Source organism: Streptomyces sp. NPDC051582, from assembly GCF_040681715.1.
Classification (GTDB): Bacteria; Actinomycetota; Actinomycetes; order Streptomycetales; family Streptomycetaceae; genus Streptomyces.
In genome coordinates, this window is record NZ_JBFAZJ010000010.1 from 1 (window position 1) to 115,070 (window position 115,070).

Here is a 115,070-nt window from a genome sequence, read left to right on the forward strand (position 1 = left end):
CCTGGTCCTCAGCTGGCATCCGGACGGACTGCGGATGGGAATCCCCGGGCAGCGCCGCTGGATCGAGCCTCCCACATCTGCGCGGGTCCGTCAGTGACGGGCCTGGAGGAGGTCCTCCAGCTGCTCCTCACGGGCCTGGGCGGCCACGAAGAGCAGTTCGTCACCCGGCTCCAGGGTTTCCTCGCCGTGCGGGGTGAGGACCCGGTTGCCGCGGATGATCGTGACCAGCGAGGTGTCCTCGGGCCAGGTGATCTCGCTGATCTGGGTGCCGGCGACCGAGGAGTCGGCGGGCAGGGTCAGCTCGACGAGGTTGGCGTCGCCGTGGCTGAAGCGCAGCAGCCGCACCAGGTCGCCGACGCTGACGGCCTCCTCGACCAGGGCCGACATCAGGCGCGGAGTGGAGACCGCCACGTCCACGCCCCAGGACTCGTTGAAGAGCCACTCGTTCTTCGGGTTGTTGACCCGCGCCACGACCCGGGGGACCCCGTACTCGGTCTTGGCCAGCAGGGAGACGACCAGGTTGACCTTGTCGTCGCCCGTGGCGGCGATGACCACGTTGCAGCGCTGCAGCGCGGCCTCGTCGAGCGAGGTGATCTCGCAGGCGTCGGCCAGCAGCCACTCGGCCTGCGGGACCCGCTCCACGGAGATGGCGGTCGGCGCCTTGTCGACGAGGAGCACCTCGTGCCCGTTCTCCAGCAGCTCACCCGCGATGGAACGGCCCACCGCGCCGGCTCCGGCGATCGCGACCCTCATGCGTGTGCCTCCTCGGGGCCCTCGGCGAGGGATGCCTCGACCTTGTCGATCTCGTCCGTACGCATCATCACGTGGACGAGGTCGCCCTCCTGCAGCACCGTCTGGGAGGTCGGCAGCATGGCCTCGCCCAGTCGGGTGAGGAAGGCCACGCGGACGCCGGTCTCCTCCTGGAGCTTGCTGACCTTGTGCCCGATCCAGGCGGCGGAGGTGTGCACCTCGGCGAGCTGGACCCCGCCGCTCGGGTCGCGCCACAGCGGCTCGGCCCCGGACGGCAGCAGCCGGCGCAGCATCTGGTCGGCGGTCCACCGCACGGTCGCGACGGTCGGGATGCCCAGGCGCTGGTAGACCTCGGCGCGCTTGGGGTCGTAGATGCGGGCCGCGACGTTCTCGACGCCGAACATCTCGCGCGCCACGCGGGCGGCGATGATGTTGGAATTGTCACCACTGCTGACCGCGGCGAAGGCGCCCGCTTCCTCGATCCCGGCTTCGCGCAGCGTGTCCTGGTCGAAGCCGACCCCGGTGACGCGGCGCCCGCCGAATCCGGCTCCCAGCCGGCGGAATGCGGTGGGGTCCTGGTCGACGACAGCGACCGTATGCCCCTGCTGTTCCAGGGTCTGCGCGAGGGCGGAGCCCACTCTTCCGCAGCCCATAATGACGATGTGCACGGCCGTCCTTCCGGCTGTCAGCGCTCGCTGGTTCCCAGCCTCATTGCATGCTCTGGCACCACAGGGTCTCAGACCATGGCCCAAGCTACACACGGGCGGTCCCCCAAGTGGCCTCTGCCGTGCACGCAGGGTCTCAATGCGGGTGTCATTGCCCTGTAATACGGGCGGGGGGTTCGTCAGGCCGATTTCGAACGCTTACGATCCTCTGCGTGTCCAAACTGACCGACGTGCCCAAACGGATCCTGATCGGCCGGGCGCTACGCAGCGACCGCCTCGGGGAAACGCTCCTCCCCAAGCGGATCGCCCTACCCGTGTTCGCATCCGACCCGCTCTCCTCGGTGGCATATGCCCCGGGCGAGGTCCTGCTGGTCCTGTCGATCGCCGGTGTCTCGGCGTACCACTTCAGCCCCTGGATCGCCCTCGCGGTCGTCGTGCTGATGTTCACCGTGGTCGCCTCCTACCGCCAGAACGTCCACGCGTACCCCAGCGGCGGTGGCGACTACGAGGTCGCCAACACCAATCTCGGGCCGAAGGCCGGACTCACCGTCGCGAGTGCGCTGCTCGTCGACTACGTCCTGACCGTCGCCGTGTCGATCTCCTCCGGCGTCGAGAATCTCGGCTCCGCCGTGCATTTGGTCATCGAGCACAAGGTGCTCTCCGCGGTGATCATGATTCTGCTGCTCACGCTGATGAATCTCCGCGGCGTGAAGGAATCCGGGAAGCTCTTCGCCATTCCGACGTACGTGTTCGTCGGAGCCGTCTTCGTGATGATCGCCTGGGGCGCCTGGCGCGGCCTCGTCGCCGGCGACACCATGCAGGCCCCGACGGCCCACTTGGAGATCAAGGCCGAGCACCAGGGGCTGGCGGGCTTCGCGCTGGTCTTCCTCCTGCTGAGGGCGTTCTCCTCCGGCTGTGCCGCCCTGACCGGCGTCGAGGCGATCAGCAACGGCGTCCCCGCCTTCCGCAAGCCCAAGAGCAAGAACGCCGCCTCCACGCTCGCCCTCATGGGCGCCCTGGCGGTCACCATGTTCTGCGGGATCATCGGCCTGGCCATGGCCACCAACGTGAGGATGGCCGAGGCGCCCGCGACGAACCTGCTGGACAACGGCGTCCCCGTCGGCCCCGATTTCGTCCAGCACCCGGTGATCTCCCAGGTGGCCGAGGCCGTCTTCGGCAACGGCAGCTTCCTGTTCATCGTGCTGGCGGCCGCCACCGCGCTCGTCCTGTTCCTGGCAGCGAACACCGCGTACAACGGCTTCCCGCTGCTCGGCTCGATCCTCGCGCAGGACCGCTACCTGCCGCGCCAGCTGCACACCCGCGGTGACCGGCTCGCCTTCTCGAACGGCATCGTGCTGCTCGCCGGCGCGGCCATCCTGCTCGTGTGGATCTACGACGCCGACTCCACCAAGCTGATCCAGCTCTACATCGTCGGCGTGTTCGTCTCCTTCACGCTCAGCCAGATCGGCATGGTCCGGCACTGGAACCGGCACCTGCGGACCGAGAAGGACCAGGCCGCGCGGCGGCGGATGCACCGCTCCCGGGCCATCAACACCTTCGGCGCGATCTTCACCGGCCTGGTCCTGGTCGTCGTCCTGGCCACCAAGTTCACGCACGGCGCCTGGGTCGCCCTGCTGGGCATGGTGATCTTCTACGGCACGATGACCGCGATCCGGAAGCACTACGACCGCGTCGCCGCCGAGATCGCCGCCGCCGAGGGCCCCAGCGACGACAGCGTGCGGCCCTCCCGGGTCCACTCCATCGTCCTGGTCTCCAAGGTGCACAAGCCCACGCTGCGCGCCCTGGCCTTCGCCAAGCTGACCCGCTCGGACACCCTGGAGGCGCTCAGCATCAGCGTCGACCCGGCCGAGACGAAGGCGCTGAAGGAGGAGTGGGAGCGGCGCGGGATCAACGTACCGCTCAAGATCCTCGACTCCCCGTACCGCGAGATCACCCGCCCCGTGGTCGAGTACGTGAAGGGCCTGCGCAGCGAGAACCCGCGCGACGCCGTCAGCGTGTACATCCCGGAGTACGTCGTCGGGCGCTGGTACGAGCACCTGCTGCACAACCAGAGCGCACTGCGGCTCAAGGGCCGCCTGCTGTTCACCCCCGGCGTCATGGTCACCTCGGTGCCGTACCAGCTGGAGTCCTCGGAGCTCGCGAAGAGGCGGGCGAAGAAGCGCCAGGAGTGGAACGCCCCGGGTGCGGTGCGCCGCGGACCGGTGGACACCCCCCGCCCGAAGGACCGCGCGGGCAAGTAGCCGCACGGGGGCTTGGCAAACGGCCGGACGAGATCCACGTAAACTGGTGGGTCGGTCGTCCGGCCGTTCCCATTTATGTTTTGGAGTCTCCCCACCATGACCGAGCAGAACGAGAAGCAGTCCTTGGTCGGGGAGGAGTACGAGGTCGAGGTCGGCCCCGTCGCGCACGGCGGCCACTGCATCGCCCGGACCTCCGACGGACGGGTCCTGTTCGTCCGCCACACGCTGCCCGGCGAGAAGATCATCGCGAAGGTGACCGAGGGCGAGGCGGACTCGCGCTTCCTGCGCGCCGACGCGATCACCGTCCTCGACGCCTCCAAGGACCGGGTCGAGGCCCCGTGCCCGTACGCCGGCCCCGGCAAGTGCGGCGGCTGCGACTGGCAGCACGCCAAGCCGGGCGCCCAGCGCCGGCTCAAGGGCGAGGTCGTCGCCGAACAGCTGCTGCGGCTCGCCGGGCTCACCCCGGAGGAGGCCGGCTGGGACGGTACGGTCATGCCGGCCGAGGGCGACAAGCTGCCGGCCGGGCAGGTCCCGCAGTGGCGCACCCGCGTCCAGTACGCGATCGACGAGGACGGCAACGCGGGGCTGCGCAAGCACCGCTCGCACGACATCGAGCCGGTCGACCACTGCATGATCGCGGCGCCGGGCGTCAGCGAGCTGGGCATCGAGAAGCAGGACTGGCCCCAGATGGCCACGGTCGAGGCGATCGCCGCGACCGGCTCCCAGGACCGCCAGGTGGTCCTGACCCCCCGTCCGGGCGGCCGCCTCCCGCTGGTCGAGCTCGACAAGCCGGTCTCGGTCCTGCGCGTCGAGGAGAAGGACGGCGGGGTCCACCGGGTCCACGGCCGCCCCTTCGTACGGGAGCGCGCGGACGGCCGTACGTACCGCGTCGGCATGGGCGGCTTCTGGCAGGTCCACCCGCAGGCCGCCGACACCCTGATCAAGGCCGTCATGCAGGGCCTGATGCCGCGCAAGGGCGAGATGGCCCTCGACCTCTACTGCGGCGTGGGCATCTTCGCGGGGGCCCTCGCCGAACGCCTGGGCGAGACGGGCGCGGTGCTGGGCATCGAGTCGACGAAGCGCGCGGTCGAGGACGCCCGGCACAACCTGGCGGACTTCCCCCGGGTCCGCATCGAGCAGGGCAAGGTGGAGTCGATCCTGCCGAAGACCGGGATCACCGAGTGCGACCTGGTCGTCCTGGACCCCCCGCGGGCCGGCGCCGGCAAGCAGACGGTCCGCCATGTGGCCGGCCTGAACGCCCGCCGCATCGCGTACGTGGCCTGCGACCCGGCAGCCCTGGCCCGCGACCTCGGCTACTTCAAGGAAAACGGCTACAAGGTCCGCACCCTCCGCGCCTTCGACCTCTTCCCGATGACGCACCACGTGGAGTGCGTGGCGATCCTGGAGCCGGTCGCGAAGGGCGCCTGACCCGCTGTTCGTCCGGTGCGCGTCATGCTGCGGGGGCAGCAGGTCATGTGTGACGCGTACCGGGTCGGGCCTCGGCGGGGCGGCTCGGGGTTCTCGTGGGGCAGGCCCGGGCGGCGGGGCGTCGTTGCGGGGTCGGCCGCGGGCGTTCAGCCGGGTGGGCGCCCGTCAGCAGCAGGGCGTCCTGGCACTCGATCTCCCGCCGGTACCTGCGGTACGAAAGGTCGAGCCGGTCCCGCAGGCCGCGGGGGCCGGGTTCCCAGGGGAGCACCACGTCCGGGTGGAGCGCGGTCAGCCGCCGCCACGCCGGTCCGAGGAGCAGGAAGACCCGCAGGTCGTCGAAGAGCCGCCGGCAGCCCACCGTGACCCGCCAGACCGCGGTGAAGTGCAGGCCGAGCACGCTCGCCAGGACGGCGGCCTCGGTGAAGACGAAGTTCAGCACGCTGTACCAGGTGAACCACTCGCCAGCCAGCAGCGGCTGACCGGCCACCAGGAACAGCCGGTTCACGCAGGTGACCGCGTAGGCCACCATGCCGACGGCCCCCACCGCCACCCCGACGGCGATGTGGCCGCGCACCATCCGGACGATCCGGGCGCAGGCGATCGCCGAGGCCCCGGAGCACCCCAGGAAGAACAGGTTCCCGATCACGTAGACGCCGACGATCCGCCAGTCCCCGGTGTACTGGTTCTGCAGCGGATCGGTGCGCAGGGCTCTCGGGGTCGACGCCATCAGGGCGGCGAGCAGCGCGCTCACCGCCAACGCGGTCAGGAACAGTCGTCCTCGCCACCACGGAACCGGGCCCGCGCGCCACAGGGGCGTCCACAAGTAGGTTGCCAGCAGGGCCAGGCTCACCGATACGCCGGTGTCCATGATGATGGAGGCGACCCCGGGCACGGTGGCGATCGGGATCCGCGCGCGGACCGCGGGGATGCCCACGAGCGCGGCGACGGTGAAGCTGCCCAGCGCCGTCAGCAGGAGCGGGGCCTGCGGGGTCGGCCGGGAGCCGACCCGCAGTGCCACCATCTTGGCGAGCAGCGCCAGGCACAGGAACGCGGACAGCAGGGACTGGAGCCGGGTGATCATGACGGCTCACGCCCCGCCGAAGTACCGCTGTACGTCCCAGGACACCTTCGCCTCTGCCCGGTCGTCGATGGCGAACTCGGCGAACGCGGCGGCCAGCAGTTCGGCCTCGCGCTCGGCCGCCGAGTCGTGGACCGAACGGAACCTGACCACGGCACCCCCCTCGGGGAGGCCGCCGAGCGCGGACAGCGCCGGCTCGTCGTGCCGGTACCGTTCGCCCTCGTGCTCGCACAGGATGTGGGCGAGTTCGTGCAGCACGATGTGGTCGCGGTGGGCGCCGACGGCCAGGTCCTGCACGATCACCACGTCGTCGTCGGTCCGGCAGACCCAGACCCCCATCGGGCCCGGGACCGGCAGCCGTGCCTCGACGACCCGGATGGGCCTGCCCCTCGCCGAGCTGATCTGGTCGCACAGCTCGTGTGCGGAGGAGTACGGGTCGAGCCGCAGGGAGCGGACGTACCTGCGGCAGTCGCGCATGGTGCTCAGCCGGCCGGCGGTCACGGGGTCCCTTCCATGGTGTCGAGGATCGCGATGAGCCGGTCCCGCAGTTCGGGCGTCATACGGCCGGCGCGCAGGGCGATGTGCTGCACCTGCCGGTCCGCGAGCGCGCCGAGTCCGTCCGCCGGCTCGGCCGCGTCGGTGGTGGGACGGCCGACCGGTGTGACGGGGGCGGTTGTGGTGGCGCCTGATGTGAGCCAGTCGACGGTGATCTCCGGATGGCCTTCGGCGAGATGGTCGTTGACGAACCGGACGAGCGCGATCACCACGGCGATCGAGGGGTTGGTGTAGCGCCCGGACCGGAGCATGCCCAGGTAGCTGCGGGAGACCCGGACGCCGTAGCGGCCCTCGGAACGGCTGATCAGGTCGGCGGCCTCGCCGGTGCCGAAGGTCTGCCACCGGCCGAGGTGGTTGCGGTAGCCGGCGATCGAGAAGAGGTGGTTGATCCGGCCGGTGAGGCTCTCGCCGCCGCCGACGACGCCGCCGCCGTCCGTTCGGTTCGCGGTCACCGCCCGGACCCCGCCGTCAGGACCGACCGGGCGTGATCGGCCACGGCCGCCGCCTCCGCCGGGCCCAGCGGGCCCGAGCAGGCGGCTGCCGCGTTGGCGAGGAAGTGCTCCGGCCGGGAGGTCGCCGTCAGGACGGTGGTGACCTGGGGGTGGGTGAGCACCCAGCGCAGCAGGGCCTCGGACCAGCTCGTACAGCCCAGTTCGCGCAGGAAGGCGGCGGGCGGCGGCTCCGCCAACAGGGCGCCTTCGCCGAACGGCCGCATCACGACCACCCCGATGCCCGCCTCGGCGGCGGCCGGGAGGATGTCCTCGGCCAGGGTGGGCTCCGCCGCGTTCATGTTGACCTGGACGAAGTCCACTTGGTCGGCGTCGATGACGTGGGCGAGGTCGGCCCGGGTGCCGCCCATGCCGAAGGCGTGGTCGAACTGGTAGGTGACGCCGGTGAAACGGACCCGCCCGGCCGCCTTCTGACGGTCCAGCCAGGCCAGGTTCGCCCGCCATCCGTTGAGGTTGTGCACCTGGAGGAGGTCGATGCACGAGCGCGCGTAGCCCGTGAGCTGCTCGGCGAAGACGGCTTCGACCGCCTCCGGTTCGGTTTCCCAGATCTTGGTGGCGACGAAGAACGACGGGTCCTCGCGGAGCAGCCGCGCGAGGCGGGGTTCCGCGTCGGAGTAGACCGGGGCGGTGTCCACCAGCCGGGCGCCGACCGTGCGGGCGGCCTCCAACAGGCCGGCCAGCCGGTCCGGGTCGGCCCGGTCGATCGCCCGCCAGGTGCCCAGTCCGAGTACCGGCAGGTCGACGCCGGCCTTGCGGGCCAGGCGCCGGGGCACGGTCGAGGTCATCGGTGATCCCTTCACTGCGAGAGGCCGGCGCACGGGGGTCGCGCCGGGTGTCGGGGCCCGAGGGGATCGTGGGCGGTGTCGCGAAGGTCCCCTCAGGCCGAGGCCGCGCCCGCGCCGGCCGGTTCCGCCTCCGGCGCGGGGCTGGTGATCTGCGTGGAGTCGAGGAGCCCGGGGAACCGGGCGTCGAGGTCGTCGCGCCGCAGGGTGATGATCCGGGTCGTGCCCCGGACCTCGGTGTGCATGACACCGGACTCCCGCAGCACCTTCAGGTGGTGCGAGAGCGTCGACTTGGCGATCGGGTAGACGAGCTGACCGCACGAGCGGGAGCCCTCCAGGAACATCACGCGCGCGATGTCCCGGCGGATGGGATCGCTGAGCGCGTGCAGCACCCGGTCCAGGGAGATCTCGGACCGGTCGGGGTGGTAGAGCGGGCTGCGCATGGGCGACCTTCCTCGTGGGCACCAGGCCCGCGCCTTCCCGGCGAGTACCTGCACGCCGGCAGATTCAACGTTCTACGACTATAGAAGAACCGGGCCGGCCGGTGGAGGGCAGTGGGCCGCGGGACCCCCGGGGGTCACGGGGCCACGGGGTCACGTCGCCACCCGGTGCCGGGCTCACCCGCCGGGCACCAGCACGATCTTCCCGCCCACGCCTCCCCGCAGGGAGTGCGCGAGCGCCTCGCCCGCCTGCTCCAGCGGGTACCGGGCGGCGATGGGCAGCTCGAACGGGGCCGTGCCGATCAGGTCCAGGGTGCTCGACAGTTCCAGCGGGAGATGCTCCAGGAAGCGGACCCCGCGTGCGTGGGCCGCCGCGTCCGGGACGATCGTGACCCGGCGGTCGGCCCCCGCGACGAGCCGGACGGCCGTCGCGGTGGGCTCCGGCCCGCCCGCGCAGTCGATGGAGGCATGGAACGGCCCGTGTTCCGCGAGGCGCTGCGCCAGCCCTTCCCCGTACCCGACCGGGGTCGCCCCGGCGGTGCGGACCAGGTGGTGGCGGGCGGGGGAGGCCGTGCCGACGACCTCGCCCGCGCCCAGCAGCAGGGCGAGCCGCACCACGGCCAGGCCCACGCCGCCGGAGGCGCCGTGCACCAGCAGGCGTTCCCCCGGCCGCAGCCCCACCTGGCGCAGGGCCGAGCAGGCGGTGCCGGCGGCCACCGGCAGGACGGCGGCCTGTTCGTCGCCGAACCGGTCCGGGCACAGGGTGAGTTCGTCGGCCTCCTGCGAGGCCGCCACGGCTTCGTACTCCCTGAACGCGCCGGGCCGGCCGTGCCGGATGACGCGGTCGCCGACCCGGAAGCGGCGCACCCCGGGGCCGGCCTCCACGACCACGCCCGCGCCCTCGACGCCGAGGCAGCCGCCGGGCAGGTCCATCGGGACGTACGCGCGGACCTCGCCGGAGAGGATCTTCCAGTCGATCGGGTTGACCCCGATCGCGGTGTACCGGACGACCACCTGGCCGGGCCCGGCGACGGGATCGGGCACCTCGGCCGGGTAAAGGACCCCGGGGTCCCCGTACCGGTCGAAGAGAACGGCGGTGCTCACGCCTGCGCCTCCTGCTTCCTGAAGGCGCCGGCCGCCGCGTACACGCACAGCGAGACCAGGTAGGCGGCGACGGTGAACCCGGCCACGCCCCAGAACCCCGTGACGTTGCCGAGGAGCACCCCGCCGACGGCGCCGCCGACCGTGGTGCCCACGTACATCGCGGAGTTGGACAGCGAGGAGACCGTGCCCCGGGCCGTCTCGGTCTGCGACTGCAGGATGCTCATGAACACCGGGAACACGCACCCGCCGGTCATCATCACCAGCGCCAGCAGCGCCAGCGCGACCGGCAGGTTCGGGGCGAGCGGGACCAGGCAGTACAGGACGGCCATGGTCAGCACACCGGTGAGCAGGGACCGGTACAGGCCCAGGCGCGCGACCAGGCGGCTGCCGAACAGGGAGCCGATCACGTTTCCGGCGCCCACCGCCATCATCGCGGTGCCGACGGAGGCCACGTTCAGCCCGAAGTCCTTGGTGAACCAGGACCCGAGGAAGGAGATGGCCTCGAAGTTGCCGGTCTGGAAGACGAGGTAGCCCAGCAGGTACCAGCGCAGCCGGCCGGTGCCCAGCACCGTCTTGTACGTGCCGACGATGGCCTTCGCCCCGCTGCCCGCGCCGGGCCGGCCCGGGACCGAGGGGAAGAGGCGGGCGAGCAGGACCCACAGTGCCACGGAGAGCCCGCCGATGCACCAGAAGGGCAGGTGCCAGGAGCCGGCGGCGAGCCAGCTGCCGAGCGGGATGCCCGCGAACTGGGCGATGGACAGCCCGGCGGTGGCGAAGCCCATGGTCCGGACGATCTCCTGGGGCTTGACCAGCACCGGGATGGACGCCCAGATCTGCGGGGAGACGAACGCGGCGCTCACGCCGGCGAGGAACCGGAAGAGGATCATCGTCCAGAACCCCTGCGCGAACCCGCACAGCGCCGTCATGACGATGAACCCGGTCAACCCGGTCAGCAGCACCCGGCGCCGGTCACGCCCGTCCGATATCGGACCGGCGATCAGTGCGAAGACGGCGTAGCCCAGGGCGTACGCGCTGACCATCCAGCCCGAGACGTCGGGGGAGACGTCGAAGGCGTCGGTCAGGGTCGGCAGCAGGGGAGCGACGAGGAAGGTGTCCGTCCCGATGACGAACATCGTGGCGAACGCGAGGAAGGCGACGGTCCGCGAGGAGCGGGCGGCGGCCGGAGGCTGCGCCGGCTTCGCGCCGGCCGTGGAGGAGACAGGTGAGGTGGTGGTCATGTCATCATCACCGCCCAGGAGCGGTTGAGCTTCCCTTCGAGCATGTGAAGTGCCTGTACCGCGATGAATCCCTCGTCGGTGGTCTCCGAGGGGGCGCCGGGCGCGCGGGAGAACCCTCCGTCCGCACTCTGGCGGACGGTGATCCACCGGACGCAGGCCTCGGTGTCGGCCGGCAGTGCGCCGAGCATGTAGAGCCCGCCGATGGCGTGGTAGGAGCCGACGAAGCTCTCCGCGCCGTCCGTCCGGTAGCGGAAGCCGCCGGCCTCGGTCTGCAGTCCGCGGAGCCACTGGACGGTTTCGCCGGAGTGCGGCGGGCGAAGGCCGAGCGCGATCAGGGCGCCGATCGCACGGAAGGTCGCGAAGGTGTCGGACGGGGAGCCGGGCCGGTTGCCGTAGCCGCCGTCCGGGTTGCGGCAGGCGAGCAGGTAGGCCACCAGGTCGTCCTCCCGCTCCGGGCGGGCGCCCAGGGCGACGAGGGTCAGGGTGGCGAGGTGGGAGTGCCAGGCGTCGCAGGGGAAGCCGGGCGCGTTGCCGAACCCGCCTTCCGGTCGCTGGCAGGACCGCAGGAACGCCACGCAGGCGTCGCGGTCGAAGCCGGGGTGGTCCGCGCCCCCCAGCACGACGGCCGTCAGCACCGCACAGTAGGTGGTGAAGGTCTCGGAGGGCAGGGAGGGTTGTTCACCGAAGCCGCCGTCCGGGTTCTGCGTGGCGAAGACACCGGCGAGCACACCGGGGGTGTTCGGCACCGGCTCGTCCAGGGCCAGCAGGTCGGACACGACGTGCAGCACCGAGAAGGTCTGCGCGGTGCGGTCGGAGCGCAGGCCGAGCGGGGACCGGTAGGGGGTGAGGCCGTAGCCCAGGCCGGAGGCGGTGGACCGCAGCCAGCGCAGGTAGTGCTCGATGTCGATGAGTCCCTCGGACAGCCGCCCGGTGGTGACGTGTCCCAGATCGTTGTCGAACGGGTCCGGCTGCGGACGCTCGACGAGCTCCGGCGCGGTGCGCGGGGCGACCACCCGGTCCCCCAGGGCGGCCAGGGCCAGCAACTGGGTGCGGGAGTGCTTGCCGTGGAAGGGGACGTACGTGGTGTTGCCGACGGCGAACGAGCCGGTGGTGCGCGGGGGCACCATGACGTGCCGGGCGAGGGGGACCGTCGGGTCGACGGGGGTGGAGAACCAGCTGCCCTGGCCGTGGAAGACACCGCCCGTCACGGGGTCGGTGTTCCGTTCCAGCTCGGCTTCGGCCTCCTGCGCCAGGGCCTTCAGGACCGGTCCGTCCTCCCCGTCCGGGTCGTCGAGCCCGGCGACGGTCCGCGCCGCCAGGGCGAGGAGCGCGTGGTCGGCGACGAACTTCGCCGGGAACGGCGAGTCGGGTCGGCCGTGCAGGGCGGCGACCGCGTCGACGCGCACGACGGAGTCGGCGGAACTGCGGTCCCAGTAGCCGCCGGTGCCGACGTGGAGGTGGTGGTCGTGGACGTGGGCCAGGATCCGGCGGGCCCGCTCCGCGGCGCCGGCGCGGCCGCGCCGGTGGAGCGCCGCCCAGGCCAGGGCCGCGAGGGCGGCCGGGCCGGTGCGGTGGCCGCGGAGCGTGTCCGGGACGCCGCGGGGGGTCAGACGGTCCCAGACGGCATCGCCGTGGACGTAGCGGTCGATCCGCTCGGCCGCCGAGTCGAGGAAGGCCGAACCGGTGCCCGGGGTCAGGGCGTCGGCGGCCAGGATCAGGACGGCGGTCTCCTCCAGCGGGCCGGACTCGTCCAGCGCCACGCTCGCGGAGCGGTCGAGCCGGGCCGGCCAATCGTGACGGAGGACGGCCTGGGCGATGCGCTCCAGGTGGGTCCCGGCCTCGGCGAGGAGGGTGTCGTCGCCGGTCAGCGTCCCGGCCCGGTGCAGGGCCCAGGCGGCGAGCGCCTGTACGGAGGGGGTGCGGACGTCGCCGATCGGGTGGGGTGCGCCCGTGACGTCGAGCAGCTCGCGGAAGCCCGGCAGGTCCGGGTCGGTGAACTCCCGCAGGGAGTCGAGGAGTCTGCGCGCGAGGTCGGTGTCGTCCGGGCCGGGGATGGTCAGGAGGGCCAGGGCGGCGTCCCGCAGGGTGCGGTCGGGGGTGATCACGTCGGCGGAGTCGCGGCCGAGGACGGCCGGGACGCGGGCCTCTTCGTCCAGGACGTGTTCCTTGACGAAGGTGCGCAGGGAAGGAGGACTGGTCATGGGGTTCCTTGTGGATCCGGAGCGCGTGGGTCGGGCGCCCGCTCCCAAATTTCGTTATTCGAAGAAGTTCGAACTGTGGGGAGCGTAGCAGAACGCGCGGTCCGACGGGGCGGGTGGGAAAGGGACTTGGGGTGAGCGGTGGGCTCAGGAGTGCGGCAGGGCCTGGCCGGCCCCGCTCGGGGTGGAGATCACCCCTGCGGTGAAGCCGCCGGCGGGTACGTCGCCGACGACGACGGAGTCGGGGGCGACGACGGCCCCGTCGCCGAGCCGGCACGGACCGACGATCGTCGCCCCGGCGCCGATCACGACACCGGCGCCGATCCGGACGGGCCCGCCCTGCCAGGGCAGGGAGCGAAGGCTCAGGTCGTGGCCGCTGGAGACGACCAGGACTCCGTCGCCGAGGTCCGTCCCCGGCCCGATGTCGATGCCGCCGGACCCCTCAAGGATCGCCCCGGCGCCGATCCGGACGCGCCCGTCGACACGTATGCCCCCGTGCGGTGACGGTCCGTCGGGGCGGCCCATGGCGATCACCCCGGCGCCCAGGTGTACATCGGGTCCGCCGGAGAGGGTCGCGTCGAGGAAGCCGCCCCCGTCCGAGGTCCAGTGGGCGGGCGCAGGGGTCCGTCCGGCGTCGCCGCGGGCCCGGACCCGCTCGATGGTGGCGGTGAAGTCGGGTGCTTCGTCCTCCGTCACCTCGCGCCGCCGCAGCACGCGCGCCGGGCGGCCCACGACGATCACGTCGGAGGGGACGTCGGTGACGACGTGAGCCCCGGCGGCGACGACGGCCCCCGGGGCGATGTGGACTCCCGGTTCCACGACGGCCCGCGCGCCGATCCAGGCACCGGCCCCGATCGTGACGGGGGCGGCGTCCGGACGTCCGATGCGCGCCAGTGAGGCGATCTGGCACCCGCTCGCCACACGGGCTCCGTCCAGTCGGCAGCGGAAGCCGACGAAGACCGCGCCCGCGAGGGCGGACCCGCTGACCGACGTACCGAACCGGATCCAGGTGCCGGGCCCGACGGTCGTGCCGGGGGCCGTCACGGTGTCGCCCTCTATGAGCGCCGACGGCGCCAGGGAATGTTTCATGCCGCCTGAAACTAGTGTTCTGCGGCCGCGCTCCGCAACCACGCTCGAAGTTTCCCCCCGTTCTTTCCGGCGCGGTCCACGCGGAATCGAAATTTTCAGATTCACCCCTCTTGGGGGAATGCTGAATTCCGCTTCAACTTCCCAAGTGCGAACTTGACGAAGTCATTGCCCTCCGTGCGACCGGCGCCACACTGCGCTGACCTCGGCGTTGGCTAGTATAGTGTTGCGCAGGCATGTTCGACGTTCTACGATCTTTGGACATCGCTTCGAGCGGCAGCTGTGCCCAGGCTCGGGGTGCACGAAGGCAACGGGGGATCGCCGGATGGGCGATGTTGTTCCGTTTCCCCTTCCTTTCGCATTTCCTTGACGGCGCCGTGCGCCGCGGAATATCGGGTGAACACCGTCGAAGGGCGGATACATTTCATGCACGTATTGGTGACCGGTGGTGCTGGTTTCATCGGTGGAAATTATGTGAGAAGACTCCTCGACGGCCGGTCGGACCTGGCGGTCGACCGCGTGACCGTGCTCGACAAGCTGACGTACGCGGGCAACCTCGCCAACCTCGCCCCGGTGGCGGACCATCCCGGGCTGCGTTTCGTCGAGGGCGACATCGCCGACCCGGAGCTCGTCTCGAAGCTGCTCGGTGACGTGGACGCGGTGGTCAATTTCGCCGCCGAGACCCACGTCGACCGTTCCATCCACGACCCGGCCGAGTTCGTCCGTACCAATGTCCTCGGCACCCAGAACCTGCTGGACGCCGCACGGACCGCCGGCCTGCCGAGGTTCGTCCACATCTCCACGGACGAGGTGTACGGTTCCATCGACGAGGGAGCCTGGACCGAGGAATGGCCCCTGGCTCCCAACTCGCCCTACGCGGCGGCCAAGGCGGGGGCGGACCTGCTCGCCCTGGCCTACACGCGGACCCACGGGCTGAACCTCTCCATCACGCGCTGCAGCAACAACTACGGCCCGTATCAATTCCCTGAAAAGGTCATCCCGCTCTTCGTCACCACCCTTCTGCAGGGCGGATCGGTGCCGCTGTACGGCGACGGCCTCAACGTCCGCGACTGGCTCCACGTCGACGACCACTGCCGGGGCATCGACCTCGTCCTCGCCAAGGGCGCGTCCGGAGAGGTCTACAACATCGGCGGCGGCCGGGAACTGAACAACCGTCGCCTCACCGAACTGATCCTCGACGCCTGTGGTGCCGACTGGTCCGCCGTCCGCCCGGTCGCCGACCGCAAGGGGCACGACCGCCGCTACGCCCTGGACGACTCCAAGCTGCGCGCGCTCGGCTACCGCCCGGAAGTCACCTTCGAGGACGGCCTGGCCGAGACGATCGCCTGGTACCGGGAGCGCACCGACTGGTGGCGCCCCCTCCTCCCGGCCGTCCCCACGGCCCCCGCCGTCCGCACCGCCGACGCGAGCCCGAGCCCGGGCACCGACGCCCGCTGACGGACGTCCCACCACCCCGCCCACGGCCCGGCGCCCAGCGAACCCGCGCCCGTGCCCGTGCCCAGCGCCCCGAAGGGGGAACCATGCGCGGCATCATCCTCGCCGGCGGCTCCGGCACCCGCCTGCGCCCGCTCACCAGCGTGCACTCCAAGCAGCTGCTGCCGGTCTACGACAAGCCGATGATCTACTACCCGCTGGCCCTGCTCATGCAGGCCGGCATCACCGAGATCCTGGTCATCTCGGCCCCCGAGCACATCGACAGCTACCGGGCGCTCCTCGGTGACGGCGAACGCCTCGGCATCTCGCTCACCTACACCGTGCAGCAGAATCCGGGCGGCATCGCCGAAGCCCTCGTCCTCGGCGGCCCGTTCGCCGGCGGTCAGGACGTCTGCCTCGTCCTCGGGGACAACATCTTCTACGGGCACGGGCTGCCCGACATGCTCCGCGCCGAGGCCGCCCGCCTGGAGGGCTGCACCCTCTTCGGCTACCGGGTCGGCGACCCGGAACGGTACGGGGTGGCCACCGTCGACGAGGCCGGCACCATCCTCACCCTGGAGGAGAAGCCCACCGCCCCCCGCTCGGACCTCGCCGTCACCGGTCTGTACATGTACGACGGCGACGCGGTGCGCCGGGCCGCCGGGCTCGCCCCCTCCGATCGCGGGGAGCTGGAGATCACGGACCTCAACCTCACCTACGTCCGCGAGGGCCGGGCCCGCCTGGTCAACCTCGGACGCGGCTCCGCATGGTTCGACACCGGCACGCACGACAGCCTCCTGGAGGCCGCGATGTTCGTGCAGGTGCTGGAGAAGCGCCAGGGCATCCGCATCTCCTGCCTGGAGGAGGTCGCCTACCGGATGGGCTACATCGACCGCGCGCAGCTGGCGGTGCTCGGCAAGGAGCTCTCCCCCTCATCCGGCTACGGGCAGTACGTGATGGAGCTGGCGACCGCCTGAGCCGCCCCGGCCCGGACGCACCCGCCACCGGCCCGGATGCCCCTCCACCCCTCCGCCACTCCTCCACGGCCGCCGTGCCCGCAGTCGGGCCGTGGCCTCGCCGCCGGGTCCGTCTCGGCCGGCCGGGTTCCCGCCCGGCCGGTCGGACCGGCCTGTACCCACCTCGAAAGGTGCCACAGATGAAGGTCCTCCACCTGCCGGCCGAGACCGGCACCGGTCACAACATGCGGGCCCTCGCGGTGGCCGCGAAGGTGCGCACCCTGTTCCCCGGAGCGGAGCAGCACGTGTACCTCGGTTCCAAGAGCGCACTGTTCACTCCCATGTTCGAGGAGCTCGGCGTGCACGTGCACACCGCCTCCGACCAGCAGGACCACGCCAACACCTCGCAGCTCGCCCGGCGCTTCGACTGGACCTCGTACGTCACCGGCTACCTCAACCGCACGTTCATCAGCGGCGACCGGATGCTCGCCGCGATCGCCCTGATCGGCTCCGTCCGGCCCGATGTGGTCGTCAGCGACTACAACGTCGCCGCGTGCCTGGCCGCCGAGATCTCCGGTGTCCCCTACGTCCTGGTCACCGAGCGCTACGATTTCACCCTCGGCCAGATCGACAACGCCGCCCTCCTGGAAGCCGGCTTCATCCTCGACGACCCCGATGAGGTCGACGCCATCCGGGCCTCTCTGACCACCCTCTTCCGGTGGGTGACCCGCCGGGCCCGCGCCGTCCTCACGGACAAGCCCGACGTTGTCGAACTCGACCGGGGAACCCCGGTGTTCGAAGCCCTCGCGGCCGGCAACGGCCACGTCGTCGGCCCGATCGTCCGCGACGAGTGCGCCGCCGACCCGGCACCCCGCGCCGAGATCGACGCCCGCTTCGGGCTGCACGGCACCGAGTACGCCATCGTCGGCTTCGGCGGCACCACCATGTTCACCGAGAACAAGGAACGGCTGCTCGCCGAATACCTCACCGCCTTCGAGAAGCTGCGCACCGAGCACCCGAACGCCCGGCTCGTCGTGATCGGCCGCCAGACGTTCACCGAGGAGATCGAGGGGGTCGTCCTCGTCGACTACGTGTCCGACTGGCACTCCCTGGTCAAGCACTCCAAGGTCATCCTCTCGCCCCCCGGCTGGCTGTCGGTCACCGAGCTCGCCGTGATGAACGCCCCGGTCGCCTACGTGCTCAGCGGACGGGACGAGTACCACGAGCGGGAGGCCATGACCCGGCTCGACCACCTCGGGTACACCACGGCCACCGAGCCCGACGCCGACACCCTGCTCGCCATCCTGCGCACCGCCTTCGACGAACCGGAAGCCTTCCGCGGCCGGGCCGCGGCGGCGTCCAAGGCCATCGCACCGACGGGCAACGGGGCCGAGGCGGCCGCGAAGCTGATCGGCCAGGTGGTGGCCGAGGCCTCCGCGGGCCGACAGCTCGCTGCAGCGGCCTGACCCGCGGCCCGGCCCGGCCGCACGTATCACGGGGCCACTCCCGCACCACGAGACCATCACCGACCCAAGGGTGTTTCGATTGTCCGCGTATCCCGAATTCTCCGAGCCGCCCGCGCTGCCGTCGGCGACCCGCATGATGCTGCGCAACGAAGGCTCCACGACCGTGCTGCTGCAATCACTCATGGACTCCCCGCTCTCCGCCGAGGTACTGCCCGGCCCCGACCCCGCCACTGCGTGGGCCTCCGGTCACCTCACCGACGTGTTCGGGCCCGGTCCCCACCCCGACCTGCGGATCCGCCGCTCCCGCCTGCGCGACCGCACGGGCGCCGTGGTCAGCGAGAACCTGATCACCTACCGCCGGGCCGACGCGGCCCACGTGATACCCGGGGGCGACACCCCCTTCGGCCTGCACACGCGCAGCCTGGGCCTGTACGAACGCCGCCGGATCCTCGCCACCGGCCTCACCGTCGAACGCTTCGGCCTGCTCCCGGTCGGCTCGCCCGGCCGCGTCTACGAAATCGCGTTTTCCAACCACGTCACGGTCCTCGTGCACGAGGTCTTCAACCCCCGCTTCGTGGCCACCACGACCGAGGCCGGGACGGGGCCGTCCGCCGGGCTGCCCGACCACCAGCCCCGCTGGCCCGACCTCCGGGAGACGGCCCATGTCCGCCGGGTCCTCACCCACGCCGATCCGCTCGTTGCGATGCCCGAAGTGCGTGCCCTGCGCACCGAACTCGCCGGCCCGTCCTTCCTGCTCCAGGGCGGCGACTGTGCCGAGACCTTCGCCGACAACACCCCCCGCTCCGTGCGCAACCGTGTCGACGTGCTGCGCGCCATGGCCGAGCGGATCGCCGAGGGCTCCGGGGCCCGGGTCGTCACCGTCGGGCGGATCGCCGGCCAGTACGCCAAGCCGCGCTCGTCATCCGTCGAACGGCGCGGCGGCACATCGCTCCCCTCCTACCTCGGCGACGCCGTCAACGCCGCCGCCTTCACGGAGGCCGGGCGCGTCCCCGACCCGAAGAACCTGCTGCGCGCCTACCGCGAGTCGGCCAAGACCCTCTCGTTCCTGAACGGTTCGGGGATCTACACCTCCCACGAGGCCCTGCTCCTCGACTACGAACTCCCTCAAGTCCGCACCTCGCCCGTCGACGGTGCCCGCTGGGCCCACTCCGGTCACATGCTGTGGATCGGTGAGCGCACCCGGTCGCTCAGCGGCCCGCACATCGGGTTCGCCTCCGGCATCGCCAACCCGATCGCCGTCAAGATCGGCCCCGGCTGCAGTCCTGACGAACTTCTCGCCCTCCATGCGGTCCTCAACCCGGACAACGTTTCCGGGCGGCTCACCTTCGTCCTGCGGATGGGCCGGGCACTGGCCTATGAGCGCGCCCGGGAACTGCTCACCGCGGCGTCCACCATGGGCCTTGCCGACCGCTTCGTCAGTGACCCCATGCACGGCAACGGGGTCACCAGCCCGGGTGGGATCAAGACCCGCACCATGCGGGCGATCGAGGAGGAACTGCGCGGCTTCTTCACCGCCTGCCGCGAGACCGGCACTCCTCCCGGCGGCGTCCACCTGGAGCTGTCCGGAGACGACGTCACCGAGTGCGTGGACGTGGACATCGACGACGCCTGGCTCGGGCACCGCTACCAGACCTCGTGCGACCCCCGCCTCAACCCGTCCCAGTCCCTCCATCTGGCCGACCTCATCGCGACCCTCCTCGTCACCACCACTCCGGCCCTCAGCCTGACCGCCTGACCGCTTGACCGGCCGCCGGGCGCGATGCACGCGGAGAGCCGGGCGGGGACGGACCGACCGGCACCTGACGGTGTGCAGGGCGGTCCGTCCCCGACCCGTCCCGATCACCCGGTGGCGGCGCCCGTCACCGCCGGCACGCCCCGGCCGGCGCGCCACGCCCGCCCGACGCGGCCCCGTCCCGACCCAGAAAGGCGCCCGCCCATGCGCGCAACCATCCTCGCCGGAGGCTCCGGCACCCGGCTCCGCCCGCCGACGATCTCCTGCATCGACGCCGAGCAGCTCGCCGTCCCGGGGACGGGGCGATCCCCCTCCACCAGCCACGGCCGGTACGTACGAGAACTGGCCGGCGCCGCATGAGCATCGCTGTGGCCATGAGGGGGCGGGGGGCCACCGCCGGGACGGGCCGTCCGCCGGCCCTTCGCCGTCGCCCCCTCATCGTGCTCCTCCTGTGCTGGCTGGTCGTCCTCTTCGACGGCATGGACGTCAACGTCTACGGCGCGGTGATGCCCCGGATGCTCGCCGACCCCGGACTGGGCCTGGCCCCCGCCACCGCCGGGACCGTCGGCAGCTGGACCACCTTCGGCATGCTGGCAGGGGCCCTCGCCGCGGGCAACCTCACCGACTGGACCGGCCGTCGACCGGTGATCGTCGGCGGCACCCTGCTGTTCTCGGCCGGCTCGGTGCTGTGCGCCGCCGCCCCGGGGGTCGACGCCTTCGGACTGGGGCGGTTCGTCACCGGCCTCGGCCTCGGCGGGGTCATGCCCGTCTGCCTGAGCATGGTGATGGAGTTCGCGCCGGGCGCCCGCGCCGCTCTGACCGCGGGCGTGCTGATGACCTCGTACCACGTGGGCGGCATGCTCGCGACCGGCCTGGGCCTCACCCTGGCGGCCGACAGCGGATGGCGCGCGGTCTTCTGGGCCGGAGCCGTGCCCGCTCTGGTGACCGTACCGCTGCTGCTGTGGCTGCTGCCGGAGTCGCCGGCCGTCCTGCTCGCCAAGGGGCACACGGACCGGGCCCGGCGACTGGCGCACCAGTACGGTCTGCGGCTCCGACAGGCCACGGCGGCGCCGCCGGCGGCCGGGGTCCGGGCCCGATGGCACACCGCCCTGGCGCTGTTCCGCGGCACCGGCCGCCGGGCCACCCCGCTGCTGTGGGCCGCGTCCTTCTGCGGACTGCTGCTCGTCTACGGCGTCAGCACCTGGCTGCCCCAGCTCATGCGGGCCGCCGGATACGGCCCCACGTCCTCGGTCGCCTTCCTCCTCGTCATCAACGCGGGCGGGATCGTCGGCATGCTGATCGCGGGCACCGTCGCCACCCGGTTCGGAGCCGCCCGTGTCTCGGCGGTCTGGTTCCTGCTGACCGCGGTCGGCGCACTGCTGCTCACCCTGCGGCTGCCGCTCCCCGTCACGTACGTGATCGTCGCGGTCACCGGCATCTGGCTGTTCAGCGCCCAGGTCATGGTGTACGCCACCGTCCCCGCCCTCTACCCGGCCGCGCAGGTCTCCGCCGGACTGGGCTGGGCCACCGGAGTCGGCCGTCTCGGCGCGGTCATGGGCCCCGCTCTGGGCGGGGCCGTCGTCGCCCACGGCGCACAGCGGTGGGCCTTCGTCATCTTCGCCGCGGCCGGCCTGACCGGCGCGCTGGCGATCCACCTCGCAGGGAGGACCCCATGCCACTCGGACGGCTAGAGCGGATCGTCAAGGCGAACGGCGCGCGCGGCGCCGTCGCGGACCAGTGGCCCTCCCCGCTCCGGGAGGCACGGTGAGCAGGCTGCGCTGGCTGACCGCAGGCGAGTCGCACGGCCCGGCGCTGGTGGCCACACTGGAGGGCCTGCCCGCCGGCGTCCCGGTGACCACCGCCCTGGTGGCCGACGACCTCGCCCGGCGCAGGCTCGGCCACGGCCGCGGCGCCCGGATGAGATTCGAACGGGACGAGGTCACGATCCTGGGCGGCGTACGCCACGGCCTGTCCCTCGGTTCACCGGTGGCGGTCATGGTCGGCAACACGGAGTGGCCGAAATGGCAGCAGGCCATGTCACCCGACCCGGTGGACGGTGCGTCCCTGAAGGCGGGCACGGGGCGCAACGCCCCTCTGACCCGTCCCCGCCCGGGCCACGCCGACCTGGCCGGCATGCAGAAGTACGGCTTCGACGAGGCCCGCCCGATCCTGGAGCGCGCCAGCGCCAGGGAGACGGCGGCCCGCGTCGCGCTCGGTGCGGTCGCTCGTTCCTTCCTGCGGGAGGCCGCGGGAATCGCGATCGTGTCGCACGTGGTGGGACTGGCCTCGGCCGAGGCCCCGAACGGTGCGTACCCCACCCCGGCCGACGTGCCGGCACTGGACGCGGACCCGGTGCGCTGCCTGGACGCGGCGGCGTCGAGGGCGATGGTCGCGGAGATCGACCGGGCGCACAGGGACGGCGACACCCTGGGCGGCGTGGTCGAGGTCCTCGCGTACGGCGTCCCCGTCGGCCTCGGCTCGCACGTGCACTGGGACCGCCGTCTGGACGCCCGCCTGGCCGGTGCCCTGATGGGCATTCAGGCGATCAAGGGCGTGGAGGTGGGCGACGGCTTCGCCCTGGCCCGCGTCCCGGGCACGAGGGCCCATGACCAGATGGTCCCGACTCCGGAGGGCATCGCGCGCACGAGCGCCCGTGCGGGCGGCACGGAAGGCGGGCTGACGACGGGCGAACCGCTGCGCGTCCGCGCCGCGATGAAGCCGATCGCGACGGTCCCGCGCGCCCTGGCCACCGTCGACGTCGCCACGGGCGAGGCCGCCACGGCGCACCACCAGCGCTCGGACGTCTGCGCCGTCCCGGCGGCCGGCATCGTCGCCGAGGCCATGGTCGCCCTGGTCCTGGCCGACGCCGTGGTGGAGAAGTTCGGAGGCGACTCGCTCTCCGAGACCCGCCGCAACGTCCGCTCCTACCTCGACGCCCTCCGGATCCGGACCCGCTGAGCCCGGAACACCGGCCGGCTTCGACTCGGCGGTGGTCGTGAGGAACCGCTTTGCTCGGGGTCAGCGCTCGACCGGGAGGCCCGTCGGTTGCTTGATGCGCTTCATGATGATCTGCGAGTTGACCTCGGTGATGCCGGTGAGGGCCGTCAGTTTCTCGATCCAGAGGCGCTCGTACGCGCGGAGGTCCGCGACCGCGATCCGGAGCAGGCAGCCGGGGCTGCCGAAGAGGCGGTAGGCCTCGATCACGTCCGGGATGTCCTGGAGGGCGGCCTCGAAGGCCTCGACCGCCTCCCGGTCGCGGCGCACCTCGACCGAGACGAGGACCTCGAAGCCCCGGTCGACCGCCTCCGGGGAGATCACCGCGCGGTAGCCCTGGATCACCCCGTCCTGTTCGAGCTGGCGTACGCGACGCATGCAGGGGGAGGGGGTCAAGCCGACGCGCTGGGCCAGCTCCTGGTTGCTGAGCCGGCCGTCGGCCTGTAGCTCACGCAAGATTTCACGGTCGATCTCATCCATTGCGCAATCATTCCCCATGCTCACGGGGTTTGCGGGGTGGAAGACGCAATCACATTGCGCCCAAATCGCTCTATCATTGCTGCTTTAGGTACGCGTGTGCGACCTGCGTACGAGTGAATGGAAGGGTGGCCAGGAGCCATGGGACGGATCGTCGTCATCAGCACCGGCGGCACGATAGCCAGCCGCTGGCAGGGTTCCGGCTTCGCGGCCGACGCCGACGGGCGTGAGGTCATGGCCACCGCGCCGCTGCCCGAGGACATCACCGTCGAGGTGGTGGACCTGTTCAGCGTGAACAGTCCCCGGCTGACCACCGCCCACCAGCTCACCCTGCTCCGCACCGTGCACGAGGTGCTCGCCGATCCGGGCGTGGACGGCATCGTCGTCACGCACGGCACCGACACCCTGGAGGAGTCGGCGTTCCTCGTCGACCTGCACCACCACGACCCGCGCACCGTGGTCTTCACCGGAGCGCAGCGGCCCATGGGCACCGCGGACGGGGACGGCCCCGGCAATCTGTACGACGCGCTGCTCACGGCCGCGAGCACCCGGGGGCTCGGTGTGCTGATCGCCTTCGGCGGTCGCGTGCACGCGGCCCGCGGCACGGTGAAGACGCAGGCGGTGGCGCTGGACGCGTTCGCCGATCCCTCGAAGGAACTGCTCGGGAAGATCGGCTTCGGCAAGGTCACGATGCTGCGGGCCCCGCAGCGCCCGGAACCTCTGCCGCTGCCGGCCATGCCGGAGGTGCCGCCGCGGGTGGACGTCGTGATGCACCACGCCGACGGGGACCCGGTGCTCCTGAACGCCGCCGTCGCGGCGGGCGCCCGGGGGCTCGTGCTGGTCGGTACGGGAGCGGGGAACGCGACCCCCGAGATCGTGGACGCGGTACGGGAGGCCATCGCGCGCGGCGTACTGGTCGCGCTGACCACCCGGGTTCCCGCCGGGCCGGTGACGGAGATCTACACGCACGGCGGTGCGGTGGACCTGGTGGCGGCGGGAGCCGTTCCCACGGGCACCCTGCGGGCGCCGCAGGCGCGGATCGCCGTGCTTTCGGCGCTGCTCGCCTCCGAGGACGACGCGGACCGCGTCCGCATCCTGCAGCGCAGCGTGTCCTCGGCCGGACCGGCGCTCGTCACCGCCTGAGGCCGGAGCCGGCGAGTGCCGGCGGGGGCGGCGCCGCACCGCGGCCCCCGCGCCCCGCGGCCCCCGCCGCCCCCCGCATCAACCGCCGGAAGTACCGAACGCCGCCAGGATGCGGTCCGCCGCCGAGGTGGGCGTGACCGTGCCCGCGCGGATCGCCGCTTCCAGGGTGGGGGACAGCTCGCGGACCGCCGGGTTGCCGCGCAGCCGGTCCAGCAGCTCGTCGCGGACCATCGACCAGGTCCATTCCACCTGCTGCTGCGCCCGCTTGGCCGCCAGGCGGCCTCCCGCGTCCAGCAGCCGGCGGTGCTGCTCCAGGCGGTTCCACACCTCGTCCAGACCCGCCGACTCCCGCGCGCTGCACGTGAGGACCGGCGGGGTCCAGGCCGCGTCCGCCGGGTGCATCAGGCGCAGCGCGCCCGACAACTCCCGCGCCGCCGCCTTCGCGTCGCGCTCGTGCGGCCCGTCCGCCTTGTTCACGGCGAGGACGTCGGCCAGCTCCAGCACACCCTTCTTGATGCCCTGGAGCTGATCCCCCGTACGGGCCAGGGAGAGCAGGAGGAAGGAGTCGACCATCCCCGCCACCGTGGTCTCGGACTGGCCCACGCCCACCGTTTCGACGAGGACCACGTCGTAGCCCGCCGCCTCCATGACGATCATGGATTCACGGGTCGCCTTCGCCACGCCGCCCAGCGTGCCGGCCGAGGGGGAGGGGCGCACGAACGCCGCCGGGTCCACCGACAGGCGTTCCATCCGCGTCTTGTCGCCCAGGATGGAGCCGCCCGTGCGCGTGGAGGAAGGGTCCACGGCGAGGACCGCCACCCGGTGGCCCAGCCCCGTCAGCATCGTGCCGAACGCGTCGATGAACGTGGACTTGCCGACCCCCGGCACCCCGCTGATCCCGATCCGGCGCGCCCGCCCCGTGTGCGGGAGCAGCTCCGTCAGCAGTTGCTGCGCCAGCGCGCGGTGGGCGGGCAGGGTGGACTCGACGAGGGTGATGGCGCGCGCGATGAACGCGCGCTTCCCGCCGAGCACTCCCTTCGCGTAGGCCTCGATCTCGATCTTCGGAGGCATCCGCCGCGCCTACAGCTCGTGGCCCAGATCCGCGGCCAGCCGCGTCACCAGGTCGTGGGCCGCGTCCGGGATCACCGTGCCCGGCGGGAACACCGCCGCCGCGCCCATCTCCAGCAGCGTCGGCACGTCGGCCGGCGGGATCACCCCGCCCACCACGATCATGATGTCCTCGCGCCCCTCCTCCGCCAGCTGCTCGCGCAGCGCCGGTACGAGGGTCAGGTGGCCGGCCGCCAGCGAGGACACGCCCACCACGTGGACGTCCGCCTCGACGGCCTGGCGGGCCACCTCCGCCGGGGTCTGGAACAGCGGGCCGACGTCCACGTCGAAGCCCAGGTCGGCGAAGGCCGTCGCGATCACCTTCTGGCCGCGGTCGTGTCCGTCCTGGCCCATCTTGGCGACCAGGACACGCGGACGACGGCCCTCCGCCTCCTCGAAGCGGTCGACCAGCGCGCGCGTGCGCTCCACGTTCGGGGACTCTCCTGCCTCGGTGCGGTACACACCCGAAATCGTACGGATCTGGCTCGCGTGCCGCCCGTACACCTTCTCCAGCGCGTCCGAGATCTCGCCCACGGTCGCCTTGGCGCGCGCCGCGTCCACCGCCAGCGCGAGCAGGTTCCCCTCGCCGCGCCCGGCCGCGTTCGTCAGCGCCCGCAGGGTGTCCTGGGTGACCGCCTCGTCGCGCTCCTCGCGCAGCCGGCGCAGCTTCTCGATCTGCTGCGTGCGCACCGAGGAGTTGTCGACCTTGAGCACGTCGATCTGCTCGTCGTTCTCCACCCGGTACTTGTTCACGCCGATCACCGGCTGGCGGCCGGAGTCGATCCGCGCCTGCGTGCGGGCCGCGGCCTCCTCCACGCGCAGCTTCGGGATGCCCGCGTCGATGGCCTGCGCCATGCCGCCGGCCGCCTCGACCTCCTGGATGTGCTGCCAGGCCCGGCGCGCCAGGTCGTACGTCAGCTTCTCGACGTACGCGCTGCCGCCCCACGGGTCGATCGACCGGCAGGTCCCCGATTCCTGCTGGAGCAGGAGCTGGGTGTTGCGGGCGATGCGCGCCGAGAAGTCCGTCGGCAGCGCGAGCGCCTCGTCGAGGGCGTTGGTGTGCAGCGACTGGGTGTGCCCCTGGGTCGCCGCCATCGCCTCGATGCACGTGCGCGTCACGTTGTTGAAGACGTCCTGAGCGGTCAGCGACCAGCCGGAGGTCTGCGAATGGGTGCGCAGTGAGAGCGACTTGGCGTTCTGCGGGTCGAACTGCTTGACCAGGCGCGCCCACAGCAGGCGGGCGGCGCGCAGCTTCGCGACCTCCATGAAGAAGTTCATGCCGATCGCCCAGAAGAACGACAGGCGCGGCGCGAAGGCGTCCACGTCCAGCCCGACCGCCTGCCCGGCGCGCAGGTACTCCACGCCGTCCGCGAGGGTGTACGCGAGCTCCAGGTCGGCCGTGGCCCCGGCCTCCTGGATGTGGTACCCGGAGATCGAGATGGAGTTGTACCTCGGCATGTTCTGCGAGGTGAACGCGAAGATGTCGGAGATGATCCGCATCGAGGGCTTGGGCGGATAGATGTAGGTGTTGCGGACCATGAACTCTTTGAGGATGTCGTTCTGGATGGTCCCGGCGAGCTTGTCGGGGGAGACGCCCTGCTCCTCCGCCGCCACGATGTAGAGGGCGAGGACCGGCAGCACCGCGCCGTTCATGGTCATCGACACCGTCATCTTGTCCAGCGGGATGCCGTCGAAGAGCTGGCGCATGTCGTAGATCGAGTCGATCGCCACGCCCGCCATGCCGACGTCGCCCGTGACGCGCGGGTGGTCGCTGTCGTAGCCGCGGTGGGTGGGCAGGTCGAAGGCGATCGACAGGCCCTTCTGGCCGGCCGCGAGGTTGCGCCGGTAGAAGGCGTTCGACTCCTCGGCCGTCGAGAAGCCCGCGTACTGGCGGATCGTCCAGGGCTGGTTGACGTACATGGTCGGGTACGGCCCGCGCAGGTACGGGGCCACGCCCGGGTAGGTCCGCAGGAAGTCCAGGCCCTCCAGGTCCCGGCCCGTGTACAGCGGCTTCACGCCGATGCCCTCGGGGGTCTCCCACAGCAGGTCGCCGGCGGCGGTCCCGGTGGACTCCTTCACCGCCGCGCGCCACTGGTCCTCGGACCCGGCCGCGGCGGCGCCGCCGCCCAGCGCGAGGGCGGAGAAATCGGGGATGCTCACAGGGAGACTCCCATCCGGTCGAGTACGGAGGACAGTACGGCGACCGCGTCGCAGCCCGCGAAGACGTACTCGTCCACGGCGCCGGCCGAGGTGCCGGGCTTGCCCGCGAGGAACACGGTCGTCGCGCCGGCCGAGCGCAGGGCCGCGGCCACCGCCTCCGCCTGCTCCTCGTACAGCGGATCGCTGGAGCACAGCACGGCCATGCCGTCCGCGCCGCTCGCGGCATAGGCACCGGCGGCCGTCGCCGGGTCCACCGACACCGGGTCGTGGACCGGTTCGATGCCGCCCGCCTGGAACAGGTTCGCGGCGAAGGTGGCGCGCGCGGTGTGCGCCGCCGCGGGTCCCAGCGCGGCGAGGAAGATCCGCGGACGGTTCCCGGTCGCGGCCAGGTGCGCATCGCTGCGGGCGCGCAGCGCCTCGTACGCCTCGTCGCGCCGTACGCGGGGGAGCCCGCCGGTGGGGCCCGCCGGGGCGGGCTCGCGGTCGAGGGGCTTCTCCGAGAGGAGCGGGAACTCGCTGACGCCCGTGATGGGTTCACGGCGCTTGGCGAGCCTCTTGGAGCGCTCGGCCCAGGTGGCGGCGAGCCGGTCGGCGACCAGTCCGGAGCGCAGGGCGGCGGCCAGGCCGCCGGCCTTCTCGATCGTCTGGAAGAACTCCCAGGCGGCGTGCGCGAGTTCGTCGGTCAGCCGCTCCACGTAGTACGAGCCGCCGGCCGGGTCGATGACGCGGGCGAGGTGCGACTCCTCCAGGAGGACGGTGGAGGTGTTGCGGGCGATGCGGCGCGCGAAGGCGTCCGGCAGGCCGATTTCGTGGTCGAAGGGGAGCACGGTGACCGAGTCCGCTCCGCCGACGCCCGCCGCCATGCAGGCGATGGTGGTGCGCAGCATGTTCACCCACGGGTCGCGACGGGTCATCATCACCGGGGAGGTGACGGCGTGCTGGCGCTGGGCCCCGGCCTCGGGGGCGCCGCAGGCCTCGGCGATCCGGGCCCAGAGGCGGCGCGCGGCGCGGAACTTCGCGATGGTGAGGAACTGGTCGGCGGTCGCGGCGTAGCGGAATTCGAGCTGGCCGAGGGCGGCGTGGAGGCCGAGGTCTCCGGCGGTGGGGGCGGTGTCGCCTTCCGAGCCGCCGACGGCGCCGGATCCGGCTTCCGTCAGGGCGCGGAGGTACGCGACTCCGGTCGCCAGGGACAGACCGAGCTCCTCGGCGGCCGAGCCGCCGGCCTCGTGGTACGGCAGCGCGTCGACGGTGAGCGCGCGGACGCCGGGCCAGTGCGCGGCGGCCTCCCGGGCGAGGCCGACGGCGTCGGCGAGGTCCAGGGCCTGACCCGTACGGGCCTCGTGGCCGAGGGGGTCGGCGCCGAGGCCGGCGCGGGCGGCCCCGGGGGCCACCTGCCGGTCCGCGTACAGGCGCAGCAAGGCGCGGGCGGCGTCGGCGTATTCGGCTCCGGCGTCGAGGGAGACGGGGGCCAGGTCGAGGTAGACGCCGTCGAGGGCGCGGGGCAGCGCGTCGACGGGGAGGCCGCCGGAGCCGTCGCCCACGGACAGCCAGAGGGAGGTGACCCCGTTCTCAAGGTCGGTGAGGACGGCCTCGTTCACGCGTACGGGGTCGTTGCCGACGTACCGCTGACGCACGTCCCAGCCGGCGGCCGCACCACCGGCGGGGCTGCCACCCCGTATGAACGGCGCGAACCCGGGGAACCCGGTCTCGTCCGCCGCCTCGGGTGCGGTGTACAGCGGGCGGGTGGTGAGCCCGTCCTCTAGCTTCGTGGACAACGCGTCTTCTGCGGCCTCGCCGGATACGTCCTTGCCGGACTTGCGTAGAACGCCCTCTACCAGGCGCTGCCACTGCTCATGCGTCGCGTCAGGGAACTCGGCGGCCAAGGAGAGCCCGTCATCAGGCAGGACCGTCATGGCTCGAATGCTAGGGGGGTCACCTTGGGAACGACTATAACCACCGGATGTGATCTCGCCCTCTCATGTGAGACGGGGCGGGTCACGAAAGAGCACGCCGGGGCGGGTGCGGTCGCCGGGGAGCGGCCGGGGGAGCAGCCGGGGCAGCCGGGGCGGCCGGGGGCGGCCGGAGAGTGGCCGGCGGGCGGCCGGTGTCGGGCCGGTCTCGGGACGGCGCCGGCGAGTGCGTGGCGGTCGCATTGCGAGGGCGTGAAATCCGGCCACGGTTTTCGGCCGTCCGGGGGTGTGGGCGGCGCCCGCCGGAGCGGGCGAAACGGCAGGTCAGGGACCGGACGCCGAGGTGGGCGGGGGTTGCGGTCCGGGTTTGTTTCGGGGTGTCGGGCGGGGCTTGACCCGTCCGGGGGTGGCTGACACGCTCCGAGCCATGTCCGCGTTCGAGCTTTCCGCCCCGCGGCTCCACACCCCCGGCCCCTGTACCGCGCCGGGTGCGTGTCCGGGCCGCTGTCAGGCCCCGCACCGCGCCTGAGCCCCGCCCGGGGCCCGATCGACGACCGCCCGTCTTCGATGCCGGTCCTCGGTGGCGTACCGGCCCGTGTGCCGGCCCTCCCCGGCCCGATGCCCGTCGGGCCCGCGGCCCGCAATCGGCCGACCCCGTCCCCTCGACCCGTACGCGGACCGGGGACCCCTCTCACCGCTCCGTCCAACCAGCCCGTGCCGAACCCGTCTTCGGCATGCCCTGAACGCCCTGAACGCACCCAAGGAGTTCCCATGACCACCGCCACCCCTACCCGGCCCCTCGTCACCCGGATCGGCGGCCGGATCGGCGCCGAGATCGGGGGAGTGCGGCTCGGAGGTGAGGTTCCGGCGGAGGCCGTCGCCGGGATCCGGGCCGCCCTCCTCGCCCACAAGGTCGTCTTCTTCCGCGGCCAGGACCACCTCGACGAGGCCGGCCACGAAGCCTTCGCCCGGTTGCTCGGCACACCCGTCGCCCACCCCACCGTGCCCTCCGCAGACGGCCGCTACGCCCTCGGCATCGACTCCCACCACAACGCCCGCGCCAACCAGTGGCACACCGATGTCACCTTCGTCCCCGCCTACCCCGCCTTCTCCGTCCTCCGCGCCGTCACCCTCCCCCCGTACGGCGGCAACACCCTCTGGGCCAACACCGCCGCCGCCTACGCCCACCTCCCCGAGCCGCTGCGCGTCCTCGCCGACGGCCTGCGCGCCGTGCACACCAACGAGTACGACTACGCCGCCCTCAAGCCCGACGCCCTCCCCGAGGCCCTCGCCCAGTACCGCGAGGTGTTCACGTCCACGAAGTTCCTCACCGAGCACCCCGTCGTCCGCGTCCACCCCGAGACCGGCGAACGCAGCCTGCTCCTCGGCAACTTCGTCCAGCGGATCAACGGCCTGACCGGCCGGGACTCCCGTGCGCTGCTCGACCTCTTCCAGTCGCACATCGAGCGCCCCGAGAACACCGTCCGCTGGCAGTGGCGGACCGGTGACGTCGCGATCTGGGACAACCGCGCCACCCAGCACTACGGCGTCGACGACTCCGACGACCACGAGCGCACCCTGCGCCGCGTGACGGTCGACGGCGACGTACCCGTCGGCCCGGACGGGGCGCCGTCCCGCCTGATCAGCCCCGAGACCGTCCCCGACCCGTCCTTCGGCATCCCGTCGGGCGCGTCCGCCGCCGCCTGACCGCAGCCCGTACGAAGCCCCAGGAGGCACCGTGCCCACCCTGCTCGCCCTCACCGGAAGTCCCTCCCCCCACTCCCGTACCGCCGTCGTCGCCGACCACGTGCTGCGCCGGCTCGCCCACGCCGGGTTCGACACCGCCCACCTCGCCGTACGGGAACTCCCCGCCGCCGATCTCCTCTCCGCCCGCCGCGGCGAGCCGGAGATCCGCCGAGCCCTCGAAGCCGTGGCGGAGGCCGACGGGATCATCGTCGCGACCCCGGTCTACAAGGCCTCGTACACCGGCCTGCTCAAGGCCTTCCTCGATCTGCTCCCGCAGGACGGGCTGGCCGGGAAGACGGTCCTGCCGATCGCCACCGGCGGCAGCCTCGCCCACGTACTGACCCTCGACTACGCCCTGCGCCCGGTGCTCGCCGCGCTCGGAGCGCGGCACGTCACCGCCGGCCGGTTCGTCCTGGACTCCTCCGTGGAGCGCGGGACCGGCCCCGGCCGACTGCGGCCCGAGGCGGAGCTGGACCTCTTCCAGGCCGTCGACGAGTTCGCCGGGGCGCTGAGCGCCAAGTCCTTCGCGACGACCGCCCCGTAGCGGTCCCGCACACCCGATCCCCGACAAGGAACCCCCATGTCCGCAGCCCTCGCCTCCACCACCACCTCCCGACGCCAGTTCCTCACCCTGCTCGGCATCTCGGCGGCCGCGGTGAGCTGCGGTACGGCCACCGCGTCCGGGGGGTCCGCAGGATCCGGCAAGCAGGTCACCACGCTCAAGTACCAGGGCGCGGTCGGCACCGTCGTGCTCCCCGAACTGGCCGCGGACCTCGGCTACCTGGGCGGTCTGACCCTCGACTGGGTCGGCAACACCATCAGCGGGCCCCAGGACATCCAGTCCGCGGCCACCGGCCAGACCCACTTCGGCGGAGCCTTCAACGGCGCGATCGTCAAGCTCGCCGCGAGCAAGGCCCAGATCCGGTCCGTCGTCTCCTACTACGGCTCCGACCAGGACACCTACCTCGGCTACTACGTCCTGGAGGACAGCCCGATCCGCACGCCGCGCGACCTGATCGGAAAGAAGGTCGGCATGAACACCCTCGGCGCCCACGCCCAGGCGCTGCTGGAGATCTACCTGGAGCGCGGCGGCCTCCCCAAGGCCGAGGCGGCGAAGGTGGAATCGCTGGTGGTCCCACCCGTCAACACCGAACAGGCGCTGCGCCAGAAGCAGATCGAGGTCGGGGTGCTCAGCGGAGTCCTGCGCGACAAGGCCCTCGCCGCCGGCGGCATCCGCCCGCTGTTCAAGGACTACGAGCTGCTGGGCGCCTTCAGCGCCGGGTCGTACGTGATGACCCGGCGGTTCATCAAGGAGAACCCCGACACCGTACGGACCTTCACGACCGGCGTCGCCAAGGCCATCGAGTGGTCCCGGACCACCCCGCGCGAGGAGGTCGTCGCCCGGATGACCGAGATCGTCAAGAAGCGCGGCCGCAACGAGGACACCTCCACGCTCCGGTACTGGCGCTCGTTCGGGGTGGCCGAGACCGGCGGCCGGATCGCGGACAAGGAGTTCCAGCTGTGGATCGACTGGCTCGGTGCGCGCGGCGAGGTCAAGAAGGGCCAGGTCAGTGCCTCCGACCTGTACACGAACGAGTTCAACGGCCAGGGGAAGGGCTGAGCACCATGGCGAAGATCGTGTTCGAGTCCGTGACCAAGACCTTCCCGGGGAAGCAGGCGAAGGGCAGGAGTGCCGGGGGCCCCGGCGGTGGCGGCTTCACCGCCCTCGACGGCGTGGACCTGGAGATCGCGGCCGGGGAGTTCACGGTGGTCGTGGGCCCCAGCGGCTGCGGCAAGTCCACCCTCCTCGACCTGCTGGGCGGCCTGGCCCGGCCCACCTCCGGCCGGATCCTCCTCGACGGGGAGCCGGTCACCGGGCCCGGCCTGGACCGGGGCATCGTCTTCCAGCAGTACGCCCTGCTGCCCTGGCGCACCGCGCTCGGCAACATCGAGTTCGGGCTGGAGGCGACCGGCGTTCCACGCCGTGAACGAAACGAGCGGGCGCGGGAGTTCCTGGACCTCGTAGGCCTCGCCGGATTCGAGTACCGCCACCCGCACGAACTGTCCGGAGGCATGCGCCAGCGCGTCGCGATCGCCCGCTCCCTGGCGTACGACCCGGACGTCCTGCTGATGGACGAGCCGTTCGCCGCGCTCGACGCGCAGACCCGCGAATCCCTCCAGGACGAGCTGCGCCGCATCTGGCAGCGCACCGGCAAGACCGTCGTCTTCATCACGCACGGGATCGAGGAGGCCGTGTACCTCGGGCAGCGGGTGGCCGTGATGACCTCCCGGCCCGGCCGGATCAAGGAGACCGTCCCCGTCTCCTTCGGCGACCGGGCCACCGGCGCCGGCGGGGAGGAGCTGCGCTCCAGCCCCGAATTCGCGCGCTACCGCCACGAGATCTGGACCCTGCTCCACGACGAGGTGGCCCGCGCCCGCCAACTGGAGAAGGAGGAGGCCACCGTATGAGCACCGGAACCGATACGAAGAGCATCGTGATCGAGGCGGACGCCGATCGCGCGGAGAGGGGGCGCACCGAGGAGCTGACGCCGGTACGGGAACCCGCGCCGGTACGGGAACCCGCGCCGGCCGCGCCCGCCCCGGCCGCGCCCGCCCCGGCCCGGTCCGCCCGGGCTCGGTCCGTCCCGGCCCGGTCCGCCCTGCGCGCCGCCGCCCGGTGGCTGCGCTCGGCGGCCCTGCGCTCGGCGGCGCTCGTCGCCCTGCTCGCGCTCTGGGAGGCGGCGCCCCGGCTCGCACTGGTGGACCCCACCTTCCTCCCGCCGGTCAGCGAGGTCGCGGCGGCCTGGTGGGACCTGGCGGGCAACGGCCAGCTCGCCGAGCACACGCGGGCCAGCCTGGTCCGCTCCTTCGGCGGCTTCGGCATCGCCGTCGTCCTCGCGGTCCCGCTCGGCCTGCTGATCGGCTGGTACCGCCCCGTCGCGGTGCTGCTCGGCCCGCTGCTGGAGGTGTTCCGCAACACCGCGGCCCTCGCGCTGCTGCCGGTGTTCGTCCTGCTGCTCGGCATCGGCGAGACCTCGAAGGTCTCGATCGTCGTCTACGCCTGCGTCTGGCCGATCCTGCTGAACACCATCAGCGCCGTCGGCAACGCCGATCCGACGCTGGTGCGACTGGCCCGGTCCATGGACCTGTCCACGCCGAGGCTGTTCCAGAAGGTGATCCTCCCGGCTTCCGTCCCGGCGATCTTCACCGGCATCCGGCTGGCCGGCGCCGTCTCGATCCTGGTCCTCGTGGCCGCCGAGATGATCGGCGCCAAGGCGGGTCTCGGCTATCTGATCAACGCCTCGCAGTTCAACTTCGCGATCCCCGAGATGTACGCGGGCATCGTCACCATCTCCGCCATCGGCGTGGCCTTCAACCAGCTCCTCGTCGGCATCGAACGCCGCCTCAGCCTCTGGCGCGTCCCCGCCTGACACCCGTCTCTCCCACCCGAGGAACACCACCATGACCGCACCCCGGACCCTCCACCTCAACGCCTTCCTCATGAACGCCGGGCACCACGACGCGGCCTGGCGCCACCCCGACAGCAGTCCCGAGCGAGTGACCGACGTGCGGTACTTCCAGGAGCTGGCGCGGACCGCCGAGCGCGGGCGCCTCGACTCGATCTTCTTCGCGGACGGACTCGCCCTCTGGGGCAAGGCCCGGTACAACGCCCTCGGCGGGTTCGAGCCGCTCACCCTGCTCGCCGCGATCGCCGCCGTCACCGATCACATCGGGCTCATCGCCACCGTCTCCACCACCTTCAACGAGCCCTTCCACCTCGCCCGCACGTTCGCCTCCCTCGACCACATCAGCAACGGCCGGGCCGGCTGGAACATCGTCACCTCCGCAGCCGTGGACGAGGCCCGCAACTTCGGCCGGGACGAGCACCTCGAACACGGCCTGCGCTACGAGCGCGCCCGCGAGTTCCTCGACGTCGCCACCAAGCTCTGGGACAGCTGGGAGGACGACGCGATCGTCCTCGACAAGGAGCGCGGCATCTACGCCGACACCGACAAGCTCCACCCCGCCGCCCACCGCGGTACGCACTTCGGCGTCGCCGGCCCGCTGAACGTGCCCCGCTCCCCGCAGGGCCACCCGCTGCTCGTCCAGGCCGGCTCCTCCGAGGACGGCAAGGAGTTCGCAGCCCAGTACGCCGAGGCCGTCTTCACCGCGCAACAGACCCTCGCCGACGGGCAGACCTTCTACAAGGACCTCAAGTCGCGCCTCGCGAAGTACGGCCGGACCGAATCGGACCTCCTCGTACTGCCCGGCATCGCCCCCGTCATCGGCTCCACCGAGGCCGAGGCCAAGGCCCTGGAGCAGCGGCTCACCGACCTCCAGGTGCCGGAGTACGGGCTCGCCCAGCTCTCCGGCATGCTCGGCACCGACCTGACGGGCCTGCCCCTCGACGGCCCGCTCCCCGAGCTCCCCGAGGAGCGGGACATCAACGGCAACAAGAGCCGCTTCACCCTCGTCGCCGAACTGGCCCGCCGCGACGGGCTCAGCCTGCGCGACCTGATCGCCCGCCTCGGCGCCGGGCGCGGCCACCGCGTCTTCGCCGGCACGCCCGAGCAGATCGCCGACCAGCTGGAGGAGTGGTTCACGCAGGGCGCCGCCGACGGGTTCAACGTCATGGCGCCCGTGCTGCCGACCGGGCTCACCGACTTCGTCGACCACGTGGTGCCGATCCTGCAGCGCCGCGGCCTGTTCCGCACCGAGTACGCGGGGGCGACCCTGCGCGAGAACTACGGCCTCGCGCGCCCTGCGAACCGGTACGCGCGCACCGCCTCGTGAGGGGCCGCGCCGACTGAGCCCGCGGCCGCCGGAGCCCCGTGCTCCGGCGGCCGCGGGCTGTTCTCGTACGAGGAGCCCTCAGGCGGGCAGGCTGTTGCGGTGCGAGCGCCGCCGGGCCGCGCTGAACAGGGCCTGGATCTGCACCCCGGACTGCTCGACGTCGTCCAGCGGGGAGGGGAACGGCAGCCGCACGTCCTGGTGGCCGCGGTGCTGCTCCAGCCGCAGGGTGATCCCGTACCGGTCCACGGCGAGCGGCAGTACGCGCAGGATCGCGCCGGCGGGGAGCGGCCGGACCAGGCGCAGGAGGAGCGTGACGAGCTCGGCGTGGTCGTCGAGGAGGTGCGTGAGCATGCCGGCCTCGTACGGGGCGAGGGGGTCGGGGCAGGCGGCGTCGAGCTCTTCCAGGCCGACGCACGTGCGTCCCTCGCCGGTCTCCAGGACGGCCCGGCCGAATTCCATGCAGGTGGAGTCGGCGCCCTCGTCCGTGTAGGGAGTGAGCAGGCGGCCGGTGATCGTCACGCGGGCGCGCACCCGGTCCCGTACGGGAGTGGGGGCGATGTCGGTGAACTCCAGCCGGATCGAGGGCCGGTACTCGGATGCGCCGCCGGGCTCGGACGGGTGCAGGTGCAGCCGGCCCATCGGGTCCGATCCGTCGAGGTGGCGGACTTCGCTGCTCAGCCCGTCGGTGACCACGGTCATGGAGTGGGCGGCGGCCAGGATCGACCGGACCCGCTCGGCATCGGTGGGCCGGCCGGGGGCCGGGGTGGCGGGGGCGGCACCGGGCATGCGCATGCGGGATCTCTCCATCGTCCTGGGCGGCTGACTTAGGTATGCCTAACCTAACCTATTCGCTTCTGCAGGAGTACCCCGTGTCGCTCGTGTCGTTGTTGGGCTGAACGGGTGAAACGCGAGAGGATGGGGGGATGCACATGAAGCGCACGGCCGAGGCGGCCCGGTGAGCAGGTACGACGTCACGGACGAACAGTGGGAGGGGCTCGCGCAGGTGGTCCCCCTGCGCAGTCGCAACGAGTGGCCCTCCCGGGTGGACCACCGCACGATCCCCACGGCGCCGGGGGCGTCCGCGGCGGAGCAGCGGCGCTTCGTGGTGATCCGGGTGCAGGTCTTCGCCGACGCGCGGGAGGTGGCCGAGTACCTGATCGCGCAGATCCCCGTACTGCTCGACCTCACCGGCGCGGACGGCGAAGTGGCCAAGCGGATCCTCGACTTCAGCAGTGGCGTGGTCTTCGGACTGGGCAGCGGGATGCACCGGGTGGACCGGAACGTGTTCCTGCTGGCACCCGTGGGGACCGAGGTCGAGGGGATCGCGGCCGCCGCCGTCCCCCGATCGTAGGAAGGTCGCCAGGGCGGAACGGTTCGCCGGACCCACCGGGGGTCCGGCGGGCCGTACCGTCCGGCGCATGGACGTCACCTTGGACTCGGGCGCGCAGGCGGACCCCGCCCCTGCCCGGTTATCCCCCGCCGTTGCCGACGATGCGCTTCGGGCTGCCGGCGCCGCCCCGCCGGCCGCCGTCGTGCACCACCGGCCCGTCGTCACCGAGTTGCGGCTCTCCGCCTTCGCGGCGCACCGCGGCGCCGTCTTCGCGCTGGGCCCCGTGACCTTCCTCGCCGGGCCCAGCGGCAGCGGCAAGTCCCAGGTCCTGGCCGCCTGCGGGGCGCTGGCCGCGCTCGGGGCCGGGGCCACGCTGGAAGAGGCGTTCCCCGATCCGCGGGGCCGGATCCCCGACCGGGCGCTGCCCGACGGACAGGGCCGGCGCGGGTTCCGCCTCGGCTGCACCGTCGACGGCCCGGCCGGACCCGTCCGCCTCGACCTCGCCGTGCAGGCCGAGCCCACGCTCCGGATCGTCGGCGAACGGCTCGCGGTGGACGGGCAGATCCTGCTCGGCACGGCCCTGCGCGACCCCGGCCGCCGTTCCGTGCAGGCCTCCTGGCTGACGGGCGGAGCCGTCGGCGTGACGCGCGCCCCGCTCCCCGACGACCGGCTCGGCACCGCCCTGCTGCCGCTGCGCGTCGCCGGCTCCACGGCCGGGCAGCGGCAGGTCCTGGCGGCCGCCGAGCAGGTGGTGGTGGCGCTGCGCTCGGCGTTCCCCTGCGACCCGGGTCCCGACCGGATGCGCGCGCCCGTCCCGCCGGGCGAGGGGCGGCTGCTCGGCGACTGCGCGAACCTGGCCGACGTCCTGCGCCGGACCCGCCACGAGTGCGGCAACCGCCACGCGCTGCTCGCCGCGGCCGCGCGGACCGGATGCGCGGGCCCGGTCGAGGGGCTGGACGTACGGGCCGCCGCGGACGGCCCGGTCACGGCGGTCCTGGACCGCGGCCGCGCCGGGCCCGCCACGGAACTGGGCCGGCTCGGCGCGGGCGAGCTCCGCTTCCTGGCGCTGGCGCTGGTCCTGCTGACCGGCCCGGGGGTGCTCGCCATGGACCCGGCCGCCGAACTGCTCTCCGCCCGGCAGGCGCTGACCGTCCTCGCCGAGGGCTTCGACCGCGACCTGGACCGGCGGCAGTTCGCCGAGCTGCTGCGGCTGGCCCTGCTGTCCTGCGGCCGCGGCCATGTCCGCCTGCTGGCGGCGGTGGGGGAGGCGGCGGCCGCGGTCGCCCGTGCGACCCCGGGGGTGACGGTGGTAGACCTGACGCCATGAGTGACGAGCAGGACGAGCAGGGCGTACAGCACGGGGAAGGGCCGCACCCCGCCGAGAGGCTGCTCCAACTCCAGAGCCGGCTGGCCGAGTTCGCCGCGGCGCGCGGCTGGGAGCCGTACCACACGCCCAAGAACCTGGCCGCGGCGCTGAGTGTGGAGGCGTCCGAACTGGTCGAGATTTTCCAGTGGCTGACCCCGGAAGAGTCGGCGAAGGTCATGGAGAAGCCGGCAACCGCACACCGCGTGGCCGATGAGGTGGCCGACGTACTGGCGTATCTGCTGCAATTCTGTGAGGTTCTCGGGGTGGATGTGCTGGATGCGCTCGCCGCGAAGATCGAGAGGAATGAGCTCCGCTTTCCGGTGACACGGCCTCCGACATCGAATTGTCACTCTTCGGAGTGATGGCCTCGTCCACAACCATGTTTGTGTCCACAGATTTCCGAATACCCCTGGCTTTACTGGCCCATTGCCCTCACTCTGGGTAGTGGTGAGAACGGCGGATGTCGTGCGGACGGGGGACGGCATATGGATGCGGTACGGCTCATCGCGGCCGGCCGGCACGCGCTGGCACAGAGCGGGGCGGCGATGGACATCGTGGGCGAGGCCTGGCAGGCCCAGGCGCTCGCGCAGGGGATCGGCGGTTGGCTGGCGGTCACCGGGCCGCCGGAGCTGAGATCGGAGGCACGGGGGCTGGGTGAAGCGGGGGGCAGAGGCTGCGGGGTGCTCGACAGAGCGGCCCTGCACGGAGAGGGCAGCGCGCCCGACTACCCGCCGAGAGCCGCGCAGCTGACCGAGGTGGCGGATGTCCGCCAGGCTCTGCTCGGACTGCAGGCGCTGCTTGGCGAAGTGGGGATAGCCCTGGTCGGGGTGGCCTGCGCGACGGACGACGAGGGTTTGTACTGGCAGTGCATAGAGTCCATAGACGCGGCCGACGAATCGAGCGACAGGGTCCGGGCCGTTCTGCGCCGGCTGACGGTCCGCGAGCGCGGGTCCGCCTCGGGCGTGGCCTGATGGGAGGGCGTGCGGCCTGACGGGTGGGCCGGGAGTGCGGTGAGTACGGGTTCGGGGGTCCCGCCGTGCGCGACGGGACCCGCGGGGTCATCCGGCGTGCACGGTCAGTACGGCCGGTGGGAGGGGCGCTCGCTCTCGGGGGTGCGGCCGCCCGGGGTCAGCGGCGAGCCGGGGGCGCGGTCCGTGCAGGACTGGAGGTCGGCGTCGAGCTGCGACAGATCGGCGTTCAGCGCCGCCATCAGCTCTTCTATCTGCTGGAGCAGGCCCTTCGGTGCGCCGCCCTGGGCTGCCGCCGCGGGCTCCTGACGTGCGTGGTCGTGTGCTGCCTGTCCGGTCAGCCCGGTGTGCTCGGGCACGGCCTCGTGGGACATGGCGGCCTCCTCGGCCCTGGCCCCTTCCCAAGCGGAAGGGGGCGGTGGACGCGTCGGCGAAAGGCCGCCGGCGCGCGGGCCGGGCGGTCCGGCTCCGTCCGAGCCAACGATCCCCATCCGGGCTGGTCACTGGCCGGGCCGGGGGTGGACCGTCCGGTTGACGCAGATTCACCCTGCGGGGGCGGGCGGGGCAGGATGGGAGTCATGGATCTCCGTATTTTCACCGAGCCCCAGCAGGGCGCGAGCTACGACACCCTCCTGACCGTCGCCAAGGCCACCGAGGACCTGGGCTTCGACGCGTTCTTCCGCTCCGACCACTATCTGAAGATGGGGTCGGGGGACGGCCTGCCCGGGCCCACCGACGCCTGGATCACCCTCGCGGGGCTGGCCCGGGAGACACGGCGGATCCGGCTCGGCACGCTGATGACGGCCGGCACGTTCCGGCTGCCCGGCGTGCTCGCCATCCAGGTGGCCCAGGTCGACCAGATGTCCGGCGGCCGGGTCGAACTGGGCCTGGGCGCAGGCTGGTTCGAGGGAGAGCACACGGCGTACGGCATCCCCTTCCCGGCGGAGCGGATGGCCCGGCTGGAGGAGCAGCTGGCCATCGTCACCGGCCTGTGGGCCACCGCTCCCGGAGCCACGTTCGACTTCGCGGGCACCCACTACCAGGTGGAGAAGTCCCCGGCGCTGCCCAAGCCGGCCCAGGCCAGGGTGCCGGTGCTCATCGGCGGCCACGGCGCCAAGCGCACCCCGCGCCTCGCCGCCCGGTACGCGGACGAGTTCAACATGCCGTTCGCGTCGATCGCGGACAGCGAGCGGCAGTTCGGCCGGGTGCGGCAGGCCGCCGAGGAGGCCGGGCGCGGGGCCGGCGACCTCGTCTACTCCAACGCCCTCGTGGTGTGCGTGGGCAAGGACGACGCCGAGGTCGCCCGCCGGGCCGCCGCCATCGGCCGGGACGTGGACGAGCTGAAGGCGAACGGCCTGGCCGGCTCCCCGGCCGAGGTGGTGGAGAAGATCGGCGCTTACGCGGCCGTCGGCAGCTCCCGCGTCTACCTCCAGCTGCTCGACCTCGACGACCTGGACCACTTGGAGCTGATCTCGGCCCAGGTGCTGTCCCAGCTCGGCTGAGGGAGGCGGACCGCCGTGCCCCGCGCGTCCCGCCCGCTCGCCGAAGCCCTGGCCGACAGGGTCGTGTTCCTCGACGGCGGGCTGAGCAACCAGCTCGCCGACCAGGGCTGCGATCTGTCCGGCGGCCTCTGGTCGGGCCGGGTGCTGGCCGAGCGGCCGGACCAGGTGAAGGCCGCCCACGCGGCGTACGCGCGGGCCGGCGCCGAGGTGCTGATCACCGCGAGCTACCAGGTGGGGTACGAGGCCTTCGCCGCGCACGGCTACGACCGGGCCGAGACCACCGCCCTGCTGCACCGCGGCGTCGCGCTGGCGGCCCGTGCGGCCGAGGCCGCCGACCACGAGGTCTGGGTGGCCGCCTCGGTCGGCCCGTACGGCGCGGTGCTCGCGGACGGCTCCGAGTACCGCGGGCGGTACGGGCTCGGCGTGCGCGAGCTCGCCGCCTTCCACCGCCCGCGGATCGAGGCGCTGCTCGCGGCGGGCGCCGACGTCCTGGCGCTGGAGACCATCCCGGACGCGCGGGAGGCCGAAGCGCTCCTCGGCGTCCTCGCCGGGACGGGGGCGGCCGCCTGGCTGAGCTACACGGTGGCCGGCCCGCGCACCCGCGCCGGCCGGCCGCTCCGCGAGGCCTTCGCCCTCGCGGCCGGGGCCCCGGAGATCATCGCGATCGGCGTCAACTGCTGCGACCCGGCGGACGTCCTGCCCGCCCTGGAGGCGGCCGCCTCCGTGACGCCCAAGCCGCTCGTCGCCTACCCCAACGACGGCTCCGTCTGGGACGCCGCCACCGCCACCTGGCACGCCCCGCCCCACCCCGTCCCCTGGCCCGTGGAAGCCTGGCGCACGACGGGAGCCCGCCTGATCGGAGGCTGCTGCCGCATCGGCCCGGCGGGCATCGCCGAACTCGCCGCGGGGACCTGGCGGGACGGGACCGGTCACTGACGCCAGCGGGGCTGACCGGGACCCTTGCAGGTGTAGGCGACGCCCTTCTTGCTGACGCCGGTTGCCCCGGCGGGGGAGCAGAACGCCCCGGGCGTCACCGTGCCCGAGCTTCCCGAGCCGCCGCTGTCGGACCCTCCGGAGGAGGAAGAGCCTCCGGAGGACGATCCCCCGGAAGAGGAGCCTCCGGACGACGAACCGGCAGAGGAGGAACCCCCGGAGGAAGAGCCCCCGGAGGAAGAGCCGCCCGATGCCGTGCTGCCCGAGTCGTCGTCATGCGTGGGCACCGGCTCGGGGTGGAGGCGGGTGTTCGGCGCGCCCGGGCAGCCGGTCCCGGGGGACACCAGCTTCAGGGAGGCGGAAGTGGTCGCCTGAGCGCTGATCTCCGTGCCTTCGGCGGGATCCTGGAAGCAGACGGCCCAGTCGTCCACGGCGGCCGGAAGGGTGACGTCCGTGAACGCGCTCTGCGGCTCGATCTTCCGGAAGCCGATCGGCTTCAGAGCCTCGGAGGCCTTCGCGAACGTCAGGCCGATGACCTTGGGCATCTTCGGATAGGGGATCGGGTCCCCGTCCTTCGCGGGGCAGGGGGCGTCGGCGGCGACCACGCCGAAGTCGAGCGCGGGTATCGCACCGGCCTTCTCGCTGACCAGGCTCTGGAAGCACACCTTCCAGGCCTCTTCGGCCACTTGGGCGGCGTCCCCCTCGGAGGCGTCGTGCGAGAGCGCCCGGAACCCGGCGGCGAGCGCGGCGGCCTTCGCCTCCTTGAGGTTCCGGCCGACGAGGGAGGGCGGCTCGGTCCGGCTGGGGCTCGCGCTCGGCGAGGAGGACGCGAGGGCGGCCGGCTTGGCGTCCGCCTCGGCCTTCTTCGGCGGGTCGCCCAGGAAGGGCGTGAGGAACCACAGACCGGCGAGGACGGTCGCGATGACCTTCTTGGCCTGCCCCCACCGGCTCGTCCAGGCGAGCGCGATGCCCGCGGGCGGGATCACCACCAGCAGAGCGATGATCAGGGCGGGATGCTGCCACCAGCGGCGCACGGGCGAGGGCATGGGTGGGTAAGGCTGCGGCGGGTACACGGGAGAGGCCCTCCTGGGGCTGCCGGGATGCCGGGGGCACGGGGAACGACGTGTTCCGCGGACCGTACAGCGCCCGCCGCAAGCGCGTCGGGCACTTGCCCGAATCGGGATCCGGGGGTGGTGCGACCGGGCGCGGGCGGGGGGAAATCCAGTGGCTCCCGGCGGCGGCGGCGTCCATGCTGATCTGCATGTTCTTGACGATCTCCACCACTGGCGGTGCCGAGCACCCGGCCACCGATCTGGGCTTCCTGCTGCACAAGCACCCGGGGAAGGTGCAGGCGTTCTCCACCTCCCACGGCGTCGCCCACGTGTTCTATCCCGAGGCCGCCGACGAACGGTGCACGGCGGCGCTGCTGCTGGAGGTGGACCCCGTCGCGCTCGTGCGGCGCGGCCAGGGCAAGGGGCGGGGCCCCGCGCCCGATGCCGCGCTCGCCCAGTACGTCAACGACCGCCCGTACGCGGCGTCCTCGCTGCTCGCCGTCGCGCTCAGCTCCGTCTTCCGCAGCGCGCTCAAGGGGCAGTGCACCGCCCGGCCCGAGCTGGCGGAGCGGACCCGTCCGCTGCGCATCGAGATACCGGCGCTGCCCGCGCGCGGCGGGGCGGGGCTCGTGCACCGGCTGTTCGACCCGCTCGGCTGGGACCTCGTACAGGCCGATCCCGTACCGCTCGACGAGCAGTTCCCGGAGTGGGGGGACTCCCGGTACGTACGGCTCGTGCTGGAGGGCGAGCTGCGCCTCGCCGACGCGCTGCGGCAGCTCTACGTCCTGCTGCCCGTGCTCGACGACGCCAAGCACTACTGGGTCGCCCCCGACGAGGTCGACAAGCTGCTGCGCGCCGGAGACGGCTGGCTCGCCGCGCACCCGGAGAACGGGCTCATCAGCGCCCGCTATCTCGCCCGCCACAAGCGGCTGACCCGCGAGGCCCTGGAGCGGCTGGAGCTGCTGCGGCTGGCCGAGGCCGACGGCAGTGAGGTCGAGGAGCTCGACAACGCCGTGGACGAGAACCGCGACACCGAGGAGAAGCCCGTACCGCTCGCCGTGCAGCGGCGCGAGGCGATCCTCGCCGCGCTGCGCGCCGCCGGCGCTGCCCGGGTCCTCGACCTCGGCTGCGGACAGGGGCAGTTGGTCCAGGCGTTGCTGGGGGACGTGTCGTTCACCGAGATCGTCGGTGTCGACGTGTCCATGCGGGCCCTTTCCATGGCTGCCAAGCGGCTGCGCATCGAGCGGATGGGGGAGAAGCAGAGCAGCCGGGTCCGGCTGCTCCAGGGCTCGCTCGCGTACACCGACGAGCGGCTGGCCGGCTACGACGCGGCGGTGCTCAGCGAGGTCATCGAGCACCTGGACCTGCCGCGCCTGCCCGCCCTGGAGTACGCGGTGTTCGGCGCGGCCCGCCCCCGCACCGTCCTCGTGACCACCCCCAACGTGGAGTACAACGTCCGCTGGGAGAGCCTGCCCGCCGGGCACGTCCGGCACGCGGACCACCGCTTCGAGTGGAACCGCGAGGAGTTCCGCGGCTGGGCCGCCACCGTGGCCGGGCGCCACGGTTACGAGGTCTCCTTCGTGCCCGTCGGCGACGACGACCCCGAGGTGGGGCCGCCGACCCAGATGGCCGTCTTCACCCGGATCCGGACGGACACCCACACCGGTCCCCACACCCACGCCGACACCCACGCCGACACCCACACCGACGCCGCCAAGGAGGGAGAGGCCGCATGACCAGCACCGGCAACCGCGTACTTCCCGTCACCGATCTGTCCCTCGTCGTCCTCGTCGGGGCCACGGGGTCCGGGAAGTCCACCTTCGCCCGCAAGCACTTCAAGCCCACCGAGGTCATCTCCTCCGACTACTGCCGCGCTCTCGTCGCCGACGACGAGAACGACCAGAGCGCGAGCGGTGACGCCTTCGACGTCCTGCACTACATCGCCGGCAAGCGGCTGGCCGCCGGGCGCCTGACCGTCGTCGACGCCACCAGCGTGCAGGCCGAGGCCCGCCGCGGGCTCGTCCGGCTGGCCCGCGAGCACGACGTCCTGCCCATCGCGATCGTCCTCGACATGCCCGAGGAGGTCTGCGCCGAACGCAACTCCGGGCGCCCCGACCGGGCCAAACTGCCCCGCGCCGTCATCCAGCGGCACCGCCGCGACCTGCGGCGCTCGCTGCGCGGACTGGAGCGCGAGGGCTTCCGCAAGGTGCACGTGCTGCGCACGCCGGAGGAGGCCGAGACCGCCGAAGTCGTCCTCGAAAAGCGGTTCAACGACCTCACCCACCTCACCGGTCCCTTCGACATCATCGGTGACATCCACGGCTGTTCCTCCGAGCTGGAGACCCTGCTCGGCAAGCTGGGGTACGAGGACGGGGTCCACCCCGAGGGCCGCACCGCCGTGTTCGTCGGCGACCTCGTCGACCGCGGCCCGGACAGCCCCGGCGTCCTGCGCCGGGTGATGGGCATGGTCGGCTCCGGCAACGCCCTGTGCGTGCCCGGGAACCACGAGAACAAGCTCGGCCGCCACCTCAAGGGCTCCAAGGTGCAGCAGACCCACGGGCTCGCCGAGACGATCGAGCAGCTCGGCCGTGAGCCGCAGGAGTTCGTCCAGGAGGTACGGGAGTTCATCCGCGGCCTCGTCAGCCACTACGTGCTCGACGGCGGCAAGCTGGTGGTCTGCCACGCCGGCCTGCCCGAGAAGTACCACGGCCGCACCTCCGGCCGGGTCCGCTCGCACGCCCTGTACGGGGAGACCACCGGCGAGACCGACGAGTTCGGCCTGCCCGTGCGCTACCCGTGGGCCGAGGAGTACCGCGGCAAGGCGGTCGTGGTCTACGGCCACACCCCGGTCCCGAACACCGCCTGGATCAACAACACCATCTGCCTGGACACGGGCGCCGTCTTCGGCGGCAGGATGACCGCCCTGCGCTGGCCCGAGCGCGAACTGGTCGACGTGCCGGCCGAGAAGGTCTGGTACGAGCCGGTCAAGCCGCTCGCCGGCGAGGCGCCGGGAGGACACGACGGCCGCCCGCTGGACCTGGGCGACGTGCACGGACGCCGGATCGTCGAGACCCGGCACCTGGGCAACGTCACCGTGCGCGAGGAGAACGCGGCCGCGGCCCTGGAGGTCATGAGCCGCTTCGCGGTGGACCCGCGGCTGGTCCCGTACCTGCCGCCGACCATGGCGCCCACCGCCACCTCGAACGAAGAGGGCTACCTGGAGCACCCGGCCGAGGCCTTCGCCCAGTACCGCAAGGACGGCATCGCCCAGGTCGTGTGCGAGGAGAAGCACATGGGCTCCCGCGCCACCGTCCTCGTCTGCAAGGACGCGCAGGCGGCCCGGGAACGCTTCGGCGTCGACGGGCCGACCGGTTCCGTCCACACCCGCACCGGACGGCCCTTCTTCCACGACCCAGAGGTCACGGAGGAGGTCCTCACCCGGCTCCGCGGCGCGATCACCGACGCGGGCCTGTGGGAGGAACTGGCCACCGACTGGCTGCTGCTGGACGGGGAGCTGCTGCCCTGGTCGCTGAAGTCCACCGGCCTGCTGCGCAACCAGTACGCCGCAGTCGGCGCGGCCTCCCGCGCCGTGTTCCCGGACGCCCTCGGCGCCCTGGCCGCGGCCGCCGGGCGGGGCATCGACACCGGGGGCCTGCTCGCCCGCCAGCGGGAGCGGGCCGCCGACGCCGAGCGGTTCACCGACGCCTACCGGCGCTACTGCTGGACCACGGACGGGCTGGACGGCGTACGGTTCGCGCCCTTCCAGCTGCTGGCGGTGGCCGGGCGCTCGCTGGCCGCCGTACCGCACGACGAGCAGCTGTTCTGGCTCGACCGGCTCGTGGCCGCCGACGAGGCGGCCGGGACCGGGCTGTTGCGCCGCACCGGCCGGATCCTGGTCGACACCGCCGACGAGGACTCCGTACGGGCGGGCACCGACTGGTGGCTGGAGCTGACGGCCGCGGGCGGTGAGGGCATGGTCGTCAAACCGCTCCAGGCGTACGCCCGGGACGCCAAGGGCCGCCTGGTCCAGCCCGGGATCAAGGTGCGCGGGCGCGAGTACCTGCGGATCATCTACGGTCCGGAGTACACGCGTCCGGAGCAGCTGGAGAAGCTGCGGCAGCGGTTCCTGGGGCACAAGCGCTCGCTGGCCCTGCGCGAGTACGCACTGGGGCTGGAGGCGCTGGACCGGCTGGCGGCCGAGGAGCCGCTGTGGCGGGTGCACGAGGCGGTCTTCGCCGTGCTCGCCCTCGAATCGGAGCCGGTCGACCCGCGGTTGTGAGCGGGGGACGGTACGCGCAGCCGTAAAGGGGAGGCCCCTGTACGGCCCCGAATTAGGTCGTATGGGGGAACTTTCCCGGAGAACTCCGGGAAAACCACCGGCGGGATCGTTCATCCAGGGCAGCGGAATGTCCGCGACCCTGGAAGGACGGAACGTCACCTATGAAGATGACCGCGCGCGGAAGCATTGCGGCACTCATGACCTGTATGGCCGCGGCCGGCGCGGCCACCCCGGCCGTGGCCGACTCGGTGCCGGTGGGTGTCCCCCTGGACGCCGTGAAGACCACGCTGGGCGTGGACACCCCGCGCGTGGCCACCGGGGTGCCGGTGCCCGTCGTCGGCGCTCCGGAGGCCCCCCGGTTCCACAAGGGCGATCTGCTCCCCAGCCCGGTCCTCCCGGTCGTGCCGATCACCACCGAGCTCGGCGGCACCCTCGTCGGCACGCCGGTGCCGAACCTGCTCGGCGACCCGAAGACGGACGGCGAGGGCACGGTGGAGGCTCCGGCCACCAACCTGCTCGCCCGCACCCCCGGCGCGATCGTCGGCGCCCCGCTGACGATGCCGGACGGCAGCAACCACGGCATCCCGAACCTGACCACGCCCAAGCTGGGCCTGACCGCCCCGGAAGTGATCGGGGCCCCGACGGCGCTCCTCGGTCTGCGCTGACCCCGGCCGGCGCCGCCGGGACCGCGGGGGATGCCGACCGTGCCGCGTCTCCTGAGCGAACGCCAGGTCAAAAGGCCGTCCGGTCTGCGAACGTGTACGCCATGGGATTCCATGTCGACTCCGAGACCGGGCGGCTTCGCCGCGTCATCCTCCACCGGCCCGATCTGGAGCTGAAGCGGCTCACACCGAGCAACAAGGACGCGCTGCTCTTCGACGACGTGCTGTGGGTGCGCCGGGCCCGCCAGGAGCACGACGGTTTCGCCGACGTCCTGCGCGACCGCGGCGTGGAGGTGCACCTCTTCGGAGACCTGCTGTGCGAGGCCCTTGACGTCCCGGAGGCCAGACACCTCGTCCTGGACCGGGTGTTCGACGAGAAGGAGTACGGTCCGCTCGCCACCGACCACCTGCGCGCGGTCTTCGACCAGCTGCCGGTGACCGCCCTGACCGAGGCGCTGATCGGCGGGATGACCAAGCGCGAGTACCTGGAGCGGCACGCGGAGCCGGTGTCGGTCCGCTTCCACGCGATGGAGCTCGACGACTTCCTGTTGGGGCCGCTGCCCAACCACCTGTTCACCCGGGACACCTCCGCCTGGATCTACGACGGGGTGTCCATCAACGCCATGCGGTGGCCGGCCCGGCAGCGCGAGACGGTGCACTTCGAGGCGATCTACAAGCACCACCCGCTCTTCACCTCCTCCGGGGCCTTCCACTACTGGTCGCAGGGGCAGGCGGACTACCCCTCGACCATCGAGGGCGGGGACGTGCTCGTCATCGGCAACGGCGCGGTGCTGATCGGGATGAGCGAGCGGACCACGCCGCAGGCGGTGGAGATGCTCGCGCGGGGTCTGTTCGCGGCCGGGTCGGCGAGGACCATCGTGGCGCTGGACATGCCGAAGCGGCGGGCCTTCATGCACCTGGACACGGTGATGACGATGGTCGACGGAGATACGTTCACTCAGTACGTGGGCCTCGGCATGCTGCGCTCCTACACCATCGAGCCGGGCGAGGGCCTGCAGGAGCTGAAGGTGACCGACCATCCGCCGGAGCACATGCACCGGGCGATCGCGGCCGCGCTCGGACTGGACTCGATCCGGGTGCTGACCGCGACGCAGGACGTGCACGCGGCGGAGCGCGAGCAGTGGGACGACGGCTGCAACGTGCTGGCCGTCGAGCCGGGGGTGGTGGTGGCGTACGAGCGGAACGTGACGACCAACACGCACCTGCGCAAGGAGGGCATCGAGGTCATCGAGATCCCGGGCAGCGAGCTCGGGCGGGGGCGGGGCGGGCCGCGGTGCATGAGCTGCCCGGTGGAGCGCGATCCGGTCTGAGGCCCACCTGTATATCAATACGGGGGATCGTATAGACTTCCAGAATCCCCTGTCAGCGTGACCCTTGGAGTGTCCCCATGGCCACCGACCTCGTCGGCCGCAGTTTCCTCAAGGAGCTCGACTTCACAGCCGCCGAGTTCCGCGGTCTGATCGAGCTCGCGGCCGAACTCAAGGCGGCCAAGAAGGCCGGCGCCGAGCGGCGCCGCCTCCAGGGCAGGAGCATCGCGCTGATCTTCGAGAAGACTTCGACGCGCACGCGCTGCGCGTTCGAGGTCGCGGCCGCGGACCAGGGCGCGCACACCACCTACCTCGACCCGGCCAGCTCCCAGATCGGCCACAAGGAGTCGGTCAAGGACACGGCGCGGGTGCTCGGGCGGATGTTCGACGGGATCGAGTACCGCGGTGACAGCCAGGAGGCCGTCGAGGCGCTCGCCGCCCACTCCGGCGTGCCGGTGTTCAACGGCCTCACCGACGACTGGCACCCCACCCAGATGCTGGCGGACGTGCTCACCATGACCGAGCACTGCGCCAAGCCGCTGGAGCGCACCGCCTTCGCCTACCTCGGCGACGCCCGCTTCAACATGGGCAACTCGTACCTGGTCACCGGCGCGCTGCTCGGCATGGACGTGCGCATCGTCGCACCGAAGGCCTACTGGCCGGCCGAGGCAGTGGTCTCGCGGGCCCGCGAGCTCGCGGCCGCCAGCGGGGCGCGCATCATGCTGACGGAGGAGGTCGCCGAGGGCGTGGCCCAGGCCGACTTCGTCGCCACCGACGTGTGGGTCTCCATGGGCGAGCCGAAGGAGGTCTGGGACGAGCGGATCGGCGCCCTGGCCCCGTACGCCGTCACGATGGACGTGCTCCGCGCGACCGGCAATCCGGACGTCAAGTTCCTGCACTGCCTGCCGGCCTTCCACGACCTGGGCACCAAGGTCGGGCGCGAGATCCACGAGCGGCACGGGCTGGACTCGCTGGAGGTGACGGACGAGGTGTTCGAATCCGCGCACTCCGTCGTCTTCGACGAGGCCGAGAACAGGCTGCACACCATCAAGGCGGTCCTCGTCGCGACCCTCGCGGGACCCGAAGCCGGTCAGGCCGTGTCTTCCGGATCGTGACGGGGCCGGGCCCGCATAGTCATGCGGGCCGCGCCGCCAGGGTGAACCAGACGGCCTTCCCGTCCGCCGTCGGGCGGTGGCCGCAGGCCGAGCTGAGCGCGCGGATCAGCAGCAGTCCGCGGCCGTGCTCCTGCCAGGGGTCGGGCATCAGGTCCTCCAGGCGGGTGCCGGCGGCGCCCCGGGTGCCGATCGCGCCGAGGACCCCGGGCGGTCGCGGATCCCCGTCGTGGACCTCGACCTGACAGCCGCTCGCCCGCAGCTCCACGACCAGCTCGATCGGGGCGTCACCGGCGGTGTGCTCCACGGCGTTGGCGACCAGCTCCGCGGTCAGCAGCTCCGCCGTGTCGCTGTCGGCGTGCACGACGGGCACGTCGGTGAGCGCCGTGCGGACGAGGGCGCGGGCGATCGGCACGGCGGCCGGCGTGCGGGGCAGCGGGATCCGCCAGGCGGAGACGTCGGGCATGAGGGGACCGTCCGTTCCGGGAGACAGGGGGCAGGGGGCAGGGGGCGGGAGTGGGAGCGGGGAAGGTGGGGGGCAGGGAGTCGACAAGGCGGGGAGGAGGAACTTCCGCTTTCAACGATACGGAGTGCCCGCGCGCTGCCGTGACGCACCCACCCCGTCACCCATGTGTCGCGTTTCTGTGACGGCAGTCACGATGCAGTGATACCGTCGATCCCGTGAGCCCCTTCATCGGTTCCACAGCAGCGACCGAACGGTGGCGCCACCTGCGGGTGACCCGGCAGGACGGCGTGGCCACCGTCACCCTCGACCGCCCCGAGAAACTCAACGCCCTCACCTTCGGCGCCTACGCCGACCTGCGCGACCTGCTCGCCGAGCTCTCCCGCGAGCGCTCCGTACGCGCCCTCGTCCTCGGTGGCGAGGGGCGCGGCTTCTGCTCCGGTGGAGACGTCGACGAGATCATCGGCGCCACCCTCGCCATGGACACCGCCCAGCTCCTCGACTTCAACCGGATGACCGGCCAGGTGGTGCGCGCCATCCGCGAGTGCCCCTTCCCGGTGATCGCCGCCGTGCACGGGGTCGCCGCCGGGGCCGGGGCCGTCCTCGCCCTCGCCTCCGACTTCCGGATCGCCGACCCGTCCGCCCGCTTCGCGTTCCTCTTCACCCGCGTCGGCCTCTCCGGCGGGGACATGGGCGCCGCGTACCTGCTGCCCCGCGTCGTCGGCCTCGGCCACGCGACCCGGCTGCTGATGCTCGGAGAGCCCGTACGCGCCCCGGAGGCCGAGCGAATCGGCCTGCTCAGCGAGGTCACCGAGGAGGGGAAGGCCGGCGCACGGGCCGCGGAACTCGCCGCGCACCTCGCCGCAGGTCCCGCCCTCGCGTACGCGCAGACCAAGGCGCTGCTGACCGCCGAACTCGACATGCCGCTCGCCGCGTCGGTCGAGCTCGACGCCAACACCCAGGCCCTGCTGATGAACGGCCGGGACTACGCCGAGTTCCACGCCGCCTTCACCGCGAAGCGGCCCCCGGAGTGGAAGGGCAGGTAGCGCCATGCCGGAAGGCAGCGCATTGCGGGTCGCCGTCGTCGGCGGCGGGCCCGGGGGCCTGTACGCCGCCGCGCTGCTGGCCCGCCAGGGCCATACGGTCGAGGTGTGGGAGCGAAACGCCCCCGAGGACACCTTCGGTTTCGGCGTGGTGCTCTCCGACGAGACCCTCGGCGGCATCGAACGGGCCGACACCGTGGTCTACGCGGCCCTCGGCGCCGAGTTCGTCCGCTGGGACGACATCGACATCGTCCACCGGGGGCGGCTGCTGACCTCCGGCGGCCACGGCTTCTCCGCCCTCGGCCGGCGACGGCTGCTGGAGATCCTCCACGAGCGCTGCGCCGGCCTCGGGGTCAGGCTCCGTTTCCGCACCCCCGCACCGGCCGCCGCGGCCCTGGCGGCCTCGTACGACCTGGTCGTCGCGGCCGACGGAGTGCACAGTGCGACCCGGCAGGCCGGCGCCGCGCACTTCCGCCCGACGCTGACGAGCGGGCGATGCCGCTACATCTGGCTCGCCGCCGACTTCGCCTTCGACGCGTTCCGCTTCGAGATCGCGGAGACCGAGCACGGCGTCATGCAGCTGCACGCCTACCCGTACTCCGCGGACGCCTCCACCGTCATCGTGGAGATGCACGAGGACGTCTGGCGGTCCGCCGGCTTCGACCTGTGCGACGAGGCCGAGTCCGCCGCGCGCTGCGCCAAGATCTTCGGCGAGGCCCTGCGCGGGCGCCCGCTGCACGGCAACCACTCGGCGTGGACCGAGTTCCGCACGGTCGTCAACGAGCGCTGGTCGCACGGGAACGTCGTCCTGCTCGGGGACGCGGCGCACACCGCCCACTTCTCCATCGGCTCGGGTACGAAGCTGGCGGTGGAGGACGCGCTCGCGCTCGCCGAAGCCGTGGCCGCGGAGCCGGACGTGCCCGCCGCCCTCGCCGCGTACGAGGCCGCCCGGCGGCCGGCGGTGGCCTCGACCCAGCGGGCCGCCGCCGCCAGCATGCGGTGGTTCGAGGAACTCGCCGGGTACGTGGACCAGCCCGCCCGGCAGTTCGCCTTCAACCTGCTCACCCGCAGCCGCCGGGTGACCCACGACAACCTGCGGCTGCGCGACGAGCGGTTCACCCGGGCCGTGGAACGCGACTTCGGCTGCCCGGACGAGCACACCCCGCCGATGTTCACGCCGCTGAAGCTGCGCGGGCTGACCCTGCGCAACCGCGTCGTGGTCTCCCCGATGGACATGTACTGCGCGCAGGACGGCGACGGAACGCCCGGGGACTTCCACCTGGTGCACCTGGGGGCGCGGGCCCTCGGCGGAGCGGGCCTGGTGATGACCGAGATGGTCTGCGTATCGGCCGAGGGCCGGATCACCCCCGGCTGCACCGGCCTGTACACGGCGGGGCAGGCGGCGGCCTGGACCCGGATCGCCGACTTCGTGCACGGCTCCGCGCCCGGCACCGCGCTGGGCGTCCAGCTCGGCCACTCAGGTGCCAAGGGCTCGACGCGGGTGATGTGGGAGGGCATGGACGACCCGCTCCCGGAGGGCAACTGGCCGCTCGTGGCGGCCTCCCAGGCGCCCTACCGGCCGGGCGTCTCGGCCGTTCCGCGCGCGCTGACGGCAGCGGACATGGCATCGATCCGCTCCGATTTCGCGGCCGCCGCCGTACGGGCCGCGGGCTGCGGCTTCGACCTGCTGGAACTGCACTGCGCCCACGGATACCTGCTGTCCGGCTTCCTGTCCCCGCTCACCAACCGGCGCACGGACGCCTACGGCGGGCCCCTGGAGAACCGGCTCCGCTTCCCGCTGGAGGTCTTCGACGCGGTCCGCGCCGTGTGGCCCGCCGACCGGCCGATGACCGTACGCATCTCGGCCACCGACTGGGCCCCCGGCGGAACGTCCGCCCAGGACGCCGTGGACATCGCGGCCGCCTTCGCCGCCCACGGCGCCGACGCCATCGACGTGTCGACCGGCCAGGTGGTGGCCGACGAGAGCCCCGAGTACGGGCGCTCGTACCAGACCCCGTACGCGGACCGGATCCGCAACGCGCTCGGCGTGCCCGTCATCGCCGTCGGCGCGATCTCCTCCTGGGACGACGTGAACTCCCTGCTGCTGGCGGGCCGCGCCGACCTCTGCGCCGTGGGCCGCCCCCACCTGTACGACCCGCACTGGACCCTGCACGCGGCCGCCGACCAGTCCTACGAGGGCCCGGCCGCGCCCTGGCCCGCCCCCTACCGCGCCGGCAGCCGCACACCCCCGACCGGCCGCGGCTGAGGGAGCGCCGGACGGCTCACGGCGCGGCCACCCCGACGCGGTCCTCCACCGGGACGTAGCCCAGGCGCCGGTAGAGGCGGTTGCTGGTCGGGTTGGCCAGGTCGGTGAAGAGCAGCACCTCCGAGGCGCCCGCCGCGTACGCCGCCTCGCTGACCGCGTGCGTCACCCCGGCCGCGTACCCGCGCCCGCGCAGCCCGGGCGGGGTGTACACCGGGCCGACCCGGGAGACCGGGCCGATCACGCGGAAGAACCCGGCCATGGCCACGGGCCTTGCGGCGTCCTCCCAGAGCAGCATGCCCCCGTACGAGAGCCGGTCGCGCAGGCCGGCCTCGGAAGGGCCGCCCGGCTGCCCGGTCTCCCGCTTGAAGGCCCCGGTCCAGTCCAGCAGCAGCGGGAGATCGGCGTCGGTGGCGGTCCGCGCCCGGCCGGCCGGGGCGGGGGCCGGGGCGAGCAGTCCCGCGAGCCGGTACAGCCGGTTCTCCGCGGTGACCGCGCTCGCCCTGCCCCAGGCCGCGGCCAGCGCCTCGGCATCGCGGCGCCGGGCGTTGAGCACCCCGACCCCGGCGAGCAGGGGTTCGGTGGTGAGGGCGGCCCCCAGCTCGCGCACGGCCCGCTCGGGCAGCGCCCCGATCAGCAGCGGGTACGGCGGGGTGCGCAGCACGGCGCCCGCGACGCCCCCGCCGGCGCCGGTCCACCAGCCGAAGAGGGGCTCGGCGGACCCGTAGGCGTCCGGGCCGCGCCGCTCCAGCGCGTCCAGCACGGTCAGCAGGGTGGTGTTGGACACGGGCTCGGCGGCCACGGCCGGGCCGGCCGCGGCCCGGAACGCCGCCAGGTCATGGGTGAACGTCCAGGTCATGGGCCATGATGGCGTCGGACCGTCTCTGCGTGCACGTCAGTTTTACGAGGGCAGCCAGGCCGGCCACCACGGCGGCACGTTGTCGGGCCCGCACAGCCCCGAGTCCCCGCGGTAGCCGTCCAGCGTGCCCTGCGTGGCGAAGTACCAGACGATCACCACCGACAGGACCAGTACCACGGCCACCACGCCCGTCACGGGATTCACGCGCCGGGCGAGCAGCCAGACCAGCAGGGCGAGCACCGCGCACCCCGGGACCAGCAGGAGCATCTCGAAGGCCAGCTCGAACTTGCCGCCCGCCTCCCAGCCCGCGTCACAGTACGCGCGGGCGTTGGCGGCCAGGTCGTGCGCCAGGTAGCCGGCGACGGCGCCGCCCAGCAGCGCGGTCACCACGCCCTGCCACCGCAGCCGCTTGTCCGCCATGACGGGCGGCGGCCCGAAGCCGGGCGGTGGGGGACCGGCCGGCGGCTGGACGCCCGGTGGGTGCGGGGGAAGGGGTGGGGCCTCGGGCGGAAGATCGTTTCGTGTCACACCCCGACGTGACGTGTCCCCGTCGCCTACGGTTCCAGGAACCCCGCCCCGACGTCCCGCAGCCGGTCGTGCAGGTCGGTGAAGACCGCCGCCGCGCGGTCGCCCGGCCAGTCCGCGGGCAGCAGTTCCCGCGGCAGCCCCGGGTCGGCGTACGGCAGGCGCCGCCAGGTGTCCAGGGCGAGCAGGTAGCCGCGGTAGGCCTCCTCCGCGGTGGGGGCGGGGCCCGACTGCAGGGCGCGCAGCACCGGCTCGTGCAGGTCCAGGAACTCCTCGTGCTGCTTGGCCAGCGAGGTCAGGTCCCACCACCGGGCCACCGCCTCGGCGGTCGGGGCGAAGCCGAGGTGGCCGCCGGAGAACAGCTCCACGTACGCCGTCAGGTGCAGCCGGTCCAGGGTGTGCCCGGTCTCCTCGTACAGGTGGGCCGGGGCGATCCACACCCCCGGGGCCACCGCGCCGAAGCCCAGGCGCGCGAGGCGCGAGCGCAGCAGGTGCCGCTTGTGCCGCTCCTGCTCCGGTACGGAGAACACCGCCAGCAGCCATTCCCCCGCGGGGTCGGCGCCGCGCTCCCCGTAGATCCTGCGGTCGCCGTCGTCCAGCAGCTGGCGGGCCTCCGCGGAGAGCTCGTACCCCGCGGAGCCGTCCGAGGCCCGCCCGGGCAGCAGGAAGCCGCGCCGCTTCAGCCGGGAGACCGACGAGCGGACCGACGGGGCGTCCACACCGGCCGCGCCCAGCAGGCGGACCAGCGCGGACACCGGGACCGGCCCCTCGAAGGACCGCCCGTAGGCGCCGTAGAACGTGACGATCAGAGATCGCGGAGTGTGCTGCTCGACCACGGGATCACTCTAGGTCGTGTCGTTCGGATCAGGCCGGGTTCGCGGCGTCGCGCAGCCGGAAGCGCTGCAGTTTGCCCGTCGCCGTCCGGGGGAGGGCCGGCAGGAAGACGAAGGCGCGCGGGCACTTGTACGGGGCCAGCTCCGCCCGCACGAACGCCCGCAGTTCCTCCTCGCTCGGCTGCGCGCCCGCCCGCGCGACGGCGTACGCCACCACGATCTGGCCGCGTCGCTCGTCCGGACGGCCCACCACCGCCGCCTCCACCACGTCCGGGTGGCGCAGCAGGGCCTCCTCCACCTCCGGGCCCGCGATGTTGTAGCCCGCCGAGACGATCATGTCGTCGGCCCGGGCGACGTACCGGAAGTAGCCCTCCGGATCGCGGACGTAGGTGTCCCCGGTCAGGTTCCAGCCGTCCCGTACGTACTCCGCCTGCCGCGGATCCGCCAGGTACCGGCAGCCCACCGGACCGCGCACCGCCAGCAGCCCCGGCTCGTTGTCCGCGACCGGCCGCCCGGCGGCGTCCACCACCCGGGCCTGCCAGCCCGGCACCACGCGGCCGGTCGTCCCCGGGCGGATGTCCTCGTCGGCCGCGGAGATGAAGATGTGCAGCAGTTCCGTGGCGCCGATCCCGTTGATGATCCGCAGTCCGGTGCGCTCGTACCAGGCCTGCCAGGTGGCCGCCGGGAGGTTCTCGCCCGCCGAGACGCAGCGGCGCAGCGCGGACAGGTCGTACGTGCCCACCGGGTCCGGGCCCAGCTCGTCCAGCATCGCCCGGTACGCGGTCGGCGCGGTGAACAGCACCGAGACCCGGTGCTGGGCGAGGGCCGGCAGCAGCCGGCGCGGGACCGCCTGGTCGAGCAGGAGCGCGGAGGCCCCCGCGCGCAGCGGGAAGACGACCAGGCCGCCGAGCCCGAAGGTGAAGCCGAGCGGCGGACTGCCCGCGAAGACGTCGTCGGGACGGGGGCGCAGGACGTTGTGGGAGAAGGTGTCGGCGACCGAGAGCAGGTCGCGGTGGAAGTGCATGCAGCCCTTGGGGCGGCCGGTGGTCCCCGAGGTGAAGGCGATCAGGGCCACGTCGTCGGCGGAGGTCTCCACGGCCGGGAACGACGCCGGGTGCCGGTCGGCCAGCCGCAGCAGGTCGTCCGCGCCCTCCCCGCCGTACGGGGTGATCCGCAGGCCGGGCACCTGCGCCTTGGCCAGGTCGTCCAGCACGTCCACGTGGCACAGCGCGTGCCGCACCCTGGCCATCGCGCAGACGGTGGCCAGCTCCTGCGCCCGCTGCTGGGCGAGGACCGTCACCGCCACCGCGCCCGCCTTCATCACCGCCAGCCAGCACGCGGCGAGCCAGGGCCCGGTGGGGCCGCGCAGGAGCACCCGGTTCCCGGGGACCACGCCGAGGTCGGCCGTGAGCACGTGGGCGATGCGGTCCACGCGCCCCCGCAGCCCGCCGTACGACCACACCTCGCCGGTGCCGCTGCGGAAGGCGGGGCGGTCGGGCCCGAACCGGTCGATGGTGGCGTCGAGCAGCTCCGCGCCGCAGTTCAGCCGGTCCGGGTAGGCCAGTTCGGGGAGCTCGAAGAGGAGCCGCGGCCAGGCGTGCGGTGGCGGCAGATGGTCGCGCGCGAAGGTGTCGGCGTGGGCGGATGGCTTGAGCTCCAAGGCGGGTTCGCCCCCTTGCAACGACAGCGGCTCCCCGGGTGAGGGGCCGAAGTGGCGGAGCGGGCCGTGCGAGTGCGCTACGAGCGTATCGTGATGGTGACGGCAGTCAACAGGACGCGATAGAAGCGGGGATGTTCGGATGACCGGATTCGCGCTCGGGGCGGAACAAGAGGAGTGGTGCGGGCAGCTGCGCGCGCTGGCGGCGGACCGGCTGCGGCCGCTCGCCGACAAGGGGGAGCCGGGCCGGGTCAACCGCCCGCTGCTCGCGGCGCTGGGCGAGCTGGGCCTGCTGGAGCGGGTCTTCACCTCGGGGGCGCTGGAGCTGTGCCTGCTCCGCGAATCCCTCGCGTACGGGTGCACGGAGGCGGAGACGGCCCTCGCGCTGCAAGGTCTGGGGGCACATCCGGTGCTCGCCTCGGGTACGCCGGAGCAGCGGGCGCGCTGGCTGCCGGAGGTACGGGCCGGGCGTGCGGTGGCGGCCTTCGCGCTGAGCGAGCCGGGGGCCGGCTCGGACGCGGCGGCGCTGGCGCTGGAGGCCGTGCGGGACGGGGGCGCCGGCCGGAGCGGGGCCGAGGGGAGCCGGGGGGCCGAGGGCGGCTGGCGGCTCAGCGGGGAGAAGTGCTGGATCTCCAACGCCCCCGAGGCGGACTTCTACACGGTGTTCGCCCGCACGGGCGAGGGACCGGCCGCCAAGGGGGTCACCGCCTTCCTGGTCCCGGCCGACCGGCCCGGGCTCTCCGGCGAGCCCCTGGACATGCTCTCCCCGCATCCGATCGGACGGCTGTCCTTCGACGGCGTCCCGGTCGGCCCGCAGGACCTGCTCGGCGAACCCGGCCGGGGCTTCCGCGTGGCGATGGACACCTTGAACCGGTTCCGGCCGAGCGTGGGCGCCTTCGCCGTCGGCATGGCCCGGGCCGCCCTGGACGCGACCTTGGCGTACACGGCGGCGCGCCGCGCCTTCGGCGGCGTACTGGGCGACCTCCAGGCGGTGGGCCACCGGGTGGCGGAGATGGCCACCCGCACCGAGGCCGCCCGGCTGCTGGTGTACGCGGCGGCGGGCGCGTACGACGCCGGTTCGCCGGACGTCCCGCGCCGCTCCGCGATGGCGAAACTGCTCGCGACGGAGACCGCCCAGTACGTGGTGGACCACGCGGTCCAGCTGCACGGGGCCGTCGCCCTCCAGCGGGGCCACCTGCTGGAACACCTGTACCGGGAGGTCCGGGCGCCGAGGATCTACGAGGGCGCCAGCGAGGTCCAGCGCACCATCATCGCGAAGGAGCTCTACCGGTGAGCCTGGAGCGGATCAATCCCGCGGAGCTCTCCCCGGCGACGGGCTTCTCGCACGCCGTGGCCGCGAGCGGCACCCGGCTCGTCTTCCTGGCGGGCCAGACCGCGCTCGACACCGAGGGCAAGGTGGTGGGGGAGACCCTGCCCGAGCAGTTCGAACGCGCGCTGGGCAACCTGCTGGCCGCCCTCGCCGCGTCGGGCGGGACACCGGCGGACCTGGCCCGGGTGACCGTGTACACGGTCGACGTGGAGGCGTACCGCGTCCACGCATCCGAACTCGGCCGCATCTGGCGCCGGCTGGCCGGCCGCGACTACCCGGCGATGGCGGTCATCGGGGTCGTCCGGCTCTGGGACGAGCCCGCCCTGGTCGAACTGGACGGTATCGCCGTACTCGAAACGGCTCAGGGGGTGTCCGCTTGACGCGGCACTGACCAGGTGCCTTTGACAGCGGGCCGGGGAGGGGTGAGGGTGGAAATGACCTTTTTGTAAGGAATGTCTCAATCCTCGGAGGTGCATGGTCATGCGCCGTGTCATCACCGCGACGATCGTGGCGGGAGCCGCGGGCGTCGCGCTCGGCCTGATGCCTGTCGGCGGAGCGGTTGCCGCAGGTCTGCCTCAGACCCAGCAGAACAACTCGGGATGGTGCTCCGACGACTGGCGCGGGAACAACAACTGGCGTGACTGCTGCGACCCCTCCCGCTGGCACAACTGGAACGACCGGCCCAGCTGGTGCTGGGACAACGACTCCTGGAACAACGGCCGCCACGACAACGCCAATTGGAACGGCAACTGGAACAACGGCCGCTGGAACGACAACCGCTCCAGCCATGACAACCGCAACGACAACAACTGGAGCGGCAACCACGACAACGGCTGGAGCGACAACGGATCCGGCCGCGGTGGCTACGGCGGCGACGGCGGTGGCGGTGGCGGAGGCCACGACGGCGGTGGCGGCGGAGGCAACGGGGGCGGCGGTGGAGGCGACGGCGGTGGCGGAGGCCACGACGGCGGCGGCGGTGGCGGCAACGGCGGCGGGGGCGGCGGCAACGGCGGTGGCGGCAACGGTGGGGGCGGCGGAGGCGGTGGCGGAGGCGGTGGCGGCGGCCGCTGACGGGACCGCCGGCCACTGACCCTCCGGCTCTACCGGCTCTCCAGCAGAGCCCCCATCCACTCCTCGATCCCCGCGACCGTGCGGGGCAGGGCGCCCGACATCAGTCGGGCGCCCTCTGCCGTGATGACCAGGTCGTCCTCGATGCGCACACCGATGCCCCGCAGCTCCGGCGGCAGGGTCTCGTCGTCCGGCTGGAGGTACAGGCCCGGTTCGACCGTCAGCACCTGGCCCTCCTCCAAGACCCCGTCCAGGTACGTCTGCGCGCGCGCCTTCGCGCAGTCGTGGACGTCCAGCCCGAGCATGTGGCCGCTGCTGCACAGCGTGTACCGCCGGTGCAGATCGCCCCGCGCGTCCTTCAGGACGCCCCACTGCGCCAGCCCCTCCGCGATCACCCGCATCCCGGCCCGGTGGAAGTCGCGGAAGCTGGCGCCCGGTCGCAGTGCCGCGATGCCCGCGTCCTGGGCCGCCAGCACCAGTTCGTACACCTGCCGCTGGACCGGGGAGAAGCGCCCCGACAGCGGGAGGGTGCGCGTGATGTCCGCCGTGTAGAGGCTGTCGGTCTCCACGCCCGCGTCCAGCAGCAGCAGATCGCCGCGGTCGAGCCGGCCGTCGTTGCGGATCCAGTGCAGCACGCACGCGTGCGCGCCCGAGGCGGCGATCGTGTCGTACCCGGTGCCGTTGCCCTCCGCCCGCGCGCGCAGGCCGAAGACCCCCTCGATCCAGCGTTCGCCGCGCGGGTGCGCCAGGGCGCGCGGCAGCGCCCGTACGACGTCCTCGAAACCGGCGGCGGTGTGATCGACGGCGAGCTGGAGCTGTTCGACCTCCCAGGCGTCCTTCACCAGGCGCAACTCTGAGAGGGCGCCGGCCAGTTCGGTGTCGGTGGCGGCGTTGCGGCCCGCCGGGGAGCCCAGGTCGTCCAGGTGGGCGCAGCGCAGGCCGGTCAGGCGCTCGGCCTCGGCCAGGTCGGGGCGGCGGCCGACCCAGAACTCCCCGTAGCGGCGGTCCCGGTAGAACTCCTCGTTGCCGCCGGCGCGCGGGGAGCGGGGGCGCAGGTACAGCACGGGCTCGTGGCCGTGCGGGCCGCGGGGCTCCAGCACCAGGACGTGGCCCACCTGGTCCTCGCCGGTCAGCCCGGTCAGCCAGGCGTACGCGCTGTGCGGGCGGAAGCGGTGGTCGCAGTCATTGGTGCGGACCTTGAGCTCGCCCGCCGGGATGATCAGCCGCTCGCCCGGGAAGCGCGCCGAGAGCCGCTCGCGCCGGACCGGGGTGACCTCGTACGCGCAGACCCGCGCGGTGTCGGGCAGGGGCGACGGCGCCCAGTCGGCGGCCATGAACCGGGACAACTCCGGTGATACCGGCAGGTCGTGGCTGCCGATGTTGAGGCGGGAGGGGGTGTCGGTCATCGGGGCTCCCTCAAGAAGATGCGAACTGGTGGGCGCACAGGGCTTGTCAGTGCAATTTCACATTACTATGTTACAGCTCACACCGCGGCACATTAATCCCCGTCAAACGCCGGGTGACGCAGGGCAGTTCAGACATTTCGCGTCTTCGCGCACCACTTCCCCCACCTCCCCTCCCAACCAGGAGTTCTTGGTGTCCCAGCACAGAGCTGTGCGTACGTCCCTCCTCTCCGCCGCCGTCGCGGTGACGCTCCTCGCCTCCGCCGGCCAGGCCGTGTCCCAGACGGCCGACCGGGCCCCCGCCGCCGCACCCGCCCCGGCCGCCGTGCCCGGCACCTTCACCTCCGGCGCTCCCGGCGCGAACCCCTTCGACGAGGTCGACCACCTCGCCTCGCCCAAGGAGGCCACGCCCGCGACGGGCCAGGCTCCCGGCGGGCTGGCCGCCGACGGCCGCGTCCCCGGGGCCGCCCCGGCCGCGGCCCCCGCCGCACGCCCCACCGGGGGCGCCGAGAAGAGCCGTGAGCGCGCCGCCGCGCCCCAGGCCGCGCCCACCGCGCGCAGCGTCGCCGCGGGCGTCCCCTGCACCCTCGACGGGATCACGGGCCTCAGCCCGGAGCAGTTCGCCGACTTCCTTGCCGACCAGGCCGTCACCGCCGACGGCTGTATGCGCGGGCTCGTCTGGACGTGGGACGCGCGCCTCGCACCCGTCATGGACGACGCGCACGTCCAGGCCGTCGCCCGCCGGATATCCGGCCTGGCCGCCGCCCACGACGGCCGTAACTCCTCCCACCTGGAGGAGATGTTCACGTACCTGCACGCGGCCATCTACCACGACTTCTCGCGCGAGGAGATCGACCTCACGGACGCGGCGACCGCCGACGCCATGAGCCGGGCCGTCACCGACTTCGGCAACGCGGCCCGCACCTTCGACGCCACCGCCTCCAACGCCCGGACCCTGCGCGAGGCCCTCTACGCCACCGGCCCCGGCATGCGTCACACCCAGCTCGGACTGATCAAGAAGGTCCTGGCCACCCTGGACGCCTCGCACCCCGCCACCAGCGCGGACGCGAACTGGGGCGGCGCGGCGCTCGCGGCCCTCACCGTCAACTACCTCGGCGTGTACCCGGGCAACGAGGACTCCGCCTTCCACGCCGCCGCCAAGGCCGACCCCGCCTACCGGGCCGCCTTCAAGGCCTTCGCCGGCTACACCCACCTCAAGGACACCGCCAACGCGTGGGTCGTTCGCGACGCGCTGGGCGAGTACGGCCGCTTCGGCCAGATCGAGGGCCTCCAGGACCAGATATCCGCCGACCTCGGCGGCCTCCTGGAGCCGGTCAAGGCCGCCTGGGGCACCGGCAGCGAGCCCTGGGCCAAGGTCGTCTCCTGGCTGAACACCTACAACGCGTGCAAGCAGTACGGGGTGTGCAAGGAGGACATCGAGAAGATGCTCTTCCCGAACACGTACACCTACGACAACGGCGGCATCAAGGTCCGCACGGCCCTCGACCGGGCCACCGTCGACCAGCTCTACTACGCGAGCAAGCAGGTCAAGACGCAGTTCCACCGCGTCGTCGGGACCGACCAGCCGCTGGCCGGCGACCCCAACACCACGCTGAACATCGTGCTGTACGCCTCCCGCGCCGACTACGTGACCTACCAGACGATGCTGTACGGGTACGGCACCGAGAACGGCGGCATGTACATCGAGAACGGCGCCACCTTCTACACCTACCAGCGCCGCGTCCCGCAGGACTCCTCCCTCACCCTCGAAGAGCTCTTCCGGCACGAGTACACGCACTACCTCAACGGCCGGTTCGCCGTTCCCGGGTTCTTCGGCGAGGGCCCCTGGTACGAGGGCGACCGCACGACCGCCATGGACGAGGGCACGGCCGAGTTCTTCGACGGCGCCACCCGCGACAACGGCATCGCCGTCCGCAAGTCCCTGGTCAAGGGCATCATGGCCGACACGTCCGGCGGCGGACCGCGCATGACGATCGAGCAGCTGCTCAACGCCACGTACGACGGCGACGGCTTCCGCTTCTACAACTACGCGGGCACCTTCTTCGAGTTCCTGTGGACCGAGAAGCCCTCGCTGCTGCGCGAGATGTACACCCACCTGCGGGCCAATGACGTGGCCGGGTACGACGCCTGGCGCCACCGCATGGGCGCGGACTCCTACCTCCAGCGCGACTACAACCGCTTCCTGGACGCGCAGATCGCCAAGGTCGACCAGCTGTACGTGCCGAACACCAGCTTCACGCCCAACGACCGGCTGCGCGACGCGGCGCTGGGATCCGTGAAGTCGGCCTTCGCGACCGCCACGTACAACACCCCGGACTGCGTGGAGAACGGGGACCCGGGCAAGCGGCGGTTCACCTGCACCGGCCGGATCACCTCGAACCTGACGAACTGGCGCAGTGACGACCAGAACTTCAAGGACATGTCGGAGACGGTCGACTACTTCATCCTCGACCGGGCCGGCGCGGCCTCCAACAACCTGGCCGACATGAACTGCTCCTTCGGCCCCGTCGAGGTCTGGACCGACCACAAGGCGGGCACGTCGAGCTACAGCTGCGAGGGCCCCCTGCGCAGCTGACCCGGCGCCGGCGGCCGGTCCCCTCCCGTCAGCGGGGACGGGACCGGCCGCCGCACCCGGGTACCTAGGCACCTACTGAAGAATGTGACATATTACTGCCGTGCCCAAGAGACATCCCCTGGACGTCGTGATCATCGGCGCCGGCGTCGTCGGAGCCGCGATCGCGTACTACGCGGCCCGCTCCGGACTCTCCGTGGCCGTCGTCGACCGCGGTCCCGTCGCGGGCGGTACGACGGGAGCCGGGGAGGGCAACCTGCTCGTCTCCGACAAGGAGGCGGGCCCGGAGCTCGACCTGGCCGTGCTGTCGGCCGGCCTCTGGTGCGAACTCGCCGCCGTCCTCCCGCAGGAGATCGAGTACGAGGCCAAGGGCGGGCTCGTCGTCGCCCCGGACGAGGCTTCGCTGGCCGCTCTGCGGAAGTTCGCCGAAGGCCAGCGGGCGGCCGGGGTCGAAGCCGTCGAGGCGGGGCCGGGCGAACTCCGCGAGCTGGAGCCCCATCTGGCCCACGGGCCGGCCGGCGGGTTCCTGTACCCGCAGGACGCCCAGGTCCAGCCGGCCCAGGCGGCGGCGAGGCTGCTGGCCGCCTCGGGAGCCTCGGTGCGCCTGGGGGAGGAGGTGACGGAGATCCTGACGGGGCCGGCGGGTGTGCGCGGGGTGCGCACGCGCGGCGGTGAACTCCTCGCCCCGGCGGTGGTGAACGCGGCCGGGACCTGGGGCGGGCGCATCGCGGAACTGGCCGGGGTCGACCTGCCGGTGCTCCCGCGCCGCGGGTTCGTCCTGGTGACGGAGCCGCTGCCCGAGCTGGTGCGGCACAAGGTCTACGCCGCGGACTACATCTCCGACGTGGCGAGCGGTTCGGCGGAGCTCCAGTCCTCGGCGGTGGTCGAGGGGACGCCGGCGGGGCCGGTGCTGATCGGGGCGACCCGGGAGCGGGTCGGATTCGACCGCTCGCTCTCGGTGGAGGCGCTGCGCCGCCTGGCGACGCAGGCCTCGGCCCTGTTCCCCGTCCTGGCCGGGGCCCGGGTGCTCCGTACCTACCACGGCTTCCGCCCCTACCTCCCGGACCACCTCCCGGCGATCGGCCCGGACCCCCGGCTCCCGGGCCTGCTGCACGCGTGCGGCCACGAGGGGGCCGGCATCGGCCTGGCCCCGGCCACGGGCGTCCTGATCGCAGCCGCCCTGGCGGGGTCGCGGCCCCCGCTCCGCCTGGACCCGTTCCGCCCGGACCGCTTCGCGGAGGACCCCCGATGAACCAGAAGACCCCGCGCAGCCTCGTCGGCGGTGCGCCGCAGGCGACGTACGTCCTGCGCTTCGACGGCCGCGAGCTCACCGCCCAGGCGGGCCAGAGCATCGCCGCCGTGCTCTGGGGCGCCGGGATCCTCGCCTGGCGGACCACCCGCCAAGGGGGCGCCCCGCGCGGCGCGTTCTGCGGGATCGGCAGCTGCCACGACTGCCTCGTCACCGTCAACGGCCGCCCGAACCAGCGCGCCTGCCTCGTCCCCGCCCGCCCCGGGGACGCCGTCACCACCCAGGAGGGAACCGGCCATGCCGAAGCCGAACCCGGCATCTGACCTCGCCGTCGTCGGCGCCGGCCCCGCCGGGCTCGCCGCCGCCGTCACCGCCGCCGGCCTCGGGCTCCGGGTCACCCTCCTCGACGCGGGGGAGCGCCCCGGCGGCCAGTACTACCGCCACCCCGCGCCGGAGCTCGGGGCCGAGCGCCCCGAGGCCCTGCACCACGGGTGGTCCGCCTTCACCGGACGCGAAGCGGCCCTGCGGGCCCACCGGTCGGCCGGCCGCATCACCCACCTCCCGTCCCACCACGTCTGGACGGTGGTCCCCGGCGGCCGCGACGGCTGGACCCTGCACGCCGTCGCCGGCACCGGCCCCGACGAGGAGGCCGCCACCGTGCACGCCCGGGCCGTGCTGCTCGCCACCGGGTCCTACGAGCGGCAACTGCCCTTCCCCGGCTGGACCCTCCCCGGGGTGGTCGGGGCCGGAGGGGCCCAGGCCATGCTCAAGAGCGGGCTCGTGCTGCCGGGCCGGCGCGTCGTCGTCGCCGGGAGCGGCCCGCTGCTGCTCGCCGTCGCGGGGTCCCTCGCGGCCGCCGGGGCCCGGGTGCCGGCCGTGGTCGAAGCCGCCGCGTACACCGCGTACGCGGGCCACGTCCCCGCCCTGCTGCGCAACCCCGGCAAGCTGGCCGAAGGCGCCGCGTACGGCAGCGCCCTGCTGCGCCGCCACATCCGCCTCCTCACCCGGCACGCCGTGACCGAGGCCCACGGCACCGACCGGGTCGAGGCCGTCACCGTGGCCCGCCTGGACCGGGACTGGCGGCCCGTGCCCGGCACCGCCCGCCGGATCCCGTGCGACGCCCTCGCCGTGGGCCACGGGCTCGTCCCCCAGCTGGAGCTGGCGACCGGCCTCGGCTGCGCCACGCGGCCGGCCGCCGACGGCACCGTCGCCCTCGCGCTGGACGCCGAGCAGCGGACCTCCGTCCCCGGGATCTGGTCCGCGGGCGAGACCGGCGGCATCGGCGGAGCCCAACTGGCGCTCATCGAAGGGGAGATCGCGGCGCGTTCCGTCGCCGCGCGTTCCGTCGCCGCCCACACCGCTGCCGGCGGCCCGCCCGCGCCCGCCGCCCTGATCCGGCGCCGCGCCCGCCTGCGCGCCTTCGCCGAGGCCATGGGCGCCGCCCACCGCCCCGCCGACGGATGGACCGGCTGGCTCCGTGAGGACACCGACGTGTGCCGCTGCGAGGAGGTCCCGGCCGGCCGGATTCGCGAGGCCGTTTCCGACCTCGGCGCGCGGGACTCCCGTACGGTCAAACTCCTCACCCGCGCCGGAATGGGCTGGTGCCAGGGCCGCATGTGCGGACCGGCCGTCGCCGCCCTGGCCGGCGACGGACCCGCGGCCGACCGGCGGCCCCTGTCCTGTCCGGTCCCGCTGCGCCACCTCGCCGAACTGCCCCCGGCGGACGGCTGACCGGGCGGACCGATCGGACGGTCCGGACCCTTGTGGCCGACTCGCACCCACTAGTAAAATGTCACACACCACTCTAGGGAGCTCTCTCATGACCGACGCGCACACCCCCGCGCCCACCACCGGTACGGACACTCGCACCCGCCCCTGGCACGGCATCATGGTCGCCACCACGCTGCCCCTGCGCGAGGACCTCACGGTCGACCACGACGCCTACGCCGAACACGTGGCCTGGCTCATCGCGAACGGCTGCGACGGCGTGGTCCCCAACGGCTCCCTCGGGGAGTACCAGACCCTCACCGACGAGGAGCGGGCCCGCGTGGTCCGTACCGCCGTCGAGGCGGCCGGCGACGGCGCCCGCGTCATGCCCGGCGTCGCCGCGTACGGCAGCGCCGAGGCCCGCCGCTGGGCCGACCAGGCCGCCGAGGCCGGGGCCGGCTCCGTACTCCTGCTGCCCCCCAACGCCTTCCGGGCCGACGAGGCGACCGTACGCGCCCACTACGCCGACGTCGCCCGCGCCGGGCTCCCCGTCGTGGCGTACAACAACCCCATCGACACCAAGGTGGACCTGACCCCCGGCCTGCTCGCCCGCCTGCACGGCGACGGCAGCATCGTCGCCGTCAAGGAGTTCAGCGGGGACGTCCGCCGCGCCTACGAGATCGCCGAACTCGCCCCGGGCCTCGACCTGCTCATCGGCGCCGACGACGTCCTGCTCGAACTCGCCCTCGCGGGCGCGGTCGGCTGGATCGCCGGCTACCCCAACGCGCTGCCGCGCTCCTGCGCCGAGCTCTACCGGGCCGCCGTCGCCGGGGACCTCGCCACCGCGCTGCCGCTGTACAAGTCCCTGCACTCGCTGCTGCGCTGGGACTCCAAGACCGAGTTCGTCCAGGCCATCAAGCTCTCCATGGACCTCGCGGGACGCCCCGGAGGCGCCACCCGTCCGCCCCGCTTCCCCCTCACCGGGGAGACCGAGGCGGCCGTCCGCGCCGCCACCGAGAAGGCCCTCGCCGAGGGCCACAACTAAATCCGAGGGAAGCCGGAATGCGTACGCGCCACATCTACCACGCGGTGGACTCGCACACCGAGGGCATGCCGACCCGGGTGATCACCGGGGGCGTCGGGGTGATCCCCGGCGCCACGATGGCCGAGAAGCGGCTCCACTTCATCGAGCACCTGGACCACGTCCGGACCCTGCTCATGTACGAGCCGCGCGGGCACTCCGCGATGAGCGGCGCCATCCTCCAGCCCCCCACCCGCCCCGACGCCGACTTCGGCGTGCTCTACATCGAGGTGTCGGGTCTGCTCCCGATGTGCGGGCACGGGACCATCGGGGTCGCCACCGTCCTGGTCGAGACGGGCATGGTCGAGGTCGTCGAGCCGGTCACCACCGTGCGGCTCGACACCCCGGCCGGGCTGGTGAGCGTGGACGTCCGGGTCGAGGACGGGGCGGCCACCGCCGTCACCCTCACCAACGTCCCCTCCTTCTGCGCCGGACTCGACCTCAAGGCCGAGGTGCCCGGCTTCGGCACGGTCACCTACGACCTCGCCTACGGCGGGAACTTCTACGCCTTCGTCGAACTCGACGCCCTCGGTCTCCCCTTCGACCGGGAGCGGGGGGACGACCTGCTCGCCGCGGGACTCGCCGTCATGGACGCCGTCAACGCCTCCGGCGACCGGCCCGTCCACCCCGAGGACCCCTCCATCGGCGGGGTCAAGCACGTCTACCTCGCCGCTCCCGGCTCCGACGCCCGCCGCTCCCGGCACGCCATGGCCATCCATCCGGGCTGGTTCGACCGCTCGCCGTGCGGTACGGGTACCAGCGCGCGCATGGCGCAGCTGCACGCCCGCGGCCACCTCGCCCTCGGCGAGGACTTCGTCAACGAGTCCTTCATCGGGACGCAGTTCACCGGCCGGCTGATCGGGGAGACCACCGTCGGCGGGCTCCCGGCCGTCGTCCCCACCGTCACCGGCCGGGCCTGGATCACCGGCACCGCCCAGTACTTCCTCGACCCCTGCGACCCCTTCCCCGCGGGATTCCTGCTGTGAGCGCCGGGGCCGCCGCGGCCGCGGGGAGCGCCGTACGGACGACCGACTACCACACCGCCGGGGAACCCTTCCGGATCGTCGACACCGCCGGGGCGGGCCTGCCGCCCGTACCCGGGGACACCGTCGCCGAGCGCTGCGCCACCGCCATCGGCCCCGGGGGCTCCGGGACGGCTCCGCGCCGGAGCCCGCTGGACGACGTACGGCGCTTCCTCGTGCAGGAGCCGCGCGGGCACGCGGGGATGTACGGCGGCTTCGTCGTGCCCCCGGACGACGACGGGGCCCACTTCGGCGTGCTGTTCTGGCACAAGGACGGCTACTCCACCGCCTGCGGCCACGGCACGATGGCCCTCGGCGCCTGGGCCGTGGACACCGGCCGGGTCGCCGCCCCGGACGACGGCGACGTGCAGGTGCGGATCGACGTGCCCTCGGGGCGGGTCGCGGCGACCGTGCACCGCGCCGGCGGCCGCACCACCGGGGTCACCTTCCGCAACGTCCCGGCCCGGGTCGGCGCCCGCAAGGTGCCGGTGGCGACCACGCTGGGCCTGGCCGAGGTGGACATCGCGCACGCCGGCGCCTGTTACGCGTCCGTCGCCGCCCGGGACCTCGGCCTGGAGGTGACGCGGGCCGCGCTGCCCGAACTCGTCCGCGCCGGACAGGAGATCCGGGCCGCGCTGGCCACCCACCCCGGGACCTGGCACCCCGGCGGCCCGCTGCTCTCGGGGGTCTACGGGGTGATCCTCCACGAGGAGCTGCCCGGCACCCCGTTCGGGCCGCACCAGCGCAACGTCACCGTGTTCGCCGACGGGCAGATCGACCGCTCGCCCTGCGGCTCGGGGACCTCGGCGCGCCTCGCGCTGCTGGCGGAGGACGGCCGGATCGGGGCGGGGGAGGACCTGCTGCACGAGTCGGTGGTGGGCACGGTGTTCACGGGGCGCGCGGTGCCGGCGGGATCCGGTGACCGCTTCCGTACGGGCTCCCGGGACGGCTCTCGCGAGGGCCTGGTCACGGAGGTCACCGGCACGGCGTACCGCACCGGCGAGCACGCCTTCGTCCGCGATCCGCAGGACGCCCTCGGCGCGGGATTCCAGCTGTGATCCCGCAGTTCGAGGCGGCGGAGACGGCCGCGCTGCTGACCCCGGCCGCGGCGGCCGACGCGCTGGCCGGCGCACTGCGGGCCGGGCTGGACCCGGAGTCCTGCCCGCCGCGCTCGGCGGTTGCGGTGCCGGGCGGGGGCGAGCTGCTGCTGATGCCGGCCGCGGAAGGGGCGTACGCCGGGGTGAAGATCGCCGGGGTGGCGCCCGGCAACCCGGCCCTCGGGCTCCCTCGCATCACCGGCTCGTACCTGCTGCTGGACGGGCCGACGCTGCGCCCGCTGGCCCTGTTCGACGGCGCGGCGCTGACCGCGCTGCGCACCCCGGCGGTCTCGGCGCTCGCCCTGCGGTACCTGGTTCCGGCCGGGCGGGCCCTTCGGCTGGTGCTCTTCGGCGCCGGGCCGCAGGCGTACGGGCACCTCGAAGCGGTGCTGCACGAGCGGGAGCCGGCGGAGGTGGTGGTCGTGGGCCGCAACCCGGTGAGCGCGCGGAAGCTGGCGGAGCACGCCCGGGCCCTGGGGGTGGCGGCCCGTACGGGTGTCCCGGCGGATGTGGCGGGAGCGGACCTGGTGCTCTGCTGCACCACGGCCCGCGAACCCCTCTTCGACGGGCGGCTGGTGGCCCCGGGGGCGACGGTGGTGGCGGTCGGCTCGCACGAGCCGGACGCCCGGGAGACCGACACCGCCCTGGTGCGGCGGGCGGCGGTGTACGTGGAGTCGCGGGCGGCGGCCCTGCGCGAGGCGGGGGATCTGCTGGTGCCGGAGGCGGAGGGGGCGATCGGTCCCGGTCATATCAACGGCACCCTGGCCGACCTGGTGGCGGGCCGGATGCCGGCTGCCGGGGAGCAGAGTTGTCCACAGCTCTTCAAGAGCGTGGGCATGGCCTGGGAAGATCTCGCTGTGGCGGTGGCGATGTATCGCGCCGCCGGAGGCGCCACCGCTCGGGGATCAAGCGAAACGTGACATTGTACGCTGTTCCCCTGCACCCGGTGGTGCACAGCCGGTTCGGAGGAAGAGCAATGGGTGACCTGAAGCAGCACAGCCTCATCAAGGCCCAGGAACGGCTCCGCGACCAGGTCGGCCACGCCCTTCGAGCGGCCCTGATAGCGGGTGAACTGCGCCCCGGCAGCGTCTACTCGGCGCCCGGCCTCGCCGCCGAGCTCGGGGTCTCCGCCACACCGGTCCGCGAGGCGATGCTCGACCTGGCCCGCGAGGGCCTGGTGGAACCCGTCCGCAACAAGGGCTTCCGGATCACCGAGGTCAGCGAGCGGGACCTGGACCAGTACACCGAACTGCGCACGATGATCGAGGTTCCGACCATCGGCCGGATCACGAAGATCGCCACGGCGGAGCAGCTGGAGGAGCTGCGCCCCATCGCCGAGGAGATCGTCACCAGCGCCCGAGAGCACAACCTCATCGGCTATCTGGAGGCGGACCGCCGCTTCCACCTCTCCCTGCTGGCCCTGGCGGGCAACGACCGCCTGGTCGAAACGGTCGGCGACCTGCGCAAGCGCTCGCGGCTGTACGGACTGACGGGCCTGGACGAGGCCGGAAAGCTGGTCTCGTCCGCCGAGGAGCACATCGAGCTGCTCGACCTGATGATCGCCGGCGACGCGGAGGCGGCGGAAGCCTGCATGGTCCGCCACCTCGGCCACGTCCGTTCCCTCTGGGCCCAGGGCCGGGACGAACCGGTGGGCCGCACCCCGGGAGGCCTCGGCTCGGGCGTCTAGGCCGCGTCCTTCGGAGCGTCGCGGGGCCGCGCCGCGGTGCGAGGGCGCCGCGGAACTCAGTCGTCGAGCCAGCGCCGGCGCCCCGGGCCGGTCGGGTGCGTACCGGTGATGCCCATGACCACCGAGTAGAGGCTGGTCTGCGCGGTGATGAAGAGGCGGTTGCGCTTCGCGCCGCCGAAGGCGATGTTGGAGACCGTCTCGGGGACGTCGAGCCGTCCGATCAGAGTGCCGTCGGGGTCGTAGCAGTGCACCCCGTCGTCCATCGCGGCGGCCCAGAGCCGGCCGCCGTCGTCGAAGCGCAGGTTGTCGAAGCGGGCCTTGCCGGGCGCCGCTTCGGCGAAGACCCCGCCCTCGGACAGCGTGCCGTCGTCGCGCACGTCGAAGACCCGGATGAAGCCGGCCCTCGTGTCGGAGACGAACAGCTGCCGCTCGTCGGGGGAGAAGACCAGCCCGTTCGGCGCGCCGAACCCGTCCGCGACCAGCCGCACCGCCCCGGTGGCCGGATCGATGCGGTACACGTTGCCGGCGCCGATCTCGCTCTGCGCGCGGTGGCCCTCGTAGTCGCTGGTGATGCCGAAGTCCGGGTCGGAGAACCAGATCGAACCGTCGGACTTCACCGCCGCGTCGTTCGGGCTGTTCAGCCGCTTGCCGTTCCAGCGGTCCGCCAACACGGTGACGGTGCCGTCGTGTTCGGTGCGGGTGACGCGCCGGTTGCCCTGCTCGCAGCTGATCAGGCGGCCCTGTCGGTCGAGGGTGTTGCCGTTGGTGTTGCCGGCGGCGCGGCGGAAGACGCCGACGGCGCCCGTCTCCTCGTCCCAGCGCAGCATCCGGTCGTTGGGGATGTCGCTCCAGACCACCTGTCGCCAGGCGGGCACGTAGACCGGCCCCTCGGCCCAGCGGCAGCCGGTGTACAGGACTTCGAGCGCGTCGTCACCGTTCATGCACCGCCCGGTACGGAACCGGTCGTCGAGCATCTCGTACAGCCCGGGGCGCTGGCTGGTCATGGGCCTTCCCTTCCTGGCAGGTGTGAGACCGAATGAAATCTGGTCACAGCTGAAGATTGCAAGATGGGCTATGGCCTACGCCAGAAGATTTCGAATGAAGAGGTGTGGATCACATCGGGGTATTCCCGGCCGCCCCACCGCCTACCCTGTGGGAATGATCAAGCCGATCGAACTCGTGATATTCGACTGCGACGGTGTCCTCGTCGACACCGAACGCCTCGCGGTACGCCTCCAGGTGGAACTCGGCGCAGAGTTGGGCTGGCCGCTGACCGCCGACGAGGTCGTCGAGCGCTTCATCGGGCGCGCCAAGGAGTCGATCGTCGGACAGCTCACGGAGCGGCTCGGCGCCGGGACGGCCGGGCTCTGGTGGAAGCTGCTGATCGAGCGGCACCGGGAGGCCGTCGACCTCGGGTTGGACCCGGTGGCGGGGCTGCCCGAGGCGCTCGCGGCCATCGCCCTGCCGACCTGCGTCGCGTCCAGCGGCTCGCACGAGAAGATGCGGCACACCTTGGGGTGCACCGGTCTGTACGGCCATTTCGAGGGCCGCATCTACAGTGCGAGCGAGGTCTTGCGGGGCAAGCCCGCCCCGGACCTCTTCCTGCACGCCGCGCGGAAGATGGGCTTCGATCCGGAGGTGTGCGCGGTGGTCGAGGACAGCGGACCCGGCGTCCGGGCGGCCAGGGCGGCCGGCATGCGCGCGTTCGGCTACTCCGGCGGCCCGACCCCCGCGGGGCGGCTCGAAGGCCCCGGCACCGTCGTCTTCGACGACATGCGCAAGCTCCCGGGGCTGCTCGCCGCACTCTGACGCCCGCCCCGCAACTCGCTTTCGGGCGGCTGGATTTGGACACGGCTGGATAACGGCGGTGCCAACCCCTTGTCAGTACAATTTCACATTACTATGTTACCGGTCACATCATAGAGCGCGGCCCTTCACTGGAGTGACCCATGACCAAGCGCACCCAACTCGCCCTCGCCGCCACCCTCGTGGCGGCACTCGCACTCGGTGCCTCGGGCTGCTCCGACCCCAAGAAGGGCTCCGCGGGCGCCGGCGCGAGCAACCCCGCCGCCGGCAACGACGGCAAGGTCCTCGGCGGAACCCCGGTCAAGGGCGGGACCCTGACCGTCCTGTCCAACCAGGACTTCTCCCACCTCGACCCCGCCCGCAACTGGGTCATGCCGACGATGGACTTCGGCACCCGCCTCCTCTACCGCACCCTCGTCACCTTCAAGGCCGAGCCCGGCAAGGGCGGCAGCGAGCTGGTCCCCGACCTCGCCACCGACCTCGGCACCCCCTCCAACGGCGGCAAGACCTGGACGTTCACCCTCAAGGAGGGTGTGAAGTACGAGGACGGCTCGCCCATCAAGGCGCAGGACATCAAGTACAACGTCGAGCGCTCCTTCGCCCCCGACCTGACCGGCGGCCCCGACTACGCCGCCCAGTACCTGGCCGGCGGCGAGGGCTACAAGGGCCCGCTCCAGGGTCAGCACCTCGACTCCGTCAAGACCCCCGACGACCGCACGATCGTCTTCGAACTGAAGCGCCCGGTCGCCGAGTTCTCCGCCACCGCCACCCTCCCCACCTTCGCCCCGGTCCCGCAGGCCCAGGAGAAGGGCACCCAGTACGACGCCCGGCCGTTCTCCTCCGGCCCGTACAAGATCGAGTCGTACGACCGCGACAAGAAGCTCGTTCTCGTCCGCAACGAGCACTGGGACCCGAAGACCGACACCGTCAGGAAGGCCTACCCCGACAAGTTCGTCGTGGTCATGGGCCTCAAGGGCGGCCAGATCGACGACCGGATCATCGCGGGCGAGGGCGCCGACGCCTCCGCCGTCCAGTACATGGACATGCGCCCCGAGAGCGCCCCCAAGGTGCTGCCGAAGCCGGAGGTCAAGGCGCGCCTGCTCGCCGAGTCCCAGGGCTGCACCGAGATGCTCTACCTCAACAACTCCCGGGCGCCGTTCAACGATCCCAAGGTCCGCGAGGCCATGCAGTACGCCGTCGACAAGGAGGCGGTGATCACGGCCGGCGGCGGTCCGGCCCTCAACGAGGTCGCCACCGCCTACCTGCCCCCGGCGCTCTCCGGCGGCAAGCAGGCCGACACCCTCAAGATCGCCCCGGCCGGAGACCCGGCCAAGGCCAAGGAACTCCTCAAGGCCGCCGGCAAGGAGTCGCTGAAGGTCTCCCTCGCCGTCTCCACGGGCGACAAGGGCAAGGCCGAGGCCATCCAGCAGGGCCTGTCCCGCGTCGGCATCGAGGTCGTCGTCGACACCATCGACCCGGGCGCGTACTACGACGTGATCGGCGACCTCTCCACCACCCCCGACATGACGCTCTCCGGCTGGTGCCCGGACTACCCCTCCGGCTCCACCTGGATCCCCTTCGTCTTCGACGGACGCACCATCAAGGAGAAGGGCAACCAGGGCAACAACAGTCAGTTCCGCGACGAGGCCACCATGAAGCGGATCGACGAGATCAACGCCATGGCGGACGCCAAGCAGGCCAACCAGGCCTGGATCGACCTCGACGCGGAGATCATGAAGAAGTCCCCGGCCGTCCCGGTCCTGCTGGAGCGCAAGCCGCTGCTCGTCGGACCCAACATCGCCGGCGCCTACGGCCACCCCGTGTGGACCGGCACCATCGACTACGCGACCGTCGGCCTCAAGGACCCCTCGAAGAGCCAGGGCTGAGGGATACGGAGTCCCGACACCATGACCACCACCGCACCCGGAGCCGGAGGCGAGGCCGCCAAGGCCCCGGCCCAGGCTCCGGCACCGGGCGGCGCCCCCGCCCCGGGCCCCGAAGCCGCCAAGGGCGGTCCCGCGGCGGCGGCCGCCCCCGGCAGCACCGGCAGCAGCCCCTGGCAGCTCGCCCGGCGCGAGCTCCGCCGCCGCCCCGCCGTCCGCGTCAGCCTCGGCGTCGTCCTCCTCTTCGTCCTGATGGCCGCCACCGCCCCCTGGCTGGGCGCCCTCGGAGGCTGGTCCCCCGAGGAGTTCGACAAGAGCGCCATCGACCCCTACCTCGGCGGCCAGCCCCTCGGCTCCCTCGGCGGGATCAGTCCCGAGCACTGGCTCGGCGTCGAACCCGTCACCGGCCGCGACCTGTTCGCCCGCGTCGTCCACGGCGCCCAGGTCTCCCTCCTCATCGCCTTCGCCGCCACCGCCATCGTCGTCGTCGCGGGCACCGCCGCCGGGATCGCCGCCGGCTACTTCGGCGGACGCACCGACACGCTCCTGTCCCGCCTGATGGACCTGACCATGTCCTTCCCCTCCCTCATCTTCATGATCGCGATGCTGTCGGTGGCCAAGGACGTCAACCGGATCGTGCTGATGACCGCCGTCATCGGCGTCTTCGGCTGGCCCGGCGTCGCCCGCGTCGTCCGCGGCCAGACGCTCTCCCTCAAACACCGCGAGTACGTGGACGCCGCCCGCGTCGGCGGCGCCGGCTCCTGGCGGATCCTGACGCGCGACATCCTCCCGGGCGTCTCGGGCCCGGTCATCGCCTACACCACCCTGCTCATCCCCGGCATGATCAGCACCGAGGCCGCGCTCAGCTACCTCGGCGTGGGCGTCCGCCCGCCGACCCCGTCCTGGGGCCAGATGATCGCCGAGTCCGTCGCCTTCTACGAGACCGACCCCATGTACTTCGTCATCCCGAGCACCTTCCTCTTCCTCGCGGTGCTCGCCTTCACCCTGCTCGGCGACGCCCTGCGCGACATCCTCGACCCGAGGGGCGGCCGCAGTTGATCCTCTACCTCGCCCGCCGGCTGCTGGCCCTCGCCGGCGTCCTGCTCGCCATCGCCGCCGTCACCTTCCTCATCTTCTACGTCCTGCCCACGGACCCGGCCGCGGCCGCCTGCGGCAAGACCTGCAGCGTCGAACGCCTGGCCGACGTACGGGCTTACCTGGGCCTGGACCAGCCGCTCTGGCGGCAGTTCGCCGACTTCCTCGGCGGCATCTTCACCGGCCGCACCCTCGGCACCGGGCAGTACGCCGTCCAGTGCGACTTCCCCTGCCTGGGCTACTCGTACGAGAACTCCCTGCCCGTGTGGGACCTGCTGATGGACCGGCTCCCGGTCTCGGCCTCCCTCGCCGTCGGCGCCGCGGCGCTGTGGCTGCTGCTCGGCCTCGGCGCCGGGGTCACCGCCGCCCTGCGCAAGGACACCGCCACCGACAAGGCACTGATGGTCGGCGCCGTCGCCGCGGCCTCGCTGCCCGTGTACTTCACCTCCGTCCTGCTCATCTACGGGGTCATCCGGGTCGCCGGGCTCCTGCCCTACCCGACCTACCAGGCCTTCACCGACGACCCGCTCTCCTGGGCGGCCAACCTGCTGTTGCCCTGGACCGCGCTCGCCCTGCTGTACGCGGCCATGTACGCCCGCCAGAGCCGCGGCTCCATGATCGAGGCGATGGCCGAGCCGTACATCCGTACCGCACGCGCCAAGGGCATGCCCGAGCGCACCGTCGTCGTCAAGCACGGCCTGCGCTCCGGGATGACCCCGATCCTCACCATCTTCGGCATGGACCTCGGCGGGCTGCTCGCCGGAGCCGTCATCACCGAGTCCATCTTCGGGCTCCCGGGCATCGGCCGGCTGTTCTACGGCGCCCTCGTCAGCTCGGACCAGCCGGTCGTCCTCGGGGTCACGCTGCTCGCCGCCTTCTTCATCGTCGTCGCCAACCTCGTCGTCGACCTCCTGTACGCCGTCATCGACCCGAGGGTGAGGTACTGATGGCCGTCGTCCCCGACCCCCCGCTGCTCGAAGTGCGCGATCTGAGCGTCACCTTCACCACCCCGCGCGGCCCCGTACGGGCCGTCGACTCGCTCGGCTTCACCGTCGAAGCCGGTCGCACCCTCGGCATCGTCGGTGAATCCGGATCGGGCAAGTCCGTCACCTCCCTCGCGGTCATGGGCCTGCACCGGGGCGCCGAGGTGGGCGGCTCCATCGCGCTCGCCGGGCAGGAGCTCACGGGCATGTCCGAGAAGCAGCTGTCCCGGCTGCGCGGCCGGAAGATGGCCATGATCTTCCAGGACCCGCTGTCCAGCCTGCACCCCTACTACACGGTCGGCGAGCAGATCGCCGAGCACTTCCGGGTGCACTTCAAGGCGGGGCGGGCCGCCGCGCGCAAGCGGGCCGTCGACATGCTCGGCGAGGTCGGCATCCCGGAGCCGGCCCGCCGCGCGGGGGAGTACCCGCACCAGTTCTCCGGCGGCATGCGCCAGCGCGCGATGATCGCCATGGCCCTGGCGTGCGAGCCCGATCTGCTGATCGCGGACGAGCCCACCACGGCCCTCGACGTGACCGTGCAGGCACAGATCCTGGAGCTCATCGCCCGGCTCCAGCAGGAGCGCGGCCTCGGCGTCGTGATGATCACCCACGACCTGGGGGTCGTCGCCCGCGTCGCCCACGAGGTGCTGGTCATGTACGGCGGCCGGGCCGCCGAACAGGCCGGGGTCGACGAGCTGTTCGCCGGGCCCGCGCATCCGTACACCCGGGGCCTGCTCGACTCGCTGCCCCGGCTCGACGACGCCGACGACGAGCCGCTGCGGGCCATCCCCGGCTCCCCGCCCTCCCTGCTCACGCCCGCCCCGGGGTGCGCCTTCGCCCCGCGGTGCGGCCTCGCCGCCGCGGGCAGCGCGGACCAGCGCGGCCGCTGCGCCACCGAGCGCCCCGAGCTGCGGCCCCACGGCGCCGGCCCGCGCACCGCCGCCTGCCATTTCGCGGGGGCCGGCGTCCCGGCGTCCGCAACGTCCGCAACGTCCGCACCGACCCCGACGACCGCTCCGGAGGCGATCCGATGACCGTAGAGGCGCGCCCCCCGGACACCACCGCACGCACGGCGGGGACCGGGACGGCCCCGGCACCGCCCCGGCCGCTGCTCTCCGTACGCGACCTGACCATGACCTTCCCCGGCAGACGCTCCGCGTCCGGGCGCCGGGGGGCGCCCGTGCGCGCCGTCGACGGGGTCTCCTTCGACCTCGCGGCGGGCGAAACCCTCGGTCTGGTCGGGGAGTCGGGATGCGGGAAGTCCACCACCGGCCGGATGCTGGTGAGGCTGCTGGAGCCCACCTCCGGCAGCATCTCCTTCGACGGACGGGACATCACGAGGCTGTCGCAGCGCGCGCTGCGCCCGCACCGGCGCCACCTCCAGATGGTCTTCCAGGACCCGCACTCCTCCCTCAACCCCCGCCAGACCGTGGCCCGGATCATCTCCGACCCGCTGCTCGTGCAGGGCTGGTCCGCCTCCGACGCCCGCCGCCGGGCGGCCGAGCTGATGGACCTGGCCGGGCTGATACCGGAGCACATCGACCGCTACCCGCACGAGTTCTCCGGCGGCCAGGCCCAGCGCATCGGGATCGCCCGCTCGCTGGCCACCAACCCCCGGCTGATCGTCGCCGACGAGCCGGTCTCCGCCCTCGACGTCTCCGTGCAGGCGCAGATCGTCAACCTGATGGAGCGGCTGCGCCGCGAACTGGGCCTGGCGTACGTGTTCATCGCGCACGACCTGTCCGTGGTGAAGCGGGTCAGCGACCGGGTCGCCGTCATGTACCTCGGCCGGATCGTCGAGATCGGCGAGAAGCGGGCCCTGTACGAGAGCCCCCAGCACCCGTACACCCGGGCGCTGCTGTCCGCCGTACCGCTGCCGGACCCGGCGGCCGAGCGGCGGCGCGAGCGGATCGTGCTGCTCGGCGACCCGCCGAGCCCGGCCGCCCCGCCCCCGGGCTGCACGTTCCATCCGCGCTGCCCGAAGGCGCAGGAGGTCTGCCGCACGGACCGCCCGCTGCTGCGGATCGCCGCCTCGCGCGAGGTGGCCTGCCACTTCCCCGGTGACTGACGGGGATCCAGGGGGAGAAGGAGGACCCCGGGCCGATCGCCGGCCCGGGGTCCTCCCGCGTCCGCGGCACGACGGGCCGTGCGGACGCGTCCGTCAGGCCAGTTCCCTGCGGAAGAACTCCAGTTCCAGCGCCGTGATCTTCTCCCGGGTGCCGTTCGGGGTCATGTGCGTGACCCCGGGGAGGGCCAGGAGCTGGTGCGGGCGGCCCGCGTCGGTCAGGGCCTGCGAGAGCCGCAGGGTGTGCGACGGGTGGACGTTGTCGTCGGCCAGGCCCGTGATCAGAAGCAGCGGCCGGGCCAGGTTCGGGGCGTCGGGGACGAGGGAGTCCCGCTCGTAGACGTCCGGGTGGTCCTGGGGCAGTCCCAGGTACCGCTCGGTGTACGCCGTGTCGTACTGCCGGAAGTCGGTGGGCGCGGCCCCGGCCGCCGCCGCGTGGAAGACGTCCGGGCGGCGCAGCACCGCCATCGCGGCGAGGTAGCCGCCGTACGACCACCCGCGCACCCCGACCCGGCCGAGGTCCAGGTCCGGGTGGCGCAGGGCGAGTGCGTGCAGGGCCGCGACCTGGTCGTCCAGGGTGACCTCGGAGAAGCCGCGGTACATGGCGTGGGTGAAGGCGGGGGACACGTACGGGGTGCCGCGGTTGTCGACGGTGACCACCGCGAAGCCGCGGTCGGCCCACCACTGCCGCTGCTGCCAGCGGCGCGGCTCGGCGGACACGTCCTGGTGGCCGGGGCCGCCGTAGCCGTCGATCAGCACGGGCAGCCGCCGGCCCGGGACATGTCCGCGCGGGAGGACCAGCGCGGTCGGGATGCCGTGCTCGGTGACCCGCTCCAGCACCGGCACGACCCGGTAGGGCAGCGGCGCGGACAGGTCACCGGGTACGAACTCGCGTCCGTCGGCGGTGCGTACGGTGCGCCGTATCCCGTCGGCGTCGGCGCTGGTCAGCAGTAGCGTCCCGGCCGAGGCATGCACGCCGTGCACCCCGGGTCCGTCGGCGAGCGGGGTCAGCTCCCCGGTGTCGGGGTCGAGCAGGAGCACCTGCTGCTCGGCGGGGTCGCGTTGCCCGGCCTCGATCAGCAGCCGGTCCCGGTGGACCCCGGCCACCCGGCGGACCTGGATCCCGTCCCCGGTCAGGAGCTTCCCGTCGAGGGCGAGACCGCGCGCGCCGCCGCCCTCGGTGTCGGCGCTGGTCAGCATCCGCCCGTCGGTGAGGCGGGCCGGGGTGCCGGGCACCAGCGGGTCGACCCAGTGGGGGTGGACGGTGCGCGACAGCTCCCGGGTGCGGCCGGTGGCCGGGTCGGCGGTGAGCAGCAGCACGTTCTGCTGGAGCCGGTCCTGGACGGTCAGCAGGATCTCCGTCTCGGACTCCCAGTCGGCGTCGGAGACGTACGGGTACCGCGCCGCGTCCCAGTCGAGCCGCACCCGGGCGCCGTCCGGGCCGAACACCCACAGCTGGACCTCGGCGTTGGGCCCGCCCGCCTCGGGGTAGGCGAAGTCCTCGGCCGGGAGCTCGGGGTGCGCGGGGTCGGCGAAGTGGCGCCGCTGGAGGGCGGATTCGTCGACGCGGGCGGCCAGCAGGGTCCGTCCGTCGGGGGACCACCAGTGGCCCCGGTCGCGGCCCAGCTCCTCGGCGGCGGCGAACTCCGCGAGACCCCAGCGCGCCCCGTCGGCGGGGCTGATCCGGCCGCCGGGGTGGGTGTGCAGGGCGTCGTCGGTGACGTACGCGGTGCGGGAGCCGTCGGCGTTGGGGCGCGGGTCGAAGGCGGGCCCGGCGGTCGGGATCTCCTCGGGCCCGCCCTTCCCCTCGGGGCCGCCTTCGCAACTCACCCGGTACAGGTGCCCGTACAGCGGGAACACCGCGCTGCGGCCGTCGCCGGAGAGCGCGTACGAGCCGATCCCGGCGGCCACGAGCCGGATCCGCTCGCGCAGCCGGCGCTCGGCGACCGGCAGGGTGCCCGGCTCGGGGCAGAGCGCCCGGGGATCGGCGAGCAGGGTTTCGGTGCCGGTCGCGGTGTCCAGGATCCAGAGGCTGTCGAAGGCGTCGGTGGGGCCGGTGGAGCGGAGGAACCAGAGGAGCCGGCCTTCGTCCCCGAAGGAGAAGGCGCGCGGGGCGCCGTACGTGAAACGGCCGGTGCTCGCGGAGAGCCTGAGGAAGTCATCCATGATCGTAGTGTGTCATGTGAAATGGCACACTGTACATGTCATGCAGCCTAGGCCATTCGAGTGGTGTACCCCGGGGAGCGGGTTTAGCGTCGAAAAGGTGGACGAGAACGCAGCGCCGATCAGCAACGGCACCGACGGCAAGGTGCGAGGAAGCGGAAACGGCCTCGCGCTGTTCGTGATCGCGTCCTGCCAGCTCATGGTCGTTCTCGACATCACCATCGTGAACATCGCGCTTCCGCACATCCAGACCGCCCTCGGCTTCTCCACCGAAAGCCTGTCCTGGGTCGTCAACGCCTACACCCTCACCTTCGGCGGGCTCCTCCTCCTCGGCGGACGGACGGGCGACATCCTCGGCCGCAAACGCGTGTTCATCTTCGGCATCCTGCTCTTCGGCCTGGCCTCGCTCCTCGGCGGCCTCGCCCAGAACGAGGGCCAGCTGCTGGCCGCCCGGGCCCTCCAGGGCGTCGGCGGCGCCATCGCCTCCCCGACCGCGCTGGCGCTGATCACCACCACGTTCCGGGAAGGCCCGGCGCGCAACCGGGCGTTCGGCGTGTTCGCCGCCGTCTCGGCGGGCGGCGGCGCGATCGGACTGCTGGCCGGCGGCATCCTCGTCGAATGGCTCGACTGGCGCTGGGTGCTCTTCGTCAACGTCCCGATCGCCGTGGCCATCGCGGTGATGGCCGCGCGGGTCATCCGCGAGTCCGCACGCCACCCCGGACACTTCGACCTCGCCGGCGCGCTGCTGTCCACCCTGGGCATGGTCGCCCTCGTCTACGGGTTCATCCGCGCCTCCCAGAAGGGCTGGACCGACCCGTACACCCTGGGCTCCTTCGGCGCTGCCGTGGTCCTGCTCCTGCTGTTCTTCCTCAACGAGCGGCGCTCGCCGCAGCCGATCACCCCGCTGCACATGTTCGCCGACCGCAACCGGGCCGGCTCGTACGGCATCATGCTCTTCCTCGCCTGCGCGATGTTCGGCATGTTCTTCTTCCTGACCCTGTTCGTGCAGAACGTGCTGGGCTTCAGCCCCATCCAGGCCGGCCTCGCGTTCCTGCCGGTGAGCGCCGTCATCGCCGTCGGCGCGGGCATCACGTCCCAGCTGCTGCCCAGGGTCGGTCCGAAACCCTTCATGGTGGCGGGCGCCCTGTGCTCGGCGGCCGGCCTCGCCTGGCTGACGCAGACCGACATCCACTCGACGTACCTCGGCAGCATCCTGGGCCCGGTGCTCGTGTTCAGCCTCGGCATGGGCATGCAGTTCGTCTCGCTGACCCTGATGGCCCTGTCCAACGTCGCCGACCGGGAGTCGGGAGCTGCGTCCGGACTCCTCAACACGACGCAGCAGGTGGGCGGATCGCTGGGCCTGTCGATCCTGGTCACGGTCTTCGGCACGGCCAGCCGCAACGAGGCCCACGACCAGGTCCCGGCCTTCCTGAGCCAGGCGGACCCGGCCCAGAAGGCCCTCTTCCTGCGCACCGGACAGCTCCCGGACCCGTGGGGCGACCAGGTGCTCACCTCCGGCGTCAGCGCCGCGTTCATCGTCGCCGCCGGCTTCGCCCTGGTCGCGGCGCTCATCGCCCTGCTGGTGATCCAGGTGCGCCCCTCGGACCTGGAACGCCTCAAGGGCAACCACACGCCGGCGGCGGTCTGACGGCCCTTGCGGGGACGGCTACCGCCCGGTGCCCCGGATCCGGCAGCGCACCGGGCCGTGCGCCTGGAGGGTGATCCCGGCGGTGACCGGGACGTCGGTGTCCACGGCCTCGAACTCGTACGCGCGCAGGATCATCGCCAGCGCGATCACCGACTCCAGCATCGAGAAGTGCTGACCGATGCAGGCGCGCGGGCCGCCGCCGAACGGGAACCAGGCGTAGCGGGGGCGTCCGGCCTCCGCCTCCGCAGTGAAGCGCTCCGGGTCGAAGCGGTCCGGGTCCGGCCAATGGCGCGGGTCGCGGTGCGTCACCCACGGGGCCACGATCACGTTCGCGCCCGCCGGGATCGTCAGCCCGCCGACCTCGGTGGCCGCGACCGCGCTGCGCCCGATGACCGGGGCCGCCGGGTAGAGCCGCATCGCCTCCTTGAGGACCCGCGTGAGGTACGGGAGCCGGTCGAGGTCGGCGGCCTGCGGCGTACGGTCGCCCAGGACGCGCGAGAGCTCCTCGCGGGCCTGCGCCTGCTGCTCGGGGTGGCGGGCCAGCAGGTGCAGGGAGAAGGCGAGCGAGGTGGCTGTCGTCTCGTGCCCGGCGAGCAGGAAGATCAGCACCTGGTCGCGCAGTTCGGCGGCGTCGAACTCCCCGTCGTCCGTGCCGGAGGCGGCGGCGAGCAGGCCGAGCAGGTCCTCGCCGGGATCGTCGCCGCCCGCGGCCGTGCCGTCGCCGCGGCGGGCGGCGATGATGGTGTCGCACGCCGCGTACAGCTCGTCCATCGCGGCGGCCGCCCGCTTGTTGCCCGGAGTGGGCCAGCTGCGCGGAATGTTGGCGGGGGAGTAGCCGCGGCGCAGCACGTACTCGGTGATGACCGGAAAACACCGGTCGACGACGTCGACCGTGGCCTCCACGTCGGTGCCGAAGAGGATGCGGGCGACCGCGCGCAGGGCGAGGCGCATCATCTCCTCGCCGACGTCGACCACGCCGCCCGGCGCCCGGTCCCAGCCCGCGACGACGGTCCGGGTCTCGGCGGCGACGGCGCCGGCGTACCCGTCGACCCGGCGCTTGGTGAACAGCGGCTGGACGAGCCGGCGCTGGCGCAGGTAGTCCTCGTCCTGGCTGGTCAGCAGGCCGTTGCCGAAGGAGTCCCGGATCTCCTGGTAGAAGGCGTTGTCCTTGCGGAAGTTGGCCGAGTCCGAGGCCAGGACCTGCTGCGCGCCCTCGGCGGAGAAGACGCAGTAGAGCTCGGCGCGCAGCCCGGGCGGGCCGGCGGTGATCCGCACGACGTCTCCGTGCCGCCGCTGGGCGCGCAGGTAGGTCCCGAGGGAGTCCGTTGTCAGGTCGAAGAGGGAACCGAGCAGCGGAACCCCGCTGAGCGTCGGGACCTCCGCATCGCTTCGGCTCCCGCTTTTGGACCCCGTCCGTGTACCCACCGTCATGGCCGCCCCCTCGACACCGCCCGTACCGACGCCCCCGATTCTGCCCGCCCGGACCTCCGCACCGCCGGGCAGGCCTGACCCGACCGGCTGATTCCGGCCGATCGGCCGACGACGGCTACGTGTCGCAGGCGATCCCGTCCTTGTCCCGGTCGAGGGCCTCCCGGTACCCGGGCCTGCCGCGCCGCATGGGGGCGGCCCCGGCGGCCTTGGCGTCGGCGCAGGTCTTGTAGTAGGCGCTGCTCCCACCACCGCCCCCGCCGGCACCACCGTTCCCGCCGCCCCCGTCACCGCCGGTGGAGCCGGTGTCGGTCGGCGGCGAGGTCTTCGGCTTCGGCGGCGCCGGGGTCTTGGAGGGGGCCGGGGCGGCGCCGGCCTTGTCCGGGCAGGGCCGGCCGGGCGCGACGAGGGAGAGCTCGACGGTGGACGCCGGCTCCACGGGGACCCCGGCCGCCGGGGTCTGGAAGCAGACCGTCCAGGCCGTGTGGTCGGCGGCCGGCTTCACGTCGGAGTAGGCGCTGCGCACCTCGACGGGCCGGGTGACCACCTTCTTGACGGCGCCCTCGGCGTCGGCGAACTTCTGCCCGATGAGCGAGGGCATCGCGGGAGTGGTGGGCGAGGACGAGGACGAGGGCGAGGGCGCGACGGCGGCCGCCGAACCCGCCCCCGCCGAACCCTCCTTGGGGGCCGGATCCTCGCACCCACTGCCGAGCGCGACCACGACGCCCACGACCGCCGCCACGGCAAAACCCCGACGCTGGAACACGTCTGACCCCCCAAGATCAACACTCTGCGCAACCGCCGCAGCGTACGCGTGTCACTCCACCACACGTGCACCGGTTTCGCGCCGTTTTCCCTGGCATGCGCATGCAGCCAGGTGCGCCACTGCCGGCCGGCCGGACCCCGCCTAGGATCGGGCAGGCCCGGGCTACGGGCCGACCCACCCCCGACAGAAGGCAGTACCCCATGGAACCGCTCGGCCCCGGCGACCCGATCCGGCTCGGCCCGTACCGGGTCGTCGGCATCCTCGGCGAAGGCGGCATGGGCAAGGTCTACCTCGGCCGCGACGGCGCCGGCCGGCCCGCCGCGGTCAAGGTCCTGCTCCCCGAACTGGCCGACGACCCGAACCTCGCCCAGCGCTTCCTGCGCGAGGCGCGGACCGCGCAGTCGGTCACCGGCAGCGGCGTGGCCCGCGTGCTGAACGCGCAGAGCGAGGGCAACCGCCCGTGGATCGCCACCGAGTTCCTCGCCGGGCCCACCCTCGACGAGGCCGTACGCCGGTACGGGCCGCTCGGCGGCGACACCGTACGGGCCCTGACCGCCTCCCTCGCCGCCACCCTGCGGGAGATCCACGCCGCGGGCCTGGTCCACCGCGACCTGAAGCCGGCCAACATCGTCCTCACCTCGGGCGGCCCGCGCGTCATCGACTTCGGCATCGCCCGCCCCGAGCACGGGCTGACCCTCACCACCACGGGCCAGGTCCCCGTCACCCCCGGCTACGGCGCCCCCGAGCAGGTGCTCGGCCGGCGCGTCGGCCCAGCCGCGGACGTCTTCTCGCTCGGCGCGGTGCTCGCGTACGCGGCGAGCGGTCAGCGCGCGTTCGACGGGACGCACGTGGCCGCCGTGCAGTACGAGGTCGTGCACGGTGAACCGCAACTCGCCTCCGTTCCGGCGGACGTGCGGCACCTGATCGCGCCCTGCCTCGCCAAGGACCCGGCGCACCGGCCGACACCCGAGCAGATCGAGGCCGCCTTCGCCCCGCCGCGCGGGGCGGACCGGGCCTGGCTCAAGGGGCCGATCGCCGACGACATCGCCCGCCGGACCGCCGACGCCAAGCGGCAGACCGCGCTCGACGGACCGGGGGCCGGCTCCGGCTCCGGCTCCGCCGCCGGGCCGTCCCGCCGCCGGCTGCTGCGCGGCTCGCTGGCGGCGGGCGGCGTGCTGGTCGCCTCGGGCACGGCGACCGGCTCCTGGTGGCTGCTGCGGGACGACACGCGTCCGCTCCCCGCCGCCGGGCCGGCCCGCACCGAGCAGCCGATGTCCCTGTCGGCCGACGCCTACGGCCGGCTGCCGACGCCCCTGTGGGGGCCGCTCCCGGTGGCGGCGCAGGCGGTGGACGGCGTGGTCACGCCCCCGCTGCCGCTGCTCGACGTGGTCGTGTTCGCCGCCAAGGGGGGCGGGCTGGCGGCCCGCACGAGCCACGACGGCAAGGAGAAGTGGCGGCTGGCGGACGTGTCGCCGAAGGCCGGCCTCCTCGCCTTGCCGGACCAGGGGTTCGTGACCGCCGACGCCGGCGGTGCGCTCCTCGGCTTCGAAGCCTCCACCAGCAGGCGGTCGTGGAAGGTGGCGGGCGCCGACACCGGCCGCATCCTGGCCGCCGACGAGTCGGCCGTCTACCTGCTGACCCGCGATCGCCGGCTGCGCGCCGTGGACACCCGCAGCCGCAAGGTCCGTTGGACGGTGCGGCTGGCCCAGGGCGCCGTACAGGGCGCCGGGCCGCTGGCCGCGGCCGGATCGGGACGGCTCGTCGTGTCCGGCGCCGACGGCGACGTCCTCGCCGTCGACACCTCGACGGGAGACACGGTCTGGTGGGTCAACGGTCAGGCGAAGTCGGCCGTCGCACCCCTCGTCGACAAGGACACCGCGTATCTGGGCGGCCGGAACCTGAGCGCCCGCAACCTCGCCGACGGAAAGGCGAAGTGGCAGGCGGACGAGACCGAGCACGGCGCGCAGCCGGCCACCGCCGACTGGGGTCCGGTGGCCCCGTACGGGGACTACGTCATCGGCGTGCACGGCTCGGCACTGAGCTGGGCGAGGACCGGCACCGGTCTGCCGTGGTCGAAAGTCCGCGGCGGGAAGGGCTCGTTGCCGAACACCCTCCCCGTGGTGCAGAGCCGCACGGTCTGGGCGGTCGAGGCGGACGGGAGCGGCGTGTCGGCCTACTCCGCCGAGCACGGCGCCCTGTACTGGACCGTGGCGCCCGAGTCGCAGGGCCCCTGGGCCGTTTCCGGCGCCGGGAACCGCGTCTTCCTCGTCAACGACGGGAAGCTCACGGCCATGCCCACCGTCGACTGATCACGGTGCCCGCGGCCCTGCCCGCCGCTCCGGCCGAGGCCCCGCCCGCGGCAGCGCTCACCCGGTTCTGCCGCGCCCCCGACCAGCGCTTAGGCTCGGTCCGCCACTTCACCGACCCCGGGGACCGCGCATGGAACGCCTACGCCAGGACGACCCGCCGTACATCGGGCCGTACACGACCCTGGCCCGGCTCGACGCCGATTCCACCGAGCGCACCGTTCCCGAACGCCGCTACCTGGCGCGCACCGCCGACGGCGAGCGCACCGTCCTCGTCGTCCTGCCCCGGGTGGGCGCCGATCCCTCCCGGTGGGCGATCGAGGCCGAGTGGGCCCGACGGCTGTCCGTGGCCCGGTTCCTCACCGTCGCCGAGGTGGGCGGGACGGCCGGACTGCCCTGGTACGCGGCCCCGTACACGCCCGTGCTGCCGCTGCCGGCCGTGCTCGCCGCGTACGGCGGCCCGCTGCCCGAGAACCTCGTCCGCGGACTGGGCGCCGCGCTGGCGGAGGGGGTGGCCGCCGCGCACGCCCGGGGCGTGACGCACGCGGGCCTGTCGCCGGCAGCCGTACTGCTCACCCCGGGCGGCCCGCTGCTGACCTGCTTCGGTGCGGTACGGGCGGCCGCCCCCGAGGGGACACCGCGGGCGGGGCTTCCCGGGCTCGATGCCGGCTGTCTCGCCGCGCAGGAGGCGGCGGGCGGCCCGCCCGGACCGCTCGGGGACGTCTTCGCGCTCGGCGCCGTGCTGGCGTACGCCTCGACCGGGCACACCGTGCCCGAGCAGAGCGAACTGCCGCCGGGGCTGCGGCGCCCGGTGGCCGCGTGCCTGGCGCGCGACCCCGCGGACCGGCCGTCGGCGCAGGAGCTGCTGCGCGAGCTCGCGGCACCGGTCGCGGGTACCGGCCCCACGGAGGCCTCGCCGCTGCCGGCCGGGACGGTCCTCGACCACGCGGCCCCCCTGCCGCTGCCGGGTCGTGTCGTCGCCGCGCTGGCGCACCAGTCCGCATGGCTGCTCGGCATGGAACTGACCGCGGCACGGGAGCCGCTCGCGCCGGCCCGGAAGGTGCACTGACCCCCATGCCCCAGGTATCGCCCCCGGCCTCCCCGACCCCCCCGGCCTCCTCCGACCCGGCGGCCTCCCCGGACCTTCCCCCGTCGCCGAACCCCGCCCCTTCGCCGGACGCCCCCCGTTCCCCGTTCGCGCCGCTCACCCACGAAGACCCGCAGCAGGTCGGCGGCTTCCGGCTGCTCGCCCGGCTGGGCAGCGGCGGCATGGGCACGGTCTACCTGGCCCGCTCGGCGGGCGGGCGCACGGTCGCGCTCAAGACCGCGCACGCCCGGATCGCCGCCGACACCGACTTCCGCACCAGGTTCCGGCTGGAGGCGGACGCGGCCCGGATCATCGGCGACCGGTACGGCGCCCGCGTCTTCGCCTCCGACGCCCTGGCCGCGACGCCCTGGCTGGCCGCCGAGTACCTGATCGGACCGCAGCTGGACGAGGCGGTACGCGCCGGGGGACCGCTGCCCGAGCCGGGTGTCCGGACGCTGGGCGCGGACCTCGCCCGGGCGCTCGGCCTGCTGCACCGCTCGGACGTGGTGCACCGCGACCTCAAACCGTCCAACATCATGATCACGGCGGCCGGGCCGAAGGTCATCGACTTCGGTATCGCCCGCGCCCTCGGCGACGAGCGGCTGACGCGGGTCGGTGCGGTGGCGGGCACGCCCGCGTACATGTCCCCCGAGCAGGCGGGCGGTCTCGAACACACCCCGGCGGGCGATGTGTTCGCGCTGGCCGGGGTCCTCGTCTTCGCGGCGAGCGGGCACGCCCCGTTCGGCGGCGGGCAGGCCGCCGACCTCCTCTACCGGGTGCGGTACGCGGAGCCCGACCTGAGCGGCGTACCGGTGGGACTGGCGCGGCTGCTCGCCCGCTGCCTGGACAAGGACCCGGCACGGCGGCCCGCGACCGCCGAGCTGGCGCAGCTGCTCGCGCCCGGGGACGGCCTCTTCGAGGACGGGCTGCCGCAGCCCGTCCTCGCGGACATCGCCCGGCGCAGCGCACTGGTCTGGCGCGAGCCCCCGGACCGGCTCCCGCCGCCTGCCGCGGAACCCCGTGCGACGGGCGTCTCGCGCCGCACCCTGCTCACGCTGGCCGCAGCCGCGGTCGGCGGCGCGGGCCTCGCCGGCGGAGGCCTGTGGGCCTGGCGGGCCAACCGGGCCCAGGACGGGGCGCCGGACGCCCAGCTCCCCCTGCGACCCGCCCCCGCCCCGCTGTGGACACGCGACATCGCGCGCACGGGAGAGGGCGCCGAGCCGCTGCGGGTCGGCAGCCTGCTCTTCGCGGTCGCGGGGATCACGGCCGTCGGCATGGACGCGCAGACGGGCGCACCGCGGCAGGACTACCGCATCACGCACACCTGGCGCGTCACCACCGACGGCACGGCGCTGTACGCGCTGAAGGAGCCCGACGCCCCTGACCCGGCAGCACTTGAGGTGCTGCTCCTCCCTCTGGAGTCCGGCAAGGAGCCGTCCCCCGTCGTGAAGCTGCCGGCTTTCGACGGCACCCACGTACTCAACCAACTGCTGTGCGTGGACGGCGCCGCGGCGTACCTCCTTGCCAAGTCCGCCGCGGGCGAGGCGTGGTTCCTGGTGGCGGCGAGCCTGCAGTCCGGCCGCGAACTGTGGCGCCGGCCCGCGCCGGCCCCCGACAAGGACCTGGTCGCCCGGAACCTCCCGGCCGTGGTGCGCGGCAAGCCGGTCAAGGGCGGACTGCTCCTGTGCCGCCGCGCCGACGCGGGCGACACCCTGACCCTGGCCCTGCACGACACCGCCGGCGGTGCGACGCGCTGGCAGAAGTCACTGTCCGTCCCGGGCGCGGTGCCCCACCGGCTGGCCGCGGACGAGGAACACGTCTACCTGGGCACCGCGACCCTCCAGGCGGTGCGGCTCTCCGACGGTGCTCCGGCCTGGTCCTTCGGCAAGGACCGCGAGCAGGTGAAGAACCTGTACGGCCAACGCCGCTACGGCATCCCCACCGTCCGCGACGGGGTCGTCTATGCCGTCGAGGGCGCGGGCGGCATCGTCGCCGTGGACGCCCGCACGGGCACCGAGCGCTGGACGGAGCCCCCCGTGAAGGACGCCGTCCCCAACGGCGACATCGCCCCGGTGGTATCCGCCGGCCACGTCTACAGCATGGACAGCACCGGCCTCCGGGCGGTGGACACCCGCACCCACCGCCCGGTCTGGCGCTACGAAACCCGCGCGGACACCCTGGCCTCCGACCCCGGCGCCACCCGGCTCTACGCCCGGGACACGACCAGGCTCCACGCCTTCCACATCGACTAGCGCCCCGCGTCGAGCTGCGGCCGTCGTCCGCCGGCACCGCCCCTTGCGATGCCGGGTGCCAAGGCGCGGGCCAGGGAGGCTTCCGGATCCGGGGCGATGCCGGGCGCAGGCGTGTGGGTGGCCGCCGGGTGGAGCGGGTTGCCCAGCAGCTTCGGGCACGGGGTGCCGGGATCGGTGATGTGCAGGAGCACGGTCATCTTCTGCGGCTCCGTGATGACCTCGCCCTTGTCGTGGTTCTGGGTGCAGACGATCCAGTCGTCCGTGTTCGAGGGAAGGGCGACGTCGGTGTAGGCGCTCCTCCGGTCGATGCGATCGAGCTTGTACGGCCTCAGGAGCAGCACCGCCTGAGCGACGTCCTTGCCGGCGATGTCAGGCATCGTCAGGACGTTCGCGGAGGGGGAGGCGGAAGGAGCGGGTACGGCGGTCGCCGTGGCCGAGGTGTCACCGCTGCCGCCGATCCCGATACCGATTCGGGCGGTGGGGGGCCGGCTCGATGCCGTCCGCGTCGTGAACGCCGAGAGCCCCCGTCGGCAGGAAGACCGTGAGTGGACGGCGCTGCGCCTTGGCCTCCTTCACCTCCCGGGCGAACGCGGCCGGGCGAGCGCCCGAAGTACACGGGACGCTGCCCGGCTCCGGGGGTGGGCAGGTCTCTTGCTTTCCCTGCGGCTTTGAAGTGGTCGGCGACACCGGGCCGGCCGAGGCGAGTTGAGGCGTCGCACGGCTTCCCGAGCTCCCCGAGAGGCGGGACCCGGTCGGCCACGCACGGACGGTATTCGTCCACTCTGGGTAGCGTCAAGCGCTGCATCGGTTCCCGGTGGGGGCCTTTGGCCTGCGCTTTTCTTGGCAAATGCGGATCAAAAGACCGAAGCCCCATCACCCCTGGTGAGGGGTGATGGGGCCTCAAGTGCGCGCCCGTGTCACTGATGGCACGTCAGTCAACGCGTCTACCGCGGCGCGTGCCGTGCACGAGGCGACGGAAGGGGTTGGGGGGCGCCGAGGGGTGTGAGGAGGTGATCTCGTAGGTCATCGGCCACTTCTGAGGGAGCGTCTGCACTGCCTGCTCGGCCACCTTGTGTCCGACTCCCTAGATGTCGCGGAAGATCTCGATCTGGGCGCCCACCGAGTTGAGGCGTTCCGCGAGTTCCTCGTAGCCGCGGTTGATGACGTAGACGTTGCGCAGGACCGAGGTGCCTTCGGCCGCCATCATCGCCAGGAGGACGACCACCGCCGGGCGGAGGGCCGGCGGGCACATCATCTCCGCCGCGCGCCAGCGCGTCGGGCCCTCGACCAGGACGCGGTGGGGGTCCAGGAGCTGGAGGCGGCCGCCGAGGCGGTTGAGGTCCGTCAGGTAGATGGCCCGGTTGTCGTACACCCAGTCGTGGATCAGCGTCTGGCCCTGGGCCGCTGCCGCGATGGCCGCGAAGAACGGGACGTTGTCGATGTTCAGCCCGGGGAACGGCATCGGGTGGATCTTGTCGATCGGGGCTTCGAGCTTCGAGGGGCGGACCGTCAGGTCCACCAGGCGGGTGCGGCCGTTGTCCGCCGTGTACTCCGCCGAGCGGTCGTGGTCGAGGCCCATCTCCTCCAGTACCGCGAGCTCGATCTCCATGAACTCGATCGGGACCCGGCGGATCGTCAGCTCCGACTCCGTGACCACCGCGGCCGCGACCAGGCTCATCGCCTCGACCGGGTCCTCGGAGGGGGAGTAGTCCACGTCCACGTCGATGTTCGGGATGCCGTGGACCGTCAGCGTCGTCGTGCCGATGCCGTCCACGCGCACGCCGAGCGCCTCCAGGAAGAAGCACAGGTCCTGGACCATGTAGTTGGAGGAGGCGTTGCGGATGACCGTGGCGCCGTCGTGCCGGGCGGCGGCCAGCAGCGCGTTCTCGGTGACCGTGTCCCCGCGCTCGGTCAGCACGATCGGGCGGCCGGGGGAGACCCCCGCCTCGACCTTCGCGTGGTAGATGCCCTCGGTCGCCGTGATGTCCAGGCCGAAGCGGCGCAGGGCGATCATGTGCGGTTCGATCGTGCGGGTGCCGAGGTCGCAGCCGCCGGCGTACGGCAGGCGGAACTGGTCCATCCGGTGCAGCAGCGGGCCCAGGAACATGATGATGCTCCGGGTGCGCCGGGCCGCGTCCGCGTCCATGGCGTCCATGTCGAGGCGGGCCGGCGGGACGATCTCCAGGTCCACGCCCTCGTTGATCCAGCGGGTGCGGACGCCGATGGAGTTCAGGACTTCGAGGAGCCGGTAGACCTCCTCGATGCGGGCGACCCGGCGCAGCACCGTGCGGCCCTTGTTGAGCAGCGTGGCGCACAGCAGGGCCACGCAGGCGTTCTTGCTCGTCTTGACGTCGATGGCGCCGGACAGCCGGCGGCCGCCGACGACCCGCAGGTGCATCGGGCCGGCGTAGCCCAGAGAGACGATTTCGCTGTCGAGGGCTTCACCGATTCGGGCGATCATCTCAAGGCTGATGTTCTGGTTGCCGCGCTCGATCCGGTTCACGGCGCTCTGGCTGGTGCCCAGCGCGTCCGCGAGTTGACTCTGCGTCCAGCCCCGGTGCTGCCGGGCGTCACGGATGAGCTTGCCGATGCGTACGAGGTAGTCGTCTGCCATGGATGCACCGTATCTCAGATATGAGATGCCCTCTGCGTCGGGTGTGGCAGACGGGTGTTACCGACCGTCAGATGTTCTGCGTGTCGCTTCCACCCGTCTCGCAACGCATCGCTCCAATTATGGACATCCCCCTCATTATGTAGATTTAGTGACCGCACGCGTGGTGGCGGCCCCCGTGCACCGCCGCGTACGCCGCCGGGCGCGGTCCGGATCCCGCGCGCGCCGCCCGGGCCGCCGCGGCGCGGCCCGCCTCCGAGTCCGCGTCGTGCACCACCCGGCCGCCGACCAGGGTCATCCGTACGCCGGTTCCGCTGATGTCGGCCACCGGACAGCGGGTCACATCCCGGTCCAGCAGCACCAGGTCCGCGGCCTTGCCCTGCTCCACCGTCCCCGTCAGCCCCTCCTGCCGCAGCTGCCACGCGGTCCCGGCCGTGTGCATCCGCAGCACCGAGTTCCGGCTCAGCCCCTCCAGCTCCCGGTGCAGCTCACCCGTCCCGTACGCGCCCTGCCGGTCGATGGCCGTCCGCAGCTGGTTCCACACCTGGAGCGCGTCCACCGGCCAGTCCGAGCCGCCGGTCAGCCGGGCCCCGGCCCGCTCCAGGCTGCGCGCCGGGTACATCCACCGGTGGCGCTGCGGACCGATGTACGGGAGCAGCGCGTCCATCGTCCAGGTGTCCTCGGCCGCCCACTGGAGCTGCATGCAGGCCGCGACGCCCAGCTGGGCGAAGCGCCGCAGGTCCGCCGGGTCCACGATCTGCAGGTGGGCGATCGCGTTGCGCGCGTCCCGCTGCCCGGTCACCCGGTGGGCGTACGCGTACCCGTCCAAAGCGGTACGCACCGCCCGGTCCCCGAGCCCGTGGGCGTGCAGCTGCCAGCCGGCCTTGTTGAAGGCCGCCGTCAGCCGGCCGTAGTCGGCCGCCGAGGTGTAGAGCTCGCCCCGGTTCGCCGTGGGCCTGCCGTTGCCGTCCAGGTACGGCTCCAGCAGCGCGGCCGTCTGCGCCGGGTACTCGATGACCCCGTCCAGGAACACCTTGACCATGCCGAACCGCAGGCCCCGCACCCCCTCGAACTCCCGCCGCAGCCCGCGCGCGTACGCCAGCGCGGCCGCCGGGTCCTTGGTCTGCCCGGCGTCGAGCCGGATCGCCGGGACGATCCGCTGCGGCAGTTTCCCCGCCGCCGCCAGGGCCTGGTAGAGCTCCAGCTCGTGCCGTCCGACCAGGGCGTCCATCATCGTGGTGACCCCGGACGCCGCCGCCAGCTCCAGCACCTTCGCGCAGGCCGCGACCAGTTCGGCCCGGGAGGCCTCCGGGACGTGCCGCTTCGCCAAGTCCTGCGCGTCGTCCTTCAGGACGCCGGTCGGCTGCCCGTCGGCCCCCTTCACGATCCGGCCGCCGACCGGGTCCGGGGTGGCCGCCGTGATCCCGGCGATCTCCAGGGCCCGCCGGTTGACCCAGATGTTGTGCCCGTCGCCGCCGACCAGCGCGACCGGCCTGCGGGTCGCCAGCGCGTCCAGCATCGAGTGGTGCGGCACGCTCCCGGTCGGCAGCAGCCCGACCGGATTCCAGTCCTCCACCACCAGCCAGCGGTCCGGCTCCGCGCCGGCGCCCCCGGTGTCGGCGAGGAAACCGGTCAGCAGCTCCCGCAGCTCGGGCAGCGTGGTCTCGGCCCCCTCCAGCGAGGGCCGCAGCGACCGGTCTCCGGCGCCCAGCGGGTGCACGTGACCGTCGTGGATGCCGCTCATCACCGTGTTCCCGCGGGCGTCGACGACCTCGGTGTCCCGCCCGATGTGCCGGCGCACCGCCGAACCGCTCCCGGTGGCCAGGATCTTCCCGTCCCGCCCGACCGCCACCGCCTCGACCGGCGCCCCGCCGCCCGCGGTCCCGGTGAACACCCGGGCGCCGTGGATCACCAGGGCGGCCGAACCGCGCCCGCCGGAGGCGGTGGCCGCCGCCGCGGGCCCCGCGCCCAGCAGACCGGCCGCGCCCGCCGCCCCGACGGCGCCGACGGCTCCGAGAAGGCCCCGGCGCGACAAGGGGGAAGAGGGGGAAGAGGGGGAAGAGGGGGAAGGGAAGGAAGCAGAGGTCATGGCCACTCCAAACGTCGGTGTGGCCAGGACACTGTTTGATTAACCCCTTAACCAGAACCCGCCGCGGCCGACGAAATCCGCACCGCCGTCCGTACGATGACCCCGTGCCCGGCCCCGGACCGACCATCGCCGACATCGCGCGCGCCGCGGAGGTCTCCACGGCGACCGTCTCGCACGCGCTGGGCGGCACCGGCCGCGTCGGCGAGTCCACCCGCCGCCGGGTCCGCGAGGTGGCGGCCGCCCTCGGCTACAGCGCCCGCCGCGGCCCCCGCACCCGTACGCTCGGCCTCGCCGTCACCACGTACGCGGGCTCCCCCTGGAACTACGTCGAGATCGCCTACTTCTCCCGGCTGCTGACCGCCGCCACCGCGGCCGCCCACGCCCGCGGCTACGCCCTCACCCTGCTGCCCGCCGACCGGGGCGCCGAACCGCTGTGGCACGACCTCGCCGTCGACGGGATGCTGCTGCTCGACAGCCCGGCGGGCGATCCGGTGCTCCGCGCCCTGCGGGCCCGCGGTCTGCCGGTGGTCTTCGACGGCCGGCCCCCCGACCCCAGGCCCGGGGACGTGTGGGTGGACAACGACCACGAGGCCACCACCCGCGAGGTCCTCGACCACCTCGCCGCCGCCGGGGCCACGCGGATCGCGCTGCACTCCGCGTACGGCCGCGAGTACTACACCGAGGCCGTCACCTCGGCGTACGCCGGCTGGTGCGCCGAGCGCGGGGTGGCCGAAGTGGTGGTCGCGTTCGACCCGCAGGACGCCGCCGGCCACGCCTTCGACCCGGTGTTCGCCGCGCCCGGCCGCCCCCGCCCCGACGCGGTGTACTGCGTGTACGACCCGGGCGGGCGCCAGGTGCTGGCCGCCGCCGCCCGGCACGGGCTGCGGGTACCGCACGAGCTGCTGCTCGTCTGCGCGAGCGAGGACCCCTCGTACGCGGCGGGCGACCCGCCCGTGAGCACCGTGACCCTGCGCCCGGAGGTGATCGGGGAGAGCGCCGTCGCCGCGCTCGTGGCGCTGCTGGAGTCCCCGCACGGAGCGGAGCCCGGCCAGCTGACCGTCCCGGCCGCGCTGACCGTGCGTACGTCCTCCCGTACGTCCCTCCGTACGTCTTCGCGTACGTCCTCCCGAACCTCCGGGGGCGTTCCCCGACTGTGATCTGGCCCATGCCGTGCATGACCAGGGCGCGGCAATGCATTAGAGTTATCTCGACATCGAGATATCTGCCGAAGGCGTACCGCAGCCGCCCCTGCTGGTAAGGCTCACCTAACTTAGCCTTACCTTAGCGGATTGGCCACAGGGCGTGGCGGCAGGATTGCGGTAAAACGCGCGAATTTCATGCATGAAGGAGACTGTCGTGTCGGCGAACAGCTTCGACGCCCGCAGCACGCTGCAGGTGGGCGACGAGTCGTACGAGATCTTCAAGCTGGACAAGGTCGAGGGCTCCGCCCGCCTTCCCTACAGCCTGAAGGTCCTGCTGGAGAACCTGCTCCGTACCGAGGACGGCGCGAACATCACCGCCGACCACATCCGGTCGCTCGGCAACTGGGACTCGCAGGCCCAGCCCAGCGAGGAGATCCAGTTCACGCCGGCTCGCGTGATCATGCAGGACTTCACCGGCGTCCCCTGCGTCGTCGACCTCGCCACGATGCGCGAGGCCGTGAAGGCCCTCGGCGGCGACCCGGCGAAGATCAACCCGCTCTCGCCCGCCGAGATGGTCATCGACCACTCGGTCATCGCCGACAAGTTCGGCACGAAGGACGCCTTCGCGCAGAACGTCGAGCTGGAGTACGGCCGCAACAAGGAGCGCTACCAGTTCCTGCGCTGGGGCCAGACCGCCTTCGACGACTTCAAGGTCGTCCCCCCGGGCACCGGCATCGTCCACCAGGTCAACATCGAGCACCTGGCCCGCACGGTCATGGTCCGAAACGGCCAGGCGTACCCCGACACCCTCGTCGGCACCGACTCGCACACCACCATGGTCAACGGCCTGGGCGTGCTGGGCTGGGGCGTCGGCGGCATCGAGGCCGAGGCCGCGATGCTCGGCCAGCCGGTCTCCATGCTGATCCCGCGCGTCGTGGGCTTCAAGCTGACCGGCGAGCTGCCCACCGGCACCACCGCCACCGACCTCGTGCTGACGATCACCGAGATGCTGCGCAAGCACGGCGTCGTCGGCAAGTTCGTCGAGTTCTACGGTGAGGGCGTCGCCGCCACCTCGCTGGCGAACCGCGCCACCATCGGCAACATGTCGCCGGAGTTCGGCTCCACCGCCGCGATCTTCCCGATCGACGACGAGACCCTGAAGTACCTGCGCCTGACCGGCCGCGACGCCCAGCAGGTCGCGCTCGTCGAGGCGTACGCCAAGGAGCAGGGCCTGTGGCTGGACCCGGCCGCCGAGCCGGACTTCTCCGAGAAGCTGGAGCTCGACCTCTCCACGGTCGTCCCCTCCATCGCCGGCCCGAAGCGCCCGCAGGACCGCATCGTCCTGGCGAACGCCGCCGAGCAGTTCGCCGTCGACGTACGCAACTACGTCTCCGACGACGAGGAGGCCGGCAAGGAGTCCTTCCCGGCGTCCGACGCCCCGGCGTCCTCCAACGGTGTGCCCACCAAGCCCACCCTGGTGACCCTGGCCGACGGCACCTCCTTCGAGATCGACCACGGCGCCGTCACCGTCGCCGCGATCACCTCCTGCACCAACACCTCGAACCCCTACGTCATGGTCGCCGCGGCGCTCGTGGCCAAGAAGGCGTCCGAGAAGGGCCTGACCCGCAAGCCCTGGGTCAAGACCACCCTGGCCCCCGGCTCGAAGGTCGTCACCGACTACTTCGACAAGGCCGGCCTGACCCCGTACCTGGACAAGATGGGCTTCAACCTCGTCGGGTACGGCTGCACCACCTGCATCGGCAACTCCGGTCCGCTGGACGAGGAGATCTCGAAGGCGATCAACGAGGCCGACCTCGCGGTCACCTCGGTGCTCTCGGGCAACCGCAACTTCGAGGGCCGCATCAACCCCGACGTCAAGATGAACTACCTGGCCTCCCCGCCGCTGGTCGTCGCGTACGCCATCGCGGGCTCCATGAAGGTGGACATCACCAAGGACGCCCTGGGCACCGACACCGACGGCAAGCCGGTCTTCCTCGCGGACATCTGGCCCTCCGAGGCCGAGGTCAACGACGTCGTGGCGAACGCCATCGGCGAGGACATGTTCAGCAAGTCCTACCAGGACGTCTTCGCGGGCGACGCCCAGTGGCAGGCGCTGTCGATCCCGACGGGCAACACCTTCGAGTGGGACCCGCAGTCGACCTACGTGCGCAAGCCCCCTTACTTCGAGGGCATGACGATGGAGACCACCCCGGTCTCCGACATCGCCGGCGCGCGCGTGCTGGCGAAGCTGGGCGACTCGGTCACCACCGACCACATCTCCCCGGCCGGTGCGATCAAGGCCGACACCCCGGCCGGCAAGTACCTCACCGAGCACGGCGTCGAGCGCCGCGACTTCAACTCGTACGGTTCCCGCCGCGGCAACCACGAGGTCATGATCCGCGGCACCTTCGCCAACATCCGCCTGCGCAACCAGATCGCGCCGGGCACCGAGGGCGGCTTCACCCGCGACTTCACGGCCCCGGACGCGCCGGTCGCGTTCATCTACGACGCCTCCCAGAACTACCAGGCCGCCGGCATCCCGCTGGTCATCCTGGCGGGCAAGGAGTACGGCTCGGGCTCGTCCCGCGACTGGGCCGCCAAGGGCACCGCGCTGCTCGGCGTCAAGGCCGTCATCGCCGAGTCCTACGAGCGCATCCACCGCTCGAACCTGATCGGCATGGGCGTGCTCCCGCTCCAGTTCCCGGAGGGCGCCTCGGCCGCCTCCCTGGGCCTCACCGGCGAGGAGACCTTCTCCTTCACCGGTGTGGAGGAGCTGAACAACGGCACCACCCCGCGCACCGTCAAGGTCACCACCGACACCGGTGTGGAGTTCGACGCGGTCGTCCGCATCGACACCCCCGGTGAGGCGGACTACTACCGCAACGGCGGCATCATGCAGTACGTGCTCCGCAACCTCATCCGAGGCTGACGGCACCAGCGGCACTAGCGGTACCAGCGGCACCAAAGGGCCGTATCCCCGTCAAGGGGATACGGCCCTTCCGCTTTTTTCCGGACCGGGCCAGGTTTCGGAGAGGTCTCAACTCGGAAAAGCTGACGGACAACCGTGTGCATGATCTTGCTCACATGAACGGAAGTGGACTATACCTGTGCCTCGTCCGGCTCATCCCGTGAGAGCGGCACCGGACCGGGGGGATGGCGAGGACCTGCGGTGATGTCCGTACGTGCGGTGACCACGGGCATTCGTCGAGTCCCGGCCTCCTTCACACTTCTGACGAAGGCGAGGACATGAGCATGGGATCCACTGGTGAGGGCATCGGCCGCCGTGACCTGATCAAGCGCTCGGCGGCACTGGGACTGATCTCGGTGCCCACGATGAGCTTCCTGTCCGCCTGCGCCTCCGGCGGCGAGGACACCACGAAGGGGCCGGACAAGGGTGCGGTGACCAAGGAGAACCCGTTCGGCGTCGCCAAGGGCGGCAAGCTGGACGTGGTCGTCTTCAAGGGCGGCTTCGGCGACGACTACGCGAAGGCCTGGGAGGCCGCCTTCGACAAGAAGTGGGGCACCACCAGCTCCCACCTGGGCACCCAGGAGATCGCCGCCAAGCTCCAGCCCCGCTTCAACGGCGGCAACCCGCCGGACGTCATCGACGACTCCGGCGCCCAGCAGATCAAGGTCGACGTCCTCGCCAAGGGCGGCCAGCTCGCCGAGCTCACCCCGGTGCTCGACGCGCCCTCGCTCGACGACCCGGCCAAGAAGGTCCGGGACATGCTCATCCCCGGCACCGTCGAACAGGGCACCCAGGGAGGCAAGTTCGTCGCCCTCTACTACGTCTACACCGTGTTCGGCTTCTGGTACTCGGGCAAGCTCTTCAAGGAGAAGGGCTGGGCAGAGCCGAAGACCTGGGACGAGTTCCTGGACATCTGCGCCAAGGCCAAGGCGGCCGGCATCGGCGGGCTCGCCCACCAGGGCAAGTTCCCGTACTACATCAACGTCGTCATCATGGACCTGATCGCCAAGAAGGGCGGTCTGGAGGCCATGAAGGCGATCGACAACCTGGAGCCGAACGCCTTCGAGGGCAACCCCGCCGCCCTCGCCGCCGTCGAGGCGATCTACGAGGTGGTCGAGAAGGACCTGCTGATGGCCGGCACCAACGGCCTCACGCACACGGAGTCCCAGACCGCCTGGAACCAGTACAAGGCGGCCTTCATCCCCTCCGGCTCCTGGCTGGAGAACGAGCAGCTCAAGCAGACGCCGGAGGACTTCGACATGAAGTTCCTGCCGGTCCCGACCCTCGCCGACAGCAAGCTGCCCTTCGAGGCCATCCGGGCCGGCGCCGGCGAGCCCTTCATCGTCCCGGAGAAGGCCGCCAACAAGGCCGGCGGCCTGGAGTTCCTCCGCTCGATGCTGTCGCGCGAATGGTCCACGCTCTTCGCCCAGCAGGCCAACTCCCTGACCGTGGTCAAGGACGGCGTCGACCCGAACGTCAAGCTGCGCCCCGGCACGGCGTCCGCGGTCGCGGCCGTCAAGACGGCCGGGACGAACACCTTCAACTACCTGTACCCCGACTGGTACAGCGAAATGGACACCGAGATCCAGAACGCGTCCAATGAGCTGATGGCCAAGCGGATCCTGCCAAAGGAATGGATCAAGCGGGCCCAGGCTGCGGTAGACAAGGCTGCCAAGGACCCGAACGCCAAGAACAACCACCGCAGCTGACATCGTCCAAGGGGCGGACACCATGAGCCAAGTAGCCCGGGGCAAGGGAAGGACCGGCTTCATCGCCGGCTTCCTCTTCCTGCCGCTCGCGCTGTACCTGACTTTCGTCATCTGGCCGTACATCCAGACGTTCGGCTACTCCTTCACCAACTGGTCCGGACAGTCGCCCACGTTCGATTTCGTCGGCCTGGACAACTACTCCGCGCTGATGAAGGACGAGGTCTTCCGCGGGGCCCTGTGGCACAACCTGCTGCTCCTGGTGTTCGTCCCGACGATCACCATCCTGCTGGCCCTCTTCTTCGCCTTCATGGTGAACGTGGGAGGGCGCAGCGGGGCGGGCGGGGTGCGGGGCGTCCGGGGCTCCGCCGTCTACAAGATCGTCTACTTCTTCCCGCAGGTCCTGTCGCTCGCCATCCTCGCCGTGCTGTTCGGCGCGGTGTACCGCAGCGACGAGGGCGGCCTGCTGAACGGATTCCTCACCAAGCTGGGCCTGGTGGACCAGGCCCACCCCGTCGAATGGCTCAACCAGCCGAACCTCGTGCTGTGGTGCCTGCTCCTGGTGGTGGTCTGGCACGGGGTCGGCTTCTACCTGGTGCTCTTCTCGGCCGCCATGCAGTCCGTGCCCAAGGACATCTACGAGGCCGCCCTGCTCGACGGCGCCGGGCGCGCCCAGACCTTCCTCAGGGTCACCCTGCCCCTGCTGTGGGACTCCGTGCAGACCTCCGCGGTCTACCTGGGCATCGCCGCCATGGACATGTTCGTGCTGGTGTCGACCATGACCTCCGGCCAGTTCGGAGGCGGTCCCGACCACCACAGCGAGGTCATGGCCACGGTGCTGATGCGCAACTTCCTGTACTTCGGCAAGAGCGGCTACGCCTGCGCCATGGGCGTCGTCATGCTCGTCCTGACCATGATCCTCTCCGTCGTCACGCTGCGCGCCACCCGCCGCGAGCGCATCGAGTTCTGAGCGGAGTCCCACGATGACTGCAGAGTCCACGGTGATCAAGGCGCCGGGCGAGGCCTCGGCCGAACGCTCCGGCGGCAGCCGGAGCCCCGGGGAGGGCGCGAAGCGCGGCTCCGACGGCATGGTGCTGAACGTCTTCTCCCACGGGTTCCTCGCCGTCTGGGCGATACTGATCGTCCTGCCCCTGATCTGGCTGGCGCTCGGCTCGTTCAAGACCGACGCCCAGATCGGCGGCTCGGCCCTCAGCTGGCCCTCCAACTGGCACTTCGACGCCTTCTCCCGGGCCTGGGAGAAGGGCATCGGCGACTACTTCGCCCACACGCTGATCGTGATGGTGTTCTCGGTCCCGCTGACCATGCTGCTCGGCTCGATGGCGGCGTACGTCCTGGCCCGCTACCCCTTCCCGGGGAACCGGCTCTTCTACTACTTCTTCGTCAGCGGGGCCATGTTCCCCGTGTTCCTGGCGCTCGTCCCGCTGTTCTTCATGGTCAAGCGCCTGGACATGCTCAACACGTACCAGGGTCTGATCCTCGTCTACGTGGCCTACTCGATGCCCTTCACCGTCTTCTTCATGCACTCCTTCTTCCGCACGCTGCCGACGGCCGTGCACGAGGCGGCGGTGATCGACGGGGCCTCCGACACCCGGATCTTCTTCCAGGTGATGCTGCCGATGGCCAAGCCCGGCCTGATCAGCGTCGGGATATTCAATGTCCTGGGGCAGTGGAACCAGTACATCCTGCCGTCGGTGCTGATGCAGCCGCAGACCGGATCGGACCCCGAGCGCTACATGCTCACCCAGGGCCTGATCCAGCTGCAGTACCAGATGGGGTACGAGACGGACCTGCCGGTGCTGTTCGCCGGCGTGACCATCGCCATGATCCCGATGCTGGTGGTCTACCTGTCCTTCCAGCGGCAGATCCAGGCCGGTCTGACCTCGTCCACGCTCAAGTAGCGGAGACCGAGGGGTCGGGCACGACCGACCAGCTGACCGCCGAGACGGACGGGTCGAGCGAGAGGTTGCTGACCGCTTCCTCCAGCATCCGGCCCCCCGCCGCCCCTTCGGCGGTCAGCAGCGCGGACACCGTCACCAGGCCGGCCTCCGGGCCGTCCTGGCTGCGGATCGAGCGCAGCGTGTAGCCGGGCCGGCCGAGTGCGTCGACCAGCCGGTGGCGTATGTGGGCCTCCTCCGCCTCCAGGCACACGGCCTCGAAGTGGAAGTCGGTGGCCACCTCCGCCCCGCCGCGCGGTTCGCGGTCCAGGCGCCGGCCCAGCGGGCGCAGCAGGAGGTTGGCCCCCACCACGCCCGCCGTGCCGAAGGCCGCCAGGACGAACATCCCGGTGCCGGCCAGGCAGCCCACGGCCGCGGAACACCACAGGGTGGCGGCCGTGTTCAGGCCCCGTACGCTCAGCCCGTCACGCATGATCACCCCGGCGCCGAGGAAGCCGATGCCCGAGACGATCTGGGCCGCGACCCGGGAGCCGTCGTACTGGACCTCCGAGACGGCGCCGATGAACCCGTACTGCGAGAGCAGCACGAACAGCGCCGCACCCCCCGCCACCAGCGCGTTCGTCCGCAGCCCGGCCAACCGGGCCCGCCACTGGCGCTCCAGGCCGATGGCCGCCCCGAAGCCGAGCGCGGCGGCCAGGTGCCCGGCCATCTCCCATTCGTCGAGCAGCATCGGTCTCCCCCTCCTCTGCGCGGCCGGTCACAGCCAGGTGCCGAACTTGCGGATGTACAGGGTCTTCAGGAGCTGGGTGAGCGTGCAGTACGCCAGCAGCACGCCGATCAGCCACGGGAAGTAGCCCGTCGGCAGGGCCACGAAGCCCAGTGAGGAGGCCAGCGGCGAGAAGGGCAGGTAGAGCCCTGTCAGCACCGCGAGGATCGTCATCACCATCACCGGCCAGGAGGCGCGGGACTGGACGAACGGGATCTTCCGGGTACGGATCATGTGGACGATCAGGGTCTGCGAGAGCAGGCCCTCGATGAACCAGCCGGACTGGAACAGCGCCTGGTTGGCCTCGCTGTCGGCCCCGAACACGTTCCACATGATCACGAACATGGCGATGTCGAAGATCGAGCTGATCGGGCCGATGCAGACCATGAACCGGCCGATGCCCTTGGCGTCCCAGTTGCGGGGCCTGCGCAGGTACTCCTCGTCCATCCGGTCCCACGGCGTCGCCAGCTGGGCGATGTCGTAGACCAGGTTCTGCACCAGGAGCATGATCGCGAGCATCGGCTGGAACGGGATGAACGCGCTCGCCACCAGGACCGAGAAGACGTTGCCGAAGTTCGACGAGGCCGTCATCTTGATGTACTTGATCGTGTTGCCGAAGGTGGTCCGGCCCTGGATCACGCCCTGCTCCAGGACGGTCAGGTCCTTCTCCAGCAGGATGATGTCCGCCGACTCCTTGGCGATGTCGACCGCCGTGTCCACGGAGATGCCGACGTCCGCGTCGCGCAGCGCGGCGGCGTCGTTGATGCCGTCGCCGAGGAAGCCGACGGTGTGCCCGTCCGCCTGCAGGGCCCGTACGATCCGGGCCTTCTGGACCGGATTGACCTTGGCGAAGACCGTCGTACGGGCGGCCAGCGCGCGCAGCGCCGCGTCGTCGAGGGAGTCGGTCTCGGGGCCGAGCACCACGTGCCCGACGTCGATGCCGACGTCCGCGCAGACCCGGGCGGCCACGAGGTCGTTGTCGCCCGTGACGACCTTGACCGCGATGCCCTTGTCCGTCAGGGCCTGCAGCGCCCGGGCGGCGTCGGCCTTCGGCGGGTCGAGGAAGGCGAGGAAGCCGACCAGGGTCAGCCGGTCCTCGTCCGCGACGCAGTACGTGGAGCGCGCGCCGTCCATCGTGCGGGTGGCGACGGCGAGGACGCGCAGGCCCCGGCGGTTGTTGTCCTCGGCGATGCGGGTGACGTGCCACCGCAGCTGATCGGTGAGCTCGACCGTCTCGCCCCGGTCGCGCACGTGGGTGCACAGGTCCAGGACCTCCTCCACCGCACCCTTGGTGATCATGACGTGCTCGGGGCGGCCGAGTCCGCCGACGACGCTGTTGCGGTCCAGGACCACGGACATCCGGCGCCGGGCGAAGTCGAAGGGGATCTCGTCGACCATCGAGAACCGCGCGTCGACGACAACCTCCTCGGCCTCGTCCACGCGGTTGATGACCGCCTGGTCCATCAGGTTCTTCAGACCGGTCTGGAAGTGGGAGTTGAGGTACCCGTACTCCAGGACCTCGTTGTCCTCGTCGCCGTGCACGTCCAGGTAGCGGTCCAAGACGATCCGGTCCTCGGTGAGGGTGCCGGTCTTGTCCGTGCAGAGCACGTCCATGGCGCCCAGGTTCTGGATCGCGTTGAGGCGCTTGACGACGACCTTGCGCTCGGACATGGCGACCGCGCCGCGCGCCAGGTTGGCGGAGACGACCAGCGGCAGCATCTCGGGGGTCAGGCCGACGGCGACGGCGATGCCGAAGAGGAAGGCCTCGTCCCAGTCGCCCTTGGTGAGACCGTTGATCGCGAACACGACCGGGACCATGACCAGCATGAAGCGGATCAGCAGGAAGCTGACCTTGCGCACGCCGTTGTCGAAGTTGGTCTGCGGGCGCTCGCCGGCCAGTGAGCCGGCCATCGAGCCGAAGTAGGTGTGGCCACCGGTGGCGACGACCACGCCGGTGGCGGTGCCGGAGGTGACCGAAGTCCCCATCAGGCAGAGGTTGTCGGCCTCGACCGGATCGGTGGTCTCCGACTGGCCCAGGTCCTGCGCACGCGTGTCGGCCTTGGCCACCGGCAGGGACTCGCCGGACAGGGCGGCCTGGCCGACCATCAGGTCCTTGGAGGTGATGAGCCGAAGGTCGGCGGGGATCAGGTCACCGGCGGCCAGCTTCACCACGTCGCCCGGGACCACCTGGTCCATGGGCACCTCGAAGGTGGTGGGAGCGCAGCCGCTGCCGGCCCGCCGCTGCACCGCGCACGTGGTGGTGACGAGCTTCTTCAGCGCTTCGGCGGCCCGGCCGGAGCGGAACTCCTGCCAGAAGCGCAGCAGTCCGCTGACCCCCACCATCACGGAGAGGATGACGACGCCCGGATCGGCCGGGTCCTGCCACCACATGACGGCGGCCAGGAAGACGAGGACGCCGATGAAGGGGTTCCAGAACGCCTTCGCCAGCTGGAACCACCAGCGCGGGGCCCGCTCGTGGGCGACGACGTTGGCGCCGTGCCGCTCCAGGCGCAGGGCGGCCTCGGCATGCGTGAGGCCGCTGAGGGAGGCGTCGAGCTCCTGGAGGACCCGGACGCCGGGGCGGGCGCTGAATCCGGCGAGCCGCTCGCCGGCGAGCCGGGTACGGCCCTGACGCTCGGCCGCCTTGCGCTCGCGGCGGCCCTGGCCCGGCGGTGCGAGCTTGGTCGGGGTACGGGGGGTGAGCATGGTCATGACGAATACCTCCCTCCGCCGCGTCCGGGCAGCACGGAGCCGCGCGGTCACGGGGAGTGATCATGGGTCGGCGCGGGACGGCGCGAAGCGCAGCCGGGCGCGCCGAGGGGCATGGATGACGCACGCCCGGCCGAAGCGGCGGGGCATGCGGAAGGAAGGGGAGGGGGAGAAGAAGGAAGGAATGCAGAACCGCACGGGAAGCGGCGCGTGCCGCTGCCGGACCGCGACGTACCGCGGCCGTGTGCACTCAGGGAAAGATCAGCCGATCAGGTCAGCCGACGAGAGCGCTGCAAAGACTTCGATCGGGACTCATCCCGAACACCTCCTTGCGTAGCGCCGTCATTGCGGGGCACCCGATCCGGCTCGAAAGCCGCAGAGAACCGGTTGCCTCAGCGACCGTAACACGATCCAGAGGGATGTCTCTCATACTTATGACCGGTAGTGGCCGATTCGTTCCGTGTCAGCCTCTTGACGTCTGGAGGGCCAAAGGCTCGACTTAAGGTTCACAAGTTGGAGAGACGCCGGGGTCTCGGAGCACCAAGCCGCGACGCCGGCTCGGGGGGCGACGGCCAGCCGTCGCTAATGGGCAGGAGTGGATGAGTCGTGCAGACTCCCGGATCGCAGTCTTCGCTGCACCGCGCGAATCTCGAACGGGTCGTGCGGGCGGTGCGGCTCGCGGGTTCGCTGACCCAGGCGGAGATCGCCCGGTCCACCGGACTGTCGGCGGCCACGGTCTCCAACATCGTCCGCGAGCTCAAGGACGGTGGGACCGTCGAGGTCACGGACACCTCGGCGGGCGGCCGCCGCGCACGCAGCGTCTCGCTCAGCGGTGACGCGGGCATCGTGATCGGCGTGGACTTCGGCCACACCCACCTGCGGGTGGCCGTCGGCAACCTCGCCCACCAGGTCCTGGCCGAGAAATCGGCCCCGCTGGACGTGGACGCCTCCTGGGCGGACGGCTTCGACCGGGCGGAAGCCCTGGTCGGAGAACTGATCGCGGGCATCGGGGTGGGCCTGGAGAAGGTCATCGGCGTCGGCCTCGGCGTCCCCGGCCCCATCGACGTGGAATCCGGGACCCTGGGCTCCACCGCGATCCTGCCGGGGTGGGCCGGGATCAACCCGCGCCAGGAGCTCTCGCAGCGCCTCGGCGTGCCCGTCTACGTGGACAACGACGCCAACCTCGGAGCGCTCGGGGAGCTGGTGTGGGGGAGCGGCCGGGGGGTCAAGGACCTCGCCTACATCAAGGTCGCGAGCGGTGTCGGCGCGGGCCTGGTGATCAACGGGCAGATCTACCGGGGGCCCGGCGGCACCGCGGGCGAGATCGGGCACATCACCCTGGACGAGTCCGGCCCGGTCTGCCGCTGCGGCAACCGCGGCTGCCTGGAGACCTTCGCGGCGGCGCGCTACGTACTGCCGCTGCTGCAGAGCACGCACGGGCCCGAACTCACCATGGAGCGCGTGGTCGAACTGGCGCGGGAGGGCGATCCGGGCTGCCGTCGCGTGATCGCCGACGTGGGCCGCCATGTGGGTAGTGGTGTCGCGAACCTGTGCAACGTCCTCAATCCGAGCAGGGTGGTCCTCGGCGGTTCGCTGGCGGAGGCCGGTGAACTGATCCTGGCTCCCATACGTGAGTCGGTGGGGCGGTACGCGATCCCCAGTGCGGCACGTCAACTCTCCGTGCTCACCGGCTCGTTGGGCGGCCGGGCCGAGGTGCTGGGCGCGTTGGCCCTGGTGCTGAGCGAGATGGGCGATTCGACCCTTCTGGCCGGTTCGCCGACCCTCAAGCTCTTGCCTTCAGTTAGATAACGGATGGCACCGTTGTCATCTCGTTAAGGATTCACTCCTTGACGGCAAACTGCGGCCGAGGTTGACTCACGTCCACCTCGGCCGCAATGTTGCGGCCTCGTCAGGGAGGTTCAAGAAATGAACACGCGTATGCGCAGAGCCGCCGTTGCCGTAGCCGCCACCGCCATGGCCGCTTCCCTTGCCGCCTGTGGCAGCGCCAAGGAGGCCGGCGAGAAGCCGAAGGAGTCCGGCTCCGCCGCCGCGGGTGGCGCGATCAAGATCGGTCTGCTCCTGCCGGAGAACCAGACCGCGCGTTACGAGAAGTTCGACAAGCCGCTCTTCGAGAAGAAGGTCGCCGAACTCACCGGCGGCAAGGCCGAGGTGGTCTACGCCAACGCCAAGCAGGACGCGACCACGCAGAACTCCCAGGTCGACACGATGATCACCAACAAGGTGAACGTCCTCGTCGTCGACGCGGTGGACTCCAAGGCCATCGCCGGCTCGGTCAAGAAGGCCAAGGAGGCGGGCATCCCCGTCGTGGCCTACGACCGCCTCGCCGAGGGTCCGATCGACGCCTACACCTCCTTCGACAACGAAGAGGTCGGCAAGGTCCAGGGCAAGGCCCTGCTGGAGGCGCTGGGCGACAAGGCCGGATCCGGCCAGATCGTCATGATGAACGGTTCGGTCACCGACCCGAACGCGGCGCTCTTCAAGAAGGGTGCGCACTCCGTCCTCGATGGCAAGGTGACCATCGGCAAGGAGTACGACACCAAGGAGTGGAAGCCGGAGAACGCCAACACCAACATGGCGGGTGCGATCTCCGCGCTGGGCAAGGACAAGATCGTCGGCGTCTACTCCGCCAACGACGGCATGGCCGGCGGCATCATCACCGCCCTCAAGGCGGCCGGCATGGAGCCGCTGCCCCCGGTCACCGGCCAGGACGCGGAACTCGCCGGCGTGCAGCGCATCGTCGCGGGCGAGCAGTTCATGAGCGTCTACAAGCCGTACGCCCCCGAGGCCGAGGCCGCGGCGAAGATGGCCGTCGCGCTCGCCAAGGGCGAGAAGCTGGAGGGCGTCACCACCTCCACGGTCGACAGCCCCAGCACCAAGGGCATCCCCTCGGTCCTGGTCCCCGTCGTCTCGCTGACGAAGAACAACATCAAGGACACTGTCATCAAGGACGGTGTCTACACGGCCGACGAGATCTGCACCGACAAGTACGCGGCCGCCTGCACCACCCTCGGCCTGAAGTAGGCCCCCCGGGCCTCACCCAGGCCCGCCAGGCCTCCCACGAGGCCCGTCGTCCCGCCGGTCGGAGGTCCGCCCCCGCGGCCTCCGGTCCACCGGGACCCCCGCGCCTGCCCGGCGCCCCGCCCCTTCCTTCCCCGCCACCCGCGGGGTGCCGGGCAGAAACGATCCCCCCAGCCCACCCCGCTCCTGCACTTACTGCACGACATCCCCGCCGGTCAGGCGGCGAAGGAGATGGTTCATGTGTCCGCTGCGCCCGTGCTGGCGTTGCGAGGGGTCTCGAAGCGATTCGGTGCCGTCCAGGCGCTCACCGACGTAGAAATCGAGATCCACTCCGGCGAGGTGGTCGCCCTGGTCGGCGACAACGGCGCCGGCAAGTCCACGCTCGTCAAGACGATCGCCGGCGTCCACCCCATCGATGACGGAGTCATCGAGTGGGACGGCAAGCCGGTCTCGATCAGCAAGCCCCACGACGCCCAGAACCTGGGCATCGCCACGGTCTACCAGGACCTCGCGCTGTGCGACAACATCGATGTCGTCGGCAACCTGTTCCTGGGCCGCGAGCTCAAGCGCCGCGGTGTCCTGGACGAGGTGGAGATGGAGCGCCGCGCCCGCGAGCTCCTGACCACCCTGTCCATCCGGATCCCCAGTGTCCGCATCCCCATCGCCTCGCTCTCCGGCGGCCAGCGCCAGACCGTGGCGATCGCCCGCTCGATGCTCGGCGAGCCCAAGCTCGTCATCCTCGACGAACCCACGGCGGCCCTCGGCGTCGAGCAGACCGCACAGGTCCTCGACCTGGTGGAGCGGCTGCGCGAGCGCGGCCACGCCGTCATCCTCATCAGCCACAACATGGCCGATGTGAAGGCCGTCGCCGACAAGGTGGCGGTCCTGCGGCTGGGCCGCAACAACGGCGTCTTCAACGTCAAGGACACGTCGCAGGAAGAGATCATCTCCGCCATCACGGGTGCCACGGACAATGCCGTGACCCGCCGCGCGGCCCGCACCGGGGAGGCCGGCAAGTGAGCACCGAACACCACACCTCGGCGGAAGACGTGGCCAAGCTGGCCAACCCCGCCGCTCCGGCGGACGCCATCCCCGCGGTGGACCCGCGCCTGCTCGTGCGCGAGCAGGGCCTGTCCGGCTACCTGAGCGAGTTCGGCCGCAAGATGAAGGCCGGCGACCTGGGCTCCGTCCCGGTCGTCATCGGTCTGATCGTCATCTGCGGCATCTTCCAGGGGCTGAACGCGAACTTCCTGTCCCCGGAGAACCTGACCAACATCGCGATCACGATGGTCGCCACCGGCATGATGGCCGTGGGCATCATCTTCGTGCTCCTGCTCGGCGAGATCGACCTCTCGGTCGGCTCCGTCAGCGGTGTCTCGGGCGCCCTCTTCGCGGTCATGGCCGTCACCCACGGGGTCAACCAGTGGGTGGCGATCCTGGCGGCGGTCGCCGCCGGCGCCCTGATCGGCGCAATCCACGGCTTCTTCTTCGCCAGGATCGGCGCACCGGCCTTCGCGGTCACCCTGTCGGGCCTGCTCTTCTGGTCCGGCGCCATGCTGCAGATCCTCGGCAGCAACGGCACGATCAACATCGACCCCGACGGTCCGGTGGGCCAGCTCACCACGTACTTCTTCACGGACGTGGCGGCCGGCTACGGCCTCGCCGCGATCGCGGTGATCGGGTACTTCCTGGCCAGCTTCTTCGACAACCGGCGCCGTGAGGCGGCGGGGGTCCCGTCCCGCCCGGTGAGCGAGATCGCCCTGCGCACGGGCCTGCTGGCCGTGTTCACGTTCGGTCCCGCCGCGGTGTTCAACCAGTACAAGGGCCTCCCGCTCGCGGTGGTGCTCTTCGTGCTGGTGCTGGTCGGCACGGACTTCGTCCTGCGCCGCACCTCGTTCGGCCGCAGCATCTTCGCGCTCGGCGGCAGCGTCGAGGCCTCCCGGCGCGCGGGCATCAACGTCACCGGGATCCGCATCACGGTCTTCGCCATCGCGGGCACCTTCGCCGCCATCGGCGGTCTCTTCTGGGCGTCCAAGATCGCGGCGGCCAACCAGAGCGCCGGCGCCGGCGACCTGCTGATGAACGTGATCGCGGCGGCCGTGATCGGCGGCACCAGCCTCTTCGGCGGCCGGGGCCGGACCTGGAACGCCCTCCTCGGCGTCATGGTCATCACCTCGATCCAGTACGGTCTGGCTCTCGAAGGCATCGCCACCCCGATCCAGTACATGATCACCGGTGCGGTGCTGCTGGCCACCGTGGTGATCGACTCGGTCACCCGCAAGACCCAGAAGACGGCCGGACGCGCCTGACACCGCGCTCGTGCGGTAAGAACGGTCACAGTGCCCGGTGCCACTTCGTGTGGCACCGGGCACCCGTGCGTACAAATGTGCGTACAACTGTGCGGGTATACGCCCGTTTGGAATGTGTGACCGCGCGGTGCCGTGTACATGTATGACAAAGGTGTGACCCGCCAGGGACCGCCCGATGACCGCCGCCGCGAGCGGAACATTAGACTCGACAGACCAGCAAGCAACTGCAAGGAGGCACGGGTGCTGCTGACCCGCATCAAGGGACCGCGCGATCTGGACCGGCTCAGCCTGGAGGAGCTCGACCAGCTCGCCGCCGAGATCAGGTCCTTCCTCGTCGACGCCGTCTCCAAGACCGGCGGGCACCTCGGCCCCAACCTCGGGGTGGTCGAACTGACGATCGCCCTGCACCGGGTCTTCGACTCGCCCAAGGACAAGGTCCTCTTCGACACCGGCCACCAGGCCTACGTCCACAAGCTGCTCACGGGCCGCCAGGACTTCGGCGGACTGCGCACCAAGGGCGGCCTGTCCGGCTACCCCTCGCGCGCCGAGTCCGACCACGACGTCATCGAGAACTCGCACGCCTCCACCGTCCTGGGCTGGGCCGACGGCCTGGCCAAGGCCAACGAGGTGCTCGGCCGCGAGGACCACCACGTCGCCGCCGTCATCGGCGACGGCGCGCTGACCGGCGGCATGGCCTGGGAGGCGCTGAACAACATCGCCGCCGCCAAGGACCGCCCGCTCGTCATCGTCGTCAACGACAACGAGCGCTCGTACGGCCCCACCATCGGCGGCCTCGCGAACCACCTGGCCACCCTGCGCACCACGGACGGCTACGAGCGCTTCCTGGCCCGCGGCAAGGAGCTCCTGGAGCGCACCCCGGTCGTCGGGAAGCCGCTCTTCGAGACCCTGCACGGCGCCAAGAAGGGCCTCAAGGACTTCATCGCCCCGCAGGGCATGTTCGAGGACCTGGGCCTGAAGTACATCGGCCCCATCGACGGCCACGACGTCGAGGCCCTGGAGTCCGCCCTGCAGCGCGCGAAGCGCTTCAGCGGCCCGGTCATCGTGCACTGCCTCACCCAGAAGGGCCGCGGCTACACCCCGGCCCTGGAGCACGAGGCGGACCGCTTCCACGCGGTCGGCGTGATCCACCCGGACACCGGCCTGCCGGTGAAGACCGCCGCGGCCAGCTGGACCTCGGTCTTCGCCGACGAGATGGTCAAGCTCGGCCACGAGCGCGAGGACATCGTCGGCATCACCGCCGCCATGCTCCACCCGGTCGGCCTCAACAAGTTCGCCGAGGCCTTCCCGAACCGGATCTACGACGTGGGCATCGCCGAGCAGCACGGCGCCACCTCGGCGGCGGGCCTCGCCACCGGCGGCGCCCACCCGGTCTTCGCGGTGTACGCGACCTTCCTCAACCGCGCCTTCGACCAGGTCCTGATGGACGTGGCCCTGCACAAGTGCGGGGTCACCTTCGTCCTGGACCGCGCCGGTGTCACCGGCGACGACGGCGCCTCCCACAACGGCATGTGGGACATGTCCATCCTCCAGGTCGTCCCCGGCCTGCGCCTGGCCGCCCCGCGCGACGCCGAGCAGCTGCGCGCCCAGCTCCGCGAGGCCGTCGCGGTCAAGGACGCCCCGACCGTCGTGCGCTACTCCAAGGGCGTCGTGGGCCCGGCCGTACCGGCCGTCGGCCGGATCGGCGGCATGGACGTACTGCGCGCCCCGGGCGCCGAGGTCACCCGTCCGGACGTACTCCTCGTCTCGGTCGGTGCACTGGCCCCGATGTGCCTGGAAATCGCCGATCTGCTCGACAAGCAGGGCATCTCCACGACCGTCGTCGACCCGCGCTGGGTCAAGCCCGTGGACGAGGCCCTGGCCCCGCTC

94 protein-coding genes (1 of these 94 running past the window's edge) are annotated in these 115,070 nt (G+C 72.4%); 61 read left to right on the top strand and 33 right to left on the bottom strand.

The annotated features are described in order from the left end of the window. Positions 1–90: 90 nt before the first annotated feature. Positions 91–753 (bottom strand): TrkA family potassium uptake protein, encoded by a 663-nt coding sequence (locus AB0M92_RS15225; protein WP_030859497.1) that lies wholly within the window; start codon positions 751–753, stop codon positions 91–93. After that, a complete protein-coding gene (locus AB0M92_RS15230; RefSeq protein ID WP_366102591.1) occupies positions 750–1,418 on the bottom strand; it encodes a TrkA family potassium uptake protein in 669 nt (222 codons plus the stop codon). The genes AB0M92_RS15225 and AB0M92_RS15230 overlap by 4 nt, the downstream gene beginning before the upstream one ends. A 209-nt stretch (positions 1,419–1,627) precedes the next feature. Here AB0M92_RS15230 and AB0M92_RS15235 point away from each other — a divergent pair, with 209 nt between their 5' ends. After that, positions 1,628–3,676: an APC family permease gene (locus AB0M92_RS15235; protein WP_366102592.1), complete on the top strand. Its 2,049-nt coding sequence runs from the start codon at positions 1,628–1,630 to the stop codon at positions 3,674–3,676. Positions 3,677–3,772: 96 nt separating this feature from the next. After that, entirely contained in the window at positions 3,773–5,104 is a 1,332-nt protein-coding gene (locus AB0M92_RS15240; RefSeq protein WP_366102593.1) for a TRAM domain-containing protein, read from the top strand. Positions 5,105–5,147: 43 nt separating this feature from the next. Here AB0M92_RS15240 and AB0M92_RS15245 read toward each other — a convergent pair whose 3' ends face one another. The 9 genes from AB0M92_RS15245 to AB0M92_RS15285 all read right to left on the bottom strand — a co-directional run bounded on the left by AB0M92_RS15245 (position 5,148) and on the right by AB0M92_RS15285 (position 14,097). Continuing rightward, the gene (locus AB0M92_RS15245; protein WP_366102594.1) at positions 5,148–6,185 is read right to left on the bottom strand and encodes an MAB_1171c family putative transporter; all 1,038 of its coding nucleotides are present in this window, start codon (positions 6,183–6,185) and stop codon (positions 5,148–5,150) included. Between the two features lie 6 nt (positions 6,186–6,191). Further along, the gene (locus AB0M92_RS15250; RefSeq protein WP_366102595.1) at positions 6,192–6,683 is read right to left on the bottom strand and encodes a hypothetical protein; all 492 of its coding nucleotides are present in this window, start codon (positions 6,681–6,683) and stop codon (positions 6,192–6,194) included. Next, complete coding sequence (locus tag AB0M92_RS15255; RefSeq protein WP_366102596.1) at positions 6,680–7,189, bottom strand: hypothetical protein; 510 nt, start codon at positions 7,187–7,189, stop codon at positions 6,680–6,682. The genes AB0M92_RS15250 and AB0M92_RS15255 overlap by 4 nt, the downstream gene beginning before the upstream one ends. Beyond that, positions 7,186–8,031 carry an aldo/keto reductase gene (locus AB0M92_RS15260; RefSeq protein ID WP_366102597.1) on the bottom strand — a complete coding sequence of 282 codons (846 nt, stop codon included), beginning with the start codon at positions 8,029–8,031 and terminating at the stop codon, positions 7,186–7,188. The genes AB0M92_RS15255 and AB0M92_RS15260 overlap by 4 nt, the downstream gene beginning before the upstream one ends. A 92-nt stretch (positions 8,032–8,123) precedes the next feature. Beyond that, on the bottom strand, positions 8,124–8,471 hold the full coding sequence (locus AB0M92_RS15265; RefSeq protein ID WP_366102598.1) for a helix-turn-helix domain-containing protein: 348 nt from the start codon (positions 8,469–8,471) through the stop codon (positions 8,124–8,126). A gap of 174 nt (positions 8,472–8,645) precedes the next feature. Further along, positions 8,646–9,572, bottom strand: coding sequence for an NADP-dependent oxidoreductase (locus AB0M92_RS15270; protein ID WP_366102599.1), 927 nt, complete (start codon positions 9,570–9,572; stop codon positions 8,646–8,648). Then, positions 9,569–10,810 carry an MFS transporter gene (locus AB0M92_RS15275; protein ID WP_366102600.1) on the bottom strand — a complete coding sequence of 414 codons (1,242 nt, stop codon included), beginning with the start codon at positions 10,808–10,810 and terminating at the stop codon, positions 9,569–9,571. Before AB0M92_RS15275 ends, AB0M92_RS15270 begins: the two co-directional genes overlap by 4 nt. Further along, the gene (locus tag AB0M92_RS15280) at positions 10,807–13,011 is read right to left on the bottom strand and encodes a prenyltransferase/squalene oxidase repeat-containing protein (protein ID WP_366102601.1); all 2,205 of its coding nucleotides are present in this window, start codon (positions 13,009–13,011) and stop codon (positions 10,807–10,809) included. Before AB0M92_RS15280 ends, AB0M92_RS15275 begins: the two co-directional genes overlap by 4 nt. Before the next feature lie 144 nt (positions 13,012–13,155). Next, positions 13,156–14,097, bottom strand: coding sequence for a DapH/DapD/GlmU-related protein (locus AB0M92_RS15285; protein ID WP_366102602.1), 942 nt, complete (start codon positions 14,095–14,097; stop codon positions 13,156–13,158). A gap of 423 nt (positions 14,098–14,520) precedes the next feature. Between AB0M92_RS15285 and rfbB the strand changes: the two genes are divergently transcribed. The 7 genes from rfbB to aroC all read left to right on the top strand — a co-directional run bounded on the left by rfbB (position 14,521) and on the right by aroC (position 22,661). Then, the gene (gene rfbB, locus AB0M92_RS15290) at positions 14,521–15,552 is read left to right on the top strand and encodes a dTDP-glucose 4,6-dehydratase (RefSeq protein WP_366102761.1); all 1,032 of its coding nucleotides are present in this window, start codon (positions 14,521–14,523) and stop codon (positions 15,550–15,552) included. A gap of 83 nt (positions 15,553–15,635) precedes the next feature. Then, positions 15,636–16,505, top strand: a complete 870-nt coding sequence (rfbA, locus tag AB0M92_RS15295) for a glucose-1-phosphate thymidylyltransferase RfbA (protein WP_366102603.1) — start codon at positions 15,636–15,638, stop codon at positions 16,503–16,505. A 179-nt stretch (positions 16,506–16,684) separates the two neighbouring features. After that, on the top strand, positions 16,685–17,950 hold the full coding sequence (locus AB0M92_RS15300) for a hypothetical protein (protein ID WP_366102604.1): 1,266 nt from the start codon (positions 16,685–16,687) through the stop codon (positions 17,948–17,950). A 79-nt stretch (positions 17,951–18,029) separates the two neighbouring features. Beyond that, entirely contained in the window at positions 18,030–19,706 is a 1,677-nt protein-coding gene (locus AB0M92_RS15305; RefSeq protein WP_366102605.1) for a 3-deoxy-7-phosphoheptulonate synthase, read from the top strand. 201 nt (positions 19,707–19,907) lie between these two features. After that, positions 19,908–20,063, top strand: a complete 156-nt coding sequence (locus AB0M92_RS15310; RefSeq protein ID WP_366102606.1) for a hypothetical protein — start codon at positions 19,908–19,910, stop codon at positions 20,061–20,063. Continuing rightward, on the top strand, positions 20,060–21,394 hold the full coding sequence (locus AB0M92_RS15315) for an MFS transporter (protein ID WP_366102607.1): 1,335 nt from the start codon (positions 20,060–20,062) through the stop codon (positions 21,392–21,394). Before AB0M92_RS15310 ends, AB0M92_RS15315 begins: the two co-directional genes overlap by 4 nt. A gap of 73 nt (positions 21,395–21,467) precedes the next feature. Further along, positions 21,468–22,661 (top strand): chorismate synthase, encoded by a 1,194-nt coding sequence (gene aroC, locus AB0M92_RS15320; protein WP_366102609.1) that lies wholly within the window; start codon positions 21,468–21,470, stop codon positions 22,659–22,661. A 60-nt stretch (positions 22,662–22,721) separates the two neighbouring features. Here the strand turns inward: aroC and AB0M92_RS15325 are convergent, their stop codons facing one another. Beyond that, positions 22,722–23,177: an Lrp/AsnC family transcriptional regulator gene (locus AB0M92_RS15325; RefSeq protein ID WP_366102610.1), complete on the bottom strand. Its 456-nt coding sequence runs from the start codon at positions 23,175–23,177 to the stop codon at positions 22,722–22,724. Between the two features lie 138 nt (positions 23,178–23,315). Between AB0M92_RS15325 and AB0M92_RS15330 the strand changes: the two genes are divergently transcribed. After that, positions 23,316–24,317 carry an asparaginase gene (locus AB0M92_RS15330; RefSeq protein WP_366102611.1) on the top strand — a complete coding sequence of 334 codons (1,002 nt, stop codon included), beginning with the start codon at positions 23,316–23,318 and terminating at the stop codon, positions 24,315–24,317. A 78-nt stretch (positions 24,318–24,395) separates the two neighbouring features. Here the strand turns inward: AB0M92_RS15330 and meaB are convergent, their stop codons facing one another. Genes meaB through AB0M92_RS15345 form a run of 3 tightly spaced genes read right to left on the bottom strand, consistent with a single transcriptional unit; the run spans position 24,396 to position 29,497 of the window. Then, positions 24,396–25,388 carry a methylmalonyl Co-A mutase-associated GTPase MeaB gene (meaB, locus tag AB0M92_RS15335; RefSeq protein WP_366102612.1) on the bottom strand — a complete coding sequence of 331 codons (993 nt, stop codon included), beginning with the start codon at positions 25,386–25,388 and terminating at the stop codon, positions 24,396–24,398. 9 nt (positions 25,389–25,397) lie between these two features. Then, positions 25,398–27,584, bottom strand: coding sequence for a methylmalonyl-CoA mutase (scpA, locus tag AB0M92_RS15340; RefSeq protein WP_366102613.1), 2,187 nt, complete (start codon positions 27,582–27,584; stop codon positions 25,398–25,400). Next, positions 27,581–29,497, bottom strand: a complete 1,917-nt coding sequence (locus AB0M92_RS15345) for a methylmalonyl-CoA mutase family protein (protein ID WP_366102614.1) — start codon at positions 29,495–29,497, stop codon at positions 27,581–27,583. The genes scpA and AB0M92_RS15345 overlap by 4 nt, the downstream gene beginning before the upstream one ends. A 768-nt stretch (positions 29,498–30,265) precedes the next feature. Here AB0M92_RS15345 and AB0M92_RS15350 point away from each other — a divergent pair. The 6 genes from AB0M92_RS15350 to AB0M92_RS15375 are packed head-to-tail and all read left to right on the top strand — an operon-like array spanning position 30,266 to position 36,034. Continuing rightward, positions 30,266–31,201 (top strand): TauD/TfdA family dioxygenase, encoded by a 936-nt coding sequence (locus AB0M92_RS15350; RefSeq protein ID WP_366102615.1) that lies wholly within the window; start codon positions 30,266–30,268, stop codon positions 31,199–31,201. A gap of 31 nt (positions 31,202–31,232) precedes the next feature. After that, positions 31,233–31,784: an NADPH-dependent FMN reductase gene (ssuE, locus tag AB0M92_RS15355; RefSeq protein ID WP_366102616.1), complete on the top strand. Its 552-nt coding sequence runs from the start codon at positions 31,233–31,235 to the stop codon at positions 31,782–31,784. Between the two features lie 36 nt (positions 31,785–31,820). Then, complete coding sequence (locus tag AB0M92_RS15360) at positions 31,821–32,861, top strand: ABC transporter substrate-binding protein (RefSeq protein ID WP_366102617.1); 1,041 nt, start codon at positions 31,821–31,823, stop codon at positions 32,859–32,861. 5 nt (positions 32,862–32,866) lie between these two features. Further along, positions 32,867–33,709 carry an ABC transporter ATP-binding protein gene (locus AB0M92_RS15365; protein WP_366102618.1) on the top strand — a complete coding sequence of 281 codons (843 nt, stop codon included), beginning with the start codon at positions 32,867–32,869 and terminating at the stop codon, positions 33,707–33,709. Further along, positions 33,706–34,671 carry an ABC transporter permease gene (locus tag AB0M92_RS15370; protein ID WP_366102619.1) on the top strand — a complete coding sequence of 322 codons (966 nt, stop codon included), beginning with the start codon at positions 33,706–33,708 and terminating at the stop codon, positions 34,669–34,671. The genes AB0M92_RS15365 and AB0M92_RS15370 overlap by 4 nt, the downstream gene beginning before the upstream one ends. Before the next feature lie 31 nt (positions 34,672–34,702). Then, entirely contained in the window at positions 34,703–36,034 is a 1,332-nt protein-coding gene (locus AB0M92_RS15375) for an LLM class flavin-dependent oxidoreductase (RefSeq protein WP_366102620.1), read from the top strand. Between the two features lie 78 nt (positions 36,035–36,112). On the opposite strand, the gene AB0M92_RS15380 is transcribed toward AB0M92_RS15375, so the two are convergent. Beyond that, positions 36,113–36,826, bottom strand: coding sequence for a DUF2470 domain-containing protein (locus AB0M92_RS15380; RefSeq protein WP_366102621.1), 714 nt, complete (start codon positions 36,824–36,826; stop codon positions 36,113–36,115). A 163-nt stretch (positions 36,827–36,989) separates the two neighbouring features. Here AB0M92_RS15380 and AB0M92_RS15385 point away from each other — a divergent pair, with 163 nt between their 5' ends. From AB0M92_RS15385 to AB0M92_RS15400, 4 genes are all read left to right on the top strand, one after another. Then, complete coding sequence (locus tag AB0M92_RS15385) at positions 36,990–37,385, top strand: cell division protein SepF (protein ID WP_030154409.1); 396 nt, start codon at positions 36,990–36,992, stop codon at positions 37,383–37,385. A 67-nt stretch (positions 37,386–37,452) separates the two neighbouring features. Further along, on the top strand, positions 37,453–38,691 hold the full coding sequence (locus AB0M92_RS15390; RefSeq protein WP_366102622.1) for an ATP-binding protein: 1,239 nt from the start codon (positions 37,453–37,455) through the stop codon (positions 38,689–38,691). Further along, positions 38,688–39,092, top strand: a complete 405-nt coding sequence (locus tag AB0M92_RS15395; protein ID WP_366102623.1) for a nucleotide pyrophosphohydrolase — start codon at positions 38,688–38,690, stop codon at positions 39,090–39,092. Before AB0M92_RS15390 ends, AB0M92_RS15395 begins: the two co-directional genes overlap by 4 nt. Positions 39,093–39,215: 123 nt before the next feature. After that, positions 39,216–39,701, top strand: coding sequence for a DUF6099 family protein (locus AB0M92_RS15400; protein WP_366102624.1), 486 nt, complete (start codon positions 39,216–39,218; stop codon positions 39,699–39,701). A gap of 104 nt (positions 39,702–39,805) precedes the next feature. On the opposite strand, the gene AB0M92_RS15405 is transcribed toward AB0M92_RS15400, so the two are convergent. Next, positions 39,806–40,072, bottom strand: a complete 267-nt coding sequence (locus AB0M92_RS15405) for a hypothetical protein (RefSeq protein WP_366102771.1) — start codon at positions 40,070–40,072, stop codon at positions 39,806–39,808. 204 nt (positions 40,073–40,276) lie between these two features. Between AB0M92_RS15405 and AB0M92_RS15410 the strand changes: the two genes are divergently transcribed. Continuing rightward, on the top strand, positions 40,277–41,200 hold the full coding sequence (locus AB0M92_RS15410; RefSeq protein WP_366102625.1) for an LLM class F420-dependent oxidoreductase: 924 nt from the start codon (positions 40,277–40,279) through the stop codon (positions 41,198–41,200). A 15-nt stretch (positions 41,201–41,215) separates the two neighbouring features. Then, positions 41,216–42,136: a homocysteine S-methyltransferase gene (gene mmuM / locus AB0M92_RS15415; protein ID WP_366102626.1), complete on the top strand. Its 921-nt coding sequence runs from the start codon at positions 41,216–41,218 to the stop codon at positions 42,134–42,136. Here the strand turns inward: mmuM and AB0M92_RS15420 are convergent. Further along, a complete protein-coding gene (locus AB0M92_RS15420; protein ID WP_366102627.1) occupies positions 42,130–43,179 on the bottom strand; it encodes a hypothetical protein in 1,050 nt (349 codons plus the stop codon). The two genes, mmuM and AB0M92_RS15420, sit on opposite strands and share 7 nt — an antisense overlap. A gap of 215 nt (positions 43,180–43,394) precedes the next feature. Here AB0M92_RS15420 and AB0M92_RS15425 point away from each other — a divergent pair, with 215 nt between their 5' ends. The 5 genes from AB0M92_RS15425 (at position 43,395) to argF (ending at position 50,569) form a co-directional block, all read left to right on the top strand. Continuing rightward, entirely contained in the window at positions 43,395–44,921 is a 1,527-nt protein-coding gene (locus AB0M92_RS15425) for a 3' terminal RNA ribose 2'-O-methyltransferase Hen1 (protein WP_366102628.1), read from the top strand. Then, a complete protein-coding gene (locus AB0M92_RS15430) occupies positions 44,918–47,464 on the top strand; it encodes a polynucleotide kinase-phosphatase (RefSeq protein WP_366102629.1) in 2,547 nt (848 codons plus the stop codon). The genes AB0M92_RS15425 and AB0M92_RS15430 overlap by 4 nt, the downstream gene beginning before the upstream one ends. Before the next feature lie 197 nt (positions 47,465–47,661). Then, positions 47,662–48,129, top strand: a complete 468-nt coding sequence (locus AB0M92_RS15435; RefSeq protein WP_366102630.1) for a hypothetical protein — start codon at positions 47,662–47,664, stop codon at positions 48,127–48,129. A gap of 101 nt (positions 48,130–48,230) precedes the next feature. Next, entirely contained in the window at positions 48,231–49,457 is a 1,227-nt protein-coding gene (locus AB0M92_RS15440; protein WP_366102631.1) for an arginine deiminase, read from the top strand. 77 nt (positions 49,458–49,534) lie between these two features. Next, positions 49,535–50,569 (top strand): ornithine carbamoyltransferase, encoded by a 1,035-nt coding sequence (gene argF, locus AB0M92_RS15445; RefSeq protein WP_366102632.1) that lies wholly within the window; start codon positions 49,535–49,537, stop codon positions 50,567–50,569. 19 nt (positions 50,570–50,588) lie between these two features. On the opposite strand, the gene AB0M92_RS15450 is transcribed toward argF, so the two are convergent. Next, entirely contained in the window at positions 50,589–51,032 is a 444-nt protein-coding gene (locus AB0M92_RS15450; protein WP_366102633.1) for an ATP-binding protein, read from the bottom strand. Positions 51,033–51,247: 215 nt separating this feature from the next. Between AB0M92_RS15450 and AB0M92_RS15455 the strand changes: the two genes are divergently transcribed. Next, complete coding sequence (locus tag AB0M92_RS15455; protein WP_366102634.1) at positions 51,248–52,075, top strand: enoyl-CoA hydratase family protein; 828 nt, start codon at positions 51,248–51,250, stop codon at positions 52,073–52,075. A gap of 4 nt (positions 52,076–52,079) precedes the next feature. Beyond that, entirely contained in the window at positions 52,080–54,338 is a 2,259-nt protein-coding gene (locus AB0M92_RS15460) for a bifunctional salicylyl-CoA 5-hydroxylase/oxidoreductase (RefSeq protein ID WP_366102635.1), read from the top strand. Positions 54,339–54,354: 16 nt separating this feature from the next. Here the strand turns inward: AB0M92_RS15460 and AB0M92_RS15465 are convergent, their stop codons facing one another. The 4 genes from AB0M92_RS15465 to AB0M92_RS15480 all read right to left on the bottom strand — a co-directional run bounded on the left by AB0M92_RS15465 (position 54,355) and on the right by AB0M92_RS15480 (position 58,212). Then, the gene (locus AB0M92_RS15465; RefSeq protein ID WP_366102636.1) at positions 54,355–55,194 is read right to left on the bottom strand and encodes a GNAT family N-acetyltransferase; all 840 of its coding nucleotides are present in this window, start codon (positions 55,192–55,194) and stop codon (positions 54,355–54,357) included. Positions 55,195–55,236: 42 nt separating this feature from the next. Then, complete coding sequence (locus AB0M92_RS15470; RefSeq protein ID WP_366102637.1) at positions 55,237–55,614, bottom strand: hypothetical protein; 378 nt, start codon at positions 55,612–55,614, stop codon at positions 55,237–55,239. Positions 55,615–55,748: 134 nt separating this feature from the next. Beyond that, positions 55,749–56,555 carry a PaaX family transcriptional regulator C-terminal domain-containing protein gene (locus AB0M92_RS15475; RefSeq protein ID WP_366102638.1) on the bottom strand — a complete coding sequence of 269 codons (807 nt, stop codon included), beginning with the start codon at positions 56,553–56,555 and terminating at the stop codon, positions 55,749–55,751. A 28-nt stretch (positions 56,556–56,583) separates the two neighbouring features. Continuing rightward, positions 56,584–58,212 carry an AMP-binding protein gene (locus AB0M92_RS15480; protein WP_366102639.1) on the bottom strand — a complete coding sequence of 543 codons (1,629 nt, stop codon included), beginning with the start codon at positions 58,210–58,212 and terminating at the stop codon, positions 56,584–56,586. 139 nt (positions 58,213–58,351) lie between these two features. On the opposite strand from AB0M92_RS15480, the gene AB0M92_RS15485 reads away from it, so the two are divergent. From AB0M92_RS15485 to AB0M92_RS15495, 3 genes are all read left to right on the top strand, one after another. Continuing rightward, positions 58,352–59,503, top strand: a complete 1,152-nt coding sequence (locus tag AB0M92_RS15485; protein ID WP_366102640.1) for an acyl-CoA dehydrogenase family protein — start codon at positions 58,352–58,354, stop codon at positions 59,501–59,503. Continuing rightward, on the top strand, positions 59,500–59,919 hold the full coding sequence (locus AB0M92_RS15490) for a RidA family protein (protein ID WP_366102641.1): 420 nt from the start codon (positions 59,500–59,502) through the stop codon (positions 59,917–59,919). The genes AB0M92_RS15485 and AB0M92_RS15490 overlap by 4 nt, the downstream gene beginning before the upstream one ends. Before the next feature lie 100 nt (positions 59,920–60,019). Beyond that, a complete protein-coding gene (locus AB0M92_RS15495; protein WP_366102642.1) occupies positions 60,020–60,610 on the top strand; it encodes a hypothetical protein in 591 nt (196 codons plus the stop codon). Positions 60,611–60,639: 29 nt separating this feature from the next. Here AB0M92_RS15495 and AB0M92_RS15500 read toward each other — a convergent pair whose 3' ends face one another. Beyond that, positions 60,640–62,013 carry an aminopeptidase P family protein gene (locus tag AB0M92_RS15500; protein WP_366102643.1) on the bottom strand — a complete coding sequence of 458 codons (1,374 nt, stop codon included), beginning with the start codon at positions 62,011–62,013 and terminating at the stop codon, positions 60,640–60,642. A 190-nt stretch (positions 62,014–62,203) separates the two neighbouring features. Here AB0M92_RS15500 and AB0M92_RS15505 point away from each other — a divergent pair, with 190 nt between their 5' ends. The 9 genes from AB0M92_RS15505 (at position 62,204) to AB0M92_RS15545 (ending at position 72,446) form a co-directional block, all read left to right on the top strand. Continuing rightward, the gene (locus AB0M92_RS15505; protein ID WP_366102644.1) at positions 62,204–64,606 is read left to right on the top strand and encodes a collagenase; all 2,403 of its coding nucleotides are present in this window, start codon (positions 62,204–62,206) and stop codon (positions 64,604–64,606) included. A 100-nt stretch (positions 64,607–64,706) separates the two neighbouring features. Then, a complete protein-coding gene (locus AB0M92_RS15510; protein WP_366102645.1) occupies positions 64,707–65,855 on the top strand; it encodes an FAD-binding oxidoreductase in 1,149 nt (382 codons plus the stop codon). Next, positions 65,852–66,175, top strand: a complete 324-nt coding sequence (locus AB0M92_RS15515) for a (2Fe-2S)-binding protein (protein WP_366102646.1) — start codon at positions 65,852–65,854, stop codon at positions 66,173–66,175. Before AB0M92_RS15510 ends, AB0M92_RS15515 begins: the two co-directional genes overlap by 4 nt. After that, the gene (locus AB0M92_RS15520; protein WP_366102647.1) at positions 66,150–67,583 is read left to right on the top strand and encodes an NAD(P)/FAD-dependent oxidoreductase; all 1,434 of its coding nucleotides are present in this window, start codon (positions 66,150–66,152) and stop codon (positions 67,581–67,583) included. The genes AB0M92_RS15515 and AB0M92_RS15520 overlap by 26 nt, the downstream gene beginning before the upstream one ends. A gap of 88 nt (positions 67,584–67,671) precedes the next feature. Then, complete coding sequence (locus AB0M92_RS15525) at positions 67,672–68,604, top strand: dihydrodipicolinate synthase family protein (protein WP_366102648.1); 933 nt, start codon at positions 67,672–67,674, stop codon at positions 68,602–68,604. A 17-nt stretch (positions 68,605–68,621) separates the two neighbouring features. Continuing rightward, on the top strand, positions 68,622–69,626 hold the full coding sequence (locus AB0M92_RS15530) for a proline racemase family protein (protein WP_366102649.1): 1,005 nt from the start codon (positions 68,622–68,624) through the stop codon (positions 69,624–69,626). Continuing rightward, complete coding sequence (locus tag AB0M92_RS15535) at positions 69,614–70,720, top strand: proline racemase family protein (RefSeq protein ID WP_366102762.1); 1,107 nt, start codon at positions 69,614–69,616, stop codon at positions 70,718–70,720. Before AB0M92_RS15530 ends, AB0M92_RS15535 begins: the two co-directional genes overlap by 13 nt. Next, positions 70,717–71,679, top strand: coding sequence for an ornithine cyclodeaminase family protein (locus tag AB0M92_RS15540; protein ID WP_366102650.1), 963 nt, complete (start codon positions 70,717–70,719; stop codon positions 71,677–71,679). The genes AB0M92_RS15535 and AB0M92_RS15540 overlap by 4 nt, the downstream gene beginning before the upstream one ends. Positions 71,680–71,735: 56 nt before the next feature. Beyond that, a complete protein-coding gene (locus AB0M92_RS15545; protein ID WP_366102651.1) occupies positions 71,736–72,446 on the top strand; it encodes a GntR family transcriptional regulator in 711 nt (236 codons plus the stop codon). A 56-nt stretch (positions 72,447–72,502) separates the two neighbouring features. Here AB0M92_RS15545 and AB0M92_RS15550 read toward each other — a convergent pair whose 3' ends face one another. After that, entirely contained in the window at positions 72,503–73,450 is a 948-nt protein-coding gene (locus AB0M92_RS15550) for an SMP-30/gluconolactonase/LRE family protein (RefSeq protein ID WP_366102652.1), read from the bottom strand. A 154-nt stretch (positions 73,451–73,604) separates the two neighbouring features. Here AB0M92_RS15550 and AB0M92_RS15555 point away from each other — a divergent pair, with 154 nt between their 5' ends. From AB0M92_RS15555 to AB0M92_RS15580, 6 genes are all read left to right on the top strand, one after another. Continuing rightward, positions 73,605–74,255: an HAD family hydrolase gene (locus tag AB0M92_RS15555; protein WP_366102653.1), complete on the top strand. Its 651-nt coding sequence runs from the start codon at positions 73,605–73,607 to the stop codon at positions 74,253–74,255. Positions 74,256–74,395: 140 nt separating this feature from the next. Further along, positions 74,396–76,138 carry an ABC transporter substrate-binding protein gene (locus tag AB0M92_RS15560; protein ID WP_366102654.1) on the top strand — a complete coding sequence of 581 codons (1,743 nt, stop codon included), beginning with the start codon at positions 74,396–74,398 and terminating at the stop codon, positions 76,136–76,138. A gap of 21 nt (positions 76,139–76,159) precedes the next feature. Beyond that, positions 76,160–77,194, top strand: coding sequence for an ABC transporter permease (locus AB0M92_RS15565; protein WP_366102655.1), 1,035 nt, complete (start codon positions 76,160–76,162; stop codon positions 77,192–77,194). Next, entirely contained in the window at positions 77,191–78,177 is a 987-nt protein-coding gene (locus AB0M92_RS15570; protein ID WP_366102656.1) for an ABC transporter permease, read from the top strand. Before AB0M92_RS15565 ends, AB0M92_RS15570 begins: the two co-directional genes overlap by 4 nt. Next, positions 78,177–79,247 carry an ABC transporter ATP-binding protein gene (locus tag AB0M92_RS15575; protein WP_366102657.1) on the top strand — a complete coding sequence of 357 codons (1,071 nt, stop codon included), beginning with the start codon at positions 78,177–78,179 and terminating at the stop codon, positions 79,245–79,247. Before AB0M92_RS15570 ends, AB0M92_RS15575 begins: the two co-directional genes overlap by 1 nt. A 98-nt stretch (positions 79,248–79,345) precedes the next feature. Next, positions 79,346–80,281 carry an oligopeptide/dipeptide ABC transporter ATP-binding protein gene (locus AB0M92_RS15580; RefSeq protein WP_366102763.1) on the top strand — a complete coding sequence of 312 codons (936 nt, stop codon included), beginning with the start codon at positions 79,346–79,348 and terminating at the stop codon, positions 80,279–80,281. Positions 80,282–80,374: 93 nt separating this feature from the next. Here AB0M92_RS15580 and AB0M92_RS15585 read toward each other — a convergent pair whose 3' ends face one another. Next, a complete protein-coding gene (locus AB0M92_RS15585) occupies positions 80,375–82,444 on the bottom strand; it encodes a prolyl oligopeptidase family serine peptidase (protein WP_366102658.1) in 2,070 nt (689 codons plus the stop codon). A gap of 97 nt (positions 82,445–82,541) precedes the next feature. Here AB0M92_RS15585 and AB0M92_RS15590 point away from each other — a divergent pair, with 97 nt between their 5' ends. Further along, complete coding sequence (locus AB0M92_RS15590) at positions 82,542–84,089, top strand: MFS transporter (RefSeq protein WP_366102659.1); 1,548 nt, start codon at positions 82,542–82,544, stop codon at positions 84,087–84,089. Positions 84,090–84,107: 18 nt separating this feature from the next. Here AB0M92_RS15590 and AB0M92_RS15595 read toward each other — a convergent pair whose 3' ends face one another. Together AB0M92_RS15595 and AB0M92_RS15600 are read right to left on the bottom strand one after the other, a co-directional pair. Beyond that, the gene (locus AB0M92_RS15595; protein ID WP_366102660.1) at positions 84,108–85,520 is read right to left on the bottom strand and encodes a cytochrome P450; all 1,413 of its coding nucleotides are present in this window, start codon (positions 85,518–85,520) and stop codon (positions 84,108–84,110) included. 115 nt (positions 85,521–85,635) lie between these two features. Beyond that, positions 85,636–86,283 carry an excalibur calcium-binding domain-containing protein gene (locus AB0M92_RS15600; protein ID WP_366102661.1) on the bottom strand — a complete coding sequence of 216 codons (648 nt, stop codon included), beginning with the start codon at positions 86,281–86,283 and terminating at the stop codon, positions 85,636–85,638. 200 nt (positions 86,284–86,483) lie between these two features. Here AB0M92_RS15600 and AB0M92_RS15605 point away from each other — a divergent pair, with 200 nt between their 5' ends. The 3 genes from AB0M92_RS15605 to AB0M92_RS15615 all read left to right on the top strand — a co-directional run bounded on the left by AB0M92_RS15605 (position 86,484) and on the right by AB0M92_RS15615 (position 91,928). After that, positions 86,484–88,592: a protein kinase gene (locus tag AB0M92_RS15605; RefSeq protein ID WP_366102662.1), complete on the top strand. Its 2,109-nt coding sequence runs from the start codon at positions 86,484–86,486 to the stop codon at positions 88,590–88,592. Positions 88,593–88,722: 130 nt separating this feature from the next. After that, positions 88,723–89,658 carry a serine/threonine protein kinase gene (locus tag AB0M92_RS15610; protein ID WP_366102663.1) on the top strand — a complete coding sequence of 312 codons (936 nt, stop codon included), beginning with the start codon at positions 88,723–88,725 and terminating at the stop codon, positions 89,656–89,658. A gap of 5 nt (positions 89,659–89,663) precedes the next feature. Next, positions 89,664–91,928, top strand: a complete 2,265-nt coding sequence (locus AB0M92_RS15615; RefSeq protein ID WP_366102664.1) for a protein kinase — start codon at positions 89,664–89,666, stop codon at positions 91,926–91,928. Here the strand turns inward: AB0M92_RS15615 and AB0M92_RS15620 are convergent. The 3 genes from AB0M92_RS15620 to AB0M92_RS15630 all read right to left on the bottom strand — a co-directional run bounded on the left by AB0M92_RS15620 (position 91,925) and on the right by AB0M92_RS15630 (position 96,574). Further along, positions 91,925–92,305: a hypothetical protein gene (locus AB0M92_RS15620; protein WP_366102665.1), complete on the bottom strand. Its 381-nt coding sequence runs from the start codon at positions 92,303–92,305 to the stop codon at positions 91,925–91,927. The two genes, AB0M92_RS15615 and AB0M92_RS15620, sit on opposite strands and share 4 nt — an antisense overlap. Before the next feature lie 707 nt (positions 92,306–93,012). Beyond that, positions 93,013–94,542 (bottom strand): UDP-N-acetylglucosamine 1-carboxyvinyltransferase, encoded by a 1,530-nt coding sequence (locus AB0M92_RS15625; RefSeq protein ID WP_366102666.1) that lies wholly within the window; start codon positions 94,540–94,542, stop codon positions 93,013–93,015. 145 nt (positions 94,543–94,687) lie between these two features. Beyond that, positions 94,688–96,574, bottom strand: coding sequence for an amidohydrolase (locus AB0M92_RS15630; protein ID WP_366102667.1), 1,887 nt, complete (start codon positions 96,572–96,574; stop codon positions 94,688–94,690). 158 nt (positions 96,575–96,732) lie between these two features. On the opposite strand from AB0M92_RS15630, the gene AB0M92_RS15635 reads away from it, so the two are divergent. The 5 genes from AB0M92_RS15635 (at position 96,733) to AB0M92_RS15655 (ending at position 104,363) form a co-directional block, all read left to right on the top strand. Beyond that, complete coding sequence (locus AB0M92_RS15635; protein WP_366102669.1) at positions 96,733–97,785, top strand: LacI family DNA-binding transcriptional regulator; 1,053 nt, start codon at positions 96,733–96,735, stop codon at positions 97,783–97,785. 199 nt (positions 97,786–97,984) lie between these two features. Further along, the gene (gene acnA, locus AB0M92_RS15640; RefSeq protein ID WP_366102670.1) at positions 97,985–100,699 is read left to right on the top strand and encodes an aconitate hydratase AcnA; all 2,715 of its coding nucleotides are present in this window, start codon (positions 97,985–97,987) and stop codon (positions 100,697–100,699) included. Between the two features lie 317 nt (positions 100,700–101,016). After that, positions 101,017–102,447, top strand: a complete 1,431-nt coding sequence (gene ngcE, locus AB0M92_RS15645; RefSeq protein ID WP_366102671.1) for an N-acetylglucosamine/diacetylchitobiose ABC transporter substrate-binding protein — start codon at positions 101,017–101,019, stop codon at positions 102,445–102,447. A gap of 22 nt (positions 102,448–102,469) precedes the next feature. After that, positions 102,470–103,414, top strand: a complete 945-nt coding sequence (locus AB0M92_RS15650; RefSeq protein ID WP_366102672.1) for a sugar ABC transporter permease — start codon at positions 102,470–102,472, stop codon at positions 103,412–103,414. A gap of 13 nt (positions 103,415–103,427) precedes the next feature. Next, on the top strand, positions 103,428–104,363 hold the full coding sequence (locus AB0M92_RS15655) for a carbohydrate ABC transporter permease (RefSeq protein ID WP_366102673.1): 936 nt from the start codon (positions 103,428–103,430) through the stop codon (positions 104,361–104,363). Here AB0M92_RS15655 and AB0M92_RS15660 read toward each other — a convergent pair. Then, positions 104,356–105,090, bottom strand: a complete 735-nt coding sequence (locus AB0M92_RS15660; protein WP_366102674.1) for an MgtC/SapB family protein — start codon at positions 105,088–105,090, stop codon at positions 104,356–104,358. The genes AB0M92_RS15655 and AB0M92_RS15660 overlap by 8 nt on opposite strands. Before the next feature lie 27 nt (positions 105,091–105,117). After that, positions 105,118–107,838, bottom strand: coding sequence for a magnesium-translocating P-type ATPase (gene mgtA, locus AB0M92_RS15665; protein WP_366102675.1), 2,721 nt, complete (start codon positions 107,836–107,838; stop codon positions 105,118–105,120). Positions 107,839–108,441: 603 nt separating this feature from the next. Here mgtA and AB0M92_RS15670 point away from each other — a divergent pair. The 5 genes from AB0M92_RS15670 to dxs form a co-directional block, all read left to right on the top strand. Beyond that, positions 108,442–109,644, top strand: coding sequence for an ROK family transcriptional regulator (locus tag AB0M92_RS15670; protein ID WP_099889000.1), 1,203 nt, complete (start codon positions 108,442–108,444; stop codon positions 109,642–109,644). Between the two features lie 117 nt (positions 109,645–109,761). Next, entirely contained in the window at positions 109,762–110,877 is a 1,116-nt protein-coding gene (locus AB0M92_RS15675; RefSeq protein WP_366102676.1) for a sugar ABC transporter substrate-binding protein, read from the top strand. 228 nt (positions 110,878–111,105) lie between these two features. Continuing rightward, on the top strand, positions 111,106–111,894 hold the full coding sequence (locus AB0M92_RS15680; RefSeq protein ID WP_366102677.1) for an ATP-binding cassette domain-containing protein: 789 nt from the start codon (positions 111,106–111,108) through the stop codon (positions 111,892–111,894). A gap of 29 nt (positions 111,895–111,923) precedes the next feature. After that, a complete protein-coding gene (locus AB0M92_RS15685; RefSeq protein WP_366102764.1) occupies positions 111,924–113,183 on the top strand; it encodes a sugar ABC transporter permease in 1,260 nt (419 codons plus the stop codon). A 240-nt stretch (positions 113,184–113,423) separates the two neighbouring features. After that, positions 113,424–115,070, top strand: partial view of a 1-deoxy-D-xylulose-5-phosphate synthase gene (gene dxs / locus AB0M92_RS15690; protein ID WP_366102678.1) — the 5' portion only. It continues 270 nt past the right edge of the window; only the first 1,647 of its 1,917 coding nucleotides appear in the window; the start codon lies at positions 113,424–113,426; its stop codon lies beyond the right edge, outside the window.

What these genes read in the sequence shown, in the direction of transcription:
- AB0M92_RS15300 (WP_366102604.1), top strand. Translation starts at nt 16,685, where the DNA reads ATGAAGGTCCTCCACCTGCCGGCCGAGACCGGCACCGGTCACAACATG.
- AB0M92_RS15495 (WP_366102642.1), top strand. Translation starts at nt 60,020, where the DNA reads ATGCGCCGTGTCATCACCGCGACGATCGTGGCGGGAGCCGCGGGCGTC.
- AB0M92_RS15380 (WP_366102621.1), bottom strand. Translation starts at nt 36,826, where the DNA reads ATGCGCATGCCCGGTGCCGCCCCCGCCACCCCGGCCCCCGGCCGGCCC.
- AB0M92_RS15365 (WP_366102618.1), top strand. Translation starts at nt 32,867, where the DNA reads ATGGCGAAGATCGTGTTCGAGTCCGTGACCAAGACCTTCCCGGGGAAG.
- AB0M92_RS15330 (WP_366102611.1), top strand. Translation starts at nt 23,316, where the DNA reads ATGGGACGGATCGTCGTCATCAGCACCGGCGGCACGATAGCCAGCCGC.
- AB0M92_RS15660 (WP_366102674.1), bottom strand. Translation starts at nt 105,090, where the DNA reads ATGCTGCTCGACGAATGGGAGATGGCCGGGCACCTGGCCGCCGCGCTC.
- AB0M92_RS15585 (WP_366102658.1), bottom strand. Translation starts at nt 82,444, where the DNA reads ATGGATGACTTCCTCAGGCTCTCCGCGAGCACCGGCCGTTTCACGTAC.
- AB0M92_RS15465 (WP_366102636.1), bottom strand. Translation starts at nt 55,194, where the DNA reads ATGACCTGGACGTTCACCCATGACCTGGCGGCGTTCCGGGCCGCGGCC.
- AB0M92_RS15450 (WP_366102633.1), bottom strand. Translation starts at nt 51,032, where the DNA reads ATGCCCGACGTCTCCGCCTGGCGGATCCCGCTGCCCCGCACGCCGGCC.
- AB0M92_RS15245 (WP_366102594.1), bottom strand. Translation starts at nt 6,185, where the DNA reads ATGATCACCCGGCTCCAGTCCCTGCTGTCCGCGTTCCTGTGCCTGGCG.
- AB0M92_RS15425 (WP_366102628.1), top strand. Translation starts at nt 43,395, where the DNA reads ATGTTCTTGACGATCTCCACCACTGGCGGTGCCGAGCACCCGGCCACC.
- AB0M92_RS15420 (WP_366102627.1), bottom strand. Translation starts at nt 43,179, where the DNA reads ATGCCCTCGCCCGTGCGCCGCTGGTGGCAGCATCCCGCCCTGATCATC.
- AB0M92_RS15310 (WP_366102606.1), top strand. Translation starts at nt 19,908, where the DNA reads ATGCGCGCAACCATCCTCGCCGGAGGCTCCGGCACCCGGCTCCGCCCG.
- AB0M92_RS15560 (WP_366102654.1), top strand. Translation starts at nt 74,396, where the DNA reads ATGACCAAGCGCACCCAACTCGCCCTCGCCGCCACCCTCGTGGCGGCA.
- AB0M92_RS15545 (WP_366102651.1), top strand. Translation starts at nt 71,736, where the DNA reads ATGGGTGACCTGAAGCAGCACAGCCTCATCAAGGCCCAGGAACGGCTC.
- AB0M92_RS15625 (WP_366102666.1), bottom strand. Translation starts at nt 94,542, where the DNA reads ATGGCAGACGACTACCTCGTACGCATCGGCAAGCTCATCCGTGACGCC.
- AB0M92_RS15405 (WP_366102771.1), bottom strand. Translation starts at nt 40,072, where the DNA reads ATGTCCCACGAGGCCGTGCCCGAGCACACCGGGCTGACCGGACAGGCA.
- AB0M92_RS15400 (WP_366102624.1), top strand. Translation starts at nt 39,216, where the DNA reads ATGGATGCGGTACGGCTCATCGCGGCCGGCCGGCACGCGCTGGCACAG.
- AB0M92_RS15595 (WP_366102660.1), bottom strand. Translation starts at nt 85,520, where the DNA reads ATGACGGTGGGTACACGGACGGGGTCCAAAAGCGGGAGCCGAAGCGAT.
- AB0M92_RS15325 (WP_366102610.1), bottom strand. Translation starts at nt 23,177, where the DNA reads ATGGATGAGATCGACCGTGAAATCTTGCGTGAGCTACAGGCCGACGGC.
- AB0M92_RS15350 (WP_366102615.1), top strand. Translation starts at nt 30,266, where the DNA reads ATGACCACCGCCACCCCTACCCGGCCCCTCGTCACCCGGATCGGCGGC.
- AB0M92_RS15575 (WP_366102657.1), top strand. Translation starts at nt 78,177, where the DNA reads ATGGCCGTCGTCCCCGACCCCCCGCTGCTCGAAGTGCGCGATCTGAGC.
- AB0M92_RS15430 (WP_366102629.1), top strand. Translation starts at nt 44,918, where the DNA reads ATGACCAGCACCGGCAACCGCGTACTTCCCGTCACCGATCTGTCCCTC.
- AB0M92_RS15410 (WP_366102625.1), top strand. Translation starts at nt 40,277, where the DNA reads ATGGATCTCCGTATTTTCACCGAGCCCCAGCAGGGCGCGAGCTACGAC.
- AB0M92_RS15460 (WP_366102635.1), top strand. Translation starts at nt 52,080, where the DNA reads ATGCCGGAAGGCAGCGCATTGCGGGTCGCCGTCGTCGGCGGCGGGCCC.
- mgtA (WP_366102675.1), bottom strand. Translation starts at nt 107,838, where the DNA reads ATGACCATGCTCACCCCCCGTACCCCGACCAAGCTCGCACCGCCGGGC.
- AB0M92_RS15435 (WP_366102630.1), top strand. Translation starts at nt 47,662, where the DNA reads ATGACCTGTATGGCCGCGGCCGGCGCGGCCACCCCGGCCGTGGCCGAC.
- AB0M92_RS15225 (WP_030859497.1), bottom strand. Translation starts at nt 753, where the DNA reads ATGAGGGTCGCGATCGCCGGAGCCGGCGCGGTGGGCCGTTCCATCGCG.
- AB0M92_RS15370 (WP_366102619.1), top strand. Translation starts at nt 33,706, where the DNA reads ATGAGCACCGGAACCGATACGAAGAGCATCGTGATCGAGGCGGACGCC.
- AB0M92_RS15360 (WP_366102617.1), top strand. Translation starts at nt 31,821, where the DNA reads ATGTCCGCAGCCCTCGCCTCCACCACCACCTCCCGACGCCAGTTCCTC.
- AB0M92_RS15520 (WP_366102647.1), top strand. Translation starts at nt 66,150, where the DNA reads ATGCCGAAGCCGAACCCGGCATCTGACCTCGCCGTCGTCGGCGCCGGC.
- AB0M92_RS15675 (WP_366102676.1), top strand. Translation starts at nt 109,762, where the DNA reads ATGAACACGCGTATGCGCAGAGCCGCCGTTGCCGTAGCCGCCACCGCC.
- rfbA (WP_366102603.1), top strand. Translation starts at nt 15,636, where the DNA reads ATGCGCGGCATCATCCTCGCCGGCGGCTCCGGCACCCGCCTGCGCCCG.
- AB0M92_RS15550 (WP_366102652.1), bottom strand. Translation starts at nt 73,450, where the DNA reads ATGACCAGCCAGCGCCCCGGGCTGTACGAGATGCTCGACGACCGGTTC.
- AB0M92_RS15650 (WP_366102672.1), top strand. Translation starts at nt 102,470, where the DNA reads ATGAGCCAAGTAGCCCGGGGCAAGGGAAGGACCGGCTTCATCGCCGGC.
- AB0M92_RS15615 (WP_366102664.1), top strand. Translation starts at nt 89,664, where the DNA reads ATGCCCCAGGTATCGCCCCCGGCCTCCCCGACCCCCCCGGCCTCCTCC.
- AB0M92_RS15240 (WP_366102593.1), top strand. Translation starts at nt 3,773, where the DNA reads ATGACCGAGCAGAACGAGAAGCAGTCCTTGGTCGGGGAGGAGTACGAG.
- AB0M92_RS15500 (WP_366102643.1), bottom strand. Translation starts at nt 62,013, where the DNA reads ATGACCGACACCCCCTCCCGCCTCAACATCGGCAGCCACGACCTGCCG.
- AB0M92_RS15605 (WP_366102662.1), top strand. Translation starts at nt 86,484, where the DNA reads ATGGAACCGCTCGGCCCCGGCGACCCGATCCGGCTCGGCCCGTACCGG.
- AB0M92_RS15620 (WP_366102665.1), bottom strand. Translation starts at nt 92,305, where the DNA reads ATGCCTGACATCGCCGGCAAGGACGTCGCTCAGGCGGTGCTGCTCCTG.
- AB0M92_RS15565 (WP_366102655.1), top strand. Translation starts at nt 76,160, where the DNA reads ATGACCACCACCGCACCCGGAGCCGGAGGCGAGGCCGCCAAGGCCCCG.
- AB0M92_RS15515 (WP_366102646.1), top strand. Translation starts at nt 65,852, where the DNA reads ATGAACCAGAAGACCCCGCGCAGCCTCGTCGGCGGTGCGCCGCAGGCG.
- ngcE (WP_366102671.1), top strand. Translation starts at nt 101,017, where the DNA reads ATGAGCATGGGATCCACTGGTGAGGGCATCGGCCGCCGTGACCTGATC.
- AB0M92_RS15485 (WP_366102640.1), top strand. Translation starts at nt 58,352, where the DNA reads ATGACCGGATTCGCGCTCGGGGCGGAACAAGAGGAGTGGTGCGGGCAG.
- AB0M92_RS15375 (WP_366102620.1), top strand. Translation starts at nt 34,703, where the DNA reads ATGACCGCACCCCGGACCCTCCACCTCAACGCCTTCCTCATGAACGCC.
- AB0M92_RS15390 (WP_366102622.1), top strand. Translation starts at nt 37,453, where the DNA reads ATGGACGTCACCTTGGACTCGGGCGCGCAGGCGGACCCCGCCCCTGCC.
- AB0M92_RS15470 (WP_366102637.1), bottom strand. Translation starts at nt 55,614, where the DNA reads ATGGCGGACAAGCGGCTGCGGTGGCAGGGCGTGGTGACCGCGCTGCTG.
- argF (WP_366102632.1), top strand. Translation starts at nt 49,535, where the DNA reads ATGGCCACCGACCTCGTCGGCCGCAGTTTCCTCAAGGAGCTCGACTTC.
- rfbB (WP_366102761.1), top strand. Translation starts at nt 14,521, where the DNA reads ATGCACGTATTGGTGACCGGTGGTGCTGGTTTCATCGGTGGAAATTAT.
- AB0M92_RS15280 (WP_366102601.1), bottom strand. Translation starts at nt 13,011, where the DNA reads ATGACCAGTCCTCCTTCCCTGCGCACCTTCGTCAAGGAACACGTCCTG.
- AB0M92_RS15555 (WP_366102653.1), top strand. Translation starts at nt 73,605, where the DNA reads ATGATCAAGCCGATCGAACTCGTGATATTCGACTGCGACGGTGTCCTC.
- AB0M92_RS15265 (WP_366102598.1), bottom strand. Translation starts at nt 8,471, where the DNA reads ATGCGCAGCCCGCTCTACCACCCCGACCGGTCCGAGATCTCCCTGGAC.
- AB0M92_RS15440 (WP_366102631.1), top strand. Translation starts at nt 48,231, where the DNA reads ATGGGATTCCATGTCGACTCCGAGACCGGGCGGCTTCGCCGCGTCATC.
- AB0M92_RS15275 (WP_366102600.1), bottom strand. Translation starts at nt 10,810, where the DNA reads ATGACCACCACCTCACCTGTCTCCTCCACGGCCGGCGCGAAGCCGGCG.
- AB0M92_RS15345 (WP_366102614.1), bottom strand. Translation starts at nt 29,497, where the DNA reads ATGACGGTCCTGCCTGATGACGGGCTCTCCTTGGCCGCCGAGTTCCCT.
- AB0M92_RS15610 (WP_366102663.1), top strand. Translation starts at nt 88,723, where the DNA reads ATGGAACGCCTACGCCAGGACGACCCGCCGTACATCGGGCCGTACACG.
- AB0M92_RS15680 (WP_366102677.1), top strand. Translation starts at nt 111,106, where the DNA reads ATGGTTCATGTGTCCGCTGCGCCCGTGCTGGCGTTGCGAGGGGTCTCG.
- AB0M92_RS15530 (WP_366102649.1), top strand. Translation starts at nt 68,622, where the DNA reads ATGCGTACGCGCCACATCTACCACGCGGTGGACTCGCACACCGAGGGC.
- AB0M92_RS15580 (WP_366102763.1), top strand. Translation starts at nt 79,346, where the DNA reads ATGACCTTCCCCGGCAGACGCTCCGCGTCCGGGCGCCGGGGGGCGCCC.
- AB0M92_RS15285 (WP_366102602.1), bottom strand. Translation starts at nt 14,097, where the DNA reads ATGAAACATTCCCTGGCGCCGTCGGCGCTCATAGAGGGCGACACCGTG.
- meaB (WP_366102612.1), bottom strand. Translation starts at nt 25,388, where the DNA reads ATGCCTCCGAAGATCGAGATCGAGGCCTACGCGAAGGGAGTGCTCGGC.
- AB0M92_RS15525 (WP_366102648.1), top strand. Translation starts at nt 67,672, where the DNA reads ATGACCGACGCGCACACCCCCGCGCCCACCACCGGTACGGACACTCGC.
- AB0M92_RS15315 (WP_366102607.1), top strand. Translation starts at nt 20,060, where the DNA reads ATGAGCATCGCTGTGGCCATGAGGGGGCGGGGGGCCACCGCCGGGACG.
- AB0M92_RS15395 (WP_366102623.1), top strand. Translation starts at nt 38,688, where the DNA reads ATGAGTGACGAGCAGGACGAGCAGGGCGTACAGCACGGGGAAGGGCCG.
- AB0M92_RS15655 (WP_366102673.1), top strand. Translation starts at nt 103,428, where the DNA reads ATGACTGCAGAGTCCACGGTGATCAAGGCGCCGGGCGAGGCCTCGGCC.
- AB0M92_RS15260 (WP_366102597.1), bottom strand. Translation starts at nt 8,031, where the DNA reads ATGACCTCGACCGTGCCCCGGCGCCTGGCCCGCAAGGCCGGCGTCGAC.